At 73.3% G+C, this 114,312-nt stretch carries 89 protein-coding genes and 1 tRNA gene (1 of these 90 cut by a window edge); 43 read left to right on the top strand and 47 right to left on the bottom strand.

Annotated features, from left to right (window positions below):
• Positions 1 to 102: 102 nt before the first annotated feature.
• Together AB0M29_RS16630 and AB0M29_RS16625 are read right to left on the bottom strand one after the other, a co-directional pair.
• A complete protein-coding gene (locus AB0M29_RS16630; protein WP_365383104.1) occupies positions 103 to 1,317 on the bottom strand; it encodes an acyl-CoA dehydrogenase family protein in 1,215 nt (404 codons plus the stop codon).
• A gap of 6 nt (positions 1,318 to 1,323) precedes the next feature.
• Entirely contained in the window at positions 1,324 to 2,367 is a 1,044-nt protein-coding gene (locus AB0M29_RS16625; protein ID WP_365383102.1) for a phosphotransferase family protein, read from the bottom strand.
• Positions 2,368 to 2,522: 155 nt separating this feature from the next.
• Here AB0M29_RS16625 and AB0M29_RS16620 point away from each other — a divergent pair, with 155 nt between their 5' ends.
• A complete protein-coding gene (locus AB0M29_RS16620; protein ID WP_365383100.1) occupies positions 2,523 to 3,830 on the top strand; it encodes a glucarate dehydratase family protein in 1,308 nt (435 codons plus the stop codon).
• Between the two features lie 118 nt (positions 3,831 to 3,948).
• On the opposite strand, the gene AB0M29_RS16615 is transcribed toward AB0M29_RS16620, so the two are convergent.
• Positions 3,949 to 5,346 carry a gluconate:H+ symporter gene (locus tag AB0M29_RS16615; RefSeq protein ID WP_365383098.1) on the bottom strand — a complete coding sequence of 466 codons (1,398 nt, stop codon included), beginning with the start codon at positions 5,344 to 5,346 and terminating at the stop codon, positions 3,949 to 3,951.
• A gap of 111 nt (positions 5,347 to 5,457) precedes the next feature.
• Positions 5,458 to 5,970 carry a gluconokinase gene (locus AB0M29_RS16610; protein WP_365383097.1) on the bottom strand — a complete coding sequence of 171 codons (513 nt, stop codon included), beginning with the start codon at positions 5,968 to 5,970 and terminating at the stop codon, positions 5,458 to 5,460.
• 136 nt (positions 5,971 to 6,106) lie between these two features.
• Between AB0M29_RS16610 and AB0M29_RS16605 the strand changes: the two genes are divergently transcribed.
• Together AB0M29_RS16605 and AB0M29_RS16600 are read left to right on the top strand one after the other, a co-directional pair.
• Positions 6,107 to 6,835 (top strand): FCD domain-containing protein, encoded by a 729-nt coding sequence (locus tag AB0M29_RS16605; protein WP_365383095.1) that lies wholly within the window; start codon positions 6,107 to 6,109, stop codon positions 6,833 to 6,835.
• A gap of 105 nt (positions 6,836 to 6,940) precedes the next feature.
• The gene (locus AB0M29_RS16600) at positions 6,941 to 7,846 is read left to right on the top strand and encodes a hypothetical protein (protein WP_365383093.1); all 906 of its coding nucleotides are present in this window, start codon (positions 6,941 to 6,943) and stop codon (positions 7,844 to 7,846) included.
• Positions 7,847 to 7,868: 22 nt separating this feature from the next.
• Here the strand turns inward: AB0M29_RS16600 and AB0M29_RS16595 are convergent, their stop codons facing one another.
• On the bottom strand, positions 7,869 to 8,336 hold the full coding sequence (locus tag AB0M29_RS16595; RefSeq protein ID WP_365383091.1) for a MarR family transcriptional regulator: 468 nt from the start codon (positions 8,334 to 8,336) through the stop codon (positions 7,869 to 7,871).
• A gap of 152 nt (positions 8,337 to 8,488) precedes the next feature.
• Between AB0M29_RS16595 and AB0M29_RS16590 the strand changes: the two genes are divergently transcribed.
• Positions 8,489 to 10,030: an MFS transporter gene (locus AB0M29_RS16590; protein ID WP_365383090.1), complete on the top strand. Its 1,542-nt coding sequence runs from the start codon at positions 8,489 to 8,491 to the stop codon at positions 10,028 to 10,030.
• Between the two features lie 133 nt (positions 10,031 to 10,163).
• On the opposite strand, the gene AB0M29_RS16585 is transcribed toward AB0M29_RS16590, so the two are convergent.
• From AB0M29_RS16585 to AB0M29_RS16570, 4 genes are read right to left on the bottom strand one after another with little or no spacing between them, the layout of a single operon-like run.
• Positions 10,164 to 10,520: a DUF202 domain-containing protein gene (locus AB0M29_RS16585; protein ID WP_365383088.1), complete on the bottom strand. Its 357-nt coding sequence runs from the start codon at positions 10,518 to 10,520 to the stop codon at positions 10,164 to 10,166.
• The gene (locus AB0M29_RS16580) at positions 10,517 to 10,945 is read right to left on the bottom strand and encodes a DUF202 domain-containing protein (RefSeq protein ID WP_365383086.1); all 429 of its coding nucleotides are present in this window, start codon (positions 10,943 to 10,945) and stop codon (positions 10,517 to 10,519) included. Before AB0M29_RS16580 ends, AB0M29_RS16585 begins: the two co-directional genes overlap by 4 nt.
• Before the next feature lie 41 nt (positions 10,946 to 10,986).
• Positions 10,987 to 11,121, bottom strand: a complete 135-nt coding sequence (locus AB0M29_RS16575; RefSeq protein ID WP_365383085.1) for a hypothetical protein — start codon at positions 11,119 to 11,121, stop codon at positions 10,987 to 10,989.
• Positions 11,108 to 12,181 carry a hypothetical protein gene (locus AB0M29_RS16570; RefSeq protein ID WP_365383083.1) on the bottom strand — a complete coding sequence of 358 codons (1,074 nt, stop codon included), beginning with the start codon at positions 12,179 to 12,181 and terminating at the stop codon, positions 11,108 to 11,110. Before AB0M29_RS16570 ends, AB0M29_RS16575 begins: the two co-directional genes overlap by 14 nt.
• A 29-nt stretch (positions 12,182 to 12,210) precedes the next feature.
• Here AB0M29_RS16570 and AB0M29_RS16565 point away from each other — a divergent pair, with 29 nt between their 5' ends.
• Positions 12,211 to 12,546, top strand: coding sequence for a hypothetical protein (locus tag AB0M29_RS16565; protein WP_365383081.1), 336 nt, complete (start codon positions 12,211 to 12,213; stop codon positions 12,544 to 12,546).
• Here AB0M29_RS16565 and AB0M29_RS16560 read toward each other — a convergent pair.
• Together AB0M29_RS16560 and AB0M29_RS16555 are read right to left on the bottom strand one after the other, a co-directional pair.
• Positions 12,543 to 13,067 carry an NUDIX domain-containing protein gene (locus AB0M29_RS16560; protein ID WP_365383116.1) on the bottom strand — a complete coding sequence of 175 codons (525 nt, stop codon included), beginning with the start codon at positions 13,065 to 13,067 and terminating at the stop codon, positions 12,543 to 12,545. The two genes, AB0M29_RS16565 and AB0M29_RS16560, sit on opposite strands and share 4 nt — an antisense overlap.
• An 88-nt stretch (positions 13,068 to 13,155) precedes the next feature.
• Positions 13,156 to 14,076 carry a LysR family transcriptional regulator gene (locus tag AB0M29_RS16555; RefSeq protein ID WP_365383079.1) on the bottom strand — a complete coding sequence of 307 codons (921 nt, stop codon included), beginning with the start codon at positions 14,074 to 14,076 and terminating at the stop codon, positions 13,156 to 13,158.
• 101 nt (positions 14,077 to 14,177) lie between these two features.
• Between AB0M29_RS16555 and AB0M29_RS16550 the strand changes: the two genes are divergently transcribed.
• The 8 genes from AB0M29_RS16550 (at position 14,178) to AB0M29_RS16515 (ending at position 29,733) form a co-directional block, all read left to right on the top strand.
• Complete coding sequence (locus AB0M29_RS16550; protein ID WP_365383077.1) at positions 14,178 to 15,233, top strand: NADP-dependent oxidoreductase; 1,056 nt, start codon at positions 14,178 to 14,180, stop codon at positions 15,231 to 15,233.
• 12 nt (positions 15,234 to 15,245) lie between these two features.
• Positions 15,246 to 17,075, top strand: a complete 1,830-nt coding sequence (locus AB0M29_RS16545) for an acyclic terpene utilization AtuA family protein (protein ID WP_365383075.1) — start codon at positions 15,246 to 15,248, stop codon at positions 17,073 to 17,075.
• 59 nt (positions 17,076 to 17,134) lie between these two features.
• Positions 17,135 to 18,103 (top strand): pirin family protein, encoded by a 969-nt coding sequence (locus tag AB0M29_RS16540; RefSeq protein WP_365383073.1) that lies wholly within the window; start codon positions 17,135 to 17,137, stop codon positions 18,101 to 18,103.
• Between the two features lie 264 nt (positions 18,104 to 18,367).
• Positions 18,368 to 21,334: a vWA domain-containing protein gene (locus tag AB0M29_RS16535; protein WP_365383071.1), complete on the top strand. Its 2,967-nt coding sequence runs from the start codon at positions 18,368 to 18,370 to the stop codon at positions 21,332 to 21,334.
• 119 nt (positions 21,335 to 21,453) lie between these two features.
• Positions 21,454 to 24,933 (top strand): WD40 repeat domain-containing protein, encoded by a 3,480-nt coding sequence (locus tag AB0M29_RS16530; protein ID WP_365383069.1) that lies wholly within the window; start codon positions 21,454 to 21,456, stop codon positions 24,931 to 24,933.
• A 125-nt stretch (positions 24,934 to 25,058) separates the two neighbouring features.
• Complete coding sequence (locus AB0M29_RS16525; protein ID WP_365383068.1) at positions 25,059 to 26,891, top strand: glycoside hydrolase family 15 protein; 1,833 nt, start codon at positions 25,059 to 25,061, stop codon at positions 26,889 to 26,891.
• Positions 26,892 to 26,953: 62 nt separating this feature from the next.
• Positions 26,954 to 27,418 carry a phage tail protein gene (locus AB0M29_RS16520; RefSeq protein ID WP_365383066.1) on the top strand — a complete coding sequence of 155 codons (465 nt, stop codon included), beginning with the start codon at positions 26,954 to 26,956 and terminating at the stop codon, positions 27,416 to 27,418.
• 290 nt (positions 27,419 to 27,708) lie between these two features.
• Positions 27,709 to 29,733 (top strand): NPCBM/NEW2 domain-containing protein, encoded by a 2,025-nt coding sequence (locus AB0M29_RS16515; RefSeq protein ID WP_365383064.1) that lies wholly within the window; start codon positions 27,709 to 27,711, stop codon positions 29,731 to 29,733.
• A gap of 75 nt (positions 29,734 to 29,808) precedes the next feature.
• Here AB0M29_RS16515 and AB0M29_RS16510 read toward each other — a convergent pair whose 3' ends face one another.
• A complete protein-coding gene (locus tag AB0M29_RS16510; RefSeq protein ID WP_365383062.1) occupies positions 29,809 to 30,693 on the bottom strand; it encodes an ABC transporter permease in 885 nt (294 codons plus the stop codon).
• Positions 30,690 to 31,613, bottom strand: a complete 924-nt coding sequence (locus AB0M29_RS16505; RefSeq protein WP_365383060.1) for an ABC transporter ATP-binding protein — start codon at positions 31,611 to 31,613, stop codon at positions 30,690 to 30,692. The genes AB0M29_RS16510 and AB0M29_RS16505 overlap by 4 nt, the downstream gene beginning before the upstream one ends.
• Positions 31,614 to 31,959: 346 nt before the next feature.
• Here AB0M29_RS16505 and AB0M29_RS16500 point away from each other — a divergent pair, with 346 nt between their 5' ends.
• The 8 genes from AB0M29_RS16500 to AB0M29_RS16465 all read left to right on the top strand — a co-directional run bounded on the left by AB0M29_RS16500 (position 31,960) and on the right by AB0M29_RS16465 (position 47,077).
• On the top strand, positions 31,960 to 32,121 hold the full coding sequence (locus AB0M29_RS16500) for a hypothetical protein (RefSeq protein WP_365383058.1): 162 nt from the start codon (positions 31,960 to 31,962) through the stop codon (positions 32,119 to 32,121).
• 285 nt (positions 32,122 to 32,406) lie between these two features.
• A complete protein-coding gene (locus AB0M29_RS16495) occupies positions 32,407 to 33,672 on the top strand; it encodes a cytochrome P450 (RefSeq protein WP_365383057.1) in 1,266 nt (421 codons plus the stop codon).
• Entirely contained in the window at positions 33,669 to 34,490 is an 822-nt protein-coding gene (locus AB0M29_RS16490; RefSeq protein ID WP_365383055.1) for an HlyD family efflux transporter periplasmic adaptor subunit, read from the top strand. Before AB0M29_RS16495 ends, AB0M29_RS16490 begins: the two co-directional genes overlap by 4 nt.
• A complete protein-coding gene (locus tag AB0M29_RS16485; RefSeq protein WP_365383053.1) occupies positions 34,487 to 36,862 on the top strand; it encodes an ATP-binding cassette domain-containing protein in 2,376 nt (791 codons plus the stop codon). The genes AB0M29_RS16490 and AB0M29_RS16485 overlap by 4 nt, the downstream gene beginning before the upstream one ends.
• Positions 36,862 to 39,066, top strand: a complete 2,205-nt coding sequence (locus tag AB0M29_RS16480) for an ATP-binding cassette domain-containing protein (RefSeq protein ID WP_365383051.1) — start codon at positions 36,862 to 36,864, stop codon at positions 39,064 to 39,066. The genes AB0M29_RS16485 and AB0M29_RS16480 overlap by 1 nt, the downstream gene beginning before the upstream one ends.
• A 1-nt stretch (position 39,067) precedes the next feature.
• Positions 39,068 to 42,448 carry a type 2 lanthipeptide synthetase LanM gene (locus AB0M29_RS16475; protein WP_365383049.1) on the top strand — a complete coding sequence of 1,127 codons (3,381 nt, stop codon included), beginning with the start codon at positions 39,068 to 39,070 and terminating at the stop codon, positions 42,446 to 42,448.
• 233 nt (positions 42,449 to 42,681) lie between these two features.
• Positions 42,682 to 45,333 carry a TOMM precursor leader peptide-binding protein gene (locus AB0M29_RS16470; RefSeq protein ID WP_365383047.1) on the top strand — a complete coding sequence of 884 codons (2,652 nt, stop codon included), beginning with the start codon at positions 42,682 to 42,684 and terminating at the stop codon, positions 45,331 to 45,333.
• A gap of 37 nt (positions 45,334 to 45,370) precedes the next feature.
• The gene (locus AB0M29_RS16465) at positions 45,371 to 47,077 is read left to right on the top strand and encodes a SagB family peptide dehydrogenase (RefSeq protein WP_365383046.1); all 1,707 of its coding nucleotides are present in this window, start codon (positions 45,371 to 45,373) and stop codon (positions 47,075 to 47,077) included.
• A 107-nt stretch (positions 47,078 to 47,184) separates the two neighbouring features.
• On the opposite strand, the gene AB0M29_RS16460 is transcribed toward AB0M29_RS16465, so the two are convergent.
• Positions 47,185 to 47,934 carry a response regulator transcription factor gene (locus AB0M29_RS16460; RefSeq protein WP_365383044.1) on the bottom strand — a complete coding sequence of 250 codons (750 nt, stop codon included), beginning with the start codon at positions 47,932 to 47,934 and terminating at the stop codon, positions 47,185 to 47,187.
• 51 nt (positions 47,935 to 47,985) lie between these two features.
• Entirely contained in the window at positions 47,986 to 48,249 is a 264-nt protein-coding gene (locus tag AB0M29_RS16455; RefSeq protein ID WP_365383042.1) for a hypothetical protein, read from the bottom strand.
• Between the two features lie 503 nt (positions 48,250 to 48,752).
• On the opposite strand from AB0M29_RS16455, the gene AB0M29_RS16450 reads away from it, so the two are divergent.
• Entirely contained in the window at positions 48,753 to 49,847 is a 1,095-nt protein-coding gene (locus AB0M29_RS16450; protein WP_365383041.1) for a LuxR C-terminal-related transcriptional regulator, read from the top strand.
• A gap of 42 nt (positions 49,848 to 49,889) precedes the next feature.
• On the opposite strand, the gene AB0M29_RS16445 is transcribed toward AB0M29_RS16450, so the two are convergent.
• From AB0M29_RS16445 to AB0M29_RS16430, 4 genes are all read right to left on the bottom strand, one after another.
• Entirely contained in the window at positions 49,890 to 51,857 is a 1,968-nt protein-coding gene (locus AB0M29_RS16445; protein ID WP_365383040.1) for a DUF5107 domain-containing protein, read from the bottom strand.
• Between the two features lie 67 nt (positions 51,858 to 51,924).
• A complete protein-coding gene (locus AB0M29_RS16440) occupies positions 51,925 to 52,767 on the bottom strand; it encodes a carbohydrate ABC transporter permease (protein ID WP_365383038.1) in 843 nt (280 codons plus the stop codon).
• On the bottom strand, positions 52,764 to 53,729 hold the full coding sequence (locus AB0M29_RS16435) for a sugar ABC transporter permease (protein ID WP_365383036.1): 966 nt from the start codon (positions 53,727 to 53,729) through the stop codon (positions 52,764 to 52,766). The genes AB0M29_RS16440 and AB0M29_RS16435 overlap by 4 nt, the downstream gene beginning before the upstream one ends.
• Positions 53,730 to 53,731: 2 nt before the next feature.
• Positions 53,732 to 55,033: a sugar ABC transporter substrate-binding protein gene (locus AB0M29_RS16430; protein ID WP_365383034.1), complete on the bottom strand. Its 1,302-nt coding sequence runs from the start codon at positions 55,031 to 55,033 to the stop codon at positions 53,732 to 53,734.
• A gap of 317 nt (positions 55,034 to 55,350) precedes the next feature.
• Here AB0M29_RS16430 and AB0M29_RS16425 point away from each other — a divergent pair, with 317 nt between their 5' ends.
• Positions 55,351 to 56,658: an ROK family transcriptional regulator gene (locus AB0M29_RS16425; RefSeq protein WP_365383032.1), complete on the top strand. Its 1,308-nt coding sequence runs from the start codon at positions 55,351 to 55,353 to the stop codon at positions 56,656 to 56,658.
• 170 nt (positions 56,659 to 56,828) lie between these two features.
• A complete protein-coding gene (locus AB0M29_RS16420) occupies positions 56,829 to 57,443 on the top strand; it encodes a GPP34 family phosphoprotein (protein WP_365383030.1) in 615 nt (204 codons plus the stop codon).
• 49 nt (positions 57,444 to 57,492) lie between these two features.
• On the opposite strand, the gene AB0M29_RS16415 is transcribed toward AB0M29_RS16420, so the two are convergent.
• Both AB0M29_RS16415 and AB0M29_RS16410 read right to left on the bottom strand, forming a co-directional pair.
• A complete protein-coding gene (locus AB0M29_RS16415) occupies positions 57,493 to 58,515 on the bottom strand; it encodes an alcohol dehydrogenase (protein WP_365383029.1) in 1,023 nt (340 codons plus the stop codon).
• Positions 58,516 to 58,635: 120 nt separating this feature from the next.
• Entirely contained in the window at positions 58,636 to 60,135 is a 1,500-nt protein-coding gene (locus tag AB0M29_RS16410) for an NAD(P)/FAD-dependent oxidoreductase (RefSeq protein ID WP_365383027.1), read from the bottom strand.
• Between the two features lie 241 nt (positions 60,136 to 60,376).
• Here AB0M29_RS16410 and AB0M29_RS16405 point away from each other — a divergent pair, with 241 nt between their 5' ends.
• Entirely contained in the window at positions 60,377 to 60,991 is a 615-nt protein-coding gene (locus tag AB0M29_RS16405; RefSeq protein ID WP_365383025.1) for a GPP34 family phosphoprotein, read from the top strand.
• 171 nt (positions 60,992 to 61,162) lie between these two features.
• Here AB0M29_RS16405 and fahA read toward each other — a convergent pair whose 3' ends face one another.
• Complete coding sequence (gene fahA / locus AB0M29_RS16400) at positions 61,163 to 62,398, bottom strand: fumarylacetoacetase (protein ID WP_365383023.1); 1,236 nt, start codon at positions 62,396 to 62,398, stop codon at positions 61,163 to 61,165.
• 248 nt (positions 62,399 to 62,646) lie between these two features.
• Here fahA and AB0M29_RS16395 point away from each other — a divergent pair, with 248 nt between their 5' ends.
• The gene (locus AB0M29_RS16395) at positions 62,647 to 64,128 is read left to right on the top strand and encodes an SDR family NAD(P)-dependent oxidoreductase (protein WP_365383021.1); all 1,482 of its coding nucleotides are present in this window, start codon (positions 62,647 to 62,649) and stop codon (positions 64,126 to 64,128) included.
• Between the two features lie 44 nt (positions 64,129 to 64,172).
• A complete protein-coding gene (locus AB0M29_RS16390; protein ID WP_365383019.1) occupies positions 64,173 to 64,622 on the top strand; it encodes an SRPBCC family protein in 450 nt (149 codons plus the stop codon).
• A gap of 382 nt (positions 64,623 to 65,004) precedes the next feature.
• On the opposite strand, the gene AB0M29_RS16385 is transcribed toward AB0M29_RS16390, so the two are convergent.
• From AB0M29_RS16385 to AB0M29_RS16365, 5 genes are all read right to left on the bottom strand, one after another.
• Positions 65,005 to 66,042: a LacI family DNA-binding transcriptional regulator gene (locus tag AB0M29_RS16385; protein WP_365383017.1), complete on the bottom strand. Its 1,038-nt coding sequence runs from the start codon at positions 66,040 to 66,042 to the stop codon at positions 65,005 to 65,007.
• A 92-nt stretch (positions 66,043 to 66,134) separates the two neighbouring features.
• On the bottom strand, positions 66,135 to 67,766 hold the full coding sequence (locus tag AB0M29_RS16380; RefSeq protein ID WP_365383015.1) for a hypothetical protein: 1,632 nt from the start codon (positions 67,764 to 67,766) through the stop codon (positions 66,135 to 66,137).
• Between the two features lie 111 nt (positions 67,767 to 67,877).
• Positions 67,878 to 68,816, bottom strand: coding sequence for a carbohydrate kinase (locus AB0M29_RS16375; protein WP_365383014.1), 939 nt, complete (start codon positions 68,814 to 68,816; stop codon positions 67,878 to 67,880).
• 785 nt (positions 68,817 to 69,601) lie between these two features.
• Complete coding sequence (locus AB0M29_RS16370) at positions 69,602 to 70,474, bottom strand: XRE family transcriptional regulator (RefSeq protein ID WP_365383012.1); 873 nt, start codon at positions 70,472 to 70,474, stop codon at positions 69,602 to 69,604.
• A gap of 32 nt (positions 70,475 to 70,506) precedes the next feature.
• Positions 70,507 to 71,451: a helix-turn-helix transcriptional regulator gene (locus tag AB0M29_RS16365; protein WP_365383011.1), complete on the bottom strand. Its 945-nt coding sequence runs from the start codon at positions 71,449 to 71,451 to the stop codon at positions 70,507 to 70,509.
• A gap of 630 nt (positions 71,452 to 72,081) precedes the next feature.
• Here AB0M29_RS16365 and AB0M29_RS16360 point away from each other — a divergent pair.
• Entirely contained in the window at positions 72,082 to 73,281 is a 1,200-nt protein-coding gene (locus tag AB0M29_RS16360; protein WP_365383010.1) for an acyl-CoA dehydrogenase family protein, read from the top strand.
• A 102-nt stretch (positions 73,282 to 73,383) separates the two neighbouring features.
• On the opposite strand, the gene AB0M29_RS16355 is transcribed toward AB0M29_RS16360, so the two are convergent.
• From AB0M29_RS16355 to AB0M29_RS16335, 5 genes are all read right to left on the bottom strand, one after another.
• On the bottom strand, positions 73,384 to 73,941 hold the full coding sequence (locus tag AB0M29_RS16355) for a GAF domain-containing protein (RefSeq protein ID WP_365383008.1): 558 nt from the start codon (positions 73,939 to 73,941) through the stop codon (positions 73,384 to 73,386).
• Between the two features lie 12 nt (positions 73,942 to 73,953).
• Complete coding sequence (locus tag AB0M29_RS16350; protein WP_365383007.1) at positions 73,954 to 74,544, bottom strand: ATP/GTP-binding protein; 591 nt, start codon at positions 74,542 to 74,544, stop codon at positions 73,954 to 73,956.
• Positions 74,519 to 74,899, bottom strand: coding sequence for a DUF742 domain-containing protein (locus AB0M29_RS16345; RefSeq protein WP_365383005.1), 381 nt, complete (start codon positions 74,897 to 74,899; stop codon positions 74,519 to 74,521). Before AB0M29_RS16345 ends, AB0M29_RS16350 begins: the two co-directional genes overlap by 26 nt.
• Positions 74,896 to 75,312 (bottom strand): roadblock/LC7 domain-containing protein, encoded by a 417-nt coding sequence (locus AB0M29_RS16340; RefSeq protein ID WP_365383003.1) that lies wholly within the window; start codon positions 75,310 to 75,312, stop codon positions 74,896 to 74,898. Before AB0M29_RS16340 ends, AB0M29_RS16345 begins: the two co-directional genes overlap by 4 nt.
• A 61-nt stretch (positions 75,313 to 75,373) precedes the next feature.
• On the bottom strand, positions 75,374 to 77,362 hold the full coding sequence (locus tag AB0M29_RS16335) for an ATP-binding protein (protein WP_365383001.1): 1,989 nt from the start codon (positions 77,360 to 77,362) through the stop codon (positions 75,374 to 75,376).
• Between the two features lie 563 nt (positions 77,363 to 77,925).
• Here AB0M29_RS16335 and AB0M29_RS16330 point away from each other — a divergent pair.
• The 3 genes from AB0M29_RS16330 to AB0M29_RS16320 all read left to right on the top strand — a co-directional run bounded on the left by AB0M29_RS16330 (position 77,926) and on the right by AB0M29_RS16320 (position 83,200).
• Positions 77,926 to 81,312, top strand: a complete 3,387-nt coding sequence (locus AB0M29_RS16330) for a pyruvate carboxylase (protein ID WP_365382999.1) — start codon at positions 77,926 to 77,928, stop codon at positions 81,310 to 81,312.
• 147 nt (positions 81,313 to 81,459) lie between these two features.
• Positions 81,460 to 82,350 (top strand): D-alanyl-D-alanine carboxypeptidase, encoded by an 891-nt coding sequence (locus tag AB0M29_RS16325; protein ID WP_365383114.1) that lies wholly within the window; start codon positions 81,460 to 81,462, stop codon positions 82,348 to 82,350.
• Positions 82,351 to 82,483: 133 nt separating this feature from the next.
• Positions 82,484 to 83,200, top strand: coding sequence for a DedA family protein (locus AB0M29_RS16320; RefSeq protein WP_365382997.1), 717 nt, complete (start codon positions 82,484 to 82,486; stop codon positions 83,198 to 83,200).
• On the opposite strand, the gene AB0M29_RS16315 is transcribed toward AB0M29_RS16320, so the two are convergent.
• The 7 genes from AB0M29_RS16315 to AB0M29_RS16285 all read right to left on the bottom strand — a co-directional run bounded on the left by AB0M29_RS16315 (position 83,197) and on the right by AB0M29_RS16285 (position 91,063).
• Positions 83,197 to 84,459 carry a Gfo/Idh/MocA family oxidoreductase gene (locus tag AB0M29_RS16315; RefSeq protein WP_365382995.1) on the bottom strand — a complete coding sequence of 421 codons (1,263 nt, stop codon included), beginning with the start codon at positions 84,457 to 84,459 and terminating at the stop codon, positions 83,197 to 83,199. The genes AB0M29_RS16320 and AB0M29_RS16315 overlap by 4 nt on opposite strands.
• An 88-nt stretch (positions 84,460 to 84,547) precedes the next feature.
• Positions 84,548 to 85,861, bottom strand: coding sequence for an alpha-glucosidase/alpha-galactosidase (locus AB0M29_RS16310; RefSeq protein WP_365382993.1), 1,314 nt, complete (start codon positions 85,859 to 85,861; stop codon positions 84,548 to 84,550).
• Complete coding sequence (locus tag AB0M29_RS16305; RefSeq protein WP_365382992.1) at positions 85,858 to 86,805, bottom strand: carbohydrate kinase family protein; 948 nt, start codon at positions 86,803 to 86,805, stop codon at positions 85,858 to 85,860. The genes AB0M29_RS16310 and AB0M29_RS16305 overlap by 4 nt, the downstream gene beginning before the upstream one ends.
• Positions 86,806 to 86,859: 54 nt before the next feature.
• Complete coding sequence (locus tag AB0M29_RS16300) at positions 86,860 to 87,747, bottom strand: carbohydrate ABC transporter permease (RefSeq protein WP_365382990.1); 888 nt, start codon at positions 87,745 to 87,747, stop codon at positions 86,860 to 86,862.
• Positions 87,744 to 88,748: a sugar ABC transporter permease gene (locus AB0M29_RS16295; RefSeq protein WP_365382988.1), complete on the bottom strand. Its 1,005-nt coding sequence runs from the start codon at positions 88,746 to 88,748 to the stop codon at positions 87,744 to 87,746. The genes AB0M29_RS16300 and AB0M29_RS16295 overlap by 4 nt, the downstream gene beginning before the upstream one ends.
• 8 nt (positions 88,749 to 88,756) lie before the next feature.
• Positions 88,757 to 90,088, bottom strand: a complete 1,332-nt coding sequence (locus AB0M29_RS16290) for an ABC transporter substrate-binding protein (RefSeq protein ID WP_365382986.1) — start codon at positions 90,086 to 90,088, stop codon at positions 88,757 to 88,759.
• A gap of 96 nt (positions 90,089 to 90,184) precedes the next feature.
• Positions 90,185 to 91,063 carry an endo alpha-1,4 polygalactosaminidase gene (locus AB0M29_RS16285; RefSeq protein WP_365383112.1) on the bottom strand — a complete coding sequence of 293 codons (879 nt, stop codon included), beginning with the start codon at positions 91,061 to 91,063 and terminating at the stop codon, positions 90,185 to 90,187.
• 377 nt (positions 91,064 to 91,440) lie between these two features.
• Between AB0M29_RS16285 and AB0M29_RS16280 the strand changes: the two genes are divergently transcribed.
• Complete coding sequence (locus tag AB0M29_RS16280) at positions 91,441 to 93,558, top strand: glycoside hydrolase family 2 TIM barrel-domain containing protein (RefSeq protein ID WP_365382985.1); 2,118 nt, start codon at positions 91,441 to 91,443, stop codon at positions 93,556 to 93,558.
• A 35-nt stretch (positions 93,559 to 93,593) separates the two neighbouring features.
• On the opposite strand, the gene AB0M29_RS16275 is transcribed toward AB0M29_RS16280, so the two are convergent.
• Positions 93,594 to 94,019: a nuclear transport factor 2 family protein gene (locus AB0M29_RS16275; protein ID WP_365382983.1), complete on the bottom strand. Its 426-nt coding sequence runs from the start codon at positions 94,017 to 94,019 to the stop codon at positions 93,594 to 93,596.
• An 84-nt stretch (positions 94,020 to 94,103) separates the two neighbouring features.
• Between AB0M29_RS16275 and AB0M29_RS16270 the strand changes: the two genes are divergently transcribed.
• The 10 genes from AB0M29_RS16270 (at position 94,104) to AB0M29_RS16225 (ending at position 104,955) form a co-directional block, all read left to right on the top strand.
• On the top strand, positions 94,104 to 94,706 hold the full coding sequence (locus AB0M29_RS16270; protein ID WP_365382982.1) for a PadR family transcriptional regulator: 603 nt from the start codon (positions 94,104 to 94,106) through the stop codon (positions 94,704 to 94,706).
• Positions 94,707 to 94,745: 39 nt separating this feature from the next.
• Positions 94,746 to 95,318 (top strand): isochorismatase family protein, encoded by a 573-nt coding sequence (locus AB0M29_RS16265; protein ID WP_365382980.1) that lies wholly within the window; start codon positions 94,746 to 94,748, stop codon positions 95,316 to 95,318.
• Positions 95,319 to 95,443: 125 nt separating this feature from the next.
• Positions 95,444 to 95,851 carry a hypothetical protein gene (locus AB0M29_RS16260; protein ID WP_365382979.1) on the top strand — a complete coding sequence of 136 codons (408 nt, stop codon included), beginning with the start codon at positions 95,444 to 95,446 and terminating at the stop codon, positions 95,849 to 95,851.
• A gap of 116 nt (positions 95,852 to 95,967) precedes the next feature.
• A complete protein-coding gene (locus tag AB0M29_RS16255) occupies positions 95,968 to 96,528 on the top strand; it encodes an RNA polymerase sigma factor (RefSeq protein ID WP_365383110.1) in 561 nt (186 codons plus the stop codon).
• Positions 96,525 to 97,295: a hypothetical protein gene (locus tag AB0M29_RS16250; RefSeq protein ID WP_365382978.1), complete on the top strand. Its 771-nt coding sequence runs from the start codon at positions 96,525 to 96,527 to the stop codon at positions 97,293 to 97,295. The genes AB0M29_RS16255 and AB0M29_RS16250 overlap by 4 nt, the downstream gene beginning before the upstream one ends.
• A gap of 223 nt (positions 97,296 to 97,518) precedes the next feature.
• Positions 97,519 to 99,885, top strand: a complete 2,367-nt coding sequence (locus AB0M29_RS16245; protein WP_365382976.1) for a HAMP domain-containing protein — start codon at positions 97,519 to 97,521, stop codon at positions 99,883 to 99,885.
• 12 nt (positions 99,886 to 99,897) lie between these two features.
• Positions 99,898 to 101,346 carry a poly-gamma-glutamate synthase PgsB gene (gene pgsB / locus AB0M29_RS16240; protein ID WP_365382975.1) on the top strand — a complete coding sequence of 483 codons (1,449 nt, stop codon included), beginning with the start codon at positions 99,898 to 99,900 and terminating at the stop codon, positions 101,344 to 101,346.
• Complete coding sequence (locus tag AB0M29_RS16235) at positions 101,343 to 101,825, top strand: poly-gamma-glutamate biosynthesis protein PgsC/CapC (RefSeq protein ID WP_365382974.1); 483 nt, start codon at positions 101,343 to 101,345, stop codon at positions 101,823 to 101,825. Before pgsB ends, AB0M29_RS16235 begins: the two co-directional genes overlap by 4 nt.
• Positions 101,826 to 101,866: 41 nt before the next feature.
• Positions 101,867 to 102,961, top strand: a complete 1,095-nt coding sequence (locus AB0M29_RS16230) for an NlpC/P60 family protein (protein WP_365382972.1) — start codon at positions 101,867 to 101,869, stop codon at positions 102,959 to 102,961.
• A 65-nt stretch (positions 102,962 to 103,026) separates the two neighbouring features.
• Positions 103,027 to 104,955: a glycosyltransferase family 39 protein gene (locus AB0M29_RS16225; protein ID WP_365382970.1), complete on the top strand. Its 1,929-nt coding sequence runs from the start codon at positions 103,027 to 103,029 to the stop codon at positions 104,953 to 104,955.
• Here AB0M29_RS16225 and AB0M29_RS16220 read toward each other — a convergent pair.
• From AB0M29_RS16220 to AB0M29_RS16190, 7 genes are all read right to left on the bottom strand, one after another.
• A complete protein-coding gene (locus AB0M29_RS16220) occupies positions 104,931 to 105,335 on the bottom strand; it encodes a CU044_2847 family protein (RefSeq protein ID WP_365382968.1) in 405 nt (134 codons plus the stop codon). The two genes, AB0M29_RS16225 and AB0M29_RS16220, sit on opposite strands and share 25 nt — an antisense overlap.
• A gap of 31 nt (positions 105,336 to 105,366) precedes the next feature.
• Positions 105,367 to 106,665, bottom strand: coding sequence for an extracellular solute-binding protein (locus AB0M29_RS16215; RefSeq protein WP_365382966.1), 1,299 nt, complete (start codon positions 106,663 to 106,665; stop codon positions 105,367 to 105,369).
• Positions 106,662 to 107,642, bottom strand: a complete 981-nt coding sequence (locus AB0M29_RS16210; protein ID WP_365382964.1) for a hypothetical protein — start codon at positions 107,640 to 107,642, stop codon at positions 106,662 to 106,664. The genes AB0M29_RS16215 and AB0M29_RS16210 overlap by 4 nt, the downstream gene beginning before the upstream one ends.
• The gene (locus AB0M29_RS16205) at positions 107,639 to 109,099 is read right to left on the bottom strand and encodes a vWA domain-containing protein (protein WP_365382962.1); all 1,461 of its coding nucleotides are present in this window, start codon (positions 109,097 to 109,099) and stop codon (positions 107,639 to 107,641) included. Before AB0M29_RS16205 ends, AB0M29_RS16210 begins: the two co-directional genes overlap by 4 nt.
• 56 nt (positions 109,100 to 109,155) lie before the next feature.
• Positions 109,156 to 111,351, bottom strand: a complete 2,196-nt coding sequence (locus AB0M29_RS16200) for a tetratricopeptide repeat protein (RefSeq protein WP_365382960.1) — start codon at positions 111,349 to 111,351, stop codon at positions 109,156 to 109,158.
• On the bottom strand, positions 111,338 to 113,065 hold the full coding sequence (locus AB0M29_RS16195) for a trypsin-like peptidase domain-containing protein (RefSeq protein ID WP_365382958.1): 1,728 nt from the start codon (positions 113,063 to 113,065) through the stop codon (positions 111,338 to 111,340). Before AB0M29_RS16195 ends, AB0M29_RS16200 begins: the two co-directional genes overlap by 14 nt.
• A 72-nt stretch (positions 113,066 to 113,137) precedes the next feature.
• A tRNA-Leu gene (locus AB0M29_RS16190) sits at positions 113,138 to 113,222 on the bottom strand.
• Between the two features lie 204 nt (positions 113,223 to 113,426).
• Here AB0M29_RS16190 and AB0M29_RS16185 point away from each other — a divergent pair.
• A protein-coding gene (locus AB0M29_RS16185) for a M20/M25/M40 family metallo-hydrolase (protein WP_365382956.1) crosses the window boundary here: on the top strand, positions 113,427 to 114,312 show its 5' portion. It continues 452 nt past the right edge of the window; the window shows 886 of its 1,338 coding nt (coding positions 1-886); the start codon lies at positions 113,427 to 113,429; its stop codon lies beyond the right edge, outside the window.

The raw sequence follows: 114,312 nt of genomic DNA, 5'->3' as shown, positions 1-114,312 counted from the left end.
CGATCTGCCCCTCTGGGGCCGGTGGTGACCTGCAGCCAGGTCATGGGCTGGTCGCGCAGTTCCCCGCGCCCCTTCGGGGCGCGGGCACCTCGCCGCTGCGGGCTAGGCGTACTTGCGGAGTTCGCGGCGGGCCAGCGAACGTTTGTGGACCTCGTCCGGGCCGTCGGCCAAGCGCAGCGTCCGCGCGGCGGCGTAGAGGTGGGCGAGGGGGAAGTCCTGGCTGACTCCGGCGGCGCCGTGGACCTGGATGGCGCGGTCGATGATGCGCTGGACGGCGAGGGGGGTGGCGATCTTGATCGCCTGAATCTCGGTGTGGGCACCCTGGTTGCCGACGGTGTCCATGAGCCAGGCGGTCTTGAGGACGAGGAGGCGCAACTGCTCGATCTCGACGCGGGCTTCGGCGATCCACTCCTGGACGACGCCCTGGGCGGCGATCGGCTTGCCGAAGGCGACCCGGCCCGCCGCGCGGCGGCACATGAGTTCAAGGGCGCGCTCGGCCATGCCGATCAGCCGCATGCAGTGGTGGATGCGGCCGGGGCCGAGCCGGGCCTGGGCGATGGCGAAGCCGCCGCCCTCCTCGCCGACCAGGTTCTCCACGGGCACCCGGACGTCGTGGAAGACCACTTCGGCGTGGCCGCCGTGGTCGCCGTCGTCGAAGCCGAACACCCGCATGCCGCGGCGCACTTCGAGGCCGGGGGTGTCGCGCGGCACGAGGATCTGGCTCTGCTGCTGGTGCCGGTCGGCGTCGGGGTCGGTCTTGCCCATGACGATGAAGATCGCGCACTTGGGGTTCATCGCCCCGGAGATGTACCACTTGCGGCCGTTGATCACGTACGAGTCGCCGTCGCGGACGATCCGCGTCTCGATGTTGGTGGCGTCCGAGGAGGCGACGTCCGGCTCCGTCATGGCGAAGGCGGACCTGATCTCCCCGGCGAGCAGCGGCTCCAGCCACTCCTTGCGCTGGGCGGCGGTGCCGAACTCGCTGAGCACCTCCATGTTCCCGGTGTCGGGCGCGGCGCAGTTGAGCGCGGGCGGGGCGAGATGCGGGCTGCGGCCGGTGAGTTCGGCCAGCGGCGCGTACTGGAGGTTGGTCAGCCCCGCGCCGTGCTCGCCGGGCAGGAAGAGGTTCCACAGGCCGCGCCGCCTGGCCTCGGCCTTGAGGTCCTCCACGACCGGCGGCGCGGACCAGACCGCGTCACCGGTGGCCTGCTCGCGCTGTTCGGCGAAGACCGGCTCCGCCGGGTACACGTGCTCGTCGAGGAAGGCGAGCAGTTCGGCCCGCAGTTCCTCCGTACGGCTGTCGAAGGCGAAATCCATGGGTGCTCAGCCTTCCTGCTGGTGGGGCCGGTGCTGGAGGGTGTGCCGGCCGCGCTCGATGAAGACCGGGACGACGGCGCCGATCCGGTCGAAGCCCGCGCCGAGCGTCTGCCCGAGGGTGAAGCGGTAATGGATGCCCTCGAGGATCACGGCGAGCTTGAAGTAGGCGAAGGCGGTGTACCAGTCGATCGCGGACACGTCGCGGCCGGAGCGCTCCGCGTACCGCCTGACCACCTCGGCGGTCGACGGGTGTCCGGGGGCGCCGCCGGTGGTGGGCGCGGGGAGGTCGGGGATGAGCTGCTGCTCGCCGTACATCACCAGCAGGCCCAGGTCGGTGAGCGGGTCGCCGAGGGTGGACATCTCCCAGTCGAGTACGGCGGTGAGCCGGTCGTCGTCGCCGATGAGGACGTTGTCCAGCCGGTAGTCGCCGTGCACGATCGCCGGCGTGCCGGAGGCGGGCAGCGTGGCGCCGAGGGCGGCGTGCAATTCGTCGATACCGGGCAGCTCGCGGCTGCGCGAGGCGTCGAGTTGCTTGCCCCAGCGGCGCAACTGCCGCTCCAGGAAGCCCTCGGGGCGCCCGAAGTCGGCGAGGCCGACCGCGGCGGGGTCCACCGCGTGCAGGTCCACCAGGGTGTCGACGACGGCGAGCGCGACCGCACGGGTGCGCTCAGGACCCAGCTCCCTGAGCTGCCCCTCGGAGCGGTACGGGGTGCCCGCCACGAAGTCCATCACGTAGAAGGGGGCGCCGATCACCTCCGGGTCCTCGCACAGCAGCACGGTGGCGGGCACCGGTACGGGGGTGGGGGCGAGCGCGCTGATCACCCGGTGCTCGCGGGTCATGTCGTGGGCGGTGGCCAGCACATGGCCCAGCGGCGGTCTGCGCACCACCCACTCGGTGTCGCCGTCGGTGACCCAGTACGTGAGATTGGACCGGCCGCCCTCGATCAGCTTGGCCCGCAGGGCGCCGCCCACCAGCCCCGGGCGCTCCCGGTCGAGATGGGCGCGCAGCCGGGCCAGGTCGAGACCCGGGGGGTTGTCCGTGTCGCTCATGCCTTCTCCTCGTGACCGTCGTGGCTGGAGAAATCGTACCGACCAGTCGGTATGTAGTCCAGCGCCCCGCCGATCCCGCGTGCCGTGGCGGCCGCGTTGACTGGCCGGGGGCGGCGCGCCTACGCTCTGGACTTATGGGTGAACGTAATTCACATATGCAGACGGCTTCTCGCTTCGGAGCGCTCACGATCGCCGAGGTGCGGCTGACCCCCATCCTCATCGCCGATCCGCCGCTGCTCAACACCCAGGGTGTCCACCAGCCCTACACTCCGCGGCTCATCATCGAGGTCGTCACGGGCGACGGGACCACCGGGGTCGGTGAGACCTATGGTGACACCCGCTATCTCGAACTGGCCCGGCCGCTGGCCGCCGCCCTGCCCGGTCACGGCGTCAGCGACCTGAACGGGCTGTTCACCCTCGCCGAGCGGGTCTGCGGCGATCCCGCCGAGGTGTCCGACTCCGTGGACGTCGGCGGGCTGCGCGGCGTTCAGACCGCCGACAAGCTGCGGCTGTCGATCATCTCCGGCTTCGAGGTGGCCTGCCTCGACGCGCTCGGCAAGGTGCAGGGACTGCCCGTGCACGCACTGCTCGGCGGCAAGGTGCGCGACGCGGTCGACTACAGCGCCTACCTCTTCTACCGGCTCGCCGCCCACCCCGACGGCCAGGACGAGTCCGACGACTGGGGCGCCGCGCTCGACCCCGCGGGCGTGGTCGCGCAGGCCCGCCGCTTCGCCGACACCTACGGCTTCGGCTCCTTCAAGCTCAAGGGCGGTGTCTTCCCGCCCGACGAGGAGATCGCCGCCGTCCGCGCGCTCGCCGAGGCGTTCCCCGGGCAGCCGCTGCGCCTGGACCCCAACGGCGCCTGGTCGGTGGAGACCTCGCTGTACGTGGCCCGGGAGCTGGGCGACGTCCTGGAGTACCTGGAGGACCCGGCCAGTACGACGGAGCGGATGGCCGAGGTCGCGGCGGGCACCGAGGTGCCGCTGGCCACCAACATGTGCGTGACCACCTTCCCGGAGATCGAGGAGGCGTTCACCCGTAAGGCCGTCCAGGTGGTGCTCTCCGACCACCACTACTGGGGCGGACTGCGCAACACCCGCGAACTCGCCGCGATCTGCCGCACCTTCGGCGTCGGCCTGTCCATGCACTCCAACACCCACCTGGGCATCAGTCTGGCCGCCATGACCCATGTCGCGGCCACCGTGCCCAACCTGGACTACGCCTGCGACTCCCACTACCCGTGGCAGACCGAGGACGTCATCACCCGGCGGCATGAATTCACCGACGGCCGGCTCACCGTCTCCGACCTGCCGGGCCTCGGCGTCGCACTCGACCAGGACGCCCTGAAGGCGCTGCACCAGCGCTGGGTGGACGACGACGGCTCGATGCGCGACCGCGACGACGCCGCCGCGATGCGCAAGGCCGACCCGGACTGGAAGACGCCGTCGGTGCCGCGCTGGTGAGCCGCTGACGCGCCAACGCGAGCGGGGCGGACCGGTGGTGAGCACCCCCGGTCCGCCCCGCGTCGTCGTAGGCGCCCGCGTCACCACATCGGTGACAGGTCACCACACCAGGGACAGGTCACAGCACCAGCGACAGCAGCAGGACGAAACCGAGCGCGACCACCGAGATCACGGTCTCCATCGCGGACCAGGTCTTGAGGGTCTGCGGGATGTCCATCCCGAAGTACTCCTTGACCAGCCAGAATCCGGCGTCGTTGACGTGCGAGAAGAATAGCGAGCCCGCGCCCACGGCGAGCACCAGCAGTGCCGTGTGGGTGGTGGACATGTGCGCGGCCAGGGGGGCCACCAGGCCCGCGGCCGAGATGGTGGCGACCGTCGCCGAACCCGTGGCGACGCGGATCAGCACCGCGATCAGCCAGGCGAGCAGCAGGGGTGAGATGTGCCAGCTCTGCGACCGGTCCAGGATCATGGTGCCGACGCCGCAGTCGATCAGGGTCTGCTTGAAGCCGCCGCCCGCGCCCACGATCAGCAGAATGCCCGCGATCGGCGCCAGCGACCTGTCGACGGTCGCGGAGATCCGCTCCTTGGTGAAGCCCGCGGCCCTGCCGAGGGTGAACATCGCGAGCACCACGGCGGCGAGCAGCGCCACCAGCGGCGTTCCGACGACGTCGAAGATCCGGTACGTCAGGCTGCCCTGGTCGTCGACCGTGACGTCCACCAGCGCCTTGGCCAGCATCAGGACCACCGGCAGCAGCATCGTGCAGACCGTGGCGGCGAAGCTCGGCTGCCGCTCCAGCTCGTCCGACGGCCGGGCCGGGGTCATCCGCTCCGGCGGGGTCACGTCCACCCAGCGGGAGGCGACCCGCCCGAAGAGCGGCCCGGCTATCGCGAGGGTGGGCAGCGCCACCAGGACGCCGAGCGCCAGCGTGGTGCCCATGTCCGCGTGGACGGCGTCGATCGCGGCGAGCGGACCGGGGTGCGGCGGGACCAGACCGTGCATCACGGACAGACCCGCCAGCGCGGGTATGCCGAGCCGGATCAGCGACTGGCCGCTGCGCCGGGCCACCAGCAGGACCACCGGAATCAGCATCACGATGCCGATCTCGAAGAACAGCGGCAGGCCGACGAGCCCGGCGATGAGCGCCATGGCCCACGGCAGCCGCTTCTCGCTGGTACGGGCCAGGATCGTGTCGACGATCCGGTCCGCGCCGCCGGAGTCGGCGAGCAGCTTGCCGAGGATCGCGCCGAGCGCGATCAGCGTGCCGACGCCGGCCACCGTGGTGCCGAGGCCGGTGGTGAAGCTGGTGACGGTCTTGGCGAGCGGCGCTCCGGCGACCGCTCCGAGCACACCGGAGCCGATGGTCAGGGCGAGGAACGCGTGCATCTTCCAGCGGGTGATCAGCAGGACGATGACGGCGATCCCGGCGACCGCCGCAAGGGCGAGCCGGGCGTCGCCCGCGGTGGTGATGGGCGGCGGCGTGGCGGCGGCCAGCAGCTCGACGCTGAGTGCGGACACAGAGGACTCCTGGAGAGCGGGCGGAAACGCGCGCGCAGGGGGAAGCGCGCACGGAAGGAGAGGTGGGGACAGCGGGGTGACGAGGAAGAGGGGAGAAGCGGGGACGGACGGTCAGCGGGGGAGTACGGCGAAGGCGTGCTCGGCGGTCTGCTGCGGGCCGCCGTCGATCGCCACCACGGCCCCCGCCTCGTCGGCGCCGAGCGGTTCGAGCGCCTCGAACTGGGAGCGCAGCAGGCCGGGCGGCATGAAGTGCTGCATACGCGCGGCCAGCCGCGCCTCGATCAGCTCCGGGGAGCCGTCGAGGTGGAGGAAGAAGAGGTCGGGCGCGTCGGCACGCAGCCGGTCCCGGTAGCGGCGGCGCAGCGCCGAGCAGCTCACCACCCCGCCCCTGCCGCCGCGCTCCGCGATCCACGCCGCGATCGCGTCCAGCCAAGGGGCGCGGTCGGTGTCGTCGAGCGGGTGGCCGGCGGACATCTTGGCGATGTTCGCGGCCGGGTGGAAGTCGTCCGCCTCCGCGTAGGGCACGCCGAGGCGCGCCGCCAGCAGGCCGCCGACCGTCGACTTGCCCGAGCCCGAGACCCCCATGACCACGATCACCGGGCGAGAGGCGGGTGCGGTCGTCATGTGCGGGTACCTCCACGGGTGGGCGGCCGGGGCGCGGCCGACGGGGTGTGGCGACCACTAAACGCCTTAGGTACTACTTATTCAAGTGACTGTGATGCAAAAGTCATATGACTGTGCCGCGGCTTAAGCTGTCGTCATGCCTCAGCAGGGAATCCCGCGCGACGAGCGGGACGACGCGGGCGGCCTGCACGCCCGTGTGCTCGCCGAACTCGGCCCCGCCATCGCCTCCGGCGCGCACCCGCCCGGCACGGTGCTGCGCATCGACGAGCTGGAGTCCCGCTACGGCGTCTCGCGCACCGTCGTGCGCGAGGCCGTCCGGGTGCTGGAGGCGATGCATCTGGTCGAGTCCCGGCGCCGGGTCGGTATCACCGTGCGCAGGACCGAGGAGTGGAACGTCTTCGACCCGGCGGTCATCCGCTGGCGGCTCGCGGGCGCCGACCGGTCCCGCCAGCTGCGGTCGCTGACGATGCTGCGTACCGCCGTCGAACCCGTCGCGGCGGGGCTGGCCGCCGACGCCGCCACCCCCGAGCAGTGCCGCGAACTCACCGTGCTCGCCGCTGACATGGCCGCCGCGGGCCGCGCCGCGGACCTCGACGCGTACCTGGTGCACGACGTGGCCTTCCACCGTGTCGTGCTCTCCGCCTCGGGCAACGAGATGTTCGCCCGGCTCGGCGACGTCGTCGCCGAGGTACTCACGGGCCGCACCGAGCACCACGTCATGTTCACCGCGCCCGACCCCGCCGCCGTCACCCTCCATGTCCGAGTGGCCGAGGCCGTCCGCGCCCGCGACGCCCGGGCGGCCGAGGACCTGATGCGCGAGATCTGCGTCGGCGCGCTGCGCGAACTCGACATCCTGGCCCCGTAACCGCCGCCTCGCAGTCTGCGTGGAAGCGGGGCGGCGGAGCGGCGGGGCGGCTGGGCGGCGGAAATTGCGGTGACGCCGCCGCTCCCGGGTGCTGCACTGGTGGGCGTGAGCCAGCACCCCTCGGCGTCCCCGCCCCCGCAGCCGTACCGCTGGACGCTGTCCTCGCACGCGGGCGGCGCCCCTGCGCGGCTCGGCGGTCTCGCGGACGGCACGGGCCCCGCGCGGCTGTGGTACCTGGAGGAGCTGACGGAGTGCACGGCCAAGGTGCTGGCCCGGTCGCGCGCCGCCGACCTGTGCTTCGTGGGGCGTTCGCTGGACAGCGTGTACGACCTGCTCATCGGCGCCTTCGAGGGCGTCCCGCGGGCGAGCGGCCTGGTCCGGCTGCCGGTGAGCGTCCGCGGCCGGGACCGGTGGGTGGGAGCGCGCCGCCGCAGGCTCCGCGAGCATCTGGCCGCCGCGGGCCTCGAACCGTACGCGCTGGCCCGGCGCGGGCGCCCGCTGGCGCTGGTCGACGTGGTGTCCAGCGGCTCCACCTTCGACACCCTCCACGGCGAGCTGGCCGCGTGGATCGAGGAGAGCCGCGAGCCGTGGGCGGTGATCCGCCGCAAGCTGCGCTATGTGGGCGTCACCGTGCGGGGCAGCACCAGCCCGAACCACTGGCGCTGGCAGCAGTCGCCCGATTCGGCCCGCTGGGTGCGTACGCTGCCCGCCGGGCATGTGGTGAACGTGTCGCTGCACTGGCGGGTCTGGTCCTGGCTGGGCAACGACCAGCCGAAGGTGCACGGCTCTTTCCCGGCGGTGCGGTGGTTCGACGAGGACGCCGCCACGCCCTGGCACCACCACCAACTCCCCGAGGCGCTCGCGGAGTCGCTCGCCCTGGTCGAGGCGGGCCGCGGCCGGGCCGTACGGGACGCGCTGGTGAGGGGGATCGCCCTCGAGCCGGGCTTCGCCGACCGTGACGTACGCGCCCTGGCCTCGGCGCTACGCGGGCGGGCGGTCCGGGCGCGCTGACGCGTCGGGGAGACGGGCCCGCTCAGACGTCGAGCGCGGGCCGCATCCGCTCCACGAGGCGGTAGAGCGCGGCCCGCTCCTCGTCGTCGAGCGCGCTCAGCGCGCTGTGCATCACGTGCATGTCGGCCCGCACCCGGCGGATCGTCTCCTTGCCCTCCGGGGTGGCGATCACGCGCTTGACGCGGCGGTCGTGCGGGTCGGCCTCGCGCCGGGCGAGGCCCTGCGCCTCCAGCCGGTCCACGATCCCCGTGACGTTGGATGCGTCACATCCCAGGAGTGCCGCCAGCTCCCGCATCGGCAGCGGCCGGACGAGCTGGCCGAGCAGCTTCGCCTGCATCGAGGTGAGTCCCTGGTGCGCGGCGGCGGCCGCGAAATCCCGCCACTGGGCACCGGCGATGACCGCCAGCGACTCCAGCAGGTCGTTCCTGCTGGGTACGTGCGGGGGCGCGGCGGCGGGGGGCTGCGCTGACGAGGCGGCCGGTGCGGTCATGCCGCCATGGTAACCGCAGAAGGTTCAGGTCATCAATCATTCACTTGACTACCTTAACTATTGAGGTCTACCGTCTCTTTCGCTGGATTGCTTGCCAACCTCAAGCATCCAGGACATGAAACATCCGCAGCGCAGCGAAGGACCCCTCAGTCATGAGCAGCACCACAACAGCCACCGCGGAGCGGGGCCGGAGCCGGGCGGCCACCGTCTTCGCCCTGAGCCTGGCCGCGATGGTCGTGTCGATGATGCAGACGCTGGTCGTGCCGATCCTCGGCCTGATCCAGTCGAGCCTGCACACCACCGCGGCCAACGCGAGCTGGGTGACCACCGCGACCCTGCTCTCCGCCGCCGTCTTCACCCCGGTGCTCGGCCGCTTCGGCGACCAGCACGGCAAGAAGCAGACCCTCGTCGGCGTGCTCTTCGTACTGATCGCGGGCACGCTGCTGGCCGCCACCACGCACTCGCTGCTCTGGCTGATCGTCGGACGCGTGCTGCAGGGCGCCGCGACCGCGATCTTCCCGCTCGCGCTGTCGATCCTGCGCGAGGAGATCGAGCCCAAGAAGCTGCCCGGCGCCATGGCCATGGCCAGCGGTGCCTTCGCCTTCGGCAGCGGTATCGCGCTGGTCGCCACCGGTCTGCTCACCTCCGGCTCGCACCCCGACTACCGCAGCGCCTTCTGGCTGGCCACCGCGATGGCCGTGCTGGTGCTGGTCGCCGTCGTCACCCTGGTCCCCGCCACCCGGCACAAGACCGGCGGACGGACCGACGTCCTCGGCACCCTGACGCTCGCCGTCACCCTCGTCCTGCTCCTGCTGCCGATCACCCAGGGCCACGAGTGGGGCTGGACCTCGCCGCGGGAGATCGGCTGCTTCGTCGGCGCCGCCGTCATGGCCGCGGTCTGGGTGCTGGTCGAGCGCAGGGTGAGCGAACCGCTGGTCGACATGCGGATGTTCGCCCACCGCCCGGTGCTCTTCGCCAACCTCGCCGGGCTGCTGGTCGGCTTCGGGGTCTTCGTGCTCTTCATCGGCGTCTCCTACCTGGCCCAGATGCCGTCCAAGCTGGTCGGGTACGGCTTCGACGCCAGCGTGCTGCGTGCCTCCGTCGAGTACCTGCTGCCCAGCACCCTGGTCTCGCTGTTCGCCGCGCCGGTCGGCGGCCAGCTCGTGCGGCGGCACGGCCCGCGTGTCGTCCTGGTCCTCGCCTCGCTGGCCGGTGCGATCGGCTTCGCCTGGATCGTCGCCGACCACAGCCACAGCGTCTCCGTGATCGGCGCCGGCGCCTTCGTCGGCATCGCGATCGCCTTCGGCTACTCGGCCATGCCCGCGGTCATCGTCGGCAGCGTCCCGCACCACGAGACCGGTATCGCCAACGGCATCAACTCCATCTCCCGCTCCACCGGTAGCGCCATCGGCAGCGCGGTGGTCACCACCGTCCTGGCCTCCAAGACGGTGCCCCACCTCCCCCCGGGCGTCCCGGCCCTCCCCGCCGAGTCCCAGTTCACCCTGAGCTTCGCCATCGGCGGCGCCGCCCTCGCCCTCGTCTCCGTCGTCGCCCTCGCCGGACTCCGCCACATCCGCCTCGCCGCCCACCACACCCAGCCCGTCGCCTCCCACGTGACGGTGCCCGAGGCGACCAATGAGGACATGGTGGCGGCCGAGGACGAGGCCGCCGCGGCGGCGAAGTCCGGCGCCTGACGCGCCGGTGCCCGATCCCCGCGGGCCGCACGTGCCCGAGGAACCGACCGGGCCCAGCCGGTGAGAGCCACGTCAGGCCGTACGACCACCCGCCAGTGGCCGTACGGCCTGACGTTCCGCGTGGGGGAGCGGCTCACCACACCAGCGCGGTGCCGAACAGGGCCAGCGCCACTGTGCAGCCCGCCAGCGCCGCGGCGGCCCTCGCGGACATCAGGGGGGGCCGCGGGGTGCGGCCGAGCTGCACTATGCGCCGGTGGGCCAAGCGCAGGAAGGCCAGGAACGCGAGGGCGGCCAGGCACACCGCCAGTACTGACACCGCGCGGCCACCGCTGTGCAGCGCCTGCCGCCCGGCGAGTACCGCGGTCACCGCGCAGGACAGCGTCGTACGCCGCCACGCCAGCCGCGTCCGCTCGGGCTGCAACCCGGGATCGCGGTCGTCCTCGTCGTCGGGGCCGTTCTCCGGCGTCGCCCCCGCGGCAGCGGGTGTCATCCGGCCCAGCCGAAGAGGACCACGCAGACCATGGCCACCGCGATGACGGCGACCATGACGGCGAGGACGGCGGGGAAGCGGGAGACGGGGAGGTTGGCGCCGCGGCGCATCGCCTGCTCGCAGCGGACCCAGTGGTTGACGGCGCGGAGGGTGCAGGCGACGCCGCCGGCGAGGAGGGCGAGGGCGAGGGTGACGCGGACCCAGTGGGTCAGGTGGTCGGTGAGGAACTGGTCGACGGCGAAACCGCCGCCGATCAGGGCGAGCGCGGTGCGGATCCAGGCCAGGAAGGTCCGCTCGTTGGCGAGCGAGAAGCGGTAGTCGGGGGTCGCGCCCTCGTCCTGGACCCGCGCGGGGGCGAACCACAGCCGGACCGCGTCCCGTACGGCACGCAGCCTGGTCGGCAGTTCCTGGGCGAATACGCTCACCCCGCAACCCTAACCACGGCGCCCGGCGGGGGCGCGGGCAGTCACTTGCGGCGGGAGACCGCCGCGATGATCAGGGCCAGCACCGCCGCGAGCAGCAGCACACCCACCACGGTGATCACCACATGGTGGTTCGAGCCGCCGCTGTCCGGCGGCGGGGCGACGTCAGCGAGCAGCATCGGGTGACTTCTTCCTCTCGGTGGCCCCGGCCCCGGACCGGCTCGCGCCGCCGAGTCCCAGGACGAGCATCAGCAGGACGGGGAACTCCAGATAGGCGTGGTAGCTGGCGACCGCCGCGTACAGCGACCTGCCCTGCGTGTAGTCGCTGACGAAGAGCACGGACAGCGCCGCCGCCCCGCCCAGGCCCAGCGCCCACGCGCGCCAGCCGCGCAGGCCCGGCGCGCGCCGCTCGAACGCCTCGGTGGCGTCCGGCGCGTACCGCGGCATGAACCACACCCACACCACGTAGTGCATGGTCTGCAGGAACGCGAAGACCGCGACGAAGCGCAGCCCGGCCGAGGTGTGCTGCCAGGCGGGCGGCGTGTACGACAGCGCCAGCCGGTCGGTCCAGCCCGAGCCCGCGCCCATCCACCCGTCGAACGCCCCGGCGAGCAGCAGCGCCGGGATCACCAGCACCCAGCCGAACTGCACCGCGCGGAACGCCGCCCGCCCGTGCGGCATCCCGCGCGACCACTCCCACAGGAAGAGCAGCGGCACCACGTTGTGCAGATGCGCGAGCACCACGAAGTGGTAGGCGGGGAACGACAGCGACGCCGTCGCGGCACCGGCCAGTAGCACCAAGGCCGCGGCGAGCGGCAGCCACCGGCCGCGCAGCGCGTGCACACAGGCCGCGGCGAGCAGCCCGTACGCCAGCAGGATCTCCGCGTCGTGGCTGCCCGTGGAGGGCGGGAACAGACGGCACACGACGATCCCGGTGATCAGCACGGCCAGCAGCCGCAGGAAGGGGCCGTGCAGCACACCCTCGAACCGGCCGGTCACGTACCGCAGTTCGAGGACGTTGTGCAGGATGCCGAAGACGGCGAGGCCCACCACGGCGGTGCCCGCGGGCAGCCGCAGCGACACGGCGAGCGCCACCGCCGCCGCGAGGACGAACCCCGCGATCGGCACCGAGCGCCCGGCGCGCCCGCCCGCCCCCGGCAGCGTCAGCCCGCCGAACGCGGACCCGCTCCTCGTACCGACGGCCCCGCCCGCCCCGGCAGCACTCGTCGCACTGGTCATCGATCCCTCCCCCGTGGCACGATCCGCCCGTGCCGTACCCGCTCGCCCTCGCGCTGACCCTGCTGGTCGAGGTGCCCTGCTACGTCGCGGCGATCACCGTAGCGTCCCCGGCCGGGGCACGTCGTACGGCGATCGCCGCCGTCATGGTCAACTGTGTGACGCACCCGCCCCTGTGGTGGTTCCTGCGGCACGCCCACGGCGCCGCCTACTGGCCCGCCTTCGCCGTCGCGGAGAGCGTGGTCTGCCTCGTCGAGGCCCTGCTGCTGGCACGCCTGCTGCGGCTGCGCGGCGCCGTCCCCTACGCGGCCTCGGTCGCCGCGAACGCCGCCTCGGTGCTCGCCGGCTTCCTGCTGCTGGGCGGCTAGGGCGTGTTCGCGCCGCGTCCGGCCCGCCACTCCAGGAGCCGCCGGTAGCCCTCCAGGCCGTCCGGCACCCACTCCCACTCGGTGAGCCGGGCGGTCAGCTCCTCCTCGGTGAGGAACGCGTGCCAGGCGACCTCCGACTCCTGCGGGGAGACCGGCAGTTCGCAGCGGACCTGGTAGACCGCCGACCACCAGGTGCGGGGGCCGTCCTCGTAGAGGAAGGTGAACAGCCGCTCCGGGCGCGGCAGTCCGCTCACCCCCAGTTCCTCCTCGGCCTCGCGCAGCGCGGCCTCGTCGTATGTCTCGCCCGCGCCGACGACACCGCCGACGAACATGTCGTACAGGGAGGGAAAGACCAGCTTGGCCGCGGTCCGCCGGTGCACGAAGATCCGGTCCTCGGCGTCACGGGCCAGGATGAAGGCGCAGCGGTGCCGCAACCCCTTCGCGTACGCCTCGCCGCGCGGCGCCCGGCCGATGACCCGGTCCTGCTCGTCGACGATGTCGAGAATCTCGTCCGCGGACATACCGGACAGTCCGGCCTCCTGCGGCTCGTCGGACGCGGCGGGGTCGGGCGGGCGGTTCATCCGGTCCTCCTGCGGCTCATACGGCGATTCAACCACCGGCCACCGACAGCCGGTACGCGCCCGTGCCGGCGCCGAGCACCGCGGGAGCGGTCGAGCGCAGCGCGCGGATCAGGGCGCGGACGGCGAGGGTGCGGGCGAGCTCGGGGGTGGTGACGTAGCCGATCCGCCGGGTCGGGCGGGCGGGGCCCAGATCGGTGACGGCGACCGCCGCGGGCGCGTCGAGCAGCGCCATGTGCGGCATGATCGCCATACCGAGGCCGCGCGCCACCATCGAGAGCACCACGCTGTCGTCCCCCGCGTCGACGGTCGCCGCCGGGATCCAGTCCTGCTCCGCCCACCAACGGCGGGTGTACGACGAGCAGTTCTCCGTCCAGTCGACCAGCGGCAGCGACCGCGGGTCGGTACTGCCCACCGGGTGCACCAGTGAGTACGGCTCCTCGAAGAGCGCCGCCACCACCAGCCCCGCCGGGTCGGCGCCCGCCGCGTCCAGGGTGGCGATCCCGAGGTCGGCCCGGCCGTCGGCCACCTCGCCCGCCGTGCCGCGGCCGACGTCCGGCACGATCCGCACCTCGGGGGTCAGCAGCGGGTGGTCGGCGGCGAGCCGGGCCAGCGCGGCGGGCAGCAGGTGCGCGGCGGCGCTGCGGAAGGCGGCGATCCGCACCCGGCCCGACGCCTGACCGCTCGCGGCGCCCCGGGCCTCGTCGCCCAGCGTCTCCAGCAGTCGCAGCACGCGCCGCGCCTGGGTGGCGGCCCGCTCGCCCGCCGCGGTCGGCCGCGCCCCGTGCCGCCCGCGGTCGAACAGCACCACGCCGGTCTTCCGCTCGCAGGACCTGATCGCGTGGCTGACGGCGGACTGCGTCAGCCCCAGTACGGCCGCGGCCGCGGTGAAGCTCCGCTCGCTCTCCACGGCGACGAGAACGCGCAGCTCATGTGCGGCAAGGTCGGTCATCGCCGCAACCTACCGCCTTCCATGAGCAGCATTCATGGAAGCCGCCCATCCATCGACGGCGGCCACTGCACCCGGCGCGCGGCGCTGCCTACGGTGCCCGTATGACCACCTCACGGACCACCTCACAGACCACTTCACTGACCACGCCACGGACCCCTTCACGCGCCCTCACCGTCCACCAGATCGCCCGGCCCGACGGGATGCCCACCCCGGCCGACTTCGCGTTCGTCGAGAGCCCGGTCCCCGTGCCGGGCCCCGGCACCGCCCTGGTGGAGAACATCCATCTGTCCGTCGACCCGTACATGCGCGAGGCGATGGACGGCGACTGGGCGCTGCACACCCCGCTGGAGGGCCGCTCCATCGGCCGCGTCACGGCCTCCCGCACCCCCGGGCTCGCGGTCGGCGACCTGGTCTTCCACCGCCACGCCTGGCGCACCCACGCCCTGGTCACCCCCGCCGACGTACGCCTGCTGCGGCCGGTCGAGGGCGTGCCGCTGCGCACCTGGCTCAGCGTGCTGGGCGGCACCGGGCTGACCGCGTACGTCGGGCTGACCAGGACGGCCCGGCTCCAGCCCGGTGAGTCGGTCTTCGTCTCCGCCGCGGCGGGCGGCGTCGGCACCGCGGTGGGCCAGTTCGCCCGGCTGCTCGGCGCCGGGCAGGTCATCGGCAGCACCGGAACGGCCGCGAAGGCCGCCCACCTGGTCAGGGACATCGGCTTCGACGCGGCCTTCGACTACCACGACGCGCCGCTCGGCGAGCAGCTCGCCAAGGCCGCGCCCGACGGCGTCGACGTCGGCTTCGAGAACGTCGGCGGCGACCACCTCGAAGGGCTGATCGCCAACATGCGCCCGCACGGCAGGATCGCCTGGTGCGGCGCCGTGGCCCAGTACAACGGCGGCGCGGCGCCCGCCGCCCCGCGCAACCTCTACGACCTGGTCCACAGGTCCGTCCGGCTGGAGGGATTCCTGGTCCGCGACCACCGTGACGTGCAGCGCGAGCTGGAGGACTTCGCCGTCCCGCACCTGCGCTCGGGGCGGCTGGTGCCCGACGAGACGGTCGTCGAGGGCATCGGCAACGTGGTCGACGCCTTCCTCGCGGTCTTGCGCGGCGGGAACACCGGCAAGATGATCGTTCAGGTCGGTGACGCGGGGGAGTGACAGGAGAGTGGCATGACGGCACGCCAGGAGCCCCTGCGGATCGCGAACTGCTCCGGTTACTACGGCGACCGGCTCTCGGCCGCCCGCGAGATGGTCGAGGGCGGTCCGATCGATGTCCTCACCGGCGACTACCTGGCCGAGCTGACCATGCTGCTGCTGTGGAAGGCCAGACAGCGCGACCCCGACGGCGGCTACGCGGTCTCCTTCCTCGCCCAGATGCGCGACGTGCTCGGCATCTGCCTGGAGCGCGGCATCAAGATCGTGGTCAACGCGGGCGGCCTCAACCCGGCGGGCCTGGCCGCCAAGCTCGGCGAGCTCGCCGCGCTCGGCGGCCTCACCCCGGCCATCGCCCATGTCGAGGGCGACGACCTGCTCGCCCGGCTGCCCGAACTCCAGTCCCGCGGCCACGACTTCGCACACCTGGCCACCGGCCACCCGCTGGCCGGGTCCGGTGTGGAGCCGGTCACCGCCAACGCCTACCTCGGCGGCTGGGGCATCACCCAGGCGCTGCGCGGCGGCGCCGACGTGGTGATCTGCGGCCGGGTCACCGACGCCTCCCTGGTCGTCGGCCCCGCCGCCTGGGCCTTCGACTGGGCGCTCGACGACTGGGACCGGCTGGCCGGCGCCGTCACCGCCGGGCACATCATCGAGTGCGGCACCCAGGCCACCGGCGGCAACTACTCCTTCTTCACCGAGATCCCCGACCCGGTCCACCCGGGCTTCCCGATCGCCGAGATCCACCCCGACGGCTCCAGCGTCATCACCAAGCACCCCGGCACCGGCGGCGCGGTCACCGTCGGCACCGTCACCGCCCAACTGCTGTACGAGATCGGCGCGCCCGCCTACCCCAACACCGACGTGGTGGCCCGCTTCGACACCGTACGACTCGGCCAGCAGGGCCCCGACCGCGTCTCGGTCGGCCCGGTCACCGGCGAGCCCGCGCCCAGCACCCTCAAGGTCTGCCTCAACCACCGCGGCGGCTACCGCAACTCCGCCACCTTCGTGCTGACCGGCCTCGACCTCGACGCCAAGGCGGACTTCGCCGAGGCCACCCTGCGCGACGCCACCGGCGGACCCGCCCGCTTCACCGCCTACGACCTGCGCCGCGAACACGGCGGCGAGGCCGACCGGCTCACCCTCACCGTCAAGGACGCCGACCCGGACACCGTCGGCCGCGGCTTCTTCACCGCCGTCGCGGGCTCGGCCCTGGCCGGCTACCCCGGCCTGTACCTGGAACACGCCTCCCCCCGGCCGACCGAGTACGGCGTCTACTGGCCCGCGCTCGTGGCCGCCGACGAGGTCATGGCGATCACCGTCCTCCCCGACGGCACCCGGCTGCCCGTACCGCGCCCCGTCGTCACCGGGCCGCCCACCCGGTCCCCGCTGGACGACGCGGTGCAGCCCGCCGTCCTCTCCCCGGCCGCCGGGCCCGCGCCCAAACCGCGCCGTGAGTCGTACGAGCCCTTCGGCCGGACCGTACGGCTGCCGCTGGGCACGCTGATCGGGGCGCGCTCCGGCGACAAGGGCGGCGACGCCAACGTCGGGCTGTGGGCGCCCGACGACGAGTCCTTCGAGTGGCTGCGCTCCTACCTGGACGTGCCGCGGCTGCGGGCACTGCTGCCCGAGGCGGCCCAACTTCCGGTCAGCCGCTACGAACTGCCGAATCTGCTGGCCGTCAACTTCGTGGTCCACGGCCTGCTCGGCGACGGCGTGGCGGCCTCCACCCGCGCCGATCCGCAGGCCAAGGCGCTGGGGGAGCGGCTGCGGGGCTGTCTGGCCGACGTCCCCGAGAAGCTGGTGGACATCCCCGAGGCCCAGTACCCGCCGCTGCCCAGGCGATGAGCGGCGACCACGCCGAAACGTTCTCGCCCGGGGCGGCGGGACCGGGGCATGATCGGTCCATGAGCAACCTCGATGTGAAGCCCGCGGCCACCGTCTGCGGCGGGCGCGACGACGTCTCGGCCGCCCCGGTGCGCGAACTCCTCACCGGCCGGGAGGTGCCGCTCGGCGAGAGCACCGTCGTCCGGCGGCTGCTGCCCAACCTGGGCCGCCGGATGGTCGGCGCCTGGTGCTTCATCGACCACTACGGCCCCGACGACATCGCGAGCGAGCCCGGTATGCAGGTGCCGCCGCACCCGCACATGGGCCTGCAGACGGTCAGCTGGCTGCACGACGGCGAGGTGCTGCACCGCGACAGCCTCGGCAGCCTGCAGACGGTGCGGCCGCGCGAACTGGGCCTGATGACCTCGGGGCGGGCCATCGCGCACTCCGAGGAGTCGCCCCGCGACCACGCCCGCTACCTGCACGGCGCCCAGCTCTGGGTGGCCCTGCCCGACGCCCACCGGCACACCGCGCCCGCCTTCGAACACCACCCCGTGCTCCCCGAGATCACCGGCGGCGGCGGTCTGCACGCCACCGTCATCCTCGGCGAGATCGACGGCGCCGCCTCACCCGGCACCATCCACACCCCCCTGGTCGGCGCCGACCTCACCCTCGCCGCGGGCACCGACGCCCGCCTCCCCCTGGTCCCCGACTTCGAGTACGCCGTCCTCACCATGTCCGGCGAGGCCGAGGCCGACGGCGTCCGCCTCGCCCCCGGCTCCCTCCTCTACCTCGGCTGCGGCCGCCGCGAACTCCCGCTGCGCGCCGACGTCGACAGCTCCCTGATGCTCCTGGGCGGCGAGCCCTTCGAGGAACGCATCATCATGTGGTGGAACTTCGTCGCCCGCACCAGCGACGAGATCACCACCGCCCGCACCGACTGGACCACCGGCTCCCGCTTCGGCGACGTCCACGGCTACGCCGGCCCCCGCCTCTCCGCCCCCGCCCTCCCGCCGGGGCCACTGAAGCCCCGGGGCCGGGAGCGCTGAACTCGGCGTTCCCGGGGCGCCGTGTTCCCGGGTCGTCCCCCTGGCGTACGACGGCCTCGTAGACGATGTGACTACCTGGGGTGATTCGCCCATGCCCGGCGCGGTGCGTCCGTATTGTCGACGCTCGCGAGGTATCGCCGTCCGCGACCGGTAACTGCCGCGGACGACAGGGGAATTCGGCCACGGACGCCAGGGGGGCGGCCCATGCGGGGAGACGAACGGACCATCAAGGGAACAAGGGCGGAGAGACGGGGAGCCGGGCCCTTGGGAGCGGCCGGGCGCGGCAGGGTCGTCGGGGCGCTGGCCGCGCTGGCGTTACTGCTGACGGCCCTCACCGTGCCCGCCTGGGTGTACGCGCCGAAGGCCGACGCCTTCGGCACGATCAACACCCTGGGGCAGCACGCGGAACACGAGCAGATCACCCGGGCCGCGCTCGCCTGCGGTGCGGGCAAGAAGTCGGACGGCTCCTGCTTCGAGCCCAGCTCACTGGGGCAACTGGCGGGCCACTTCGGTACGTTCGGCGCCGTCGGTGCGCCTGACTTCGACGAGATGAAGGTCGCGGCGGCGCACTGCGACAGCGGTGACTTCCTCGACGCCCCCGGGTACCCGACGGGCCACGACCGGGCGTACCGCGACGCGGCGATCAACGGCTGCATCGGCCACGCCCGCGACCGTTACAACCAGGGCATCACCGCCGCCGACCAACTCCTCGACAGCGGCGACGTGCTGCGCGGGGACCAGGTCGACATCAACCTGGGCTGCTCCTTCAACACCGACGGCTCCGGCTCCCGGCACAACGCCAAGTGCGACGTCATCGAGGACTTCGGACGGGCCCTGCACACCGTGCAGGACTTCTACTCGCACAGCAACTACGTCGACCACTCGGACCCCGGCGAGCCGATCGGGCCCACCAATCCGCCCGGTCTGGGCCTGTCGGCGCCCAGCGAACTGATGAACCTGTCCGACGCCGGACCCAAGACGTTCCCGCCGAACCTCACCACCGGCTACTACGACAGCTACTTCACCGACTTCTGCACGCCGTTCAACACGCTGGTGCGGCACGCCTGCCTGAACAAGGACGAGGCGGTCATCGACGTGAACACCGGCGTCGACCCGCCGACCTGGTCGGTCTTCCTCGGGGAGGACAACGAGGAGACCACCCACCGCGGCGAGATCCTCGACAACGAGAAGCGGGCCGTGGACGCCGCCGTCGTCGAGACCCGCCAGCAGTGGGCCGACTTCCGGCAGAGCCTGAGCACGAAGTACGGCGCCGACCGCGCCCACAAGATGATCCTCGCCATCACCCAGGACGTGCCCAAGGTCGACCTGGTCTTCGCGATCGACACCACCGGCAGCATGTCCCCGTACATCAACACGGTGGTCGCCAACGCCGACGCCCTGCTCGACGACCTGTCGGCCGGCGGCAGCCTGCCCTTCGTCCGGCTCACCGACTACCGGGTGGGCGTCGTCGACTACAAGGACGTCGACTCGCCCGATCCGGATTCCTGTCCACCGGATCCCTATGACGCGACCACCGACCTGGCCTTCAGCGACTCGCACAGCGACATCGTCGACGCGCTGGACACGCTGCCCGGCAAGGTCGGCGGCGGCTGCGACATCCCCGAGGACATGCTGTCCGGCATCAAGCGGGCGGTGGACTTCCCGTGGCGCAACGGCGGCAGCAAGTCGATCATCGTGATGGCCGACGCGCCCGGCCACGACCCCGAGACGCACAGCGGCCTGACCATGCAGTCGGTGATCGACGCGGCCAACGCCGTGGACCCGGCGTCCGTCTACCCGATCCTCGTCGGCGGCGACCCGGCCGCCACGGCGTTCGAGACGGCGCTCGCCAAGGGCACCGGCGGCAAGGTCTTCGACAGCGCCACCGCCGGTGGCGTCGCCCAGGCGCTGGTCGACGCGATCACCGCCATCGCGGCCGCGCCGCCCACCGGCGATGTCGCCGCGCCGACGGTGAAGGTGAACCTGCCGACCGGGCCGGACGCCCAGGGCGGCGTGTTCAACGCCTCGCAGGCGCCGGTCACCGGAACGGTCACCGCCACCGACGACTCCGGTGTCGCCGCGCTGGACTGCACCGACAACGGCGGCGGTCTCACGCTCGGCCCGCTCACCCACGACGCGTCCGGCAACGCCGGCCGCACCCTGACCGTGACCGGTGACGGCGAGCACGAGATCCTCTGCCAGGCCACCGACGCCTCGCCCGCCGCCAACACCGGTGTCGGGGAGGGCTCACAACCGGTCGGGGCGGTCGTCGTCGACGCCACCGCGCCGACGGTGACCTGCCCGGCGAGCCCGGCGCTCATCCAGCCCGCCGACAACCGGATGGTGCCCGTCACCACGAACGTCACCGTCGCCGACGCCGCTTCCGGCCCGGCAGGCTTCACCCTGACCTCCGTCACGGGCGGATCCGCCGGTGACGTCCAGGACTTCGACACCGGTACGGCCGACACCTCCGGTGAGCTGCGGGCCGTGCCTTCGGCGCACTACACGCTCACCTACCAGGGCAAGGACGTCGTCGGCAACACCGCGACCTGCGCCACCACGGTCACGGTCGCGGCCGCCGGCGGCGGCACCGTCGGCGTCGACACGACGGTCAGCGCGGTCGAGAAGAAGTCCGCGAGCCCGCTGGTCTCGCCGAAACTGACCACCGGGCACAGCGGCGAACTGCTGCTCGCGTACGTCAGCGCCGACGGCCCCGCCGCCGGCACCCAGCAGGTCACCCGGGTCACCGGCGGCGGACTGACCTGGACCCGGGCCGCCCGGAGCAACCCCAAGGGCATCGGCACCGCCGAGGTCTGGCAGGCGTACGCCACCGGGCAGGTGACCTCCGCGGCCGTCGCCGCGTCGCTGGCCCAGCGCGGCTACGACGGGGCGATCACCGTGGTCGCCTACACCGGCGCGGCCACCACGGTCGGCGCCACCGCACAGGGCTCCGGCCGCGGCGGCACCCCCGCGGCGACCGTCACCACCACCGTCCCCGGCGCGCTCGTCCAGGCGGCCGGCCACGACTGGAGCCGCGCCCTGCGCCTGACACCGAGGTCCGGGCAGCTGATTCCCGTGCAGTACGCCGACACCCGGGTCGCCGACACCTACTGGGTCCAGCGGGCCGGTCCGGTGGCCACGGCGGGCACGCACGTCACGATCGGCCTCGCCGGTCCGCTTCCCGACCGCTGGGCACTGGCGGCCGTGGAGGTGAGGCCCGCCCTGTCCTGACCCTCCCGCACCCCTCCGATCCCGGTCCCGCGTGGCGCCCGTTCCCCCTCACGCCGCGCGGGGCCGGCTCCACCCGAGCCGGGGCGTGGCCGGCGGACGGCCGGATAGGTTGTCGGTCCATGGATCGACGTCCGCTCAAGCTGGTGGCCGATGTACTGCTCATGCTGGTCGGCACCCTGCTGGGCATCGCCACCAACTACGCGACCGGGCAGACCGGCCATGTCCCGTTGCCGCTGCGGCTGTTACGGGACTGGTCGGTGCCGCTGATCGGCATCGCGCTGGTGCTGCTCGTCGCAGGCCAGGTCGCGTTGCACTACCTCGACCGGCCGGCACCGCCGCGCCGGGAGTGGGACCGGGAGCAGCCGCCGTACCCGGGGCTGGAAGCCTTCACCGAGGAGGACGCGGCCGTCTTCTTCGGGCGGGACCGGGAGATCGCCGAACTGGTCGCGAGGCTACACCCGGCGGCGCCGGGACGGGCGCAGCGGTTCGTCGCCGTGGTCGGGCCGTCGGGCAGCGGCAAGTCGTCGCTCGTGCGCGCCGGGCTGCTGCCGGCGCTGGCCCGGCGCCGGGGACGCTGGACGGTCGCGGCACCGTTCTCGCCCGGCGCGGACCCGGTCGGCACCCTGCGGCAGCGGCTGTCCCAACTGCCCGGCGAACGACCGGCGTTGCTGGTGATCGACCAGTTGGAGGAGGTCCTCACCCAGTGCGGCCGCGAGGAACGCGACGCGTTCCTGACCGCCGTGGGCGACGCCCTGCGCGGTGACCCGCGGTTGTGGGTGGTGGCCACCGTACGCTCGGACTTTCTCACCGGGTTCCTGGAGTCCGGCTTCGCCGAACTGGTGCGCGAGCCCGCCCTCGTCGGCGCACTCGGCCGGGACGCGCTGCACGAGGTCATCGAAAAGCCCGCCGAGCAGGCCGGGTTGACCTTCGCGCCCGGCGTCGTGGCCCGCATGATCGACGACTGCGGCGGAGGCGACGCGCTGCCGCTGCTCGCCTACACCCTCCAGGAGCTGTACCGGCGCGCCGGAGGGGCCGGTGGGACCGTGAACGAGGCGGCCTACCGCGCACTCGGCGGCGTCGCCGGAGCCCTGTCCGAGCAGGCCGACCGGATCACCGCCGAACTCGGCGAGGCACCCGTTGTCGAGACACTGCTGCGGTTCGTCACCGTCGACCGCAACGACGCCACCCGCCGCCGGGTCCGCCGCGCCGAACTCACCGCGGGGGAGCGGGAGATCGCCGACGCCTTCGTCGCCGGACGCCTGCTCACCAGTGACGGGGACGAGCTGGACGTGGCCCACGAAGCGCTGTTCCGTCAGTGGGCGCCGCTGCGCCAGGCGGTCGAGGCACGTGCCGAGGAGTTGCGCCGCCGCACCGAGGTCGAGCGCTGGGCCCAGGACTGGGACCGGGCGGGTCGCCGGGACGGATACCTCCTCACCGGGGAGCGGCTGTCCGTCGCGCGGCGGTGGATGGCGCACTCCGCGCGGGCGCTCGGCACGACGCCCCTGGTCGACGAGTTCACCGCCCGGTCGCTGCGCGCGGACCGGGTCACCATGGAGCGCGTCGCGGACGCGGCGGCCGTCCGGGCGCTCGAACGCCTGGACCGGGAGCCGGAAGCCGCGGTGCTCGCCGCCCTCGCGGCGGTCGAGGAGTGCGCGGCCACCACCGGCGCGGTGCAGGCGCTGCACACGGCCCTGGGCGCGGCGCGGCTGCGAGCGGTGCTGCGGGACGTCGAAGGCGGTGCGTCCGGGGTGGCCTGGTCGCCGGACGGACGGCGGGTGGCCGTGTCGGGTGACGACGGCACCGTCCGGGTGTGGCAGCCGGACCGCGACGCCCGGCCGGTCGTGCTCGCGGCGGACGGCGCCGCGATGCAGGGGGTGGCCTGGTCCCCGGACGGACGCACGCTCGCGGCAGCCTGCCGGGACGGTACGGTCCGCGTCTGGTCCACCGGCGCCTGGGCCGAGTTGGCCGTACTCCACCACGCCGCGGCGACCGGCGACCGCGAGGACGGCGTCGGCGGCGTGGCCTGGTCGCCCGACGGCGGTCACCTGGCGTCGGGCGGCAGCGACAGCGCCGTGCGGATCTGGGACGCCGGCAGCTACGCCGCGGGCCCGGTGCTGCGCGGGCACCTGGGCATGGTCTGGAGCGTGTCCTGGTCCCCTGACGGCACCCAGGTGGCCGGCGCCGGAGAGGACGGCACGGTCCGCGTCTGGGCCGTGCCGACCGGAGCCGTCTTCATCGCGCTCACCGGCCACCCGGGCAACGTCGAGTCGGTCCAGTGGTCCCCGGACGGCCACCGGCTGGCCGCGTCCTGGGGCGACGGGACCGTACACGTCCATGACACCCGCACCTGGGAGGTGGTGTGGGAACGGAGTGCGGAGGTCATCAACTCCCTGGCGTGGTCCCCGGACGGCACACGCCTCGCCGGTGGCGACGCGGACCGTACGGCCCATGTGTGGAACCTCTCCGGCACCGGAGGCGGGATCCGGCTCACCGGCCATGCCGACACGATCTACGGCATCGCCTGGTCCCCGGACGGACAGCGGGTGGCGACGGCCTCGCGCGACCGTACGGTGGCGGTCTGGGACGTCACCGAGCCCAGTCACGTCCTCGCCGAGTACGACGACGCCGTCCTCCGCGTCGCCTGGTCGCCCGACGGGACCCGTACGGCGGCCGCTTCCCAGGACGGCTCCGTGCGCATCCGCGACGTCGCCACCGGCCGCACGACCGGCGGTTGGCCCGCCGACGGGGTGACCGACGTGGCGTGGTCGCCCGGCGGCGCCCGCCTGGTCATCGCCCTGCGCGACGGGTCCGCCGTGGTGCGGCGAGTCGACGGCGGAGACAGCGGCGACGGCGGAGACAGCGGCGGCGGCGACGGCGTCCTCCGGCTGGCCGGGCACACGGACGAGCTCTCCCACGTCTCGTGGTCCCCCGACGGCACCCGCATAGCCACCGGCTCCCGCGACGGGACGGCCCGCGTCTGGGACGCCGTCACCGGTGCGACCGTCCACCACCTCACGGGTGGCCACCAGGACTGGGTCGCCGGTACCGCCTGGTCACCGGACGGCCGCCACCTGGCCACGTCCGGCACCGACCGCACCGCCGTCGTCTGGGACACCGCCGACGGCACCGCCGTCACCACCCTGCGCGGGCATCTGGACTACGTGTGGAAGGTCCACTGGTCTCCCGACGGCCGGCGCCTCGCCACCTGCTCCCGCGACCGCACGATCCGCCTGTGGAACCCCTTCGAGGGCACTGAACTCGCCCTCCTGGCAGGCCACGAGGACCGGGTCCAGAACCTGGCCTGGTCGCCCGACGGGACCCGTATCGCATCGGTGTCCCGGGACCGCACGGTCCGGCTCTGGGATCCGGACACCGCCGCCCAGGTGGCCGTGCTCGGCGTCCACGCCGACGGGGTGAACGGCCTCGCCTGGCACCCGGACGGCAGCCGCCTGGCCACCGCCTCCCACGACCGGACCGTACGCCTGTGGACACCGGCCGATCACGACGTCGACGGGCTGCTCAGGCGCGCCCGCCAAGGAGTCCTCCGGGAGCTCACCGCCCAGGAGCGCCGCACCTTCCTGCTCCCGGACAGGCGCTGAACGCGCCGAGGCGAAGACCCGCCGCACGGCTGCCCTCGCTGTCCGCGGCGGAGGCGATCTACCATGAAGGGCAAGGCCCTCTTCAGCCCCGCACCTGTCCCCAGGGACACGGTAGGGAGGCTCGCATGGAGTTCGGGAACGGAGCCGGGCGGGTTGACGGCTCGCGCTATCTGCCGATCTCCGAGCACGGCCTGATCGGTGACCTGCGCACCGCCGCACTCGTCGGGGCGAACGGCACCATCGACTGGTACTGCTGCCCGCGCTTCGACTCACCGAGCGTGTTCGCCTCGCTGCTCGACGCCGACAAGGGCGGATCCTTCGAGCTGTCCGCCGACGTACCGGCGCGGACCCGCCAGTTCTACTTTCCCGACACCAATGTGCTGATCACCCGCTTCTACGCCGCCGACGGTGTGGCGGAGATCCAGGACTTCATGCCGGTCGCCGAGGGGACGTCCGAGGCGGCCAGGCACCGGCTGATCCGGCGGGTGGTGTGCGTGCGGGGGACGCTGCCGTTCGCGGCGCGGATAGCTCCGCGCTTCGGCTACGGTGCCGAGGCGCACACCGTGAGCATGCGGGACCACGAGGCCGTCTTCGAGTCCCCGTCGCTCTCCCTGGCGCTGACCTCCACCGCACCGCTCGAGTGCGACGGCACCGACGTGTGGTCGCGCTTCAAGCTCCTCGAAGGCGAGTCCATGGTCTTCGCCCTCGACCACCTCACCGAGGGCGCCCGCCCGCGGGGCTGCCCCCACGCCGAGGCACGGGAGCAGGCCGAGGCGACGGTCAGGTTCTGGCGCGACTGGCTGGGCCAGTCGCGCTACCGCGGCCGGTGGCGGGAGATGGTGCACCGCTCCGCGCTGCTGCTGAAGCTGCTCACCTACGGGCCGACCGGTGCGATCGTGGCCGCGCCGACGACCAGCCTGCCCGAACTGGTCGGTGGCGGGCGCAACTGGGACTACCGCTACGTCTGGGTCCGCGACGCCGCCTTCTGCGTCTACGCCATGCTCCGCCTGGGCTTCACCTCGGAGGCCGAGGCGTTCATGAACTTCATCTCCCAGCGGGGGATCATGCGCTGCGGCGGCCCGACCGGACCGCTGCAGATCATGTACGGCATCGACGGCCGCGTCGACCTGCCCGAGTACGAGCTGCCGCACTTCGAGGGCTATCTGGGGTCCGCCCCGGTCCGGGTCGGGAACGCCGCAACCAAGCAGCTCCAACTGGACATCTACGGGGCACTGGTCGACTCCGTCTACCTGTACGACAAGTGGGGGCAGCCCATCAGCAGCGACCACTGGGACGAGGTCAACGCCGTGGTGGACTGGGTCTGCGACCACTGGGACCAGCCGGACGAGGGCGTCTGGGAGACCCGGGGCGGCCGGCGGAACTTCGTCTACTCGCGGCTGATGTGCTGGGTGGCGATCGAACGGGCCATCAGGATGGCCAACCGGCGCGGCCTGCCCGCCGATCTTCCCCGCTGGCAGCGGAGCCGGGACGCGATCTACCGGCAGATCATGCGCGAGGGCTGGTCGCAGGAGCGCGGGGCGTTCGCCCAGGGGCTGGGCGACCATGTACTGGACGCCTCCGTGCTGATGATGCCGATGGCCAAGTTCATCTCGCCCACCGACCCCAAGTGGCTGGCGACCCTGGACGCGCTGAGCGCGGACCTGGTCTCCGACTCGCTGGTCTACCGCTACGACCCGGAGACCAGCCCGGACGGCCTGCGGGGTTCCGAGGGCACGTTCTCGATCTGCTCCTTCTGGTACGTCGAGGCGCTCACCCGTGCCGGACGCCTGGAGGAGGCCCGGCTGGCCTTCGAGAAGATGCTCACCTACGCCAACCACCTCGGCCTCTACTCCGAGGAGATCGGCCGCACCGGCGAACAACTCGGCAACTTCCCCCAGGCGTTCACCCACCTCTCGCTGATCAGCGCCGCCTTCAACCTCGACCGCGCCCTGGGCTGAGAAAGCCGCCGGACGCCGGGCGATCTGTGATGATATGGCGGAAATCGACTTCAGGAGGGCGCATGCCGTACACCGTCGACTTCGAGAACGTCTCCACCACCGGCCTCGAATCGAGCCCGGTCGCGCAGGCGCTCGCGGGACTGCGCGCCAACGAGGCGCGCTACTTCCGGAACAAGTTCGACCATGTCTTCACCGTCACCCCGGCCGCCGAGGCGCCTGAGGTGCTCGACTGGGTGAACCGCATCCTCGCGGCGGAGCGCGACCTCGTCATCTCCGCCCAGCCGCTCGAAGTGACGTCCTTCGAGGTGGACGGCATCCGGATGGCCTATGTCTTCTACGATTCCGGCCTGTCGATCAACGTGATGTACACCCTCGAGGACGAGGGCAAGCGCGCGGTCGGCTTCAAGCTCTCGGACGGCATGGACGTCCCCGAGGAACTGGCCTCCCGCTTCAAGTTCGCCCGACAGAAGTCGAAACTCGCCGGGGTGATCCGCGGCTCCTACTTCGTGATCAAGGGCGAGTACTGAGCCCTCGCGTCGGCCGGTGCGGGTGCCGGTGTCGGTGCCGGTGCGGGTGGTGAGGCGGCTGGGTGCGCGAGGGGTGTTATGGGCAGCTGTTGAATTCTGTTGGTGCACGCGTCTTGTTGGGTGCGTGGGGCGCCTCATAGTGTTTGGTTCTGCACGAGTCGGTGCGACTCTGTCTCATTCATGGGAGTCGCACCCGCAGTTCGTCGCTCCATCTGCCTGCCGCGGTGGAGCGGCCTTCCGAACACCCGAAACCTCCGGTTCTCCGGACTTCGTGAGTAAGAGGAACCTCCATGCCAAGACTCGCCCGCAGGCTGCTGGCCTGTGCGACCGCAGGGGCGTTGTGGACCGGCGCCCTGGGCGCCGTGGCCGTGACGACCGCGGTGGTCACCACCGCGACGCCCGCCGCCGCGCTGGACAACGGACTCGCCGTCACCCCGCCGATGGGCTTCAACGACTGGAACGCCTTCGGCTGCAACGTCAGTGAGCAGTTGATCGAGCAGACCGCCGACTACTTCGTCACCTCCGGCCTGAAGGCGGCGGGTTACACCTACGTCAACATCGACGACTGCTGGATGACGCACACCCGGGACGCCCAGGGCCGCCTGGTGCCCGACCCGGTGAAGTTCCCCGACGGCATCAAGGGCACCGCGGACTATGTCCACTCCAAGGGCCTGAAGCTGGGCATCTACGAGGACGCGGGCACCTCCACCTGCGCGGGCTACCCCGGCAGCCTCGGCCACGAGGGCACCGACGCGCAGACGTTCGCGGACTGGGGCGTGGACTACCTCAAGTACGACAACTGCTACAACAAGAGCGACGGCAGCCGGGCCGACTACGTCAACCGCTACACCGCGATGCGCGACGCGCTCGCGGCGACCGGCCGCCCCATCGTGTACTCGCTGTGCGAGTGGGGCCAGCAGAACCCGTGGGAGTGGGCGGGCGACGTCGGCAACTCATGGCGCACCACCGGCGACATCAGTGACAACTGGTCCAGCATGCTGTCGATCGCCAAGGCCAACATGCCGCTGTCGGCTGCGGCGGGGCCGGGCCGGTGGAACGACCCGGACATGCTGGAGGTCGGCAACGGCGGCATGACCGACACCGAGTACCGCTCGCACTTCGCGCTCTGGTCGATGATGGACTCGCCGCTGCTGATCGGCACCGACCTGCGCAAGGCCAGTGCGGAAACGCTGACGATCCTGAAGAACACCGACATCATCGCCCTCAACCAGGACACGCTCGGCAAGCAGGCCACCGTACTGTCCTCGGACGGCGGGAAGTACGTCCTGGTGAAGCAGCTCGCGAACGGCGACCGGGCCGTCGCGCTGTTCAACTCCACCGACACCGCACAGCACATGAGCACCACCGCGCAGGCCGCCGGGCTCGCGCACCGCGGCATCTACGGGGTACGCGACCTGTGGGCGCACACCGACTACGAGAGCGCCGGGACCCTGGCCGCGACCGTACCGGCGCACGGCACCGTACTGCTGCGGGTCAGCGCCTCCCACCCGGGGACGGCTGTGCAGAACCCGCCGCTGCTCGACGCCGGGGTCACCGTGCCCGACCACATCGAGCCGGGGCAGACCGCCACCGTGTCGACCACCGTCACCGACCTGGGTGTTCTCCCGGCGACCGCGGTGAAGGTCGCTCTCGCCGCCCCCGCGGGCTGGACGCTCACCCCTGGCGGCGCCACCCAGCGCGCGGTGCTGCCCGGCGGCAAGACCTTCACCACCACCTGGACGGCCGCGGTGCCGGCGGGCACCAAGACCGGCGGCTACCCGCTCACCGGCTCCGTCAGCTACCGCAGCCCCGTCGACGGCCAGGCCGTGACCGCCCCGCTCACGGGCACGCTGAGCGTGATGGTCCCGCCGCCGTCCGGCACGCACTACCTCAGTGACCTCGACTGGACGTCGGCCACCAACGGCTGGGGCCCGGTCGAGCGCGACCGCAGCAACGGCGAGACCGGTCCCGCCGACGGCAACCCGATCACGCTGGGCGGCACCGTCTACGCCAAGGGCCTGGGTGCCCACGCGCCCAGCACCATCACCTACTACCTCGGCGGCAGGTGCTCCTCCGTGACCGCCACCGTCGGCGTCGACGACGAGAAGAACGGCAAGGGCACCGTCGAGTTCCAGGTCACCGCCGACGGCAAGCAGGTCGCCGACAGCGGGGTCCTCACCAACGCGATGGGCGGCAAGCCCCTGCACGCCGACGTCACCGGCGCCGTGAGCGTCCAGCTCACCGTCACCGACGGCGGCGACGGGAACGACAGCGACCACGCGGACTGGGCCGACGCCCAACTCACCTGCTCCTGACCGCCCCTGAGAACGCGGCGCCGCGGCGGACCCGGTCGACCCCGGGTCCACCGCGGCGCCGCCGCGACGAGGCGATCAGGCACGGCGGGGCTCCCAGCGGAAGGAGCGGCGGGTCAGCATCAGGGCGGCGGCGGCCCAGGCGGCGGCGGTGAGCAGGCCCGGGGCGGCGGCGGCCCAGGTGTGGAGGAGGTCCAGGCGGGGGAGCGGGGCGCCGTTCCAGGTCTCGCCGCCGAAGGAGCGGCCGAACCAGGCCGTGCGCAGGCAGCGTACGACCTGCTCCAGCGGCAGGACGCGGGCCGGGGCGCGCAGCAGCGCGGGCAGGGAGGAGACCGGGGTGAAGACGCCCGCGCCGAACATGCAGAGCAGCAGCACCGGCAGGGCCACCATGGGAGCGGCCTCCGTACCCGGTGTCGGACCCGACAGGGCGAGCGCGAGGGCGCAGAAGACGAGGCAGCCGAGGGCGAGGGCCAGCAGGAACAGCACGGGGTGGGCGGGCGGCGGGGCGTGGAACCAGAGGACGGCGACGCCCCCGAGGACCAGCGCCTGCAGCATCAGGACCGCCGCGCCGACGCCCAACTGCCCGGCCAGGATCGCCGACGGCGGCACCTGCGTCCCGCGCAGCCGCTTGAGGATCAGCTCCTCGCGGCGGGCCACCACGGCGGTGAGCAGGTGGACGAAAGAGGTCGCCATCGCCAGGCCGACGAAGCCGACGCCGGTGTAGCCGGCGGCGTTCAGCCCGCCGATCTCCCGGCCCCGCAGCGGCGCGGCCACCACCAGGTCCAGGACGACCGGCAGCGCGAAACCGATGGTCATCGAGCGGCGGTTGCGCCAGAACACCCGCCAGGAGAGCAGGAACTGCCCCCGGGTGTACCAGGCCCAGTCGCGCGCCGCCCGTACGGAGAGCGGGGTCCGGCCCCCGGCCGGCCGACGGCTCGTCAGGTGGCTCGTCGAGTGCCTCATCGGGTCCCCGCCTTCCCGGTCGCCAGCTCCAGGAACACGTCGTCGAGGGTGGCCCCCCGTACCTCGATGCCGTCGAGTTCGACGCCCCGGCCGGCCGCCCAGCGGTGCAGTGCCGCGAGGGCCGGTCCGGTGCGGTCCACCGTGTAGGCGGCGGTCTCCCGGCCGGGGCCGCCCTCCACGGCGGGGGCGCCCCCGCCGCCTGCCTCGGGCAGTACGGGCAGCTCGTCGCCGCGCACGCCCGCCGGGAGCCGGAAGGTGATCCGCCCGGCCCGCCCCGACAGCACGTCGGCGACCCTGCCGAGGGCCGCGACGCGCCCCCGGGCCATGACGGCGACCCGGTCCGCGAGGTGCTGGGCCTCCTCCATGTAGTGCGTGGTCAGGACGACCGTGGTCCCCCTGGCCCGCAGGTCCTTGACCATCTGCCAGGTGTCCCGGCGGGCCTCGGGGTCCATGCCGGTGGTGGGCTCGTCGAGGAACAGCAGCTCGGGCCGGTTCAGCACGGCCAGCGCCAGGTCCAGCCGGCGCCGCTCACCGCCCGAGAGCTGGCCGACCCGTACGCCCGCGCGGCCCGCCAGGTCCACCTGCTCCAGCACCTCGCGGGTACGGCGGGCGCCGACGACGAAGCCGCGCCAGGCGTCGACGGTCTCACCGACCGTCAACTCGTGGAAGAAGCCGCCCTCCTGGAGCATGACCCCGGTCCTGCGCCGGGCGGCGGCCCCCGCGGCGTAAGGGTCCGCCCCCAGCACCCGCACCGATCCGGCGGCCGGCGCACGGTACCCCTCCATGGTCTCCAGCGTCGTGGTCTTCCCCGCGCCGTTCGTCCCCAGCAGTGCGAACAGCTCCCCGCGCGCGACGGAGAACGAGACGCCGCGTACGGCCTCGAATTCACCGTAGAACTGCCGGAGGTTCTGCACGCTCACCGCGGGACTGTCCTTCCCGTACGTTTCCTCTGCGAATCGATGGTGTCTCATGGTGAACAGAGTGCAGGAATTCGTCCGGGGCTGGCAAGGTGTGGGAAGGGTACGGGAAGGGTGCGGAACAATGCCCTCCGCACTCGTGTCGTCGCAGCTCAACTGCCCTGTGCTGGGCCTTTTCCCGGAAGGCTGACAAATGTCATGGGTGCGGTCGATGACTTTTTTCCCGTGGTGGAGATGACTTCCCCCACTGACGCGTGACCCTTCTCCGGGTGCATATTTTTCTCATCGCCGGATCGGCCGGGGAAAAGCCCCGGGAAAGCGATTCCGGAGACCTGGAAAGGAAACCGTCATGGCGGACAACGAGAAGGACATCGAGACCACCGTCTCCGAGAACACCGAGCAGTTCGACATCGAGGTCGAGGAGCTGGACTCGGTCTCCGGCGGTCTCAGCGTCAGCTCGCTGGCGTGCTACGCGTGCCCCGTCTCCTCCTTCAGCTCGCTGGCCAACTAGTTCGCCACCGCTGATCAGCGGCGAACGCGGCACGACCGGTTCGGGCTGAACGGCTGGTGCACGTCCGCGCGTCGGCGACCCGACGCGACGCGAGGGAACCGGAGCCGCTGCCGGGGGGACTTCCCCCCGGCGCGGCACCCCGGTACCCGCGCCGGGCACCGGCCCGCCCAGCGGAGCACGTACTCCGCCGCCCGTACCGCGACTCCCGTGTCCCGCAACCCCGTACACCGCTGGACCGCACCCCCTGACACACCCCTTCCCGTCCCAGGACAAGGAGCGCCGGGCATGGACAGCCTCCGGCACGAGCTCGCGCGGTTCATCCAGAGCCCGGCCGCGCGCCACGACCCGCCAGGGCTCTACCGACGACTGCTGGCGCAGGCGCCCGTCCTGGACATGGGCCGCGTGCACGTCGTCTCCGGATACGACGAGATCGTCACCGTGCTCATGCATCCGGGCACCGTGGTCGACCCCGCCACGATCGGCCTGGCACGGCCCGGTACGTCCGCGCTCGCCGAGATCGTGGCGCGGATGCTCCCCATGCGCGACGGCTCCGAGCACAGCCGCCTCAAGCGCCTTGCCACGTCCGCCTTCAGCGCCCGCCGGCTGGCGGCCATGCGGGAGCGGATCACCGGCACCACGCGGTCGCTGCTCACCCCGCTGCTGGCGGGCGGCTCCTTCGACCTGGTCGCCGACCTCGCCGTGCCGCTGCCCGTCGCCATCTCCTGCGCCATCCTCGACGTGCCCGACGAGGACCGGCACCGCGTGACGGCGTGGGCCGGTCTGGTCGCCCGCTCCCTGCTGGAACCCGGCGCCGAGGGCACGGGGGACGTCGAAGCCGCCGCGATGGACGCGGAGTTCGAGGAGTTCCGCGCGTACGTCGAGGAACTGTGCGCCCGGCGGGCCGCCGACCCCGGCGAGGACCTCATCAGCCGGCTCACCGCCGCCCGCGCGGCCGGCACCCTCGACTCCGACGACCTGCTGGCCTTCGTGGTGATGCTCTTCGCCAACGGTCTGGAGACGCTGACCTCCGGCCTCGCGGTCGCCGCCTGGCACGTCCTGCGCACCCCCGGACTCATGGACCTGCTGCGCGAGCGGCCCGAGACCGCCGAGGACGTCTTCGACGAGTGCCAGCGGCTCGGCAGCCCGGTACGGGCCAGCGCCCGCGCCGTCACCGTCGACGTGCCGGTGGGCGGCACCGTACTGCCTGCCGGAAGCGTGGTGGTGCTGCTGTACGCGGCCGCCAACCGCGACCCGCGCCGGTTCCCCCTTCCCGACCTCTTCGACCCGGCCCGGGCGGAGCGCCGCCATCTGGCGTTCGGCCACGGGCCGCACCACTGCCTCGGCGCGCCGCTGTCCCTGATGGCGGGCGGCACCGTCCTGCGCACCCTGGCCGCCGCGAGCGCCGAACGCGCGATCTCCACCCCCGTCACCGAGCGGACCGCGCGCTGGAACGAGCAGTTCGTCTTCGGCGGACTGCGGGAGCTGCCGGTGCTCAGCCCGGCGAGGGCGCGCGACGAGGCCGGTACACCGGCGGGGGTGGGTACGCGATGACGACGTCAGTGGAGACACCCCGCACCTCGGCGCCGGTCACCGGCCCCCCGGCCGGCGCCGTGGAGCCCGGACTCGACCGGCCCGTGCGGCTGATCGGCCGACGGCTCTGGCTGTCGGTGGGCGCCCTGCTCCTTGCCGTCGGCGGCGCCACCGCCTGGGGCGCGGCCGGTTCGCTGCCGCACACCGCGACCCTGCACGGCGTGCTGGCCCACGGCGGTGCGCCGGTCGTGGCCAGGGCCGCGGCACCCGGTTCCGTGCTGCGGGTCCTCACCGCACCCGGGGCGCGGGTGACCAAGGGCCAGACCCTGGCCGTCCTCGCCACCACCGGAAGCGGCCCCGCGGACCCGCTGGAACTGACCGCGCCTCAGGACGGCACCGTCACCGCCGTCCTGGCCGGTCCCGGCCGCCAAGTCGTCCCCGGCACCGGGGTCGTCGCCCTCGATGCCGCCGACGAGCCCGCCACCGTACGGCTGTTCGTCACCTCCGCCGACCGGATGCGGCAGTTGCGGATCGGCCAGCCGGTGACCGTCGACCTGCCGACCGGCCCGGTACGCCTGCGGATCACGTCCGCCGACCCCTATCCCGCGCCCGCCACCACGCTCGCGGGCACCCTGCCCGTCCCCGTACCGGGCGTCCCCACCGGCGACACCCCAGTATGGACGGTCTACGCGGCACCGGCCGCCGGACCCGGCGCCGACACCGCCGCCCGCCAACTCTCCGCCGCGGCGGCGCTGCCCGCCGCACTGAACGCCTCCGTCGACCTCGGCGCCCGCCACCCCTACCAGGTGCTGCTGAACGCGACAGGAGCCGGCCGATGAGCCTGGACACCCGCCCGAGCGCGGCCGCCTCCGGCGCGGACGAGGACCACCCGCGCGCTGTTCCGAACCAAGCCGGCGCGGAGCCCGCCCGCGGTGCCGGGGTGCCCGGCAGGCGGCGGAGCCGCCTCACGTGGCGGCGGCGGGCACGCCGCTATCTGCGCACACCGATCGTGCCGCAGATGGAGGAGCAGGACTGCGGGGCGGCCTGTCTGGCCGTGGTGCTGGGCGCGTTCGGCCGCCGCACCACCCTGCACGAGGCGTCCCGGGCCTGCGGCGTCTCCCGTGACGGCGTCAGCGCCGCGGCGGTCGTGCGCGCCGCGGGCCGCTACGGGCTGACGGCGAAGGGCCGTCGTGTTCAGCGCGGCGAGGGGCCGCTGCTCGGGCTCGACGCGGTGCCGGTCCCGTCCATGGTGCTGCTGGCAGGCCCGCACTTCGCCGTGTACGAGGGCATCCGCCGCGGGCACGTCCACGTCAACGACCCCTCCCTGGGCACCTACCGGGCCACCCCGGAGAGCTTCTGGGAGTCGTTCGCCGGTATCGCCGTCGGGTTCGCACCCGGCCCCGGCTTCACACCGGGCGGCGCGCGGCTGCCGTTCCTGCGGGGGCTCGCGGCGCGGATGCGGCCGTACCTGACCGGGCTGCTGCCGGCCGTACTGATCGCCGTGCTGCTGACGCTGCCGTCGGTGGCCGCGACCCTGCTGCTGCGGGCCTACCTCATCAACGTCACCGAGGGCGGCGCCACCGCCTGGGGTACGCCGCTCGCGCTGGCCACCGGCGGGGCGGCGGCCGTGGTGCTGCTGGGCACCTGGCTGCAGCAGGCCATGGTCGACAGGGTGCTCGCGTCGATGTCCGTGCGCTCCTCGGCGGCGTTCCTGTGGCGCATGCTGCGGCTGCCCGGCTCCTTCTTCCACCGCCGCCAACTCGGCGGCCTGGTCACCCGGGTGCAGATGAACGACGGCCTGGCGGCGCTGCTGTCGTCCCGGGCGGCGGGGGCCGCCGCGGCGGCCGCCGGAGCGGCGGCGCACCTGGCGGTCCTGGTGTGGCTGTCGCCCGAACTGGCCGCCGTACCGGCCGCGGTGGCCCTCGCGGACGTGCTGGCCCTGCGGCTCGCGGCCAAGCGCCGCGGCGGGATGCTGCACCGGCTGCACTCCGAGCAGCACAAGCGGGACGGTGTCGCCTTCGCGGGCGTCTCGGCGATCGAGACGATCAAGGCCGAAGGGGCCGAGGACGCCTTCTTCCGCTCCTGGTCCGGCTGGCAGGCCCGCGCGATGGACACCGCGCAGACGATGGCGGCCGCCGTGGTGACCCCGCTGACCCTGCCGACCGCGCTGAACACCGCCGCCAGCGCGGCGGTCGTCATCGGCGGCACCTCCCTGGTGATCGCCGGGTCGCTGCCCGTCGGCACCCTGCTGGCCTTCCTCCTGCTGCTCAACGGCTTCCTGCTGCCGGTCGCCCAACTTGTGGGCATCGGCTCCGAGTTGACCATGGCTCGGGCGCAGACCGCGCTGCTGGAGGACATCGAGCACTCCGACCCCGACCCCTATCTGACCCCCGTGCTGGACGTCCCCGACGACGCCACCGGGCTGCGCGGCGGACTCGAACTGCGTGACGTGGACTTCGGCTACGACCCCAACCGGCCGCCCACCCTGTCCGGTATCTCGCTGACGGTCCGGCCGGGCGAATGGGTCGCCGTGGTCGGCGGCAGCGGCAGCGGCAAGTCCACGCTGGCCCGGCTCGCGGCCGGTGTCCTGCGGCCCTGGTCGGGCGAGGTGCTGCTGGACGGGCGGCCCCGCGACGACGTGCCCCGCGCGGTGGTCACCTCCCAAGTCGCCTACGTCGAGCAGCAGTTGCGGCTCTTCGAAGGCACCTTCCGGGAGAACCTGACGCTGTGGAACCCGGCCGCCGACGAGGCGGCGGTACACCGGGCGCTGGCCGACGCCGAGGCCGCGGAGCTGGTACGGGCCCGCGGCGGCCTGGACGCGGGCGCGGTCGAGGAGGGCGCGCGCAACCTGTCCGGCGGCGAGCGCCAACGCCTGGAACTGGCCCGGGCGTTCGCCCTCGACCCGGCGCTGCTCGTCCTGGACGAGGCCACCTCGGCGCTGGACACCCGCACCGAGGAACTGGTCAACGGGCATCTGCGGCGCCGCGGCACGAGCTGCCTGGTCCTGGCCCACCGGCTGAGCACCGTACGCGCCGCCGACCGCGTGGTCGTCCTCGCCGGCGGCCGCATCGTCCAGGAGGGTCCGCCGCGCGAGCTGGCCGAGGTCCCTGGCCCCTACCGGGCGCTGCTGGAGGACGCGGACACCGCGGCGGGCACCGAGGGCGGCGACGCCGGAACCGTAGCCGGAATCCAGCAGACAGGACGGCAGTGATGACGCTCACCCACGAGACCGCGGCGGAGCCCGGCCTCGCCGTGGCCCGGCCGACCGCCGCGGCCAACCGGGCAGCCCTCACCGAGGCGTTGGCCGCGCTGCACCCCGAGAACGTGCTCGGCACCAGGCCCGCCGACGACCGTACGGAGAGCACCGCGGCGGACCCGGTCGGCGATGTCCTCGCCGTGTACCGCGTACTGGCGCCGCACCTGGGCCGTACCGCGCCCGACGAGGCGCCGCCCTCCGTGCGGACCGCGCGCGACCCGCTGGTCGCCCTGCTGCGCCACCAGGGCGTCCGCTGGCGGCAGATCACCCTCCCCGACGACGGCCACGGGCACGGCGACAGGGCCGGGCTGACCGGGCTCGTGGTCGGCTTCACGGCCGACGGGGAGCGGCCCGTGGCGCTTCTTCCGCGCAGGTCGGACCGGGCGCCCCGGAAGGCGCCCGCGCTCTCCCGGCGCGCCCTGCTGCTCTACCGTCCGCTGCCCGCGGGCACGCCGACCGCCGCCGCGCTGCTGCGCTTCGCCCTGTCGGCCCCGGGCGCCCGGCTGGACCTGGCGCTGCTGACCGCCGCGGGACTCGCCTCCGCCGTACTGGGGCTCGCCGTGCCGCTCAGCCTCGGACTGCTGATGCCCCGTCTGGTGGCCGCCGGACACCACCCGTTGCGCTGGCTGACCGTCCTGCTGACCGCCGCCGCGGCGAGCGCCGGACTGCTGCTGCTGGCACGCAACGTGGCGGCCGTGCGGCTGACCGGCCGGATCCAGGCCGTACTCGAACCGGCGGTGTGGGACCGCCTGCTGGAGCACGACGCCCGCTTCTTCCGCGACTTCACCACCGGCGACCTGGTCCACCGCGCCAACGCCGTCGCCGAGGCCCGCCAGGCCCTGTCGGAAGTGCTGGTGAGCGCGGTGCTCGGGGCGTTCTTCTCGCTGTCAGGGCTACTGGTGCTGCTCCTGGTCGACCCGCTGCTGGGCGGGCTCCTGATCGCCGCGGCGCTGGCCGCCACCGCCGCGCTGGCCGCCCTGGGCCGGCGCCGACAGCGCCACGAGTCGCAGGTCTACGCGCTGCACGGCCGGCTGTACGGCACCTTGTACGGGCTGATGCTCGGCATCGACAAGATCCAGACGGCGGGCCGGGAGATCCAGGCGTTCGCCCGCTGGGCGGTGCCCTTCGCCGCCCAGAAGCGCCACGACGCCGCCGCCATGCGCGCCGACGCCGGATCCGGCGCGGTGACCGCCGCGCTGCAACCGCTGCTGCTTGCCGTGCTGTTGGGCGGGATCCCCCTGAAGGGCGGCGGGGTCGGCCCCGGTCATCTGATGGCGGCGGGTGTCGCCGCGGGCCAGGTCGCCCTGGCGCTCGGCCAGGTCACCCACGCCGCCGCCACCGCCTACGGCATCGTCCCCGTCCTCGACCGGCTCCGCCCCATCCTGGCCGACCCCGCCGTCGCCGACGCCGGCGGCCACGTCGACCCCGGGCCGCTGCGCGGCGCGCTCTCCCTGGACGAGGTCTCCTTCCGCTACGAAGGGGCGTCCGCACCCGCCCTCGACGGGGTGCGGCTGCACGCGGAACCCGGCGAGATGATCGCCGTCGTCGGACCGTCGGGCGCGGGCAAGTCGACCCTGGTCCGCGTCCTGCTGGGGTTCGAGCGGCCCGACTCCGGCACCGTCCGGTACGACGGCATGGACCTGGCCGGACTCGATGTACGGCTGGTGCGCCGCCAGTTGGGCACCGTGCTGCAGAACGGCCGCCTGTTGCGCGGCAGTCTGCTGGAGAACCTGGCGGGCACCGACCCCGACGTCCGCGAGGAGGACGTCTGGGAGGCCGCCGAACTCGCGGGCATCGCCGCCGACCTGCGGCGCCTCCCGCTGGGCCTGTCCACCCGGGTCGGCGAGGACGCACAGGGCTTCTCCGGCGGCCAGATCCAGCGAATCCTGCTGGCCCGCGCCCTGGTCAGGCGCCCGGCGGTGCTGCTGCTCGACGAGGCCACCTCCGCCCTGGACAACGCGACCCAGCGCCATGTGGCCGACGCGGTGGCCGCACTGGACCGTACCCGCGTCGTCATCGCCCACCGCCTGAGCACGATCCGCCGCGCCGACCGGATCCACGTCCTGGACCGCGGCCGGATCACGGCCGTGGGCAGCTACGACGAACTCCTCGGCAGCGACCCCCTGTTCACCCGACTCGTCCGATCCCAGGAGCTTTGAGATGACGCTCGACATCACGGCATGGGCCCCCGCCGCGGGCGCCGGTCCGACCGGGGACCCCGCACCCGGCGCCGGACGCGGCACGCGTACGGGAAGGCTGCTCATGGACCTGCACCGGGGCGACGAGCGGCTGCGCGCGGTGGTCTCCGCCGCCGCCGCGTTCCCCGACCGCGCCGCCGCGGCGAACGGCGCCGGCGCCTCCGCCTTCACCGCCGCGCCCCCCGCGGACCGGGCCGCCGCGCGGGCCCTGCGCGCGACCTGGCTGCAGCGCGCCGCCGGGGACCCCGCCGCGGCGGGCGTGCTGCTCGACCATCTGGCCGCCGCGGGACGGCCGTTCGGCGACGGGCTGCGCGAGGTGCGGCTGCGGGACCCGCACCGGCTGCCGGACTGGGGCCGGGCGCTAGCCGCGTTCCTCAACGCCCAGCCCGCCGTGCCCGACGCGGCCACCACCGCCGCCGGTTCGCTCCTGGTGTCCTTCCGCCGCGCCGCCGACGCCCTGCTGCCCTCCCGCGCCGGGGAGCCGCTCGGCGTGCTCGGCGTGCCCGTCACCCCGGCCGCGCTGGACGACGTCGCGGGAACCCTGGCCGCCCGGCTCACCGAGGCCTGCCGACTGTCCTTCTGCCACGAACTGCAGGCCGCCACCGGGCGGTTGGGCGCCGACGACTGGGACGCCCACAGCGGTCTCGACGCCTCCCGCGAGGGATGGCTCGCCCGGCTCGAACGCCTCCCCGCCCTCGCCTACCTGGTCGGTGTGGTCTGCCGCAACTGGCAGCGGGTGACCCTGGAGATGTTCGCCCGGCTCGCCGCCGACCGCGCCCTGCTCAGCGAGCGCCTGTGGGACGGGGCGGACCCCGGCCCGCTGGCCGCGGTGCGCGGCGACGCGGGGGACCGGCACGCCGGCGGCCGTTCGGTGGCCCTGCTGCACTTCGCGACGGGCCGGTCGGTGGTCTACAAGCCGAAGGACCTCCGCCACGGCACCGCCTACATGGACCTGGTGGCCAGGATCAACCGGTACGCCGCCGAGGCGGCCGACGGCGGCGCCCCCGGCCACGCCCTGCTCGACCTCCCGGTCCGTACGGTGCTGCCCCGCAGCGACCACGGCGACCAGGCCGTGGGCGGCTCGCTGGACGCCGAGTGCGGCAGCGAGTACGGCTGGGAGGAGTTCGTGCGCGACGCGCCCTGCGCCGACCGCGCCGGGTTCGCCCGCTTCTACCGCCGCCTGGGCATGACGATGCGCCTGGTGCAGCTGCTGGAGGGCCGCGACCTGTGGGCGGACAACCTGCTGGCGAGCGGTGAGCACCCGGTCGTCACCGACCTGGAGTGCCTGCTCTACCCCCGGGTGCAGACCCCGCCCGCGCTGCCCGCCGCCCAGCACGGGCTGCTGGACCTGCTGGAGAGCACCGTGGTGCGCACCGCGATGGCCGCGCAGCCGTGGGTCGCCGTCCGGGACCGCCCCGCCCTCGACATCGGCTGCCTGACCCGCGCGGGCGGCCACCCCGACGACCCCGGAGCGCCCACGCTGCCGCTGCCGCCGTACCGCCCGGTCCACCAGGGGGAGACCGCCGACCCGTGGCAGTACACCGCGGAGGTCGTGGACGGCTACCGCGCCATGCAGCGGGCGCTGTACGCGCTGCGCGGCGAACTCGCCGACCCCGACGGGCCGCTGGCGGGATTCCGCGGGGTCTGGGTCCGCTACATCTGGCGGCACACCTGGGACGGTTACAAGATCATCAACGCCTCCACCAGCCCGCTGGCCCTCACCGGCGGCGCGACCCGCGAGACCGTGATCGCGGGCGCGCTGCGCGGGGCGGTCGGCGCCCGCGCGGGCGACCCGCGGCGCGGCGATCTGCTGGACGTCGTCCTGTCCGAGCTCGACTCCTTCCGTGACCTCGACATCCCCTACTTCCGCTCCCTGACCACCTCGTCGTCCGTCTTCACCGCCGACGGGCGGGAGATCGCCGGCCACTTCCAGGGCACCGCCTGGCGGCGGCTGGCCGGGCGGGTCGCCGAACTCGACGACTTCGACCTCGACCGGCACACCGCCGTTCTCACCGGCTGCCTCGACGCGGCCCTCGGCGGCCGCGAGCACATTCCGGCGCCGCCGCCCGGCCGCCCCGAGCCGGTCCTGCCCGGTGTCGCCGAGCTGCTGGAGGAGGCGGTACGGATCGGCGACCGGCTCCTCGCCGACCGCCTCCTGGCGGACGGCCCGCTCGCGAAGGGCGCCGCGGCAGGCGGCGGCTGGATCGGCCAGAGCTGGTACCCCATGACCGGCCTGCGGCAGGTCGAGGTGCTGGGCGGTGTGGACCTGCTGACCAGCGGTGTCGGAGCGGCGCTGTTCCTGGCCGAACTCTGGTCCGCCACCGGCGAACCGCGCTTCCGGCAGGCGGCGCGCGAGACCCTCGCCGCCGCCGCGGACCTCGTCGACCCGGCCGCACCGCACGCCTTCGCCTTCGCCAGCGACTCCCGACTCGCCCTCGGCGCGCCCGTGCCCGGCGGGTTCGCCGGTCCCGGCGCGCTCATCCACGCCCTGGTCCGCGGCGGCCAGTTGCTCGGCGAGCCGCGCTTCACCGAGCAGGCCCGCGCCCTGGTCCCCGGCGCCCTGGCACTGGCCGCCGGCAGCGGGGGCGGACGCGCCGCCCGGCCCGTGCCCGCCCCGTACCAGGACGTGCCGCTCGGCACCGCGGGGCTGCTGCTGAACCTGCTGCGGCTGCGTCAGGCGCTGCCGCAGGCTGACGCCACCGTCGACGAGGGCGTACGGCGCCTGGCCGCCGCGGCGTTCGGCCAGCTCACCGGGGCCGCCGCCCGCCACCTGTGCGGCCCGCGGCGCTTCCTGCAGCTGGTCCCCGCGGGCGCCGACAGCCTGGCCGCCGCACTGGCCCGCGTCGTCGGCCAGGCGCCCGGCCTGCTCGCCGACCCCGGCACCGTACGGGACACGGTCGTCGCGCACCGCTACGACGTCGCGCGCAGCGGCCGGCTGGCCTGCCTGGACACCGCCGTCTCCCTCGGCGTGGACGCGCTGGACTCGCGCCAACTCGGCCTGCTCGCCGCCCCCGTCGGCCTGGCCCAGGTCGCGAGCCTGGGCAGCAGGGAGCTGGTCGCCACAGCGGGTGAGGCGCTCACCGCGGCCGAGCTCGGCCTCGTCCACTCCCTGCGCGACGACCTCCCGGCGCTGCTGCCCGGCCCGTTCTACGACGGCCGCGAGGCCGCCGCGGCGCTGGTCGGCGAGTTGCTGCGGCGCAGACGCACCACCGGCCGCTGGTACGGCGACCGCAGCGCCGACGACCGCGTCAACCTCGGCCTCCTCGACGGCACCCCGGCCGTCGGCCTCCTCCTGCTCCGCCTCCTCGACCCCGCGACCGCGCCCGTGGCCACCCTGCGCTGACCCGAGCGTCCGGCGCACCCGCCCGACCCACAAGGCCCCGCCCCCGTACGACCGGCGCCACCGACACCACCTGAGACCCGGCCCCGCACGACCGACACCACCCGTCCCGCACTGCCCGCCCCGCCCCCGCCAGTCCCGTACGACCAGGACGACCGGCACCGCACGGCACGTCCCGCACCGCCCGCCCCGTACGACCCGACACCACCCCGTTCGCACGGGAGGAGAAGACCGCCATGACGCACACCGCCCAGCCCGCACCCGCCTCCGCATTCGCAACCGCCGCCGCTCCCGCCTCCGTTGAGCCGACGCCCGCGCAGCGCCCGGCTGCCACCATCGGTTTCAAGCGCCACCTGAAGTCCGTGGTCGTCGAGGGCGAGGCCGTCTACCTCGTCTCCGAGCGCGGGGTCAGTACGGTGGGCGGGCGGCTGGCCCAGGTGCTGGCGCCGCTGCTGGACGGCACGCGGACCGCCGAGGAGATCAGCGCAGAGCTTGCTGGCACGGTCTCCGCCGAGCGGGTCGGCAGCGCGCTGGACCACCTGGCCGAGGGCGGCTGGGTGACACCGGCCGACCCCGCGGCCGACCCCGCGGCGGCCGCCTTCTTCGAGATGGCGGGGCTGGACGGCGACAGCGCGCTGGCCGCGCTGGGCCGCGCGACGGTCCGGGTCGAGCCCTACGGCCGGGTCGACGCCGAGCCGTTCGCCGCCGCGCTGCGGGCGGCGGGCGTGGGCGAGGTGACCGTGGCACCGGGCAGCGCGTCCCCGGCTGCCCACCGCCCCGACCTGGTCGTCGCGCTGACGGACGACTACCTCCACCCCGGCCTGGCCGAGCGCAACCGCGCCGCCCTCGCCGACGGCACCCCGTGGCTGATCGCCCGCCCAGTCGGCTCCCTGGTGTGGACGGGCCCGGTCTTCGTCCCCGACGGGGCGGCGGCCGCCGCTGGGCGCGACGCCGGTCCGGGGACCGGCGCGGGCGTGGCAGTGGGGCAGACCCCCGGTCCGGGGACGGACAGTGGCGCGGCTCCCGGGCAGGCTGCCCGCGCCGGGGCGCACACGGCCGCTGCCGCTGGGCGCGACGCCGGTCCGGGGACCGGTACCGGCGTGGCAGCAGGGCAGACCACCGGCCCCGGGACCGACAGCGGCGTGGCTGCCGGACAGGCTGCCCGTCCCGGGTCGCACCCGGTGACCGCCGCCGCGCAGGCAACCGCCGCGCAGGCGACCGGCTGCTGGGAGTGCCTGGCTCACCGGTTGTCCGCCAACCGGCAGTCGCTCAGTTACCTGCAGCACCGCCTCGGGCGCGACACCCCGCTGACCACCGCTGTCGCGGGCCTCGCGGCGACCGTCGGCACCGGCACGCAGCTGGCCGCCGTCGAGGCGGCCAAGTGGCTGGCGGGGGCGCGGCCGCAGGAGGCGGCCGTCTTCACGCTGGACACGGTGACGCTGGAGGCGGAGCGGCATGTGCTGGTTCGGCGCCCCCAGTGCGCCGCATGCGGGGACGAGACGCTGATGGCGCGCAGGCAGGCGGAGCCGGTGCGGTTCGTCAGCCGCCGCAAGGCGTTCACCGCGGACGGCGGGCACCGCTCCACCTCGCCGGAGGAGATGCTGGAGACGTACCGCCCCCAACTGAGCCCCGTCACAGGGGTGGTCACCACCCTGGTCCCCGCCCGCAACACCCCCGACGGCCTGCGGGTCTACCTGGCCGGTCAGAACCTCGCCCGCCAGGTGGGCGATCTGCGCCAACTGCGTACCGGACTGCGCTCGGTGAGCTGCGGCAAGGGCCGTACCGACGTGCAGGCCAGGGCCAGCGCCATGGGCGAGGCGATGGAGCGCTTCTCGGGCGTCTTCCAGGGCGACGAGGCGCGGCGGACGGCCAGTTACGAGGAACTCGGCGAAGCCGCGGTGCACCCCGGCACCTCGCTCCTCTTCAGCGACCGGCAGTACGCCGAGCGCGACCGCTGGAACGCCCGTATGTCGATGTTCAACACCGTGCCGGAGCGCTTCCGCGAGGACGCCCGCATCGAGTGGTCGCCGCTGTGGTCGGTGACCCGGCAGCAGACCCGCTGGATGCCCACGATGAACCTGTACTACGGCTACCGGCACGACTCGCCGTTCTTCGCCATGGGCGACTCCAACGGCTCGGCGGCCGGCACCTCCTTCGAGGACGCGACGCTCCAGGGCTTCCTCGAACTGGTCGAGCGGGACGCCGCCGCGATGTGGTGGTACAACCGGGTCAGCCGCCCCGCGGTGGACCTGGACGCCTTCGGCGACCCGTACATCGACCGCATGCGCGAGGTCTACGCGGGTCTGCACCGCGAGATGTGGGCGCTCGACCTCACCTCGGACTTCGGCGTCCCCGTCGTGGGCGCGTTCTCCCGGCGCACCGACAAGCCCGCCGAGGACGTGCTGATCGCCTTCGGCGCGCACCTGGACCCGCACATCGCGCTGACCCGGGCGCTCACCGAGATGAACCAGTTCCTGGCGCCCGTCGCGGGACAGGGACCCGAGGGGACCGTCACCTACGCGGGCGCGGACGCCGAGCAGAAGGCGTGGTGGACGTCCGCGACGGTGGCCAACCAGCCGTATCTGCTGCCCGACCCCGCCGCCCCCGCCTCGGGGCCCGGCCGCTGGGCGCACCTCGCCGGGGACGACCTGGCGGCCGACCTCGCGGTCGCCGGACGCCTGGTGGAGGAGCGGGGCATGGAGATGCTCGTCATGGACCAGACCCGGCCCGACGTGGGCCTGCCCGTCGCGAAGGTCGTCGTCCCCGGAATGCGGCACTTCTGGGCCCGCTTCGCCCCCGGCCGCCTCTACGACCTGCCGGTCCGCCTCGGCTGGCTGTCGGAGCCGACGCCGGAGGCCGACCTCAACCCGATCCCGATCTTCATCTGACCGCGCTCCGCCCGCTCCACGACCCGAAAGGTGCGCCATGACCGTGACCGACGCCCGCCCGCCCGTGCCGGTGGCCGCGCCGCCCGCACCCCTGCCCGTATCCGTACTCCCGGCCCAGCCCGCCGGGTCCGCCGCCGGGTCCGCCGCCACCGGGGACGGCGCTCCGCCGATCCGCCGGCTGCTCCGGCTGCGCTCCGACATCGTGGTCGAACCCGACGGCGACGACGTGGAGTTGACGCACCCCTGGGGTCACCAGCGCGTGCACGGGCTGGGCGCGGGCGCGGTGGACCTGCTGCGGCAGCTCACCGCACACGAGATCGACGCGGCGGCGCTCGCCACGCTGTCCGACGGCGTCCGGCTGCTGCGGCTGCTGGAGCGCTTCCCGTTCCTGGTGTCCTCGGTGCTCGCGGCGCCCGGCGGGCCGCCACTGGTGACCGCCGACCCCATCGCCCGCTCGGCGACCCTGCCCGCGCGCGGCCCGGGGACGTTGGCCGCCGGTACCGAGGTGGTCCTCTCGCGCTTCGCCTATGTGCGGCGGCTGCCCGGCCGCCTGGCCGAGGGGACCGCCGTGGACGGCGAGGACGGGGCGGCGGACGACTGCGTGGTGGAGTCGCCGCTGGCGTCCTACCGCGTCACTCTGCACGACCCGCGCGCCGCCGCCTTCGTCACCGCCCTCACCCGGCGGCGCACCGTGGCCGACGCGGCCGCCGAGGTCGCACTGCCGCTGCCGGCCGGGCGCGCGCTGGCCGGGCTGCTGGCGGGCACCGGATTCCTCGACCACACCGGCGACCCGGCCGCCGACGACCCGGTGGGCGACCCCGGTGAGGAGGACACGGCCGGGCAGAGCGGTCCGCCGAGCGGCCGTGACCCCGAACTGTGGGACTTCCACGACCTGTTGTTCCACTCCCGGAGCAGGGCGGGCCGCCACGACTACCCCAGCGGCGCCCTCTTCGCGCACCCCGAACTCCCGCAGGTGCCCGCGGTCCCGGGCACCGGGCCGCGGGAGGAGGGCCCCGGCATCGACCTGCCCGTACCGGACTGGGCGGACGTGGTCGCGCGGGACGCGACCTTCACCGAGGTGCTGGAGGGACGCCGATCGGTCCGCGCGTACGGCGACACACCGGTGACCCTCGACCAGCTCGGCGAACTGCTCTACCGCGCGGCCCGCGTGCGGTCGGTCATCCCCGCCGACCCGCAGTACCCGAGCGCCTACGACGTGGTCGACCGGCCCTATCCGGCCGGTGGGTCCACCGGTGAACTGGAGATCTATCTGTCCGTCACCGCCTGCGTGGGCCTGGAGCCCGGTGTCTACCGCTACGACGCCGCCGCGCACCGGCTGCGGCCGCGCCACTGGAGCAGCGCCGCCGACGAGTCGGCCTTCCGCGAGCTGGTCACCTCGGCCTGGCGGGCCACCAACCGCGCGGTGGAGCCGCAGGTGCTGTTCACGATCACCTCGCGGTTCGGGCGGCTGTCCTGGAAGTACAGCCAGATCGCGTACGCGCTGACGCTCAAGCACGTCGGGGTGCTCTACCAGACGCTCTACCTGGTGGCGACGGCGATGGGCCTGGGGCCGTGCGGCCTCGGGTCCGGGGACACCGACGCGGCGGCGCGGGCGCTCGGCCTGGACTGGACCGCGGAGTCCTCGGTGGGTGAATTCCTCATCGGCAGCCGCCCGTCGGGACCCGCGGCGCTGGGCACGCGCTTCGCCGACATCGTGGAGGGGGCGCGCGAGGCGGCGCGCTGAGCGGCCCGCTGATCGGCCCGCGCAGGGGCCGGGCCGGGGCGACGGTGAAGGGCGGTGAGCGTGGTGCGCGCTCACCGCCCTTACGTGCGACCTGTGATGACCACCCGTCAGAGCCAGCCGCTCTCCCGGGCGATACGGATGGCGTCGCAGCGGTTGCGGGCGCCGGTCCTGCTGATCACCGACGAGACGTGGTTGCGTACCGTCCCCTGGGACAGCGACAGCGAGCGCGCCACCTCCGCGATGCTGAACCCGTCGGCGACCAGGCCCAGTACGGCCAGTTCGCGCGGGGTGGGGCCGCCGGGCCGGGCGCGGACCGCGTCCCGCAGCAGGGACGGTTCGTACACCTGGTCGCCCGCCGCGAGCGCCCGCACCGCGGCGAGCAGCCGGTCCGGCGCGAGGTCCTTGAGCAGGACGCCGTCGACGCCGTCGGCGAGCGCGCGCTTGACCTCGGCGGGCCGGGCGTACGCGCTGAGCAGCAGCACCCGGGTGCCGGTGCCGCCGTCCTGGAGCGCGGCGGCCAGGTCGAGGGCGGGCAGGCCGGGAAGGTCGAGGTCGAGGACGGCGACATCCGGCGCGGTCAGCTGGGCGTCGCGCAGGGCGTCGTCCCCGCAGCCGGGTTCGGCGACCACACTCAGGTCGGCCTCGCGGTCGAGCAGGGCGGCGAGCGCGGAGCGGAAGAGGCGGTGGCCGTCGGCGAGCAGGACGGTGATCGTGTGGAGGGCGGTGGCCGGTGCCAGGGAGACACCGGCGGGCGGTACGGTCGGCGCCGCGGTGGCTCCCCGAGCCGGCGGGGCCGTCATGAGCGCGGGATCAGGGCCGCGGGACGCGGGGGCGGCGACGGCCGTTGCGGTGGTCATCCTGGTTCCTCCGGGCGGTGGTCGGTTGCGGGCGGCGGGTCTGCGGCCCGCTCAGCAGCACCAGCCCCAGGTCTGCGGCTGCACGCCGGTGCCGGACGGGGAGGGGGAGGGCGCCGGGGTGCCCGCGGTGCCGCTGCCGTCCTGGCCGCTGCCGCCGCCCGTTTCCGCGGTGCCGCTGCCACCGTCGGCCAGGACGAGGGCCGGGCCGTGCGCCGCTCCCGGTGCGGCGGAGGCGTCGGCGGCGGTGAGCGCGACACCGCCGAGGGTCGCTGACGAAAGGGCGGCAACAAGGACAAAAGCGGCGATCTTGTGCATGGAGGTCCCCATCCTCTCGACGTACACGGATTGACGGGGTGGAGCGCCCGCGTCGTTCCCCCTGCGGGTCTTCCACCGAGTCGTCGGCCGGGGCCCGCCCCTGTGAGCGGCTCCCGGTGACACGTTGAGCATGCCGCCGTGGATCAGCGTGTGTCAGCAGTGCGGAGGTGGCACGACGGTGCAGTGGCACTGTCGTGCCAGAGGTGGTCCGGCGGGCTTCCGGAGGGCCGCCGTGGAGTACGGGGAATCCCCTGTGGCGTGGGAGGCCGGAAGGAGCAAAGTGAGAGGACGGGCACGAGTAAAGAAATGATTGCAGGGAGTCCGTTTGTGTCGGCCACCCACACAATTCCCGCTCTTTCTTTTCGAATTCATCGCACGAGCCGCTATCCTGTACGCCCGCGCACCCACTCCACCGGGCAGGCGGGTGGACTCGCGTCTGACCACCGTGGGCCAGTTGGTGAGTACGGCGGCCGCTTCGTCACTCGGAACACAGGGGAGTTCTGATGACCTCAGAGGGGCACGACCCGGGGGAATTTCCTCTGGAGCGCACAGGGCACGCGCGTTCCGCGGAAGTGCCGTTCGGACTTGACGCCCTTTCAGAATCGGTCTATCGGGTTCTGCTGCTCCATTCGGCCGACGGCCCGGCGGAGATCGCTGAGCGGCTGGCCCGCAGCCCCGAGGACGTGCTCGCCTCGCTGGAACGCCTGGCGGATCTCGCCCTCGTACGGCCCCCCGGTGCCAACCGCCGCTGGCGCGCGGTCAATCCGGAGGCCGGACTCGCGGCGCTGCTGTCCCGGCAGGAGGCCGAGGCATCCCGCCGCCAGGCCGAACTCGAGCACAGCCGCGGCACCATGACCGGTCTGATCGCCGAGTACGCCCGCGCCAACCAGCAGTCGCACGCCTCCGGTGTGGAGATGCTGACCACCCTGGAGGACGTCAGGGACCGGCTGGAGCAACTCGCCGCGGACGCCGTCGCGGAGGTGCTGTCCTTCGCCCCCGGCGGCCCCCAGCCCGCCAATGTGATGGAGGCCAGCCGCGCGCTCGACCAGCAGAGCCTGCAGCGCGGAGTGCGGATGCGCACCGTCTACCTCGACAGCGTGCGCAACGACCAGGCCACCGTGCAGTACGCACGGTGGCTCAACGAACTCGGCGGCACCGTACGCACGGTGCCCGCGCTGCCGCTGCGCATGATCATCGCCGACAGCGCGGTGGCGGTCGTCCCGCTGGACCCCGAGGCCCCGGGCAAGGGCGCGGTCCTGCTGCGCAGCCCCGGTGTGCTGGCCGCGCTGCGCGCCCTGTTCGAGCAGGTCTGGGAGACCGCCAAGCCGCTCGGCGAGGAGAGCCAGCGCGACTCCTCCGGACTGACCGACCAGGAGCGGCAGTTGCTGCGGCTGCTCGCCGACGGCCTCACCGACGAGCGGGCCGCCCAGCGGCTGGGCGTCTCCCTGCGGACGGTCCGCCGCATGATGTCCACCCTGATGACGCGGATGGACTCGCGCAGCCGCTTCCAGGCTGGCATCAAGGCCGCAGCCCTCGGCTGGCTCGCCGCCCCCGCCGATCCGCTCCCCGAACGCCTGATGACGGCCCCCGACTGCTGAACGGGCCGCCGCGCGCCCGCGACCGGGGCGCGCGGGCGGAGGTCATTCGAGCATGCCGAAGTCGTACTGCCGCGGTGCCCGGCCTCCGGGCCCCGCGGCAGGGCCGGGCTCGGCGGCGCTGGCCCGGTGGGCGAACCAGAGCTCGGACAGGGTGTTCTCGCCCTCGCGGATGTCGGGGAGTTCGATGCCGTCCTGCAGGAGGCGCCCGCAGCGGTCCGGGTCGCCGCTGTCGAGCGCGGCGCGGGCCTCGGTCCAGCGGACCCGGCCGTGGGCGCGCTGGGCGGGCGGCAGCGCGTCGATCAGGGCGATGACCTCCTCGGCGCGGTCCGCGCGCAGCAGCAGGCGGGTGCGTTCCAGGGTCAGCGGCAGCAGACCGGGGGCGAGCCGGGCCGCCTCCTCGTAGGCGTCGGCGGCCCCGGCCAGATCGCCCTCGTGCTCGGCGAGCCGGGCGAGGTTGCGCCAGGCCCAGGCGGTGGGGTGGAGGTCCAGGGAGCGCCGCCAGCTCGCCCGGGCGCCGGCCGGATCACCCGCGGCGGCCTGGAGGACCCCGAGGTGGAGCAGTGCGGGCCAGCTCTCCTCGGCGGCCTGGAGCTGCTTCTCCCACGCCGGGTCGGTCTGGTACGACACCGGCGGCCCGTCGTCGGCCGGCGCCGACATGCGGCCGTGCGCGAGCAGTTCGCGCCACGGCGCCTGCTCGGGGCCGAGCGTCGCGTCGGGGAACGGCGTGCCGGGCCCGGCCAGCGGCGGCTCACCGCACTCGGCGCGGCGCAGGCGTTCCAGCGCGCCCCAGCCGGAGCCGGTGTGCAGGATCTCCTCGGGGGGCTGCTCCGCCCAGATCCCGGCGGCGGTGAGTTCGGCCCCGAGCGACTGCGCCGGCACCAGGGCGTCGACGGCGGCCGCCGCCGCGCCCCGGGCGGCCCGCCAGTCCTCGCCCTGGACGGCCGCGGGGTCGGCTTCGAGCAGCCCGTACGCCTCCACCCAGGACCAGCGGGCGCCCGGCGGCATCGGCAGATGCTCCAACTGGGTGCGGGCCAGACCCGCCTGGATCTCCAGATACGCCCGGCCGGGGGCGGAGAGCCACTCCTGCCAGTGCCGTCCGCCCGCGCCCTGCCCCCACAGGAAGAGCTTGCGCCCGCGCAGCCGTCCGGTGGACACCTGCACCAGGCCCCGGCCCGAGTCGTCGAGCGCCGCGATCCAGCGCCGCTCACCGGCCGGGATGTCGAAGAAGTAGTCGGCGGCGTCCCGCGCGAGCGTCGTGCGGCTCACATCCGTACCGTGCGGCGCGGGCAGCCCGAGGTGGCGCAGCCTGCGGTCGTAGCTGAACTGCCAGGCCGCGTCCGCCGGGGCGAGCACCCGCACGTCGGGCGCCTCGGGGACGGCGATGTTCGACCACCAGTACATGGGTGTCGTACGGGAGTTGGGGTTGGTGATCGTGACATGGACGAGCAGCACCGGCGAACCGGCGGGCAGCCAGGCGTCGATCTGGAACACCACCCCGCGCAGGCGCTCGTACTCCCACATCCGCAGCACCGGCGTGCCGTCGGGGCGTACGGCGCGGGCCGCGTGCAGCGGCTCGCAGGTGGTCGGGGTGTGGCCGATGGTCCCGATGTTCCACTCGACGCCGCCCGCAAGCCACGCGTTGCGCAGCGCGAGGTTGGCGGGCTGGAACACCGGGTTGCGGAAGAGGAGTTCGCGGCCGGTCGGGCGGTGGACCAGCGACCAGAGCCGGCCGCCCGCGCCCAGCAGGAAGGTGGCCCGCAGGGTGTCGTTCTCCAGTACCGCCACCGGGTGATCGGTGTCGGTACGCTCCCGGGTGAAGCCGTCCTGGGTGAGATACGGCAGGACCGAACCGACGCGGCCGTAGTCGATGTTGCGCCGCATCTCGTCGTCGGCGGGACCGGCGTCCTCGACCGTGTGGAGGTCGGCGCCGGAGAACAGCGGTGGCAGGGGGTTCACCGGGCCGACGGCCGCGGTCGGCAGGGTGAGGGTGGTCAGCCGCAGCTCGCTCATCCGTGCGTGGCCTCCTTCTGATCGGTGGGGGAGTGGTGGTGGGGAAGGAACGGGGGCGCGGGCCCGGCTACTTGATGCTTCCGCTGGTGAGCCCCGCCTGCCAGTAGCGCTGGAGGATCAGGAACATCACCACGATCGGGACGACCGACAGCAGGGAGCCGGTGATGATCAGGTTGTACGGGACCGTCTGGCCGCGCTGTTCCTTCCAGGCGACCAGCCCGACGGTCACCGGCTGCAGCCGGTCGTTGGCGAGCATCAGCGACGGCAGCAGGTAGTTGGTCCAGATCGTCACGAACTGGAAGAGGAAGATGGTCACCAGCGAGGGCTGCATGACCCGCAGCGAGATCGACCGGAAGATCCTGAACTCCCCGGCGCCGTCGATCCGTCCGGACTCCAGCAGTTCGTCGGGTACGGCGGCGGCCGCGTAGATCCGCGAGAGGTAGACGCCGAACGGGCTGACGACGCTGGGGATGAACACCGCCCAGAAGGTGTTCACCACATGGGTGGCGGAGAACATCAGGTAGAGCGGCAGGGCGAACAGCGGCGCGGGGATCAGGATCGCGCCCAGCACCGTGTTGAAGACCGCCTCACGCCCGCGGAAGCGGTACTTGGCCAGCACGTACCCCGCCATCGAGGACAGCAGGGTGGCCACCAGCGCGCCGCCGACCGCGTAGAGCAGGCTGTTGAGCAGCCAGCGGCCGAAGATGCCCTGCTGGACGTCGAGCAGATCGCGGATGTTGCGCACGATCTCGACGCGCCCGGCGAACCAGAAGCCGTTGCTGGAGAAGAGACTTCCGCTGTCCTTGGTGGAGGAGACCACCAGCCACCACACGGGCAGCAGTGAGTAGACCGCGGCGAGCACCAGGACGGTGAGGACCCCGGTGCGCCCGGCCAGTCGGTTGGTTTTCACTGGGCACTCCCGCGCTTGTTGACCAGCCGCATGAAGCCGAAGGAGAGCACGAAGATCACCAGTGCCAGCACCACGGACTCCGTCGCGGCCAGGTTGTAGTTGTTCGCGGCGACCTCGCCCTGGGCGGCCATGATCGGCGTCCAGGTGCTGGAGAGGTTCGGGGCGATGGCCTTCATGATCACCGGCTCGTTGTAGAGCTGCGCGGTGCCGATGATGGAGAAGACCGTGGTCATCAGCAGCGCGGGCCGCACCAGCGGGATCTTGACGTGCCAGGCCAGCCGCCAGCCGGTGCACCCGTCGAGGGCGGCGGCCTCGGTGAGTTCACCGGGGATGGCCTTCAGCGCCGCGTGGATGATCAGCATGTTGTAGCCGGTCCATCCCCAGGTGAGCATGTTGCCGATCGACCAGGGCAGCCACCGGTCCGAGGTGAAGTCGACGTGCAGTCCGAGATGGCCGAGCGCCGAGGCGATCGGGCTGACCCCCGGCTCGTAAAGGAACGACCACATCAGGCCGCCGATGACGCCGGGGATGGCGTAGGGCAGGAACAGGCTGAGCCGGAAGAAGCCCTTGGCCGGGGTGGTGCGGGCGTCCAGCATCAGCGCCAGCACCAGCGCCAGGCCGAGCATGACCGGCACCTGGACCGCGCCGACCGCCAGCACCCGCCCGACGGCCCCGGTGAAGTCGCTGTTGCGCAGCACCGCGGTGTAGTTGGACAGCCCCGCGAAGACCTTCGTCGGCGGGGTGAAGCCGAGGCCGTCCCGGTGCATCTTGAACAGGCTCTGGTAGACGGCGTAGCAGATCGGCGCGACGAAGGTGACGAGGAAGAGCGCGACGAACGGGAGGAGGAAGCCCAGCGGCGCCCAGCGGCGCCCGTCCAGGCGGCGCCTGGACGGGCGCCGCCGCGGGGTGGCCCCCGCATGGACGCGGGGGCGCGCGGGGGCCACGGTCGGTGACTGCTGCATGGTCAGCCGAGCTCCAGACCCTGGCTCTTCATCTCCGCCACCGTCTGCGACTGGGTCTCGGCGATCGCCGCGTCCAGCGTGATGCTGCCCGCGCCCGCCTTGCCCAGCCCGTCGGCCAGCGCGCCCGAGGTCTTGGTCATCACCGGGCCCCACTGGAAGTCCGGGTCGACATGGGAGGCGCTGTCCTTGAAGACGTCGTAGATCTTCTGGCCGCCGAAGAACGGGTCGGGCGCCGACAGCGCGGGATTGGTCAGACCGGACAGCGCGGCCGGGTAGATGCCGGTGTTCTTGATCAGGTTGCTCACGCTGGACGGGTCGCTGGCGAACCAGTTGGCGAACTCCACGGCCTGCTTGACGTGTCCGCAGCCCTTCATCACCACGTTCGGCGAGCCGCCGGCGTTACCGGACGCCGGGTCGGCGGCGTCCCAGACCGGCATGGGCGCCACGGCCCACTTCCCCGCGGTCTGCTTGACGCTGCTGGCGACGATCGGGGTGTCCCAGACGGCGTTGACGTCGGAGAGGATCGAGCCGTCGCCCATGCCCTTGTAGAGCGCGGTGTCGAAGCTGGGCACCACCTTGACCAGCTTCTTGCTGATCAGGTCCTGCCAGAAGGCGGTGACCTTCTTGGTGGCGGGGTCGTTGATGTCGACCTTCCACTTGCCGCCGTCGGTGCCGAACCACTTGGCGCCCGCCTGCCACGCCAGACCGGCGAAGTTGTACGCGTCGTTGCCGAAGTAGCCGATGTACGCCTTGGGGTCGGCCTTGTGGATCTTCGCGGCGTCGGCGGCGTACTCGGCCCAGGTCTTCGGGGCGGAGGCGATGCCGTACTTGGCGAAGAGGTCCTTGCGGTAGATCAGGCCCATGGGCGCGATGTCGACCGGGATGCCGTAGGTGTGCCCGGCGATCCCCGTCTGGGCGAAGGCCCAGGGCGCGTAGTCCTTGGCGTACGGTGCCGCCTCGCTGGTGGCGTCCTGGAGCGCGCCCGCGGCGGCGAAGGTCGGCAGCGTCTCGAAGCCCACCATGCCGACGCAGGGGGCGTTGCCGGCCTTCACCGCGTTGAGGAGCTTGGTGTAGCCGCCCTTGGAGCCGGGCGAGATCTTGCTGTAGCTGACCTGGATGTCCTTGTGGCTGGCGTTGAACAGCGCCACGGACTTCTCGTAGCCGGGTGCCCAGCCCCAGAAGCTGATCTTGACCGGGCCGCTGGTGGCTGCGGACTTGTCGCTCTTGTCGCTTGAGCCGTTGCCGCCGCAGGCGGCGACGGCCATCAGCGACGCCAGGGCCATGGCGGCGCCGGCGGTCCTCATCGGACGCATGGCTCTGAACGGACGTGACGTCATCGGGTGACCCTCTCTGCTACCCGCCGCCGGGGACTGGTCCGACGCGGGGTGCGGGGGAGCCCGCCAGGCGGGCTTTAGTTCGGCTAGTGTCTGAACTAATTAATCCCGCTGTCAAGACTCGGGGCCGACGACTTGCGAAAGCCGGTCACCTGCGGCGGCCGCGGGGGAGACGATCAGGAGGAACCGTTGCGCGAGCGAGGTATTGTTCCTGTCGGTTACGCCTGGCGTGCCTGGTCAGAGCGGTGGTCGGCGGGTCGCGGGCACTGCGCTTCCGGGGAGGCCCCATGAACCAGGGAGGCACTGTGCAGCACGGCCGGCGCGACGCCATCACCAGCGCGTCCCAGGCCATGGCGGCGTATCCCGACGCCGCCGACAAGTCGTCGCTGCGCCGCAACAACCTCGGCGTGGTGCTGCGGCACCTGCGCGAGCACGGCGCCCAGTCCCGTACCCGGATCGCCTCCGAGGTCGGGCTGCCCAAGGCCACCGTCTCGGTGCTGGTCACCGAGCTGATCCAGCGCGGCCTGGCCCGCGAGGGAGAGCTCGACCGGGCGGGCGCGGTGGGCCGTCCGCGGCGGATGGTCGAACTCGACGGCCCGTCAATCTGCGGCATGGGCGCCGAGATCGGCGTCGACCACGTCCGGGTCGTCGCGCTGAACCTGCGCGGCGACGTGGTCCTGGACGACCGGCTGGCGCTCGACCTGCCCACGCTCAGCCCGGAGGGCGCCATAGCGCAGGTGGGCGGGCTGGTCAGGGCGGGACTGCGGGCACTGGCCGAGCGCGGTGTCCGAACCGTCGGGGTCACCCTCGCCACCCAGGGCACGGTCGACACCACCACCGGCACCGTCGGGGTGGCCACCAACCTCGGCTGGCACGACGTGCACGTGGCCCGCGAGCTGCGCACCCACCTCGACGGCGACGCCCCGCCGGTCCTGGTGGAGAACGACGCCGAGTGCGGCGCGCTCGCCGAGTACCTGGCCGCCCCCACCCCCGACATCCGCGAACTGGTCTACGTGACCGGCGGAATCGGCGTCGGCGGGGCCAGCATCTCCGACGGCAAGCTGCTGCGCGGCTCGGAGTTCGGGCACATGCGGCTTGACCGGCGCGACCGCCCCTGCGCCTGCGGACGCACCGGCTGCTGGGAGGTGGCGGTCGGACTGCAGGCGTTCCTGGACGCCGCCGCCGACAGCGGCGACCGGGTGCACGACCGCTCGGTCGACCTCACCGAGCGGCTGGACGAACTGCTGGCCCGCGCCGACCGCGGCGACGCGCGGACGCTGGCCGCGCTGGACGAGATCGCCGACAGCCTCGCGCTCGGCCTCGGTGTGCTGGCCGACGTCCTGAACCCGCCGCGGATCGTGCTCGGCGGCTACTTCGCCTACTTCGGCGGCTACCTGCTGGACGAGGTGCAGCGCAGCCTGGACGCCCGGAAGATCTCCCCCACCTCGGAGCGCATCCTGGTCACCGCCTCGACCCTCGGCCTGTCGAACGCCGCCCGCGGCGGCGCGCAGCTCACCCTCGAACGGATCTTCCACAACCCCACGGCCGTACCGCCGCGCACCGAGGGCGCCGGCCTGGCGGTCACCGGCAACTGACGGCGGACCGGCGACCGACACCGGCGGGGGCGGGCCGCCGGGCCGCGGAGCACCCGCCCGCGGCGGCCCGTACCGGTCGCGGCGCCCGGCGCCACGCGGCACCCTGGTCGTAGGGCACCCGTCACAGGCGTCGACGGCCACCGGTACGGGCGCCACGACCTGGAGCCCTCATGACCACACCGCGGGACCTGCTGATCGTCACCTTCGACATGGAGCCCGTGCGGCCCGTGGAGCGGGGCGACCTCTCCCTCGGGCTCGCCGGGGCCGAGATGATCGACCTGCTGGCAGCCGAGGTCGTCACCCTCGACGGCGACAGCGTCGTACCCGGCCAGAAGCGGGCCATGCACGACGCGCTGCTGGACGAGGCGGTGTCCTCGCTGCACCGCGAGCTGCCGTACGAGCCGGTGGGCGAGTGGCTGTGGCGCAGGGGACGGGACCTGTCCGCGCACTACCTGGACGTCTTCACGGAGGAGGGCGGGCTCACCCGGGAGGAGGGGCGGCGCTGGGTGGTGCTCAAGAGCAGCCACACCGAGCTGGTCGACTCGCCCGCCCGCCGCCGCGCGGCCGAACGCTGGCGGTCCGACGAGCCGGTCCTGGCCACCCTCGCGGCCGCCGTCGGCATCCGCGACAAGCGGACCGGGGACGCCCAGGTGCCCGCCGACGACCAGGTGGTGACCGTGCTCAACGCCGTCGACGACGCCCTCGCCGAACTGGCCGAGGAGCGCCGCCAGCGGGCCCGGCGCCAGGAGCAGGCCGCCGCCGACAACCGCTGGCGGGGCTACTGACAACGGCCGCCCCGGGCACGGCACCCGGCCGTCGGCCCGGTCCTCGCCGTCAGCCGTTGGCGAGCACCATACGGAAGCGGGCCGCGCCCGACATCATCTTCTGGTACGCCTCGTCGGCCTGGTCCAGCGGTACCACCTCGGTCATCGGGCGGATGCCGTGCAGCAGGCTGAACTCCATGGTGTCCTGGACGTCCTGGGCCGTACCGGAGGGGTGGCCGCGCAGCACCCGGCCGCTCATCAGCAGCTGGTTGGGGCTGATGCCCAGCGGCTCGGGGTCCGCGCCGATGACCACCAACTCGCCGCGCGGGACCATCCCCTCCACGGTCGCCGTGATCGCCGCGGAGTTGGCGGCGGTGGCCAGCACCACCCGGGCCCCGCCGAGCGCCCGCAGCGCGTCCGCGACCGAGGTGTCCGCGGTGCTGTCGACGTAGTGGTGCGCGCCGAGCTGCTTGGCGAAGTCCGCCTTGGCGCCGCCGCGGGCGATGGCCACCGTCTCGAAGCCCATCGCGGCCGCGTACTGCACCCCCAGATGGCCGAGCCCGCCGATGCCGAGGACGGCGACCAGATCGCCCGGCCGGGCCGCACTGCGCCGCAGCCCGTTGTACGTGGTCACGCCCGCGCAGCCCAGCGGCGCCGCCTCGGCCGCCGCCAGGGCGTCGGGGATCCTGGCCAGGGCGTCGGCGGGCACGACCACGGACTCCGCGAAGCCGCCGTCGTAGGCCCAGCCGGGCACCTTGAGGTTCTCGCACACCACGAAGTCGCCCTGGCGGCACGGCTTGCAGTGGTGGCACGAGCCGCCGAACCAGCCCACCGCGACCCGGTCGCCGACCCGCCAGCCGCTGTCCACGCCCTCGCCGACCGCGTCGATCCGCCCGGCGATCTCGTGTCCCGGCACCAGCGGGAAGCTCACCCCCGGCACGTTGGCGCCCACGAAGACCGCGTCGCTGTGGCAGATCCCGCAGGCGTCCACCGCCATCCGCACATGGCCGGGCCCCGGCGCGCTCTCCTGGCGCTCGACGATCTCGAACCGCCCGTCGGCGGCGGCGACTTGCGCGACGCGATACGTGCTCATGTGGATCTCTCCCGGGTGTCGGCTCGACGGCCCCCCGCACCAGCAGACCAGCTCCGGGCCGATCCCGCGCGCCGAGCAGCCCCCTGCCGGCGGCGCCCGGACGACCCACGCCGGCAGGCGCTAGCGGGCCCGGCGCTGGGTCCGCAGGGTCTCCAGCAGGCGCAGCCAGACCTCGCTGGCCGTCGGGTAGCTGGGGACGACGTGCCACAGCACGGAGAGCGGTACCCGGGCCACGATCGCCGTGGTGGCGGAGTGCACCAGTTCGGCGACCCCCGAGCCCACGAAGGTCGCGCCCACGACGGTGTCCGTGACGCGGTCGACGACCAGCTTGGCGCGGCCGGTGTAGTCCTCACGGGTCACATAGGTCCCGGCGAGCGCGGCCATGTCGTACTCGACCGTCTCGACGTCCAGGCCGGCCGCCCGCGCCCCCTTCTCGGTCAGGCCCGCGGAACCCACCTCGGGCGAGGTGAAGGTGACCTGCGGGTTGCCGCGGTGCCCCTCGGCGGCGCTCAGTGCGCCGTACTGCGCCCCGGCCGGCGGCCGTCCCGTCGCGCGGGCGGCGATCACCTCGCCGACCACCCGCGCCTGGTACTTGGCCATATGGGTCAGCAGGGCCCGCCCGCAGACGTCGCCGATCGCGTAGAGCCAGTGCCCGTCGACCGCCCGTACGGCCTGCTCGTCGTCCACGTCCAGATAGCCGCCGTCCGGGCAGCCGACCGTGGACAGGCCGATGTCCTGGGTGTTCGGGGTGCGTCCGGTGGCGAGCACCAGCTCGTCCGCGGTCAGTTCGGTGCCGTCGTCGAGCCCTACGGTGACCTCTCCGCCGTGCGGCATGCCCGGTCCGGTGTCCCGCGGGTCGGCGCGGCGCACCGCGGTCAGCGACCTGCCGGGCACCAGCCGCACCCCGGCGTCCCGCAGCGCGTCGCCGACCATGTGCCCGGCGAAGGGCTCGGCGCGGCCCAGCAGGCCCTGGTCGCGGTAGACGACGGTCAGCTCCTCGACGCCGAGCGCCCGCAGCCAGGTGGCGGACTCGCAGGCGACCACGCCGCCGCCCACGATGACCACCCGGCGCGGCACCTCGTGCAGGTTCGTCACGTCACGTGAGGTCCAGGCCCGGGCCTCGGCCAGCCCCGGCACGGGCGGCACCATGGTGCGCGACCCGGTGTCGATGACCACCGCGTGCCGGGCGGTGAGCCTGCGGGTACCGCCGTCGGCGCCCGTCACCAGCACCGCCCGCTCCCCGTCGAGCCTGCCGTAGCCGCGGACCACGTCGATGCCGGTGTCCAGCGCCCATTGGATCTGGGAGGCGTCGTCGAGGCCGTGGACGACCTCGTCCCGGCGGGCCAGCGCCGCGGCCACGTCCAGCGCCCGCCCGGCGACCAGCGAGGCCGTCCCGGGCACGTGCCGGGCGGCCTCCAGCACCTCGGCGGGCCGCAGCAGCGCCTTGCTGGGCATGCACGCCCAGTACGAGCACTCGCCGCCCACCAGCTCCGCCTCGACCAGCACCGCGTCCAGGCCGGAGAACTGCGTCGCGTACTGCGCGGCGTTCTCGCCCGCCGCGGCGCCGCCCAGGACGATGACGTCCCAGGCCGAGCGGTCGGTGTCGACGGCGGCGCTCATCGGCCGCGCCCCGTGGTGCGGGTGCGGCAGCGGCCGAGCCGTGCGCGATCCATGGTGTGACCGCCTTCCCCGCCGGGGTCCGGCGCCCGGCGTGCTCCCCCCACCATCACCCGCGCGGCAGGGTCCCGCCACCCGCGCGGCGACCGCCACGAGTGGGCGCCCGCACCGCGTGACGCGGCGGCCGGGGCCTCGGCCATTTGGGTAGGTTGGGCGGGATGCCTCTTCACCGCGGAGCCGCACGATGACCACCTCACGAGACCTCCTGCTCACCGTCATGGACCGGCCCGAGGGCGCCGGGGTGGACAGGGGCGACCTGTCGCTCGCGCTCGCCGGGGCGGAGACGGTCGATCTGCTGGCCGCCCGGGCGGTCACGCTGGACGGCGACCGGCTGGCCGCGGTGCCGGGCGGCGAGACGGGCGAGGAACTGCTCGACCAGGCGCTGGCGCTGCTCGCGCGGGAGAGCGCGGGGGAGTCCGTCGACGACTGGCTGTGGCGGCGCGGCAAGGGGCTGCCCGAGGTCTATCTGGCCGCGCTGGAGGCCGACGGCACGCTGGTACGGGAACAGGTCCGCCGCTGGGGGTTCCTGCGCGACGGGCGGCTGGTGCTCGCCGATTCGGCGGCCCGCCGCCGGGCGGGCCACCGCTGGTCGGCGGACGACCCGGTGTTCGTGGCGCTGGCCGCCGCGGTGGGGCTGCGCGAGGAGGACACACCCCCCGACCTGGAGCCGCCCGGCGGCCCCGTCGGAGAGGTGCTCGACGCCGTCCGGCACGCCGTCCTGGAGCTGACCGAGGAGCGGCGCCTGCGCACCACCCGCCTCGACCGCGCCAACGCGCTCTACCGCAGCCGCGGCTACTGACGCGCGCGGGCACCCCGGGCCGCTGACCGCACACCGCCCCGCTACCGCGCCTTGGTCCGCTGGCCCGTCTCGGCGCGCTGACCGCGCTTCGGTCCGCAGGCGGCGCGGCTGCGCCGCCTGCGCGGCGCCCGCGGGCTACTTCGACCGGCGTGCTCGCCCGCGCAGCGTCCCTCAGACCGCCGGCGCGATCCGGCCCGCGACCTCGCCCAGGGCGATCCGGGTGCCGTCGGCGCCGGGTGCGGTCGCGCTGATCACCACCTCGTCGCCGTCCTCCAGGTAGGTGCGGCGCGTGCCGTCGGCCAGCTCCAGCGGCTCCTCGCCGTTCCAGGTCAGCTCGATCAGCGCGCCCCGGGTGTCCCGCTCGGGGCCGCTGATCGTGCCCGAGGCGTAGAAGTCGCCGGTCCGCAGGCTCGCGCCGTTGACCGTGAGATGGGCCAGCATCTGGGCGTACGTCCAGTACATGGCGGCGAACGGCGGCCGGGAGATCACCGTGCCGTTGATCCGTACATCCAGGGCGACGTCCAGGCCGTACGGGGTCGGCGCCGCGCGGTCGTCGAGATACGGCAGCGGCTCGGTGTCACGGGCGGGAGGGGCGGTACGGGCGGCGGCCAGGGCGTCGAGCGGCACCACCCAGGGGGAGACCGAGGTGGCGAAGGACTTGCCGAGGAACGGGCCCAGCGGCACGTACTCCCACGCCTGGAGGTCGCGCGCCGACCAGTCGTTGACCAGGCACACCCCGAAGACGTGGTCGTCGGCGTCGGCCAGCGCCACCCGGCTGCCCAGCGGCGTCGGGGTACCCACCACGAACCCCAGCTCGGCCTCGATGTCCAGCCGCCGCGACGGGCCGTACGTCGGCGCCGGATCGGCCGGGGCCTTGCGCTGCCCGCACGGGCGGACGACCGGGGTGCCCGACACCACGATGGTGCCCGCCCGGCCGTGGTAGCCGATCGGCAGATGCTTCCAGTTCGGCGGCAGCGGCTCGGAGCCCGGCCGGAAGATCCGGCCGACGTTGCCCGCGTGGTGCTCGGAGGCGTAGAAGTCCACGTAGTCGGCGACCTCGAACGGCAGGTGCAGCCGCACATCGGCGCGCGGCAGCAGGCAGGGCTCCACCGCCGCACGGTGCCGGTCCTCGGTCAGCCAGGCGGTCAGCGCCGCCCGGGCCCGGGTCCACAGCGGGCGGCCCGCCGCCAGCAGCGGGTTGAGCGACGGCGCGCCCAGCGCCGCGGCCAGGTCCGCGGGCGCCCCGGTGGCCCTGGCGGCGGCCCCCGCGTCGAGCACATGGTCGCCGTACGCGACGCCGATCCGCCGCAACTCCGGCTCGTCGGCGGTGCTGAACACGCCGTACGGCAGATTGCGCACCCCGAACGGTGCGTCGTGCGGGACGGCGAGCGGGCTGCTGGCGCTCAACGGACCTCCAGGGCGTCCCCCCGGGATCTCCGGGGCTCTTCGCGATGGGCGGAAACGCCCCGAGAGTACCGTCCGCCCGGGACCCGCGGCCGCCGGGTTTGGAGCTGCCACCGGTGGAAACGTAAAGTTCGCCCCTGGGCAGGGGCGGACCGCGCGTGACGACGGGCCCGGAGCACACGAAGAGCGGATCACCGACACCGGACCGGACGGACACCGGGATCACGCGGATCACAGAGAGCAGCAGCGGGATGACGGCGACAGCGCAGGACCTTCACGACCAGGACGGGCAGGACGCCGTGCCGGGGATCGACCCGGCACGCATGGAGATCTGCCTGGCCGTGCTCGCCGCGCTCGACGAGCTGCCGGTCGACCACCCCGACGCGATCGCCGTACGGCGCGCCACCGCGGGCATCTACCGCACGGTGAAGCAGCGCCGCCGCCAGGAGCGCAGGGCCGAGAAGACCGCCAACGACAAGGCCGTCACCGAGGCCACCGCGACCGGCGCCGCCGACCGTATCGACGACGAGACCCTCGGCATCCAGCTCAGCACCTCGGTCACCACCGAGATCGCGGGCATCCTGGAGCGCCCCCGGTCCTGCTACGTCTGCAAGACCCGCTACACCGAGGTCGACGCCTTCTACCACCAGCTGTGCCAGCCGTGCGCCCAGGAGAACCGGGCCCGCCGCGACGCCCGCACCGACCTCACCGGGCGCCGGGCGCTGCTCACCGGCGGGCGCGCCAAGATCGGCATGTACATCGCGCTGCGGCTGCTGCGCGACGGCGCGCACACCACGATCACCACCCGCTTCCCCAACGACGCGATCCGCCGCTTCAAGGCGATGCCGGACAGCGACGAGTGGATCCACCGGCTGAAGATCGTCGGCATCGACCTGCGCGACCCGGCGCAGGTCGTGGCGCTCGCCGACTCCGTCGCGGCCGAGGGGCCGCTCGACATCCTGATCAACAACGCGGCGCAGACGGTACGGCGCTCACCCGAGGCGTACCGCGAGCTCGTCGCCGCCGAGTCCGCGCCGCTGCCCGCGGGCGCGCTGCCCGCCGCCGAGGTGCTCGGCGCCTTCGGCAGCGGGGCGCAGACGGCCGCGGCGCTGCCGGGGCCGCGGCACCCGGACGCGCTCACCGCCCAGGAGGTCACCGACCTCGCCCTGGTCAGCGGCTCGGCCTCGCTGGCCCGGATCGAGGCGGGCACCGCGATCGACGCGGGAGGGCTGGTGCCCGACCTCGACGCCACCAACACCTGGGTGCAGACGGTCGGCGAGGTCGACCCGGTCGAGCTGCTCGAAGTGCAGCTGTGCAACGTCACGGCGCCCTTCGTGCTGGTCAGCCGGTTGCGGCCGGCGATGGCCGCGGCGGCGGCGCGGCGCAAGTACGTCGTCAACGTCTCGGCGATGGAGGGGCAGTTCAGCCGCGGCTACAAGGGGCCGGGACACCCGCACACCAACATGGCCAAGGCCGCGCTCAACATGCTCACCCGCACCAGCGCGCAGGAGATGCTCGACACCGACGGCATCCTGATGACCGCCGTCGACACCGGCTGGATCACCGACGAGCGGCCGCACCCCGACAAGGTGCGGCTGGCCGCCGAGGGCTTCCATGCCCCGCTCGACCTGGTCGACGGCGCGGCCCGCGTCTACGACCCGATCGTGCGCGGCGAGGCGGGCGAGGACCTGTTCGGCTGCTTCCTCAAGGACTACTCGCCCTCCGCCTGGTGAGGCGGCGCCGCCGCGCGGCGCGTGTCGCGGCCTACGCTGGCGGCATGAGTACGCCCGGGCGCCGGCTGTTCGTCATCGAGCGGGAGTGCGCGCTGCCCGCCGAGGAGGCGTGGCGGCGGATGACCGCGTGGGAGCGGCACACCGCCACCGTGCCGCTCACCCGGATCACCGTGCTCACCCCGCCGCCCGACGGCGTGGGAACGGCCTTCGTCGCCCGGACCGGGATCGGCCGCCTCGGCTTCGACGACCCGATGCGGGTCACCCGCTGGGAGCCGCCCACCGGCACCTCGCCCGGCCGGTGCCGCCTGGAGAAGTCCGGCCGCGTCGTCACCGGCTGGGCCGAGATCGAGGTCCACGCCCACCCCACGGGCTCCCGCGTCCTCTGGCGCGAAGACCTCCACGTCTGGCGCCTCCCCCGTCCCCTCGACCGCCCGACGGCCCTCGCGGGCCGCCTCGTCTTCGGCCGCGTGATCGGCACCCTGCTCGCGAAGTGAGCTGCGCCCGGCGCAGTGGCGAGGCGGCAGGTGGCGCCCCGCGCGCGTTCGCGGCGGACTGCGTCCTGCCTGGCCTTGGGCGGCGGGACTCGCCCTGTCGGGCCGTGAGACGCGGGCTGCGCCCGGCGTGGGTGGAGGCGGGGACAGTGCGTCCTGCCTGGCCTTGGGCGGCTGGACTCGCCCTGTCGGGCCGTGAGACGCGGGCTGCGCCCGGCGTGGGTGTGGGCGGCGGACTGCGTCCTGGCCCTGGGGGCGGGACTCGCCCTGTCCGCCCGTGAGACGCGGGCTGCGCCCGGCCCGGTTGGGGGCGGGGGGGGACAGCGTCCCGCGGGCCCGTGAGGGGACATCGCACTCCGCTCCTGAGCCGCGCGCAGCGCTTGGCTCAGGCGGGGGGTGGGGCGGTGCTTTCGCGGGGGATGAGTTCGCTGGCGACTTCGAGGCGGGTGGTCGGGGGGTGGTCGCCGTCGAGGAGTTGGAGTACCAGGTGGGCGGCGAGGGCGGACATGTCGGCGAGGGGGGTGCGGATGGTGGTGAGGCGGGGGGTCACCCAGGCGGCGAAGGGGAGGTCGTCGAAGCCGACGACGCTGAGGTCGTCGGGGACCCGCAGGCCCAGCGAGGCCGCGGCGCGGTAGGTGCTGAGCGCCTGCTGGTCGTTGCCCGCGAAGACGGCGGTGGGCCGGTCGGGGAGCCGCAGCAGGTCCAGGGCGTGCTGGAGGGCGGGCTCCGGGGTGAAGTCGCCGTAGCGGACCAGCGCGGGGTCGAAGGGGAGCCCGGCCTCCTCCAGGGCGGAGCGGTAGCCGTCCACCCGGGCGCGGGAGACCAGCCGGTCGGGCGGCCCGCTGATCACCGCGATCCGGCGGTGCCCCAGCCTGACGAGGTGCCGCGTCGCGGCGAGCGCGCCCGGCCAGTTGGTGGCACCCACCCACGGCACACCGGGCGGCGGCTCGTCGATCGGAGCGATCAGCGCGAACGGCAGCCCGAGCCGCCGCAGTTCGCGCAGCTCGGCGCCGCTCAGCTCGGGCACGACCAGGATCGCGCCGCGGGTGCGCCGGGTCGCCAGCGAGTCCAGCCACTGCCGCGCCGACGGCCCGCTGCCGTGCGCCGCCGAGACGACCATGCCCATGCCCACCGCGTGCAGCGCCTCCTCGGCGCCCCGGATCAGCTCGCCCGCCCAGGGGCTGGCCAGCTCGTTGATGACGAAGTCGATCAGCCCGCCCGCGGCGAGCGCGTTCGCCGCCGGTCGGTGCCTGGCCAGATAGCCGTGCTGCTCCAGCAGCCGCTGCACCTTGGCCCGGGTCCTGGACGCCACGTCCGACCGGTCGTGCAGCACCTTGGAGACCGTGGAGACCGACACACCGGCCTGCCGCGCGATCTCGGCCAGCGTCGTACCACCCCCGGCCCCCGGGGTCCTTGCCGCCATCCGCTGACTCTCCCGCGCTCGCGCCCACCGCACCGACCGGCGGATCACACGACCCGCCGGTTGCGAAAACTACCGCTATTCCCCCGCCGCGGTCACGACGAGCGGGTGTTGGTCAGATGCGGGCCGATGTGGCCGATGTAGAGGCGGCCGGTGCCCGCGCAGTCGTCGTAGAAGTGCAGCCGCGGCGAGATCATGCTGCCGCCGCCGATCCGCAGATGGGCCTCCATGTAGACGGTGCCCGAAGGGTCCACCTCCGCGGGGACGGGCAGCATGCGCTCCTTGCGCCAGGACAGGTTGCGCCACACCGTGTCGGACTCCTTCATCAGCACCTTGCCCGCGGGGAACGGGTGGCTGCCCGACGGCAGGTCCTGGCACCAGGCGCGGAAGTCGCCCCTGGCCCGGCCCGCGACGGAGGCGGCGGCGAACTCCTCCAGGGCCAGCAGCGCCTCCCAGGTGATGTTCACCCAGTTCGGCTTGGAGCGGTCGTCGAGTCCGGTCAGCAGCTTCGCGTCGCCGGTGAAGACCAAGGTCGGGAACTGGCCCAGCCGGGCGTGCAGTTCGGTGAAACTGCCGGGCAGGGGATCGTCCTCGTCATCGTCGACCGGTGCGAACGCCGCCTCGTACGCACCGACTTGCTGCAACCGCCGCTGCAGGACGCGTACCTGCTGCTGGGCCGCCCGGCGCTCCGCGTAGAACTCCTCGGCCAGCCAGTTGGCGTCCGCCAGGTCGTGCTGCAGCTCCCGCACCTGCTTGTACCGGGCGGCCTCCGCCTCCGCGGCCTCGTCGAGCAGCCGCAGCAGGCTGTCGTGGTCGGCCTTGAGCCGGGCCAGTTCGTCGCCGTGCTCGGCGCCGGGCGGCAGCGGGGCCTGGGCGTGCAGCCGGGCCAGCGCCTGGGGGAGCGGCGCGTGGGAGGCCAGGTTGCGCGGCAGCGCGGTCAGCACGGTCGCCGCCCGCACCGGGTCCGCCTCCACGGTCGCCCGCGACATCACCGGGTGCCGCTGCCCGTCCGCCGCCCAGGCGGGGTCGACACCGGGCATGTAGGTGCGGATGCCGCCGCCGAACACCGGGTGGTGCTCCAGCGTCTTGTTGAACGCGGGCTGCGCCTCCCGGGTCAGCACGTACAGCACGGCGCGGCCCACGAGTTGGGTGAACGCCCGGTCGACGACGTCCTCCAGCCAGCGGTCCGCGTCGGTGCCGAACGGCACGCTCGCCACCACGATGGGCAGCCGCCGCTCCCGGTCGCACAGTTCCTCGACGACCTCCGGTACGTCACCGGGGTGGATGAGACTGGCCCTCGCCCGTATCTCGGCCAGCCCGTTGCGCGCCTCCAGGGCGTCGAGCAATGCGTCGGCCAGCCGCGGCTTGAACGCCCTGATCTGCGGTATGTCCGGGGTGTCGGGCCGGTGTTCGACATCGAGCTGCACCCAGGTCCTGCCCGGATCGGCCATGTCCGTCCTGATGATCAGGGTGGACTGCCAGGTGCCCTTCTGCCCCGGTGTGCGCTCCCGCAGCCGCCACCGGGTGTGCGCCCCGTTACGACCGGTCCCCGTGTCGCGGTCGAGGGTGACCTGCGCGGCGATCTCGTTGCGGCCGTCCCGCAGCGGCGTCGCCGGGTAGCCCTTGGGCCCGGTCAGCCACTCGGCGACCAGCCGGTCCGCGGTCGCCGCGGCGACCACGTAGTCCTGTTCCGTCCAAACGACCATGCGGTACGCGGACGCATCCACGGTTCCCCCTTGGTGGAATGATCGATCATCAAGGGGAGGCTAGAAGAGGGCGCTGTCACGGTGATAGGGGGCCAGCGGCCCTGCCCGTGGCGGAGGAACGCGGACGTCGGGTCAGGCGCGCCCCAGCGCGGCCCGCAACTCCTCCCGGTCCGGCGGGTTCGCGCCCGGCCGCGAGACGGTGAGGGCGGCCGCGGTGCCCGCCTGCCACAGGACGTGGGCGAGGGTGGCGTCGTCGAGCCCGGCCAGCGCGGACCGGGCGGAGGCGCCGGTCAGATCGAGGTCGGCGAGCGCGTCGAGGACCGCCGCCATGAAGGAGTCACCGGCGCCGACGGTGTCGGCGACCTCGGTGCGCACCGCCGCCCCCGTCACCTCGCGCTGCCCGGAGCCGCGGCCGGTGTACGCGGCGGCGCCCTGGCCGCCGAGCGTCACGAAGACGACGGCCGGGCCGAGTTCGCGCCAGCGGGCGGCGACGCGGTGCGGCGGCTCGTCCGGGTAGAGCCAGGCCAGGTCCTCGTCGCTGGCCTTGACCAGGTCGCTGAGCGCGACACAGCGCTCGACGTCGGCCACGGCCCGCGCGTGGTCGCCGAGCAGCGCCGGGCGCACATTGGGGTCGTAGCTGACGGTGGCCCGCGGCCGCAGCAGCGCGGCGCTCTCCCGTACCGCGTCCGCTCCCGGCGCCGTCACCGCGGCGATCGAGCCGAGGTGCACATGGCGGGGCGCTACCGCGGGCGGCACCGGCCGCAGGGTCCACCGGATGGCGAAGTCGTACGACGCCTTCCCCTGCGCGTCGAGGGTGACCACCGCGGTGGGCGTGGCCACCCCGCGCTGCCCGTCGTCGAGCAACTCGACCCCGGCGGACCGCAGATGGGCGGTGATCAGCGCGCCCGCCGGATCGTCGCCGAGCTGGGTGAGCAGCGCGGTCGGGCGGCCCAGCCGGGCCAGCCCGTAGGCGACGTTGGCGGGACTGCCGCCGGGGTGCGGGACATCGGGGCGGCCCGGGGTGCGGACGATGTCGGCGACGCACTCGCCGATCACCAGGAAGTCGGTCATACGCTCTGCTCCCGCGTCCCCTGCGCTCCCGCGCGCCCGCTCGCCCCGGCCAGTGGCCTCCGGCGCCCGTGGTGGGCCCTGACATGCCGCACCGCCGGTCCATTGTCCCCGTTCTCGGCGGGGGCACTGTCCGGCGGTGCGGTGTGCTGCGAGCCGTGCCGTGCGGTGACGCGCGTACGGCGGTGCGTGTCGTGCCGTGCGTATCGTGAGGTGCATGTGGTGCGGTGGTGCTCACATGGGCCGTGCGGGCGGGTCAGGCAGCGTGGAAGGGCAGCCAGACCAGCGGGCTCGGGGCGGGCCAGCCGTCCGTGGCGGGGACGGTCTCGCGGGCGATGACGGCGGTGGGCGCTGAAGTCATGGAGATCTCCGGATTCGGTGGAATGGTGAGAACTCGACGACGGGGGTCGTGCTCTGGGGAGGAGACCGGCGGGGGAACGCGGCGGACGCGTCCGCTCGCCGGTGGTGTGCGGGTGGTCCATATCCGGGAGTCATGGAGCGGCGGCGGCTCCTCGCGGTCCGTCCGCTGCCCCATGACTTCTCCCCCGGTGCGGCCGACACGGATGCTGCGCGGTCGGCACGTAGTTGGTGCGAGGTCGTGCGCCACGATCGTCGGCCGACATCGGCGGCACTGTCAACCAGGCCGTTGAACCGCCTCTGACCTGCATGGACGCACTGACTCCCAGGTCAGCGGCGGTGGGTGCGGGCTCCGTGCGCAAGGCCGCTGACCTGCACATTCGTCATGTGCACGTCGTTCGGCCGCCCACCGGGCGCACCGTCCTGTCCAGTTACGGAGATGTCACATATGGGCCACGCGGGTCGGCCGGGCCACCGGCGGGCGCGTACATCGGGGGTTCGAGCGCGGGCCGCTCCTCGCGGTCGAACAGCACGATCATCAGGCGGCCGCCGGGCACCCCGAAGGGCTGGCCCGCGCACATCGTGGCCCAGCCGGGGCCGAGTTCGTCGTGCAGCAGGGGCCGGGCGCCCTCGGCCCGCGGCTGCAGGTACTCGGTGGTCGCCGACGCGTAGGCGGGCCCGGCCTCCGGGTCGCGCCGCACGTCGGCCTGCAGCCGGGCCAGCGTGCGGTTGTGCGGGTTCGCCAGCACCGCGGTGCGCAACTGCGGTACCAGCAGCGGCAGCCAGCTCGCCCGCCAGTCCATGAGGGTCACCCGGGCCTCCGGGTGCAGCAGCATCCAGCGCATCGTGTTGGCGGGCACCTGGCGGCGCTTGAACAGCCGGGTGAAGGCCGAGTTGTACGCCACCACGTCCCACGCCACGTCGTTGATGTACGCCATGTCGCTGATGCCGCGCAGTGCGCGCTCCCACGGGCGGGGTACCGCGTTGCCCCGCCGCGGGTCCAGCGGGAACGCCGGGGGCGCGCCCGTCGCGTAGAGCACCAGCGCCTCCCACTCGTGCTCCGACAGGTGCAGGATGCGCGCGATCGGCTCCAGGAGCTCCACGTCGATCTGGACCAGCCGGCCGCGCTCCACGTAGCCGTACTTGTGCTCGGCCCAGCCCAGCAGGATCGTCATGTGCTGGTGGGTCAGGCCCGCCACCCTGCGGCCGCGCGGATCGCTGCGCGGGGCCAGGCCGAACTCGGCGGGCTCCACCCGCGTCCTGGCCCTGGCCAGCAGCGTCTGCATCGCCTGACGGTTGCGCACCGCGCTCTTCCCCGCTCTCACGTCGTGCCCGCTCACAGATCCGCCGGGTCGGTCTCCCGCGCCAGCTTGAAGCCGAGTTCGAAGCGGCTGGAGACGTCCATCCGCTCCATCAGCTTGGTCACCGCCCGCTGCACGGTGCGCCGCGCGATGCCCAGCCGCCGGGCGATCCGCTCGTCGCTGTAGCCGTTGCTCAGCAGCTTCACGATCGCCCGCTCCTGGTCGCCCTGTTCGGAGCCGCCGGTACGGGCGGGCGTCGCCGTCAGCGGCGACGTCCCGTGCAGCCAGAGGTCCTGGAAGATGGCCACGTACGACTTCACCAGCACCGAACCGCGCACGATGATCATCGTCTTGGAGCGGTTCTCGGGGTCGCCGGGCAGGAAGACCGTGTGGGTGTCGAAGATGAGCAGGTCGTGCGGCGCGTGGTCGACCAGCCGTACCGAGACGCCGACATCGCACAGGTCGTGCAGGTACTTGGTGTACTTGGGCGACTCCAGCAGCGAGCGCGGGTACACCGCGCGGGTGCGCACCCCGCGCCGCACCATCACCGCGTCCATCTCCAACGACCGCTCCAGGACGGCCATGTCGGACGGCATCGGCCCGGGGTGCAGCGAGTCGGCGGTGTGCCGGACCGCGGTGTGCAGGTCGAGCAGCGCGCTGTCGCGGCCCTCCCGGTCGGCGTAGGTCTCCACCACCACGCGCTCCTGCAGCCTGCCCACGGCGGGGCGGAAGACCGTCAGCAGCGCCTGCGCCCGCTCGTTGAGGGCGCGGGCGTTCTGCGACTGGGCGGCGGCGTTCCGCATGTACTCGTCCATCACCACCGTCAGTGCGGCGTCGGGATGGACGGCCTCGACCCGGCCCAGGACGATCCGCACCAGACCGAGGTCGTGCAGGATGCGCCAGCCGTCGGCCGCGTGGGTCTCGTCCAGGTCGGCGTAGCGGTTCGTCTCGGAGACCGTGGAACTGCCGCGGGTGGTCACCGCCGAATAGAGTGCGACGGCCGTCTCCAGCTCGCGGTGGTGTGCCGCGGGGGAAGCCAGGGACGCCAGGGATGCCAGAGGCGGGCGCACGTCATCCGTCGGTTCGGGGTGCATCCGTGTCGGTCCTCCATCGCGTGTCGACGGACGCGGCCGGGCGCCACCCTCCGACCCGGCGCGCACCGGGCCCCACGGTTCGCCACAACCCGTCAGGACACAGAGTGTTACAGGGGCACCACTGGTTTTCCAAGTGATTCCGTTGAGGAAATAAATGCCGCGGGAAGGGATAAGTCGGTCAATGTCCCGACGATCCGGCACCGCTATCCGGTGGTCGGGTACCAATGATCGGTTTGTGACCGAAGGTGCATGGCATATGACCGTCGGTTGGCCGCTTGGGAGTCCGTAAGCGTTTTCAGAACGATCACCGCGCCCGGCTTGTCGGCGTATGACCGTTCCGTCGCTGGCTCAATGTCCGTCCGCGGGTCCAGATCCAGCCAATTCGTTAGTGGATCTTGAAATGAGCGGGCCGAATATTCACGATGATCCTGTCGATCTGTTCAGGGCGGGGGAAGCCGAGAGGTGACTGTTGACAGGCAAGGCCCGTGCAGGTAGGCGATTTTGACGGAGGATCAGTTGAGCGGCTACTTCACGACCAAGGAGCACGAACGCCTACGTGAGGACGTACGTGTGTTCGCCGAGGACGAGATCCGGCCGCGTATCGCGGAAATGGAATCGTCACGTTCGGTTCAGCACGGCCTGTCTCGATATATCGCACGACAGCGGTGGATCGGCGTCACGATATCGAGGAAATTCGAGGGGATGGGTCTCGGCCATCTCGCCAAGACGATCATCATCGAGGAACTCTCGCGGGTGAGCGGCGCGATGGGCGCGATGGCCCAGGCGTCCCAGCTCGGCGTGGCGAAGATCATCCACTTCGGGACCGACGAGCAGAAGCAGCGCTGGCTGCCGCGGATCGCCGCGGGGGACTGCCTGCCGACGATCGCGGTGACCGAGGCCGGCTCCGGCGGGCATGTGCTCGGTATGGCCGCCACCGCCACCCGTGACGGCGACGACTACGTCATCAACGGCCGCAAGGTCTTCGTCGGCAACAGCCATGTCGGCGACCTGCACGGTGTGGTGGTCCGCACCGGCGCCGGCTCGCAGGGCCTGTCGGCCTTCCTCGTGGAGTCCAACCGCCCCGGCTTCTCGCTGGGCGTCCACCAGCCCGCGATGGGGCTGCACGGCTTCAGCTTCGGCGAGCTGATCTTCGACAACTGCCGTGTCCCGGCGAGCAATCTGCTCGGCGACGAGGGCGACGGACTGGCCGTGGCGTACTCGTCGAGCGTGCTCTACGGCCGCCCGAACCTCACCGCCGTCGCGCTCGGCATCCATCGCGCGCTGGTCGAGGAGACCGCCGCCTTCTGCGCCGAACGCCAGCGCTACGGCAAGCCGTTGTACGCCGTCGACTCGGTCAAGCTGAAACTCGGTCAGATGCAGTCGCGGCTGATGACCGCGCGGCTGGCCGCCTACCACGCCGCGCACCTGCTCGACGAGGGCATCCCGTGCGACGCGGAGCTGATGAACGCCAAGCTGGTCAACGTCGAGTACGCGCTGGACTCCGCACGCGCCGCGATGGAGATCCACGCCGCCAGCGGGCTGTTCACCGACCGCCCGGTGGAGCGGTACCTGCGCGACGCCCACCACATCTTCGCCCCCGCCGGGACGTCCGACGTGCAGCTCCTGCGGCTCGGCGAGGTCGCGCTGGGCATGAGCAAGGGGCAGTGGTCCCAACGGCTCGGCGACGTCGCCAAGATGGACGCGCTGCTCGGCTGAGCGCGGACCGCCGCGCGTACGGCCGCTGTCAGCGGTCCGCACCCGAGGACCCCGCGGCCCCCGGGCGGAGATCATCCGCCCGGGGGCCGAGCACGGCCGTCGTCATACGAGGCCGTCCTCGCGTCGCTTCAGCAGGGTGGTGACCTGCTCGGCGACCGCCTTGATGTTCTCCACGTCGGTCTTCTTCCACGGGATCGGCTCGGTGTCGATCACGCAGACGGTGCCCAGCGTCACGCCCGTGGAGGGGTCCTTCAGCGGGGCGCCGAGGTAGGTGCGGATGCCCAGTTCGTCGACCACCCGGTTCCCGGCGAACCGCGGGTAGGCGCAGACGTCGGCCAGCGGCAGCGCCGTACCGCGGTCGACCACGTGCGGGCAGAACCCCTGGTCGAGCTCCATCTCCCGGCCCGGCGCCGTGCCGGTGGAGAGCGTCTGCGGGCCGGAGGTGCTGGACAGCCCGGCGAAGTACTGCCTGCCGTCGATGACGAAGTTGACCATCGCGTACGAGGCGCCGGTCATCTCCCGCAACCGGGCGGCGATCTCGTCGAGTTCGGGCAGCGGGCGGTCGTCGATGCCCATCGCGCGCAGCCGCTGGGTACGCAGCAGCTCGGCGTCGGTGTCCACTTCGGGGGCGACCAGGCGGTCGCTGGGATCGAAGGTCATCTCTTCTCCCGGTCAGAGTGCGGGCTGCGCCACGGAGGTGGCGTGCAGCAGGTGGGTGACGAGGTCGATCAGCACGCGGGTGGACGAACTGCCCTGCCGGGCGTCGCACATGACGACCGGCACATGGGGGCCGAGGGCGAGCGCCGCGCGCACCTCCTCGGGGTAGTAGCTGTACGCGTCGTCGAACTCGTTGACCGCGATGAGGAACCGGATGCCGCGGCTCTCGAAGAAGTCCACGGCGTCGAAGCAGTCCACCAGCCGGCGGGTGTCGGCGAGCACGACCGCGCCCAGCGCCCCGTTCGACAACTCGTCCCACATGAACCAGAAGCGGTCCTGGCCGGGAGTGCCGAAGAGATAGAGGATGTACTGGTCGTCCAGGGTGATCCGGCCGAAGTCCATGGCCACGGTGGTGGTGGTCTTGTTGTGCACACCGTCGAGATGGTCGGTGGCCACACTCGCGACGGTGACCGTCTCCTCGGTGTTCAGCGGCTCGATCTCGCTGGCCGTGCCCACGAAGGTGGTCTTGCCGACGCCGAAGCCACCCGCCACCAGGATCTTCAGTGGTTTCGGGTAGAGGTCATCCAAGTCGTTTGTGTAAGCCATCGATCACTCTCTGGAGAACGTCCCGATCCGCCAGGTCGGCTATCGGGTCGGGTGGGCGGGCGACCACGGCCCCTTGATCGATCAGATCGGACAACACGATCTTCGCTACGGCCACCGGCAGGCGCAGATGCGCCCCGATCTCGGCCACCGTCCGCGGCGCACGGCTCAGGTCCAGGGCCTGAGCGTGCTCAGGCTCCAGATCCACCCGCGGCCGGCGGCCGGTGGCACGGACCATGGACAGCAGGTCCAGGGCCACGCTCGGTTTGGTACGGCCGTTGCTGATCGTGTACGGACGAATCAGCCGGTCCGCGTCCGCGTCCAGCCTGCCCTGCTCCTGTCCAGCCGCTCCGCTCATTGCGCCGCCGACGCCGCGTTGCGGGCGGGAGTCGCGAGATTGGACGTGACCTGCTGGATCATCCGGTTCATCTCGAACCCGAGCACCCCGGGATCGGTCTCCGGCCCGGCCAGGACGGCCAGCACACTGCCCATGCCCGCCGCGGACACGAACAGCAGCGCGCCGTCCAGTTCGGCGACCACCTGCCGGGCGCCGGGCCCCCGGCCGAAGTGCTTGCCCGCGCTGCGGACGATGGACCACAACCCGGAGGCCACCGCCGACAGATGGTCGGCACCGTCGGTGTCCAGGCCGTGCACGGCCCGCTTGATGCCGTCGGAGGACAGCAGGACGGCGGCTCGGGTGTGCGGCACTCCTTCTACGAGGTTGGTCAGCAGCCAGCTCAGATCGCTGCTCGACGTGTTGTCGCTCTCCATGGATGGAACTCCTACTAGGGGGTGACCGAGATCAGGGGCGGGCGAGACGGGTGCGGACGGCTCAGCCGTCGGACCGGTCGGTCTGTTCCTCGGCGGCACGGACCCCGCGGCGGTATGCGGCCATCAGGGCGGGGTTGGCAAGGGTGGGGGAGAACTCCTGGCCCCCGTAGTCCGCGTGGTCGGCGTGGCCCGCGGACTGCGGCTGCACCGGCAGTTGGAGCTGCGGGGCCAGCCGCGCCTGCTGGGTGCGCTGCGGCAGCGGCGGACGCGGGCCACTGGGCGTCATGCCCTGCACGGAGTTCGTCGAAGGACCGGGGCCCATCGGCGGTACGGGCACCGACCCCTGGGTGTGCTGCGTCTGCCCGTGCTGGGCGTGGGTGTGCGGGGTCTGGCCGTGCTGCGTCTGCCCGTGCTGTGCCTGGGCGGGCAGCGGCATCGGCCGGGCGGCCTGCGGCTGCCGCGGGGCCGGGTGCGCGGAGCCCTGGTGCGCCGGAGCCTGCGGGGCGGGCGGCTGGTGGGCGGCCTGCTGGGGGACCGGGGCCTGGTGCGCCGGGGCGTGCTGTACGGGCGCCTGCTGCACGGGCTGCCGAACCGGCGCCGGGCGCTCCGCCTGGCGGCTCATCGGGTCGGAGGCCGTGGGGTACGCGGGGGACTGGTCGTGCTGGGTCGGCGCCGGGCGGGCCGCGTCACGGCCGACGGGCTGCTGCTGCCCCTGGGCCACCGACGCGGGAGTACGCCGCGGCAGTCCCGACGGGTCGGCCGCCGGGGTGTGCACGGAGGCGCGGACCGGCTGCCGTACCTCCGCCGCGGGGGCGGACGCCGCCGGAGCCGCGGCGGCCGCCTTCGACGGGTCGCTGAGCACGGTGAGCGGCAGCAGCACCAGGCTGGTGACGCCGCCGAAGATGTTGCGCCGCAGCTCCACCCGGATCTTGTGCTGCCGGGCGAGCACCGCGACCACGTACAGACCGACGCGGCCGTCCTTGAGCAGCGCGGCCAGCTCCACGCTCTCCGGCCGGTCGAGCACCGCGTTGCGCAGCGCCTCCTCCTCCGGGCCCTGGCCGAGACCGCGGTCCTCGACCTCGATCACCAGACCCGCGGTGACCCGCTGGGTGCGCAGCACCACGTTGGTGCCGGGAGGGGAGAACGCGGTGGCGTTCTCGATGAGTTCGGCGAGCAGGTGGATGACGTCGGCCACGGCCGCGCCCTCGATCTCGCCGTCGATCGGCGGGACAGGCTTGACCCGCGAGTACTTTTCGACCTCGGCGATGGCCGACCGGATGACCGAGGCCAGCGGGACGGGCTTGCGCCACTGCCGCCGGGTGACCTCGCCGCCGAGCACGGCCACGTTCTCCACGTAGCGGCGGATCCGGGTGACCAGGTGGTCGAGTTCGAACAGGCCGCGCAGCAGATCCGGGTCCTCGACCTGCTGCTCCAGCTCGTCGAGGTTCTTGATGCCGAGGTGCACCAGTGACTGGAGCCTGCGGGCCAGGTTGGCGAGCACGGCGAGCTGCAGGGCGGCGGCCCCGGACGGCGCGGTCGGCAGCGAGGCGGCCTCGGTGATCGCCGTGTAGGCGGTGGCCTGGGAGTGCTCCAACTGGGCCATCAGCGGCCCGAGTCGGCCCACGTCGCCGCGCGGCACCGGCAGCGGCGCGGGCGCCATGGGCGTCCGCCCCGCCCGCAACTCCTCCACGATGCGGCGCAGTTGGTCGTCGCCCTGGGAGGCGGCGCCGGTGACGTCCCACACCGCCTGGCCGATCCTGCGGTCGGCCGAGCGGGCGGCGGCGGCACCGGCGAGGAGTATCAGCGCCGCGGCGACCAGCACCCCGGCGAGTACCCCGGTCCGCAGCGACTTCGACGGATCGGCGGCCAGCAGCCAGGCCACGGTCCCGGCGCCGAGGAGCGCGACGAGCGCCCCCGGCAGCACCACGAGGCGCTGCAGGTCCGAACCGGCGGGCGGGGAACTGCGCCGGCCGCCGCGCCCTGCGCGCCTGACATGACGTGCCCCGTCCGAGCGGTCGGAACGGGATGTCGGGGGGGAGAGTGTGGGCATCGATGTCCTCAACACAGGGGGGTGACCGGCTGACAGCAATCGTCACACTAGTAATCGTGCGCCACGCGCGTAAGCGGCTCGGACCATCTGCTCCGGGAAGTTCGGTGCTCCCGCAGAACCGTCGCGCACCCATGCCTGGGGGTCCAACGGCCTTGCACGTCAGGTGAGTTGCTGGCCGTGCGTGTCGCAGCATGGACAGTATCGCGGGATGCGCGGGGAGCGGGAATCGATGTCAGTGGGCGGACCACGCACGGGTGAAATCCCAGCCATAAAGCCTGCGGAACCTGGGCGGATGTGCTGTCGGCGAGTGGATCACACCCCCTCACCGTGATCATGATCACAGTGGTTGTCCTGCCCGACCTGGGTATGCGGAACGGATATGCGGTCCGACCGCCGCCGGGAAAACGGATGTACGGCGGGACGCCGCGACCCGCGGCGACGACGCGTGGGACAGCCGCCGATGGACGGGCCGCGGCGGACCGTCCCCGCTAGTCTGCCGACGGGGCGACGCGCCTCCACCGCCAGTGCGGCAGCGATGACGACATGACGGACGAGGGAGCTTGATGTTCGGCAAGGTGCTGGTCGCCAACCGTGGCGAGATCGCGATCCGGGCGTTCCGCGCCGCCTTCGAACTGGGTGTCTCGACCGTCGCGGTCTTCCCCCACGAAGACCGAAACTCGCTGCATCGCGCGAAGGCGGACGAGTCGTACCGGATCGGCGAACCCGGCCACCCGGTCCGGGCCTATCTGTCGGTCGACGAGGTGATCAAGGCCGCCAGGAAGGCGGGCGCCGACGCCGTCTACCCGGGCTACGGCTTCCTGTCGGAGAACCCGGACCTCGCCGGGGCCTGCGAGGAGGCCGGGATCACCTTCGTCGGGCCGCCGCTGCCCGTACTGGTGCTGACCGGGAACAAGGCGCGCGCGGTCGCGGCGGCCCGCGAGGCCGGCATCCCCGTACTGCGCTCCTCCGCGCCGTCCACCGACGTGGACGAACTGGTCGCGGCCGCCGACGAGATCGGCTTCCCGGTCTTCGTCAAGGCGGTCTCCGGCGGCGGCGGGCGCGGCATGCGCCGGGTGTCGGCGCCCGGGGAGCTGCGCGAGGCGATCGAGGCGGCGATGCGCGAGGCGCAGTCCGCGTTCGGCGACCCCACCATGTTCCTCGAACAGGCCGTCATCAACCCGCGCCACATCGAGGTGCAGATCCTCGCCGACGGCGCGGGCAACGTCGTCCACCTCTACGAGCGGGACTGCTCGGTGCAGCGCCGCCACCAGAAGGTGGTCGAGATCGCGCCCGCCCCGCACCTCGACCCCGAGCTGCGCGACCGGATGTGCGCGGACGCCGTCGCGTTCGCCCGGCACATCGGGTACGTGAACGCCGGGACCGTGGAGTTCCTGGTCGACGAGCGCGGCGAGCACGTGTTCATCGAGATGAACCCGCGTATCCAGGTGGAGCACACCGTCACCGAGCAGGTCACCGGACAGGACCTGGTGATCGCCCAGTTGCGGATCGCGGCCGGCGCCACCCTGCCCGAACTCCAGCTCACCCAGGACGACATCGCGCTCTCCGGTGTCGCCATGCAGTGCCGGATCACCACCGAGGACCCCGCCAACGGCTTCCGGCCCGACACCGGCACCATCTCCGCCTACCGCTCGCCCGGCGGCCCCGGCGTGCGCCTCGACGGCGGCACCGTGCACACCGGCGCCACGGTCTCCGCGCACTTCGACTCGATGCTGGTCAAACTGACCTGCCACGGACGGGACTTCTCCACCGCCGCGCGGCGCGCCCGCCGGGCGATCGCCGAGTTCCGGATCCGCGGAGTCTCCACCAACCTGCCCTTCCTCGGCGCGGTGCTCGACGACGCCGACTTCCAGGCGGGCCGGGTCACCACCAGCTTCATCGACGAGCGCCCGCAGCTGATGCGCAGCCGCCCGTCCGCCGACCGCGGCAGCCGTATCCTCGGCTACCTCGCCGAGACCACCGTCAACGGGCCGCACGGCCCCAGGCCGCAGGTCATCGAGCCGGTCGACAAGCTGCCCGGCACCGACCTCACGGTGCCGCCCGCGCCCGGCTCCCGGCAGCGGCTTGCCGAGCTGGGCCCCGAGGCGTTCGCCGCGGACCTGCGGCGGGCGCCCGGAGTGGCCGTCACCGACACCACCTTCCGCGACGCGCACCAGTCGCTGCTCGCCACCCGGGTGCGCACCCTGGACCTGCTGGCCGTCGCCCCGCACGTGGCACGCACCGCGCCGGAGCTGCTGAGCCTGGAGTGCTGGGGCGGCGCCACCTACGACGTGGCGCTGCGCTTCCTGGCCGAGGACCCCTGGGAGCGGCTCGCCGCGCTGCGCGAGGCGGTGCCCAACATCTGCACCCAGATGCTGCTGCGCGGCCGCAACACCGTGGGCTACACGCCGTATCCGACCGAGGTGACCGACGCGTTCGTGGCCGAGGCCGCGGCCACCGGCATGGACATCTTCCGGATCTTCGACGCCCTCAACGACGTCTCGCAGATGCGCCCGGCGATCGACGCGGTACGCGCCACCGGCACCGCGCTCGCCGAGGTCGCGCTCTGCTACACCGCGGACCTGTCGAACCCGGCGGAGAGCGTCTACACCCTCGACTACTACCTGCGGCTGGCCGAGCAGATCGTCGAGGCGGGCGCGCATGTGCTGGCCGTCAAGGACATGGCGGGGCTGCTGCGCCCGCCCGCCGCGCGCACCCTGGTGACCGCGCTGCGCGAGCGGTTCGACCTGCCGGTGCACGTCCACACCCACGACACCGCGGGCGGCCAGCTCGCCACCCTCATCGCCGCGATCGACGCGGGCGCCGACGCGGTGGACGCCGCCGTCGCCTCGATGGCGGGCACCACCAGCCAGCCGTCGCTGTCGGCGCTGGTGGCGGCGACCGACCACACCGAGCGGGCCACCGGCCTGTCGCTGGCGGCGGTCGACTCGCTGGAGCCGTACTGGGAGGCGGTACGGAAGGTCTACGCGCCGTTCGAGTCCGGGCTCGCCTCGCCGACCGGCCGCGTCTACCACCACGAGATCCCCGGCGGCCAGCTCTCCAACCTCCGCCAGCAGGCCATCGCACTGGGCCTGGGCGACCGGTTCGAGCTGATCGAGGACTGCTACGCGGCGGCCGACCGGATGCTGGGCAGGCCGGTGAAGGTGACGCCGTCGTCGAAGGTCGTCGGTGACCTCGCGCTGCACCTGGTCGGCGCGGGCGTCGCCGCGGCGGACTTCGAGGCGGAGCCGGGCAGGTACGACGTACCGGACTCGGTGATCGGCTTCCTGCGCGGTGAGCTGGGCGCACCGGCCGCCGGCTGGCCCGAGCCGTTCCGCACCCGGGCGCTGGAGGGCCGCCCGCCGCAGGCCGAGCCGCCCGCGCTGTCGGACGAGGACCGCAAGGGACTGCACGACACCCCCCGGGCCACCCTCAACCGGCTGCTCTTCCCCGGCCCGACGAAGATCTTCGAGTCCCACCGCGAGACGTACGGCGACACCTCGGTGCTCTCCACCAAGGACTTCCTGTACGGCCTGGAGCCGGAGACCGAGCACGCGGTCACCATCGAGCCCGGCGTCACGCTGCTGATCGAGCTGGAGGCCGTCTCCGACGCCGACGAGCGCGGCTTCCGCACGGTGGTCACCACCCTCAACGGGCAGCTCCGCCCGGTCTCGGTGCGCGACACCTCGATCGCCACCGAGGTGAAGGCGGCGGAGAAGGCCGACCGCGGCGACGACCGCCAGGTCGCGGCGCCCTTCGCGGGCGTGGTCACCCTCCAGGTGGACGAGGGCGCGACGGTGAGCGCGGGGCAGACCGTGGCGACCATCGAGGCCATGAAGATGGAGGCGTCGATCACCGCGCAGCGCTCCGGCACCGTACGGCGGCTGGCCATCGGCCGCGTGCAGCAGGTCGAGGCCGGGGACCTGTTGCTGGAGATCGCCCCGACGGAGTGAACGGGGCCGCGCGGGCGGATGCGCACGGGTGAATTCCTCGCCCGGGGCGCATCCGTCCGCCCCCGCCAGGCGTCTGACGAGCGAGCGGCTTGATCATCCGGCCGCAGACTCGGGGCACTTGGAGATGTCACTGTGAAGACCCTTAGCGTGAAGACCGTCAGCCATGGAATCCGCCGCACGACCGCGGTCGCCGTCACCGCGGGAGCGGTCCTGTCCGCCGGGGCGTTCGCCGTCCCGGCCCAGGCCGCCTCGCCCGCACCCCCCACGATCGTCGCCAAGGGCGGCTTCGTGATGAACAACGGCACGGGCACCGCCCTGTTCGCCAAGGCGGCGGACACCCGTCGTTCCACGGGCTCCACCACCAAGATCATGACGGCCAGGGTGGTGCTCGCGCAGCAGCGGCTCAACCTGAACACCAAGGTCACCATCCAGAAGGCGTACAGCGACTACATCGTGGCCAAGAACGCCTCGTCGGCCCATCTGATCGTGGGCGACAAGGTCACCGTCGGCCAGCTGCTCTACGGGCTGATGCTGCCGTCGGGCTGCGACGCGGCCTACGCGCTCGCCGACACCTACGGCAAAGGCAGCACCAGGGCCGCGCGGGTGGCGTCCTTCATCGGCCAGATGAACACCACCGCCAGGAGCCTGGGCCTGCGGAACACCCACTTCGACTCGTTCGACGGCATCGGCAACAACGCCAACTACTCCACACCGCGGGACCTGACAAGGCTCGCGAGCAACGCGATGAAGTACACGACCTTCCGCACGGTCGTGAAGACGCGGTCGACCCGGCAGAAGGTCGTCACGAAGAGCGGCGGCTACCGCTACATGTCGTGGACCAACACCGACAACCTGCTCGGCACCTACCCGGGCGCGATCGGCGTCAAGACCGGCTCCGGCCCGGAGGCCAAGTACTGCCTGGTCTTCGCCGCCACCCGCGGCAGCAGGACCGTCATCGGCACGGTCCTGGCGTCGACGTCGGAGGCCACCCGTACGGCGGACGCGAAGAAGCTGCTGGACTACGCCTTCGCGCGCTGACCCGCCCCGCCGGGGCCGGAACCTCCCGGGGTTCCGGCCCCTCGGCGAGGACGGTGCCGGGGTCGGTCACCGGCGGGACCGATCGCGGTGTCGCGCGGCACTGGGCGACACTGGCGGGTGAGGAGGCCCGCACTTGACGACACTGGCGGTCAACCCGACGGACAGTGCCTCGGTGCTGGCCGCGTTCGGCGCGCTCGGGGTGCTTCTGGTGACCTTCGCCGAGTCCGGGCTGCTGGTCTTCGGCTTCTTCCTGCCCGGCGACACCCTGCTCTTCCCCGCCGGGGTGCTCTGCGCCGGCGGCGACCGGCCGGGTCCGCATCTGACGCTGTGGCAGGTGATGGTGTGCGCCGCGGTCGGCGCGATCGCCGGGGCCCAGGTCGGCTTCCTGATCGGGCGGCACGGCGGGGCGGCCTTCCTGGCACGCACCGACAACCCGCGGCTGGAGAAGGGGCTCGCCCGCGCGGAGGAGATGCTGGCCCGGTACGGCTACGGCAAGGCGATCGTGATCGGCCGGTTCGTCCCCCTGGTGCGCAGCGTGCTCAGCCCGGCCGCCGGGGCCCTGGGCGTTCCCGTACGCGTCTTCACCTTCTGGCAGGTCATCGGCGCGCTCGCCTGGTCGCAGAGCCTGGTGCTCGCCGGATACGCGCTCGGCGCCGCCGTCCCGCACGTGGAGCGCTATCTGCTGCCGGTGGTCGCGCTGATCGTCGTCGGCTCGTTCGTGCCGCTGCTGATCGAGCACCGCCGGTCCCGCCGGGAGCGGCGGGACCGGGGCACGGACGAGGACCCGGACCGAGATCGGGACCAGGACTCGGACCCGGATCAGGACCTCGACCCGGACCGGGAGCCCTAGGAGCCGTCGGGCGCCAGGGTGACCACCTGGCCGGTGGTCCTGGCCCGCTCGGCCGCCCAGACCACCCGATGCGTGGCCAGGCTCTCGGTGCCGTCGGAGAGCAGGAGCGAGGCGTCGCCGGTGGCGACGGCGGTGAGGAAGGCCCTGGTCAGCGCGGTGTCGCCACCGCCGTGGCCGCCCGCCGCCGACGGGCCGCCCTCGGCCATCGGGTCGATCGTCCGCTGCTCGCCGGTGCGGAAGTCGACGTACCGCAGGGTGTTCCCGTCGCCGTCGATCGAGCCGTCGGTGCCCATCAGCCAGGTTCTGCGGTGCTCCATCGGGGTGAAGGCGCTCATGGTGAACGCGCAGGTCGCGCCGTCGGCGAACTCCATGGAGACCACCTGGTGGTCCACCACGTCGTTGTCGCAGTCGTAGACGCAGCGCCCGTAGGGCCCCGTCCGCAGCGCCTCCAGCACCCCGGCCTCGGTGTGGTCCCCGGTGACCGCCGACAGCGGCCAGAACTCGGCGCCCGGGTCGCCGAGGCAGCCCAGGTACAGCCGTTTGGCCGAGTAGGCGCAGCCGGGTTCCAGCGGGCAGTCGACACACCGGTCCGCCGCCCCCTCGGGGCGCTCCTCGGAGCGGAAGTGGGTGCGGCTGCCGAAGGAGCTGACCCGGGCGGGGATCGCGCCGAAGAGATGGACCAGCCAGTCGATGTCGTGGCAGGACTTGGTCAGCAGCATCGGCGCCGAGGTGTCCTCGCGCCGCCAGTGCCCGCGCACGAAGGCGTGGGCGTGGTGCCACCAGCCGACGGGTTCCAGGTGGTGGGCGCTGACCAGTCTGCCGATCCGCCCTTCGTCCAGCAGCTTCTTCACCGCCAGGGTGTACGGCGTGTACCGCAGCACATGGCAGACGGCCAGCATGATCCCGTTGCGCTGGGCCGCCTCGGCGATGGCCGACGCGTCGGCCTCGTCGGTCGCCATCGGCTTCTCCAGCAGCAGGTGGTAGCCCAGGTCGGCCAGGCGCACCGCCGGGTCCCTGTGCTGCCGGTCCTGGGTGGCGACGATCGCGGCGTCGGCGATCCGCCCCGCCGCGGCCAGCTCCGCCCAGCCGGCGTACACCCGGTCCGGCGCCACGCCGAACTCGGCCGCGGCGGCGGCCCTGCGCGCCGGGTCGGGCTCCGCCACCGCGGTCACCCGCCCCGTACCCGCCGCGTGCGCGTGCCGCGCGTACATCTGGCCGCGCAGTCCCGCCCCGACGAGCGCCAGCGTCACCTCAGGCATGCAGACCTCCCTGCATAAAAGCCGCCCCGCTTCGAGTCGCCCCGCATCGAGCCTCCCCGCATCGGACCACCCGCTCCACAGCAGTCCCTCACGCCCCGAGCACCTCGCGCAACCCCGGCTGCAGGGCCGTCGAGTGGGCCTTCACCATGTCGTCGCACAACTCCCAGATCCGCTCCACGGGCAGCGCGGCGGCGGTCGCCGGGTCGGTCATCAGGGCCTGCCGGATGTGCCGCGGCTCGTCGTCCAGGGCGGCCCTGACCACCAGGTCGTTCATGCTCAGGTAGGTGCGGTTGAGGGCGGCGCACTGCGGCGGGAGGGCGCCCGCGCGGGTCGGCTGGACGCCGGTGCCGTCGACCAGGCACGGCACCTCGACGGTGCCGGTCGCGGGCAGGTTGTCGATCAGCCCGTGGTTGGGCACGTTGCCGTACACCGTGCGCGGCGTGCCCGTCGTGACGCTGTGGATGATCTGCGGCGCGTACTCCATCGTGCCCTCGACGGGCAGCGGCGTCCCGCCCGCCAGCGCCGCCCGGGTCCGCTCGTACTCCGCCGTGTTCTCCTCGACGATGCCGAGGTACGCGCCCACCGGCAGCCGCAGCCGGTCGATCTCGCCGTCGTGGTGCAGATACCAGGGGACGTACTCCGCCGAGTGCTCGCTGGTCTCGGTCGGGTAGTAGCCCAGACGCCGGTACATGTCGACGCGCACCCGGCGGCGCAACTGCGCGTCGTCGGCGATCAGCGCGTCCAGGCGCGGGTACAGGTCCTCGCCGTGGTGCTCCAGGCGCAGCACCCACGCCTGGTGGTTCACGCCCGCCGCGCGGTACGTGACCTCCTCGTGCGGCACCCGCAGCAGCTCCGACAGGTCGCGGATCGTCCAGTACACCGAGTGGCACAGGCCCACCACGCGGGTCAGCCCGGTGGCCTGGGTGAGGTACTGGACGTTCATCGCCATCGGGTTGGTGTAGTTGAGCAGCCAGGCGTCCGGGCACACCTCGCGGATGTCGGCGCCGAGCGAGGCCAGCACCGGGAAGGTGCGCAGCGCGCGGAAGACACCGCCGACGCCCAGGGTGTCGCCGATGGTCTGGCGCAGCCCGTACCGTGCCGGGACCTCGAAGTCGGTACGGGTCGCCTCGCCCATGCCCACCTGGACGATGTTGATGACGAAGTCGGCGCCCTCCAGGGCCGCGCGGCGCTCCGCGTGCGCGGTGATCCGCGGCCGGGCGCCGCGCACCCCGGCGATGTGCCGGGCCGCGCCCTCCGCGGTGGCCAGCCGCTCCGGGTCGATGTCGTGCAGCGCGATGTGCGCGTCCTTCAGCTCGGGGAAGGCGAACAGGTCCGCCAGCAGCCCCTGGGTGAAGACGACGCTCCCGGCGCCGATGAACGCGATCTTCGTGGTGGTCGTCACTGGTTCTCCTGGTAGCTGGTGGTCGCGGCGGCCGCCTCGTCCCAGGTCGGCTGGGCGGGCGTGCCGCCGTGCGCCCGGGTGGACAGCGCGCCGCAGGCGGCGGCCAGTTCGAGGGCCGCGGCGGTGGGCAGGCCCGCCAGGGTGGCGGCGACGAACCCGGCGTCGAAGCTGTCGCCCGCGCCCACGGTGTCGACCGGCAGCACCGGGACCGCGGGCGTCCGCAGCAGTGCGGTGCCGTCATGGGCGAGCGCGCCGTCGGCGCCGTTCTTCACCACCACCAGTGGTCCGCGGGCGGCGAGCGCGGCGGCGGCCGCCTCCGGTGCCGCGGTACCGGCCAGCGCGCACGCCTCCCGCGCGTTGGGCAGCAGGATGTCGGTGACGGCCAGCACCTCGGCCATCCCGGCCGGGTCCCACCGCCCCGCGGGGTCGTCGTTGGTGTCGAGCGAGGTGCGGGCGCCGTGCTCGCGCGCGGTGCGGAACAGCTCGGGCAGCGCGGCGGCCAGCGCGGGCATCAGGAAGTACGAGGCGGCGTGCACATGGCGGCTGTCCCGTAGCAGCTCCTTCGGCACGTCGTCGGGTCCGGTGGCGGCGAGGGTGCCGGGGGCGGTGAGGATCGCGCGGTCGTCGCCGCGGGTGAGCACGGTGGTCAGCGGCGTCGCCAGCTCGGGGTCGAGGCGCAGGGCGGAGGTGTCGACACCGCGCTCCTCCAGCGCGGAGCGGACGTAGCGCCCGGTGCCGTCGTCACCGATCCGGCCGGCCAGCGCGACCCTCAGCCCCAGCCGGGCGGCGCCGCACGCCATGATCGCGGCCGAGCCGCCCAGCGTGAGCAGACCGGTGGCCACGAGCTGTTCGCGCTGCCCGAACTCCAGCGGGCCGTCCAGCGGCCCGAGGACGACGTCCGGGTTGGCGTCACCGATGACGAGCAGGTCGTACGTGTGGGGCATCAGAGTGCTTCCTGTGTGCGGTCAGGTGCGGGTGGCGGTACGGGGTGCATGTGCTCAACCCTTGAGGCCGCTGGAGGTGATGGACTGGATGAAGGACTTCTGCGCGGCCAGGAAGGCCAGCAGCACCGGCAGCACGGTGATCACGTTGCCCGCCATCACCGCGGACCACTGGGTGTGGTGCTGCCCCTGGAACGTGGTCAGTCCGAGCTGCAGCGTGTAGTGGGTGTCGTGGTTGATGGCGATCAGCGGCCAGGTCAGGTCGTTCCAGGTGCTGAGGAAGGTCAGCACCGCGACCGTGCTCAGCGCGGGCCGCGACAGCGGCAGCACGATGAGGACCAGCACCCGCAGCCGTGAGCAGCCGTCGATCCAGGCCGCCTCCTCCAGCTCGCGGGGCAGCGACAGGAAGAACTGCCGCAGCAGGAAGACCGCGAAGGGCGTCACCAGCGACGGCACGATCAGTGCCCCCAGCGAGTCGATCAGCCCGAGCCGCTTCATCACCAGGAAGGTGGGGATCATCGTGAGCTGGAACGGGATCGCCATGGTGGCCAGCATCAGCACCAGCAGCGTCCGCGAACCGGCGAACCGCATCCGGGCGAAGGCGTAGCCGCCCAGCGCGCCGAACACCAGGTTGGAGACCACCGCCGCCACCGACACGATCAGCGAGTTGGCGAACCAGCGCGGGAACATCGCGTTGCCCAGCACATAGCGGTAGCCGCCCAGGTCGATCCGTGAGGGCCACAGCGCGGGCGGGAAGCGGTTGATCTCCGCGTTGCTCATCACCGAGCTGAGCAGCAGCCAGATCAGCGGCACCGCGAAGAGCAGCGCCAGCGGGGCGAGCAGCAGGTGCCAGCCGCTGAACGGCAGCCGCCGTACGGGGCGCGGGGCGGCGGGCGTTGCCGCGGATCCGCGGGCGGCCTCGGGCAGCGTGGACGTCATGGTCATCGTGCGGCTCCTTCGAGGCGTACGGGCTCGCGGGGTGCGGACACGCGGGGGGCCGGTTCGGCCGGTTCGGCCGGCGCGGGTTCGCGGCGGCGCAGTGCCCGTACCCCGGCGGCGGCCACGAGCAGGACCAGCGCCAGCACGTACGCGGCGGCGGCCCCGTATCCGGCGGTGAAGTTCTGGAACGCCTGCTCCCAGATGAAGTAGACGATCACGGTGGTGGAGCCGAGCGGGCCGCCCTTGGTGGTCACGTACACGAGGTCGAAGACCTGGAGCGAGTTGATGATCTGCCACAGCAGCAGGAAGACGTTGACCGGGGTGAGCGTCGGCAGCACCACGTGCCGCAGCAGGTGCCACCGCCCGGCGCCGTCCAGCCGGGCGGCCTCGATCAGCGACGACGGCACGTCCTGCAGCGCGGCCAGATAGACCACGACGCAGAAGCCGGTGCCGCTCCACAGCGAGATCGCCACCAGCACCAGCAGCGCCTGGCCGGGATCGGTGAGGAAGCCCTGCGGGGAGACGCCGATCGCGTGCAGGACGGAGTTGGCCGCCCCGAACTGCGGGTCGAGGATGAAGGAGAACAGCACGCCCTGCGCGGTGGCCGAGATGACGAACGGCACGAAGATCAGCGTCCGGTACAGGCCGACCAGCCGGATCCGGCGGTTGAGCGCGAGCGCCAGCGCCAGCCCGAGCAGCATGCTCAGCGGGACGTACAGCGCGGTGTACTCCAGGGTGTTGCGCACCGCCTGGCTGAAGTGCGGGTCCTGCCGCAGCGCGCGGTAGTTGGCCAGGCCCACCCAGCGGCTGGGTGTGACCAGGTCGTCGGCCTGGAAGGACAGCAGCAGCGACCAGATGATGGGCAGGACGCCGAGACCGAGGATGACCGCGATCGACGGTGCCACGAAGACCCAGGCGGTGGCGGACTCGCCGCGGCGCCGACGGCGGCGGGCGCGGGCCTGGCGGTCGGTGTCGGCCAGGGTGAGCGGGGTGGGAAGGCGCGACATGGGTCTCCTCAACGCGGGATGAGCAGGGCGGCGTTGGCGTCGCGTGCGCAGTCGCGCAACGCGTGGGCGGGGGTGCTCCGGCCGAGCAGTACCGCCACGACGGCCTGCCCCAGCGCCTCGGAGATCTGCGGGTAGGCCGGGTGCGCCGGGCGCACCCGGGCGGTCTCCAGCGCGCGGGTGAACACCGACAGGCCCTCGGTGGCGGCGCTGCGGTCCTGCCAGGCGGGCAGCGCCTGGGTGGAGCGGCTGAGCGGCAGGCTGCCCGCCCGCAGGTCCCACCGCACGTCCTGCGCGGGCTGGACCAGCCACTCGACGAAGGTCTTGGCGGCCGCGACACGCGCGCCGCCGTTGTCGAACACCGTCCAGGTGTCGGGCCCCGAGATGGTCACGGGGCGTCCGCTGTAACTGGGCAGCGGCACCACGTGGTAGTCGGTCCTCGCCTGGAGGATGTCGGGCAGTTCCCACGGCCCGGTGACGACCATGCCCATCCGGCCGGACAGGAAGACCTGGTACATCTGCTCGCTGCCCGGCTTCGGGTCGACGTAGACGCTGCGGTCGCGGGCGAGCGCCGCGACGGTCTCCAGGGCGCGCACACCGGCGTCCTCGAAGCCGATGCTGCGGCCGTCGGCGGCGATCACCTCGCCACCCAGGTCCCACACCATCGGCCACAGCCGCCACACCGTGTCCTCGTCGCCGACTCCGGGCCAGCCGGTGCCGAAGGTGCCGTCGCCGTGCCCGGTCAGCTTCCTGGCGGTGTCGGTGAAGTCCTGCCAGGTCCAGCCCGGCTGCGGCAGCGGCAGACCCGCGCGGGCGAAGAGCTTCTTGTTGCAGACCACGGCGAGCGAGTCGAGCAGCGCGGGCGCCGCGCGGACCCGGCCGTTGACGGTGACCGCCTCCCTGGCGGGCGTCCAGAAGTCCCGCCAGGGAGTGGGCCCGTCGTTGACGGTGCCGGTGAGGTCGACCACCTTGGGACTGCGCGCGATGCTGGCGAGGTCCGACCCGAAGACATAGGCGATGTCGGGGTACGAACCGGACGCCAGCGCCGCGGTGACCTTCTGCAGCATGGCGTCGGCGAGCACCCCGCCGCCCGCGTCCACCCTGATCTTCGGATGGGTGCGGTTGAACTCCGCCACCAGTGCCTGGATCACGGCCCGTCCGGTGTCGGTCTGGCCGTGCCACAGCTCCACGGTCACCCGGCCGTCGGGGCCGACGCCGTCACCCGTGCCGGAGCCGCAGCCCGCGAGCACGGAACCGGCCGCCGCGCCGGAGAGCAGCCCGGCGCCCCTCCGCAGGACGTCCCGGCGGGCGGGTCCGCCGGGCGGGAGAATGCCTGCGGTCATCGTGTACCTCCAAGCGGGGACTGCTCGGGCAGCCCCGTCCATGAGCTGGTGGGAAGGGTGCGGCGGCGCGGCCCCGTGCGGGCCGTCACGCGGGGGTCAGCAGGTCTGGCGTACGTATCCGCTGCTGCCGGCGGGCCTGACGTCCAGGTCGCGCCGCACGATGCTGAGCTGGCTTCCCCAGCCGGAGCAGGCCTTCTTCAGGCCCTTGGCGGTGTACTCGATGACGATCACGTGGTTGCCGAACGCGGCGGTGTAGTCGCCGCACTCGCCGTAGGTCCCGCACTCCTCCGCGATGGCGAAGTCGAGCCCGGTGCTCTGGTGGTCCCCGGCGAGATCCGAGGTGTTCTTCTGGGCGATGGCCAGGCCCTTGCCGTGGCTGTGCGCGGACAGCAGCGTGATGTACGCCTCCGCGTTCGCCGAGGTCAGCAGGTTCTTGGAGCGGCTGTAGCTGTCGTAGTTGTCGGGCTCCACGGCCTGGTAGCCCTTGGCGGCGCAGCCGTCGATCCAGCCGTCGACCTTGGCGGCCACCCGCTGCCGCTTGTCGGCGGTGCGCAGGTCGAGCAGCGCCTCGCCCCAGTCCTCGTCGTAGACGACGGCGCCGCTCGCGTCGCGCAGCAGGAGGTCGGAGTCCCAGCTGCCCTCGTCGCCGGGCTGGACCTGGAAGGCGTTGACGTAGCAGATGTTGTACAGCCCGGCGGCGGGCGCCGCGGTGTGGTCCCTGCTGACGACCGAGACACCGGTGGGCGGGGTGTACGCGCCGCCGATCTGGTAGTCGAACCCGGCGTGCGCGGGCGGCAGCGAAACGGTGAGCGGGGCGGCGGCGCGGGGTGCGGCGGCGCGGGAATCGGTGTGGGGGGAGGTGGTCCGTGGCGAGGCCCCGGCGGACGAGGCCGCCAGCGTGGGGAGTGTCGCCGCCGTGGCGAGCGCCGCGAGGGCGGCCAGACAGCGTCGGGTCCTTGCACGATTGATGCGCATCATCGAGCTCCTGATGATGGGGGGTACGTCCCCGCCTCGGAGGCTGACAGCGCTCCTGGCGACTTTGTCCGGGCTCGCGGCGCTCGGGCGCCGCACACCGGCTAGGCGTACCTCTGACGCCGGTGCTCAACTCCGGCGCTCGCGAGGAGTTAACCGCTCGGGATTCGGCATGTCAACAGCGATGGGATGCTCAATCATGCGCGCATGAGGTCGTTTGCGCGCACGATGCTGCAAGCCGAGGGCGGATTGCGGGTGTTGGGGCGCGGCGTGCCGAACCTCTTGACGGCCACCCGCCGCCCCCATACGGTCTGCCGGACACATAGAGGAATCGTGTTCATATATGCAAACCCCCCACCACGTCCCGAGTGAGGCATGACATGACCGATCTCCCCTCCCGCCGGCTGGTACTCGGCGGCCTCGCCGGCGGGGCGTTCGCCTCGTTCGCCGCCGGCGGTGCCGCCCGCGCCTCCGCCGCGCCGGCCGCGGCCACCTACACGCCGCCGAACCCCCGTACCCGTATCGACCTGAACGCCGGCTGGAAGTTCGTCAGAAGCGACGTCAGCGGCGCCGAGCAGCCCGGCTTCGACGACTCCGGCTGGACCTCGGTCGACACTCCCCACACCTGGAACGCCGCCGACGGCGCGGACGGCGGCGACAACTACTACCGGGGCCCCGGCTGGTACCGCAGGCACTGCGCGGTCCCGGCCGCGCTGGCGGGCAAGATGCTCTTCCTGCAGTTCGCCGGGGCCAACCAGGTCGCCGACGTCTGGGTCAACGGCACCCACCTCGGCCAGCACAAGGGCGGCTACTCCCGCTTCCGGTTCGGCGCCACCGCCGCCCTGCGGCCGGGCGCGGACAACGTCATCGCGGTCAGGGTGACGAACGCCGCCGACCCCGACATCGCCCCGCTGGACGCGGACTACAGCTTCGACGGCGGCATCTACCGCAATGTCAGCCTCTGGGCCGTTGACCAGCTCCAGGTGCAGATGCTCGACTACGCGGGCCCCGGCATCTACCTGCGGCAGAGCGCGGTGAGCGCCGCCTCGGCCACGGTGGCGGTGACGACGAAGCTGTGGAACAACAGCGCGGCGAGCCGCTCGGTGGTCGTGCGCACCGTGATCACGGACGCGAGCGGGACCGTGGTCGCCGACACCCGTACGACCGCCCGTACCGTCGCGGCGGCCACCGGAGCCACCGTCGTCCAGAACGTCACCCTCACCCGGCCGCACCTGTGGAACGGCCTGGCCGACCCGTATCTGCACACCGCCACCGTCGAGATCCGCGACGCGGCGACCGACACGGTCACCGACGCCGTCACCGAACCGCTCGGCCTGCGCACGATCGCCCTCGACGCCGCCACCGGCTTCTCCCTCAACGGCACGCACCTGGGCCTGCACGGCGTCAATCTGCACCAGGACCGGGCGGTGAAGGGCTGGGCGGTCAACGACGCCGACCACACCCAGGACTTCGACCTCATCAAGGAGATCGGCGCCACCACGATCCGGATGGCGCACTACCAGCACGACCAGAAGGACTACGGCCTCGCCGACGAACGCGGTCTCGTGGTGTGGGCGGAGATCCCCCTGGTCAACCACGTCACCAACTCGGCCGCCTTCACCGCGAGCACCGAGAACCAGCTCCGCGAGCTGATCCGGCAGAACTACAACCACCCCTCGATCGCCTTCTGGTCCATCGGCAACGAGCAGCGCTCCGACGACACGGCCACCAACACCCTGCTCGGCGCCCTGGCGTCGATCGTCACGGCCGAGGACCCCGATCGGATCTCCACCTACGCCTCCAACCTCGGCGACAGCGCGGGCGTGGCCCTGCACACCCAGGCGTCGGCCTTCAACAAGTACTACGGCTGGTACGGCGGCTCCAAGGACGGCGACCTCGGCGCGTGGGCCGACAACCTGCACAAGAACGCACCGGCGCGGAAGTTCGGCGTCTCCGAGTACGGCGCGGGCGCCAACACCACCCAGCACGCGCTCAACCCGCCCGCGCCGTCCTCGGGCGGGAGCTGGCACCCCGAGGAGTACCAGTCGCTCTTCCACGAGGCGGCCTGGAAGCAGCTCGCCGCGCGCCCGTTCGTCTGGGGCACCTACGTCTGGAACATGTTCGACTTCGCGTCGGACGGGCGCAACGAGGGCAGCCAGCCGGGTATCAACGACAAGGGCCTGGTCACCCGCGACCGTGCCACCCGCAAGGACGCCTTCTACTTCTACAAGGCCAACTGGGCCGCCACCCCGACGCTGTACATCACCAGCCGCCGCTGGACGCAGCGGACCGACGCCGCCACCGAGCTGAAGGTCTACTCCAACGCGACCTTGGTGACGGCCACCCTCAACGGCGCCTCCCTGGGCGCCGTCACCAGCTCCGACCGGATCTTCCGGTGGACCGGTGTCACCCTGCGGCCGGGCCGGAACACCGTCACGGTCACCGCGGTCATCGGCGGCGCGACCCGCACCGACAGCGTCGACTGGACGCTCGGATAAAGGTCTCGGGACAAGGGTTTCGGGGCAGTCCGGCGTCAACCCTGGGCGGGCACCAGCCCGTCGGCGACCAGTCCGGCGAGCACGGCCTCGCTCAGGGTCCGGACGGCGGACATCGGGCGGACCATCACCGTGAACTCCTTGATCCGGCCGTCCTCGGCGAAGTGCAGCAGATCGATGCCGTGGATCTCCCTGCCGTTGACGGTCGTGCGGAAGAGCAGCACGGCGGAGGGCGCGGTGGTGCCGTCCGTGCTGGTCTCGGCGGCGCCGTCGTGGTGGCCGATGTAGCGGAAGTCCTCGAAGGTGCGCAGCAGGACACCGAACAGGCCGAGCACCATCGGCCTGCCCTCGAAGGGGCTGAACTTCACCGGGCTGTAGAACCGGATGTCCTCGGTGAACAGCTCCTCGAGGGCGGCCAGGTCGCGGTCGTGGACGGCGGCCCGGAAGCGGTCTGCGGCGGTCACGGCGACTCCTCAGTACTCATGAATGTGACTACTCATATTCATGAGTACCATGAGGGAAGTGCCCCTGAACAGAGGAGGCGGCCGATGGCGCTCCGGCATGCCGTGCTCGCGGCGATGCTCGACGAGGAGCTGAGCGGATACCAGCTCTCCAAGGCGTTCGGCCTCGGCGTGGCGAACTTCTGGCACGCCCAGCCGCAGCAGCTGTACGCCGAGCTGGCCCGGCTGGAGAAGGACGGGCTGATCACCGGCCGCGAGGTGGTCCAGGACAACCGGCCCACCAAGCGCCTGTTCACCGTGACCGAGGCCGGGCTGGCGGAGCTGGAGCGGTTCACGGCCGCCGCGGCCAAGCCGGTCTTCGTCCGCGACGACCTGCTGGTGAAGGTGCAGGCCGCCGACCATGTCGACACCGTCACCCTGATCGCGCAGCTCACCGAGCGCGCCGCCTTCGCCCGGTCCAGGATCGAGCTGTTCGGCAAGCTGCTGCGGGCCATGCGCGGCGACCGCACGGAGGAGGACTTCCTGCGGCACGGCGCCCGCGTCGGCCCCTATCTCACCTGCCTGCGCGGCCTCGCCTTCGAGCAGGGCAACCGCGACTGGTGCGCCCGCGCCGTCACGGTGCTGCGCGCACGGCAGGAGACCGTCGCCGGGAGCCCGCGCGAGACCGGCGATGTCAGTGGGCCCGCATAGCATCGGGGAAACGACGGTCCACCCGCGCCCGGAGGCACCATGAGCACCCTCGACAACCGCCCGAACACCGCACTGGTCGTCATCGACGTGCAGAACGGCGTCGTGGACCAGGCGTACGCAAGGGACGCCGTCGTGGCCAACCTCGGCATCCTGGTGGACAAGGCACGCGCCGCCGGAGTCGAGGTCGTCTGGATCCAGCACAACAGCGAGGAGCTGCCCCGCGGCAGCCACGCGTGGAGCTATGTGCCCGAGCTGATACGCCGGGACACCGAGCCGCTGGTGCAGAAGGAGTACGGCGACGCCTTCGAGGACACCGAACTGGAGTCGCTGCTCGCCGACCGCGGCATCGGCAGCCTCGTGGTCGCGGGCGCCCAGACCGACGCGTGCATCCGCTCCACGCTCCACGGCGCGATCACCCGCGGATACGACGCGGCGCTGGTCCACGACGCCCACACCACGGAGGACCTCACGGCCTACGGCGCGCCCGCCCCCGCGCTGGTCATCGCGCACACCAACCTCTACTGGCAGAACCACGAGGTCCCCGGCCGCACCGCGGGCACCGTGAGCACCGCCGACGTCGACTTCGAGATGGCCGCCACCTCCCGTTCCTGACCAGGCCGCCGGGCTCCAGGTGTCGCGGGGGTGATGTTTTGGCGGCCTGCCGCGCCTCACTGAAGTGAACCCCGTGTGATCCAGGGGGAGCGTTCGGTGACCGAAGGGACATCATGGAGCATGCGGTGAGCAATCCTCAGGCGAGCACGCTGGGTCCCCGTCTCGCGGCGGACATCGTGGCCGTGGTCCGCGAAGGAGCACGGATACGGCTCGACTACACGCCCCCGAGCCTGGCGGTGGTCGACCGCGTCATCGACGGCATCCGCCGGGAGAAGCCCCCGGCCAAGGCGATCGCGCCCACCCTGCTCGGCTTCGGCGCCTACACGGGAGAGGTGCTGGTCCGCGAAGCGGGTGCCGCCTGGGTTGCCTTCGACGCGGGTCAGCAGGATATGTTCGAGCAGCCCTTCGGGATCCGAACTCCCGACGGGCGGCTGTGGAACCCACTGGGAAGGGCGGTCAAGCGGTACCGCAACGGCCCGGAGGACAGTCTGGGCCTGTTCTACCTCTCGGTGGTGGGCCAGGGTCTGGTCTGACACCCCGGGGCAGCGGGGATTGACAGGCCGTTCGGTGGCAAGAAGACCGCCGTGCGGGGGCCGGTCAGCACGAAGAGGACAGAGTGGGCAAGGCTGGAGTGCGCCGGCACGAGCGGATGGACGACGGGATACTGGGCGACGCCGTCGCCCGGGCCCGTGACGGGGACGAGACGGCCTTCAGTGTCGTGTACCGCGAGGTCCATCCGATGCTGCTCGGCTATCTGCGCGGTCTGGTGTCCGACGACGCCGACGACGTGGCCGCCGAGACGTGGCACGACATCGTCCGCGACCTGGGCACCTTCCGCGGCGACGGCTCCGGCTTCCGCGGCTGGGCGGCGACCATCGCCCGGCACCGCGCCCTCGACCACCTGCGCAGGCTCAAGGTGAGGCCGCGTACCACCGCGCTGGACGAGCGGACCGCCGAGCCGCTGACGGCGCAGGACTCCGAGGACATCGCCCTGGACAACCTGTCCACCGAACGCGCCCTCTCCCTGATAGCGGAACTGCCCCAGGACCAGGCGGAGGCGGTACTGCTGCGCGTGGTGCTGGGACTGGGCGGTCCCATGGCGGCGAAGGTCCTGGGCAAGCGACCGGGCGCGGTGCGCACCGCCTCGCACCGCGGTCTCAAGCGCCTGTCGGAGCGGATCAGTGGCGGCCCCGGGAGAAGTGACGGATGAACGACAGCCGAGAACACCGCGAGCAGGACGGGTGGCTCGACCCGGCGGTCACCGAGCGGCTGCTCAGCGGCGAACCGGTCGCGGCGGACGCCGACGACCGGGTGACGGACCTGGCACGCGTCCTCACGGCCGCCTCCGGGCCGCTGTCCGGCGACCCCGAGCACGAGCGCGCCGCGCTGGCCGCCTTCCGGCAGGCCCACGGCGGTCGGCGGACCGCCGCCGCCCGGCACCCGCGCCGGGGCTTCTCGGTCAGGGCGGTGCTCGCGGCCGCCGCCGCGGTCTTCGCGGTCAGCGGGGTCGCCATCGCGGCCCAGACCGGCGCCCTCACGTCCCCGTTCCACCCAGGCGCACCCCACCCGCACTCCAGCCGGCCCTCCACGGCGCCCGCCCAACTCCCCACCAGCCACAGCGCCGTACCGGGCACGGACGACCCGCCGACCTCCGCACCCCCCTCACCCTCCGCGCACCCCACGCCGCACGGCACACCCGGAATCCCCCCGGCCGCGACCCTCAAGAAGCTGTGCCAGACGTGGGCCAAGTCGGCCCAGCACGGGGAGAATCTGGACACTCCCTCCCGAAACCACCTCGAACGGGCGGCCGGTGGCAGCGACCACATCGCCGCGTACTGCGCCCAGTTGCCCGGCAAGGGCGGTGACAAGGGCTCCGGCGGCGGCCGTACTGGCAACTCCGGCGGCGACAAAGGCTCCTCTCAGGGCAAGTCCCCGAGCGGCCGCTCCACCCCCACGCCCGACCCCAAATCCAGCTGAGCGCACGGCAGTTCGGCCTGGTCCGGGTGCCCGTACCCTGATGGATCCAAACGAACTACGTTCCCATTGGGACAGTACCGTAATCATTTTGTCACCCTCGAACACGTAGAGTGCGGGGGTTGTCGCGCTGCCACGCAAAGCCCCGCCGTACCTGAGAGGATCCGGAGCCCTGGATACGGTCGACCGTGCGCCGCGTCGCCACCGCACGTACCGGCGCGCGGACATGCCCCTGCTCGGTGGGGTGCGTCCGCCGATAGCCGCCCTGTTCTGCCTGTTGCTGGCCGTCGCGGCCGTCACGGTACTCGTCCTCGGGACCACCGGCGGCCAGGAAGTGCCGCAGGCCGCGCGCGAGGCCGAGCAGCAGATCGCCGCCGACGCCGCTGCGGCCACCCGCACCGCCGTGGAGACGGACGCCGACGCGCTGCGCCGCGCCGCGAACGCCTACTCGGCCACCGCCACCACCACGCCCGCCGCGGCGCTCAAGGCCCTGCTGCCGGTCAACCACGCCGCACGCGGCGCCGGGCTGATCGACCCGCACAGCGGCAGCCAACTGGCCGCGACCGGCGAACCCTTGCCGCTCGCCGGGGTGGATGTCGTCGCCCAGGACCGGGCCAGCGACGGCGGCCCCATCGCCGCACGGCTGACCAGCACGGACGGCGCCGCACCGCGGCTGCTGCTCTTCGCCCGGATCACCCTGCCCACCTCCGCCGCCGCGCAGGACGCCAACCAGGACCAGGGCCAGGACGTCAAGGGCAAGGTCGTCCCGCAGAGCCGCTGGCTGCTGGTGGTGTCCGAGACCCTCACCGTCCCGACCGTGTACGGCGACGGGCGCACCGCCCGGCTCGTCAACCGCGACGGACGCGTCCTCGGCAGCACGCACGCCCCCGCCACCACCCCCCAGGCCGCCGACCCGGGCGCGGCCCCCGGCTCCAAGGACGCCGCGCTGCCCGTCGACGCGGCGAACGCCGCGAACGCCGCCTCGCACGTCACCGAAGCCTCCGGGAGCATGCTGGGCGACCGGGCGGGCAACCGGCGCACCGTGGCCGGTTGGGGCTCCGTCGCCCCCGCGGGAGGCCAGGGCGACACCTCGGAACTGGGCCTGACCGTGGTCACCGCGCAGCGGGTCGACGTGACCGCGGCCGACGGCGACCACCTCCCGTTCGCCCTGGAGGCCGCGGCCGTCCTGGTGGTCATCGCGCTGCTGGTCACCGCCCTGCTCACGCTCGCCCTGCAACGGCCCGTCGTGCGGCTGCACTTGTCCGCGTCCCGGCTGGCCCGCGGCGCCCACGACACCCCCGCCACCCCGGCGGAGGAGGACGACCTGTGGCGCCCGGTGCCCGTACCCGCCTTCGGCGAACCCGCCCGGATCGGCCGGGCCCTGGAGTCGCTGCGCCGCCAGTTGACCGGTGAGGCCGCGCCCGTCCCCGCGCCCGCCCGGCGCGGCCTGGGCACCCGCAGCCTGGTCGTGGTGTGCGCGCTCCTGCTCGCCGTCTGGTCGCTGCCGCTGCTGTTCCTGCTCAACCGGGCCGACGCGGCGGCGGTGATACCCCGTTCCGTCCTCGCCGACCAGCAGGCCCGCACCCAGGCCGCCGCCGACCGCGTACGCCAGTCCCTGAACCAGCGCTACGGCGACCTGACCACGCTCGCCCAGAACATCTCCGGCGCCCCGGTGGACAAGGACCGCACCCCGCTGCGGCGCGCGCTCGACGCCCACCGCCAGTACAGCTCGCTGTACGTGCTGAACCGCCGCGGAGCGATCCTGCTGCGGGTCGGCGACAGGCCGCTGCGGACCATCACGCACACCCCGACCGGCAACGGGATCACCACCGTCAACACCTCGGGCCGTATCCCGGCCGTCGCCGCCTACGCCCAGATCCCGGTGAACCTGGCGAACCCGGCGGCCCCGGCCGTCACCGACGACACCCCGGTGGTGCTGTTCGGCGAGATCGACGTGCACGCGCTCGACCGGACGCTGTCCCGGCCGAGCCTGGGCAAGGTCTGGCTGACCGACCAGCAGCACAAGGTGCTCGCCGCCAACGTCGGCTTCCGCGCCTTCCAGGCGCTGCCCGACTCCCGCCTCACCCGGCTCGCGGCCGGCACCGAGGGCGCCGCCGGCACCGCGGGCGCCGCCAAGGCGCAGGTACTGGCCACCGGCGCCGCGCCGCTCGGCCGGTCCTCGGTGGCCTCGGCCGCACCCCTCGCACAGACCGGCCCCGCCGCCGGTCTCGGCTGGCGGGTGGTCTCCGCGAGGCCCGCGGAATCGCTCAAACTGGCCGCCTACCAGGTCCAGTGGCGCACCATGCTGGCCGGACTGCTCGCCTTCATCGTGGGCGTCGCGTGCCTGGGCTGGCTGCACATCCTGGCCATCCGCCCGCTGCGGGCGCTGGCCGATCTCGCCGAGCGGCTGGCGGCGGGGGACCGGCGCACCGTGCTCTACCCCGTCAACCACGACGAGGCGGGATCGGTGACCCGCAGTCTCGAACTGGTCCGGCAGGCCCTGGCAGCGCGCGACCGCCGCCCCGGGCCCGCCCCCGCGGCTCCGGCCGCCTCCGTCCCGTCCGCCCAGCGCGAACCCGCGCGACGAACGTAGAAGCGAAGCGACGTGCTGTTCCTCTATATCGTGCTGCTGCTGAGCTGCGCCACGCTGCTGGTCGCGGGCATCCTCGAACAGCGGCGCCATGACGCGTCGCTGGACCAGATCCCGATCCGGGTCCTGGTCAACGGCATCCGCGGCAAGTCCTCCATCACCCGGCTGTGCGCGGGAGCGCTGCGCGGCGGCGGACTGGTCACGGTCGCCAAGACCACCGGCACCGCGGCCCGGTTCATCCACCCGGACGCCACCGAGGAGCCGGTCTACCGCAAGTTCGGCCTGGCCAACGTGGTCGAGCAGATCGGCATCGTGCGCCGGGCGGCGACCTACCGGCCGGACGCGCTGGTGATCGAGTGCATGGCGGTGATGCCCGCGCTGCAGGAGATCAACCAGGAGAAGCTGATCCGCTCCACCATCGGCGTGCTGTGCAACGTCCGCGAGGACCACCTCGCCGAGATGGGCCCGACGCTCGACGACGTCGCCCGCTCGCTGTCCCGGTCCATGCCGGTCGGCGGCGTCTGCGTCACCGCCGAGCGGGACCGGCTGCACATCCTGCAGGAGGAGGCGGACAAGCGGCGGTGCCAGCTGATCGCGGTGGACCCCGAGACGGTCTCCGACGAGGAGCTGCGCGGCTTCAGCTGGTTCACCTTCAAGGAGAACGTCGCCATCGCGCTGGCCGTCGCCGAACTCCTCGGCGTGGACCGGGACACCGCGATGCGCGGCATGTGGGAAGCGCCGCCCGACCCGGGTGTGCTGTCGGTGGAGCGCTATGTCACCACCGACGGCAAGAAGCTGCGGTTCGCCAACGTCTTCGCCGCCAACGACCCCGAGTCGACGCTGATGAACGTCCAGCAGCTGGAGACGCTCGGCGCCATCAGACGCCCGCTGAACGTCATCATCAACTGCCGCCCCGACCGCGTGGAGCGCAACGCCCAGATGGGCGCGATCGTGCCCGAGCTCGGCCCCGACACGGTCTTCCTCATCGGCCACCCCACCAAGAGCGCCCGCGACGGCATCCCGGCCGGCTGGCCGGGGCGGGTGGTCGACCTGGGCGGCGACCGCAGGGACCCGCACGAGCTGACCCGCGACCTGCTCGCCGAACTCGGCCCGGAGTCCTCGCTGGTGGCCGTCGGCAACATCCACGGCCAGGGCGAACTGTTCCTGGAGTGCCTCTCCGAGCTGCCGCTGGACGACACCGACGAGCCGGTCGTGCCCGTCCCCGCCGACGACATGTCGGACACCCTCACGATCGCCCTGGCGCGCCCGCCGGAGACCGAGCCGTACAGCTGGGTGGCGCCGCTGGACGGCCCCGCGCAGCACGGCGGCCACCATCGCGGCGACCACCAGTACGGCGGTCACGAGTACGACGCCCAGCAGCACACCCCGCAGCAGACGTACGGCGTCCCCGCGCAGCGCGGCGCCTACGACGCGAACGACCAGAGCATGAGGAACCAGCCGTGATCCCCGCCAACGTCACCCCCCAGGTCGCCGCGCTGGGGATCGCCCTCGGCCTGGTCTTCTCGCTGATCTGCTACCTGACCACCAACCTGTCGCCCGGCGGGATGATCACCCCCGGCTGGCTGGCGCTCACCCTGGTCACCGACGCGGGCCGCGCCGCGCTCATGATCGGCGTCACCCTGCTCACCCTGGGCGCGACCAAGGTGCTGCAGCGCAACGTGATCCTGTACGGGAAGCGGCTGTTCGCGGCCGTCGTGCTGTGCGCCGTGCTGCTGCAGGCCACCGTGATGCTGGCGCTCCAGCACGAGTTCCCGCTGCTCTACACCACCCAGACCCTCGGCTTCATCGTGCCGGGACTGATCGCCTACCAGATGGTCCGCCAGCCGATGGCCGCTACTGTCATCTCCACCACGGCGGTGACGCTGGCCGCGTACGTGGTCCTGGCCGCCGGGCTGCTGCTCGGCGCGCTGCCCACCACCTGAACCGAGCAGCAGTCCCGCAAGAGAGCCGAGGAGGTCGCGCCATGAGCCCCGATCCGTCCCACCGCAGCCAGAACCAAGGGGCCAGTCGCCGCTGGATTCTGGGCACCCTCGCGGGGGTGGCCGCGGCAGGCGTGGCCGGCGGCTACGCCATCGAGCGCTCGGGGAAGAGCGGCGGTTCCGACGACGCGGCGCCGCCCGGTACGTCGTCGCCCAGCAGCACCGGCACCCCCACCGCGGTGCCCACCGACGGCTACCAGTTCGAGCGGCTCGCCGCGCCCGGCCGCACCGTGGTGCGCGACGCGGGCGGCAGCGTGCTGGGCACCTTCACCGACGGCGCCCGCACCGCCGTACTCACCGGCCCGGCCCGTACCTGGAGCGAACCGCGCACCACCACCGCGACCGTGCACAGCACCGCCTGGGTGCGGTTGATGCCCACCGAGTGGAAGGAGGGCCGCGAGAAGAGCGCGTGGTTCCGCTCCTGGTTCCCCAAGACGCTCGCCGACCGCAGCCCGGACGTCATCGGCATCGCGTTCGAGTACGGCGACGGCGCCCCCGACCGCCGCAAGGCCAGCGGCCTGCGCTACGCCGGCGACGCCGCCTTCGGCCCCCGGGTGCCCGGCGAGTCCCAGACCTCCTTCCACTACCGGGACGAGAAGTCCGACTTCTACGACTACCTCGGCATCCCGTGGACCTTCCCCGACGGAACCCACCAGACCCCGGAGCACGCCCGGTACGGCGACGTGGACTGCTCGGGCTTCATGCGGCTGGTCTGGGGCTACCGCAACGGCTACCCGATGCACACCACCAACACCCCGGGCATCGGCCTGCCCCGCCGCGCCTACGCGATCGCCAAGTACGCGCCCGGCGTGCTGGTGATCCCCGACTCCAACCGGCAGCCGACCGACCTCAGCCTGCTGCAGCCCGGTGACCTGGTCTTCTTCGCCATCAACATCGGCAAGCCGCTGGCCATCGACCACTGCGGCATGTACCTGGGCCTGGACAACGAAGGCCGACCCCGCTTCTACTCCAGCCGCTCGCAGGCCAACGGCCCCACCATGGGCGACCTGGCGGGTGTCGCCCGGCTGGACGGCACCGGCTTCTACGCCGAAGGGCTCCGGGTGGCCCGCAGACTGTGAACGAGCCGACGCGCGCACATCCGTCCCCCGAGCCCGTTCCGCACCCCGCCACGAGAGCCGCCGTCATGGTCACCACATCCGACACCCGGGATCCCGCCCCCGGACACCGCCGCCGCGCCCGCCGCCCCGGGCGCGGCGGCGGTGCGACCCCCGCCGCCCCCTCGCGGCCCGCCCCGCCCTGGGAGCGGCCCGTCCTGGCCGTGGTCCTCACCCTGGCCGTCGTGCTCTACGCCTGGGGCATCGGCCACGCCGCGGTCCACCCGTACTACAGCGCCGCCGTGCGGTCGATGGCGGCAGACTGGAACGCCTTCGTCTTCGGCGGGCTGGACCGCAGCGGCTCGATCACCGTGGACAAGGTCCCCGGCGCACTGTGGCCGCAGGCGCTGTCGGTACGGATATTCGGCCCGCACGCCTGGGCGGTCGCCCTGCCCCAGGTGGTGGAGGGGGTCGCCACCGTCTTCGTGCTGTACCGGATCGTGCGCGCCTGGGCGGGCCCGGCGGCGGGTGTGCTGGCGGCGTTCACGCTGACCGTCACCCCGGTCGCGGTGGTGCTCGACCGGCACTCCATACCCGACACCCTGCTCACCCTGCTGCTGGTCTGCGCGGCCGGCGCGCTGCAGAAGGCGGTCGTCACCGGGCGGTTGCTGCCGCTGCTGACCTGCGGGGTCTGGGTGGGGCTCGCCTTCCAGGCGAAGATGCTGCAGGCGTGGCTGGTGCTGCCGGTCTTCGCCGCGGTCCACATGGTGGCCGGCCCCGACAGCCCGGCGCGGCGCGCCGGACGTCTCGCGATGGCCGGAGGCGTGGCGCTGCTGGTGTCCTGCTCCTGGCTGCTGCTGGTCTGGGCGACGCCCGCCGGGCACCGCCCCTACCTCGACGGCACCCGCGACAACAGCCCCTGGGCGCTGGTCTTCGGCTACAACGGGCTGAGCCGCTTCGGCGGTTCACCGAACGCCCTCGGCGCCGTCGCCGGTACGACCGCCAGCCGTACCAGCGGCAACACCGGGTGGACGATGCTGGTCAACCACACCGTGGGGCCGCAGATCGCCTGGCTGCTGCCGCTCGCCGCGCTGGCCGCGGTGGTGGGCGTCCTGTGGCGCGCGGGACAGCCGCGCACCGACGCCGTGCGCGCCGGATTCCTGCTGTGGGGCGGCTGGCTGCTGCTGCACGCGCTGGTGTTCAGCGCCTCCAACGGCAACCACGGCTACTACACCGTCGTACTGGCGCCCGCGCTGGCGGCGCTGACCGGCGGCGGGGTGGCGGTCCTGTGGACGGCCTACCGCGACGGCGGACCGCGCCGCGTGGTCCTGCCCGCCGCGTTCGCCCTCACCGCGCTCTGGGCGGCGGTGATCGACGGGCCGCACAACCACTTCGCGTCCTGGCTGCTGCCCGTCGTCCTGATGCTGGGCCTGTGCGGCGCCCTCGGGCTGTGGGTGTCGGGACCGCGCACCAGCGACCGGGCGGTGCTGGGCGCCCTCGCCGCCGCCCTCGCCGCGTCACTGCTGGCCCCCGCGGTCTGGTCCGCGTCGTCCCTCGACCCGCTGTACGAGGGGTCCGCCATGTCCCCGCTCGCGGGCCCGGTCGGCACCGCGTACCAGACGCTCCACGACCACGAGGCATCGGTGGTCCAGGTGCGCCTGAACCACCCGAGCACACGGGACGCGGACATCCTGCGCTATCTGACCGCGCACCGCTCGGGAGCGAAGTACCTGGTCGCCACCCAGGCCGCGTACACCGCCGAGCCGCTGCTGCGGGACACCGCGCAACCCATGCTGGTGATGGGCGGTTTCACCGGACTGACCCCCTTCCCGAGCGTCACACAGCTGTCGGCGCTCGTCTCCGGCCACCAGCTCCGCTACGCGCTGCTCACCACCCAGCGCCCCGCCACCCCCGCGACCGGCTGGATCAAGGCGCACTGCCGGCGGGTGGCACCCAAGGCGTACGGCCGCCGGTCGGAGGGGCAGTTCCGGCTCTACGACTGCGGGCCGCGGGGCTGAGGGTCCGCGGGACCATCGTCCGGCGCGGGACCGTCCGTCCGGCCGCCCGGAGCCGGGTCCCCGGCCGCGGGGGAGGGATGCCAGCGGAGGGTGACGTCGAGGTGGGCGCCCGCGTTGGCGTTGGCGATGACGCCGCCGAGCTTGGCGTCCAGCACGATGCCGAAGGTGACCTCGACCTCGTCCGGCCGCTGGGCGAGAGCGCGGAAGCCGTCGATCACCTCGGCGGCGGCGGAGGCGGCGGGGGCCAGGGCGTCGCGCAGGCTCTGGCCCGCGGCTTCGAGGCGGCCGCCGAGACCGACCGTGCCGGTCCCCGAGCGCGCCGGAGGCGCCACGAGGACCACGGTCCCGTCGGCGAGGGTGAACTGGACGGCGTCGGGCATGGGACTCCCAGGGCAGACGGGGTGACGGGGATCAACTCGGCGCGGCGCACAGGTCGGCGGAGGAGACGAGGGGTGTGTCGTGGGTGCGCTGGATGCCCTCCAGCCCGCTGAGCTGGGTCGTCAGCAAGCCGCCCCCCGCGTACAGCAGGACCGCCCGGTAGAAGGCGGCGGACACCTCGGGCTGCATCGCGTCGGCGGCGCTGAAACAGAGCTGGTAGCCGGAGTCCGGCTGGAGCATGGCGGCGATCCGCCGCTGCACCGGGTTGTGGTAACTCGCGGGCGCCACCTGCCTGTCGGCGGAGAAGGCGTACCCGCCCGGTGTGTTGACCCACGCGCGCTGGACCCCGGCGGTGGACAGATAGCGGAGCAGCGCGGCGGCGTTCGGGTTCGCGCTGAACATCCCGACGAAGTCCGCCGAGACCTGCAGCAGCCGCGCGGACGGCGGCGTCGACGTCACGAAGTCGTACGCCTTCCCCGGCACGGCGGAAGCCGGGAAGCCCATCGCGGACAGCGCGCCATGAGCGAGGGAGCAGGTCGGGGGCTTGGCGGTCATACCGGCGGCGGCCTTCCCGAACTCCACGAAGGACGCGCCCTTCGCGCTGCCCGAGACCAGGTGGTGCCAGTCGGTCCAGGCGGCCTCGATCTCCGGGGACGTCCACGCCAGCCGGCCCGAGAGCCAGTTCTGGTAGTCGACACTGGTGCCGTGCGCGCCCTGGGCGCCCAGGGCCAGCAGGATGTCGGCGATCCAGTCGGCCCCCGGCCAGCCCGAGGTCGGGCCCGACTCCAGGCCCAGGCACCAGGACTTCGGAGCCTTGTCGGCCCGCGCCAACTGGTCGGACAGCGCGGTGGGCGGCGGGCCGGTCACCGAGGGGTCGTACCAGACCAGGGACTTGACGTCTGCCTTGACCGGCACCGCGTAGACCGTGCCGCGGACGGTGGCCAGCCCGCGGAAGGGCTGGGTGTAGTCCTTGGTGAGGTCGCTCAGCGGCCGCAGGCTGCCGTCCTTCGCGTACCGGTCCAGCGCTCCCACGCTGGGCAGCACGGCCAGGTCGGGCGGGGCGTCGGCGGCCACCGCCGCGTCGAGCTGCTGGCTCTGGTCGCGGGTCACCTCCACGTCGACATGGATGCCGGTGTCGTGCTCGAAGGTCTTCACCACCGAGTAGAACGCCTGGAACTCCGCCCCGGACCAGGGCACCATCACGGTCAGCCGGCCGTGCCGAGGCCCGCTGCCGCAGGCGGCCGCCGCCAGCAGCAGAGCCAGGGCCAGGACGCAGCGGGCCAGGCGCCGCGGGCGGGAAGGGCGCGGCGGGCGCGCGGGAGAAGGGGTCATGAGCGCGGGAACCTGTACTCGGCGAGACGGGGACGGTAGGCGAGGTAGGCCAGCACGCCCGCGCCGGCGAGCGCCACCAGCGACAGCGCCAGCGTCACCGGGTGCCCGGCCAGCGGATGCGCGGCCAGACGGTGTGCGTCGCCGCCGACGAGCACCGCGGTGACGACGCCGACCGCCGTGGTGGCCAGCAGCGCCAGCGGCAGCCGCGGGTCGAGATACCTGCGGAAGTGCCCGTTGACGACACGGCGGGTGGCCAGCACGAGCAGCAGCATCACGGCCGACGGGCCGACGAGCAGTGGCCAGACGCAGGCGGGGGCGAGCCACAGCGAGTCGCGCTGCCCGGCCAGCGCGTCCGCCTCGACCGTCCTGAGGTCGTCGAGGGAGGCGGTGAGACCGCCGGTGCCGGGGATCGGTAGTCCGGTCTCGCGGTCCCGCTGCCGCGCGTCGGTCAGCGCGTGGTGGGCCGCCTGGACGATGAGGGAGGCGGTCTGCTCGCTGGGATCGCCGGCGCGGGCGTAGTCGAGGACGGCGATGTCGGCGCGGCTGCGACAGTTGGCCAACTGGTTCTGGACGTAGCCGAGCCACTGCAGCCCCCGCACCCCGGCCGCGTTGCCCTCCGTCGCCGAGGTGACGTCCGTGGAGACCCGGGCCGTGCGGTTGTCGAAGTCCTTGCTCGTGCCGATCAGCGGCACCTGGCGGCTGGTGAAGGCCCGCACCAGCGCCACGTCCGCCGCCTGCGCGTCTGCGCGCGCGGTGGTGATGTCACCTATCGCCCGGTCGGTGCGCCGGGCGGCGGCTATCTGGTCGCCCGCCCGCACCGACACCACCAGGTACAGCAGCGCCGTGACCACGACCGAGGCCAGCACCCCCGCCCGCAGCCAGCGCAGCACCACGGTCGGATGGGCGGCACGCAGCCGGGTCCGCCACCCGGCCGGCGCGCCGCGCGGCGTGCGGCGGGGCCGGTCGGCGCCGGTCACACGGCGTCCATCGGGGCGTCGTCCACCCCGTCACCGAACGCGTGGCCGCACTCCTCGCAGTGCTGGAGCCGCACGGCCGTGGTGACCGTGCCGCAGACCGGGCAGCGGCGCCGCGACGGCCGCTGCCGCTCCGGTGCCGGTATCGGGTCGGCGTCCGGGGCGCCGGTCCTGGTCGACCGCAGGCCGAGCCGCTGCACCTGGCCGCGCGGCGCGTCGCGGCGCACCCGCGCCCTGCCGTCCGGGCCGGTGACGGCGATGGCCCGCAGCAGGTCCAGCCGTTCGGCGTCCCCGAGGACCGCGGCGAGTTCCAGGGCGGTCCGCAGCTCGCGGTCGGCCTCCTCGAACCGCTCGTTCTGCTGGGCGTCGGCGCAGGCCCGCATCGCCATGCCCAGCTCGCGCAGATTCTCCACCCGGGTCAGTCCGGCAGACGGCCCCCTCATCGGGAGGTCCGGTGTGGCCCGGCGGCGTACGAGGACGGCCTCGGGCCGCGCGCACGGCACCCGGGTGGCGTCCGGACGCTCGGCGCGCAGGGTGATACGGGCGGCCCGCTGCTCCTCGTCGACGGGCAGCGCGTCCGGGTCGAAGCGCAGCGACACGTGGTACTGCCGGTCCTCGGGCGGCCAGGAGCCCAGCGGGATGTGGATCTCGTCGTCGTGGGGCTGCTGCTGGGCGGTCAGATCGGCCTCGACCGGCCGGGTCTGGCGTACGAAGCCCAGCCGGAAGCGGCTGTTGACGCGCAGCCCCAGATAGACCCGGGGGACCACGATACGGCGGGCCCGCGCCATCAGGTCGGTGAAGTCCCGGGTCAGGTCGGAGACGGTGACGACGGCCTCGGCGCTGCCGTGCAACGCCTCGGTGATCCGCAGCAGTTCGGCGTAGTGCCAGTCGTCGCCGAGCCCGCGGGCGTCGCACACGAAGCCGTCGGCGCAGGCCGCGAGCGCCCGTCCCAGCTCCTCGGGTGTCTCGTGCTCGTCCTTGCCGTCGGTGTAGAGCACCGCGTGGCGTACGGTCTCGCGCGCGGTGACCGTGGCGAACAGGCGGTCGGCGCAGGCCAGCCAGGTGCCGATGGCGGTGCCGCCCTCGGGGAACTGGTCCAGGACCCGGTACTTGGCGGCGGCCCGCGCGGCGGCGTCCACCCGGGCGAGCCCGCCCGAGTCCGGGTAGATCACCTCGGCGGTGTGGTGCCCGGCGACGATGCCCAGGAGGCTGCCGTCGGCCACGGCGTCGACGGCCGCGCACATCGCGCGCTTCGCCTCGTTGAGCTTGCCGTGCCCTGCCATGGACAGCGACTTGTCCATGATGAGGACCTCGGCGGTCGGCGCGTCGTTGACCGCGCCCGGGGTGGCGCGGGCCCTGACCGTGAGGAGGGCGTCCACCCGGTCGTCGTCGAAGGCCAGGTCCGAGGCGGCGTCCACCTCGACGGTGAAGCGCAGTCCTAACGCCGGTTCGTCCCCCATCGGTACCACCCGTATCACCTGAACATCTCGTCTCACGGACCCAACGGCCCAGCAGCCTAGCGCTCCGCGCGTTCCCCGGAAACGCGATCGGCTCTTCGCCCCCCGTCGCCGCCCCGGCCGCGGCCCCGGCGACGGCGCCATCGCCGTCCCAGCGGCGGGCGCAGCGCGTTGGCCAGGTCGACCAGGGCGGTGTAGTCGCGGGCGCCGGGCACATGCGGGCCCAGACGGCGGACCGTCTCCGACAGCGCCAGCCGGTCGTGGAGCCGCAGATAGTCCGCGTAACTCAGCTCGGCGCGCAGCGCGGCCGCGGCGGCGGTGTCCACCTCCAGCCCGCTCAGCGCCTCCCTGGCCCGGACGAGATCGTCCTGCGTCGGCCCCGCCCCCGCCCCCGCCCCGGGTTCCGGTCCCGCCACCGTCGTCACCAGCAGCCGCACCGCCGCCACCCGCGCCTCCCGCTGGTAGCGGAACTCCCGCGCCAACTGCTCGGCGGTGTCCACCGCTTCCGCGCGCCGCCCCTGGAGCAGGCAGACGCGGGCCAGGCCGAAGCCCGCCGCGCCGAGCGCCGGGGTGGTGGTGAAGACCGCCGTGTAGTGCGACCTGGCGACCGCGAGGTCACCGCGCAGCTCCGCGCACAGTCCCAGGGCGAGCTGCGGGATGAGCTCGCCCGGAAGCGCGGCGCGCACCTCGGCGAGGTGCGCGGTGGCCTCCGCCGGGTGCGCGCGGGCCAGCGCGACGAGCCCCGCGTACCAGGAGCGCAGCCAGTGCCAGGAGGGCAGCCCGCTCCGGGCGAGGGCGCGCTCCGCCAGATCCGGGTCGCCCCGATGCAGCGCGAGCCGGCACTCGGCCAGCGCGTCCTCAGCCGCCGCGGCGAGGTCCGGCTCGTCGGGATCGCCCAGCGGCTTCGGGAGCGCCACCACGATCGCCGCGGGATCGGGCGCGGTGAACGCCGGCGGCAGCACCAGCTCCTCGTCCTCGGTCAGCGTGGCCGTCAGCCAGTGGTCGAGCGGCCGGGCCGCCCCGAGCCCGCCGTGCAGCGGTTCCGGCATCGAGCCGAACAGCGCCGACGCCCTCGTCACCTGCCGCAGCGTCGGGCGCGCCGCGACGACCTGCCGTATCACCCCGCTGAGCTGCTCGCCGAACTGACGGGCCGACACGAACCGGCTTCTGGGTACCGCCGTCCCGGTGGCCCGGTCCAGCAGCAGGTGCAGCGAGTCGATGCCGGGCGCGGTCCGCTCGCGCAGCGGGACCCGGCACACCTCTTTCAGCGTCACGCCCAGGCAGTACAGGTCGAAGCCGGGGGTGGGGCGGACATGCTCCGGGTCGCCCTCCGGCGGCGCGTAGAGACCGGTGTACGCCGTGACGGGCCCGGTGTCCTTCCGCGAGCGCACCGAACCGAAGTCGATGAGCCGCACCCGGTCGCTGGGGCCCGCCGAACTCTCCTCCCTGAAGCGGATGATGTTCACCGGCTTCACGTCGCAGTGCAGCAGCCCGCGGGCGTGCAGGTAGTCCAGGGCCTGGAGGATGCGGACACCGTGGCCGAGCAGGAACTCCAGCCGGTCGTCGGGCCGCGCGGACAGCGTCGCGCCGGGGATGTACTCCAGCACCAGGTGCGGGCCGTCGGCCTCGTAGCCGAGGATGCGGACGATGGCGTCGTGCCGCAGCCCCACCAGGCCCTTGCGCTCGCGGTCCGCGGTGGTGGCCACCGCCGCGTTGTTGAGCTTCTTCAGCACCACGTCCGTCTCGAGGTTGCGGTCGTGTGCCAGATACGCGGCGCCGTACGCGCCCGAGCCCAGGTAGCGCTTGACGTCGTAGCGCCCGGCGATCGTCAGGCCGTGCGGCTGCGCGAAGTCGAAGCGGGTGCCGCAGTTCGGGCAGAAGCCCGCGGTGCGCCCGGGCACGCCGTCGTGGCCGCGCCCCACCGGCTCCCGGCAGACCGGGTTGCCGCAGAAGCGGTGCTCCTCACCGACCGCTTCCGCCCCGGGTACTTCCTCGTCGTCGCCGTCGTCGGGCAGCGGCGCCGCCTCGACCAGGCCGAGGCCGTACCAGGGGTCGGAGCGTACGGGGGCCACGCCCACGCCCGCCCGCCGCGGCGGGGCCTCCGGGGCGGTCGGCGGTTCCGGGGCCCGCTCCAGGGGGCGCCGGTCGCACGCGCCGCAGAAGCCCTGCTCGTCGATCACCCCCCGGCCGCAGTCGGGGCGGTTGCACCGCTCCGCGGCGTCGCCGCCCGCCCGCGCGGCCTCAGCCTCCGGCATGACCCGACGCCTCCTCGATCCGGCGGTTGACCTCGTCGGTGTAGCGCCTGACCCGCCGGCGCGCGGCCGTCAGATCCACCGGCGGCGACCGCAGCGTGCGGACCGCGGCGGCGTACAGCTCGCCCAGCGGCCGGTCCTCGTCGCCGAAGTACCGCGCGGAGCGCACCCGGTGGACCTCCAGCGAACTGCTCCGGTCCTCGAACTCCGTGCGCATCTTCGCCAGGGCGCCGGTGAAGCGGCCCGCCTCGTCATGGGCCGTGCACGCCTGGGCGTGGATCACGGCCAGTTCGGGGTCGGGCGCGGACTCGGGCGCGGCGCCGCGGGCGACCGCCAGCCGGACCCGTAACCGCGGTGCGGCGGCGCTCGGCGGCCGCGGCGCGCCGAAGAACATCGGGCCCCACTCGGCCTGGAGCAGCGCGGCCTCCTCCTCCTTCACCGCCAGCCGCTCCACCGCCGCCTCGGCCTCCCGCGCGGTCACCCTGCCGGGCACGGACGCCGCGAGGGGCTCGGTGTAGAGGGAGACGTCGTACGCCAGATCGTCGGGCGGCGGCCCCTCGAAGCCCAGGGCGAGCCGCACTCCGCGTGAACGGGCGCGGGTGGCCAGCGGCTTGAGCAGCCCGCGCACCAGCGCCTCGGGGTCGTCGGCCAGGTCGACGCTGCCGACCACCACGCACGCGGGCGGCCGGCGGCGCAGTAACTGGTGGACGACCTCCGTGTCGGTGCCGCCGGGCAGCCCGAACCGGGCCACGAGATAGCGCCGCAGATCCTCGGCGCGCTTGCCGCGCACGTCGAACGCCGCGTCGATCGCGCCCACGCCGAGGACGGTGTCCCCGGGCGCCCCGGTGAGTTCGGCGTCGGACAGCCCGGCCCTGGCCGCGGGGTCGGCGGTACGCACCAGCCGCGCCAGCCACGAGGCACCCGCCCCGGTGGCGCCGCCGGTGCCCAGCACGACCGTGCCCGCCCACTTCCCGCCCAGCAGCCGGGTCAGCTCCTGGGTGAGCGCCAGCCGCAGCGAGTCGCCCAGCACGTCGTCGGGCCACGGGTCGTCCGGCAGGTCGGAGGTGCGCCCGCCGCCGATGTACGGCGCGATCTGCGGCAGATACGCCTGGATGGTCTCGGTGGGCAGCATCCAGGCGGCGCGGGCGCCGCCGTCCACGAAGTCGGCGACCACGATGCCGATCACCCGGTCCTTGAACTCGCCTTCCTTGACGGCCACTCCGGCCCCCGAGTAGCCCGGCTCGATCCACGGGCCGCCTTCGCGCACCCGGTGCAGCAGGCCCCACTCGCCCTCCCGGCCGCCGGAGCCCGCCAGTTCGGCGTCGGTCCCCATGCCGATCCTGCGGGACGCCTCGGGGAAGCCGTACGCACTCACCTCGCCGCCGGACAGCGGAACCCGCCACAACGTTGTCCGCGTACCGCAGTCGGCGGGTGCGTCGAGTCGCAGCAGCGCCACGTCGCCGCGCTGGGTGCCGTCCTTCTGCATCCACGAGCCGGGGGCCAGGCGCGCGGTGCCGCTCCACTCCGGGTGGCACGCCACGCTGGTGATCCGCAGCGGCTCGGGCCCGAACTGGGGGGCCGCCTCGGCGTTTCTGACCACATGGGCGCAGGTGAGGACATGGCGGTCGTCGAGCAGCACCCCGGCGCCGCAAGTGGTCCCGTCCGCGTGGTCCACCCTGACCCGCCAGGGCTTGTCGCGGTGCTGATGCGGCCCCATGCCCTCCACCGTATTACGCACCGGCGGATACGGGAGCGGCCTCCGGGAGATCGATACCACGGGGAGAAGATGTGTCCGAGGGGGGACTTGAACCCCCACGCCCGATAAAGGGCACTAGCACCTCAAGCTAGCGCGTCTGCCATTCCGCCACCCGGACCGGGTGTGTCCCCGCGGCTGCGAGGCCGTGGCGACGAGGTAAACCATAGCAAAGATCCGGTCACGTCGATCACGGGTGGGAGGGGCGCCCGGGACGGCGGTGGGCGGGGAGCCTTGGGGGTGGCGGGGGTGGGGAGAGAGGATGGGGAGGCATCCGCCGTGGTCGCCGAGGCGGGGGCGCGGCAGGCAACTACGAGGAGGCAGCGTGAGCGAGTCGGAGCCGGGCAGGGCGGACAGCGGGACCGTGGCGGGCGAGGACGAGGTCGTCGACCTGTGCAGCGAGCTGATCCGGATCGACACCAGCAACTACGGCGACCACTCGGGTCCCGGTGAGCGGGCCGCGGCAGAGTACGTGGCCGCCAAGCTCGCCGAGGTCGGGCTCGACCCGAAGATCTTCGAGTCCCACCACGGCCGGGCGTCCACGGTGGCGCGGATCGAGGGCGAGGACAGCTCCCGTCCCGCGCTGCTCATCCACGGCCACCTCGACGTGGTCCCGGCCAACGCGGACGACTGGACCCACCACCCCTTCTCGGGCGAGCTGGCCGACGACTGCGTGTGGGGCCGCGGCGCGGTCGACATGAAGGACATGGACGCGATGACGCTGGCGGTCGTCCGCGACCGGCTGCGCAGCGGGCGCAGGCCGCCGCGCGACATCGTGCTGGCCTTCCTCGCCGACGAGGAGGCGGGCGGCACCTACGGCGCCCGCTACCTGGTGGACAAGCACCCCGACCTCTTCGAGGGCGTGACCGAGGCGATCGGCGAGGTCGGCGGCTTCTCCTTCACCGTCAACGAGAACCTGCGGCTGTACCTGGTCGAGACCGCCCAGAAGGGCATGCACTGGATGCGGCTCACCGTGGACGGCACCGCCGGGCACGGCTCGATGACCAACAACGACAACGCGATCACCGAGCTGTGCGAGGCCGTCGGGCGGCTGGGACGGCACGAGTTCCCGGTACGCGTCACCAAGTCGGTCCGCGGCTTCCTGGACGAGCTGTCCGACGCCTTCGGCACCGAACTCGACCCCGAGGACATGCAGGCGACGCTCGCCAAGCTCGGCGGCATCGCCAGGATGATCGGCACCACCCTGCGCA

The sequence above is a fragment of the Streptomyces sp. NPDC051976 genome, from assembly GCF_040680795.1.
Classification (GTDB): Bacteria; Actinomycetota; Actinomycetes; order Streptomycetales; family Streptomycetaceae; genus Actinacidiphila.
This window is presented reverse-complemented; position numbering and strand designations above follow the sequence as displayed.

Coding starts and splice junctions, on each gene's coding strand:
- AB0M29_RS16500 (WP_365383058.1), top strand. CDS start 31,960: ATGGCGGACAACGAGAAGGACATCGAGACCACCGTCTCCGAGAACACC.
- AB0M29_RS16455 (WP_365383042.1), bottom strand. CDS start 48,249: ATGCACAAGATCGCCGCTTTTGTCCTTGTTGCCGCCCTTTCGTCAGCG.
- AB0M29_RS16335 (WP_365383001.1), bottom strand. CDS start 77,362: ATGCCCACACTCTCCCCCCCGACATCCCGTTCCGACCGCTCGGACGGG.
- AB0M29_RS16425 (WP_365383032.1), top strand. CDS start 55,351: ATGAACCAGGGAGGCACTGTGCAGCACGGCCGGCGCGACGCCATCACC.
- AB0M29_RS16550 (WP_365383077.1), top strand. CDS start 14,178: ATGACCACCTCACGGACCACCTCACAGACCACTTCACTGACCACGCCA.
- AB0M29_RS16575 (WP_365383085.1), bottom strand. CDS start 11,121: ATGCTGCTCGCTGACGTCGCCCCGCCGCCGGACAGCGGCGGCTCGAAC.
- AB0M29_RS16355 (WP_365383008.1), bottom strand. CDS start 73,941: ATGACCTTCGATCCCAGCGACCGCCTGGTCGCCCCCGAAGTGGACACC.
- AB0M29_RS16560 (WP_365383116.1), bottom strand. CDS start 13,067: ATGTCCGCGGACGAGATTCTCGACATCGTCGACGAGCAGGACCGGGTC.
- AB0M29_RS16540 (WP_365383073.1), top strand. CDS start 17,135: ATGAGCAACCTCGATGTGAAGCCCGCGGCCACCGTCTGCGGCGGGCGC.
- AB0M29_RS16480 (WP_365383051.1), top strand. CDS start 36,862: ATGACGCTCACCCACGAGACCGCGGCGGAGCCCGGCCTCGCCGTGGCC.
- AB0M29_RS16265 (WP_365382980.1), top strand. CDS start 94,746: ATGAGCACCCTCGACAACCGCCCGAACACCGCACTGGTCGTCATCGAC.
- AB0M29_RS16220 (WP_365382968.1), bottom strand. CDS start 105,335: ATGCCCGACGCCGTCCAGTTCACCCTCGCCGACGGGACCGTGGTCCTC.
- AB0M29_RS16215 (WP_365382966.1), bottom strand. CDS start 106,665: ATGACCCCTTCTCCCGCGCGCCCGCCGCGCCCTTCCCGCCCGCGGCGC.
- AB0M29_RS16430 (WP_365383034.1), bottom strand. CDS start 55,033: ATGAGGACCGCCGGCGCCGCCATGGCCCTGGCGTCGCTGATGGCCGTC.
- AB0M29_RS16435 (WP_365383036.1), bottom strand. CDS start 53,729: ATGCAGCAGTCACCGACCGTGGCCCCCGCGCGCCCCCGCGTCCATGCG.
- AB0M29_RS16445 (WP_365383040.1), bottom strand. CDS start 51,857: ATGAGCGAGCTGCGGCTGACCACCCTCACCCTGCCGACCGCGGCCGTC.
- AB0M29_RS16345 (WP_365383005.1), bottom strand. CDS start 74,899: ATGAGCGGAGCGGCTGGACAGGAGCAGGGCAGGCTGGACGCGGACGCG.
- AB0M29_RS16230 (WP_365382972.1), top strand. CDS start 101,867: ATGAGCCCCGATCCGTCCCACCGCAGCCAGAACCAAGGGGCCAGTCGC.
- AB0M29_RS16625 (WP_365383102.1), bottom strand. CDS start 2,367: ATGAGCGACACGGACAACCCCCCGGGTCTCGACCTGGCCCGGCTGCGC.
- AB0M29_RS16525 (WP_365383068.1), top strand. CDS start 25,059: ATGGAGTTCGGGAACGGAGCCGGGCGGGTTGACGGCTCGCGCTATCTG.
- AB0M29_RS16415 (WP_365383029.1), bottom strand. CDS start 58,515: ATGAGCACGTATCGCGTCGCGCAAGTCGCCGCCGCCGACGGGCGGTTC.
- AB0M29_RS16305 (WP_365382992.1), bottom strand. CDS start 86,805: ATGCCCCACACGTACGACCTGCTCGTCATCGGTGACGCCAACCCGGAC.
- AB0M29_RS16390 (WP_365383019.1), top strand. CDS start 64,173: ATGAGTACGCCCGGGCGCCGGCTGTTCGTCATCGAGCGGGAGTGCGCG.
- AB0M29_RS16315 (WP_365382995.1), bottom strand. CDS start 84,459: ATGCCTGAGGTGACGCTGGCGCTCGTCGGGGCGGGACTGCGCGGCCAG.
- AB0M29_RS16410 (WP_365383027.1), bottom strand. CDS start 60,135: ATGAGCGCCGCCGTCGACACCGACCGCTCGGCCTGGGACGTCATCGTC.
- AB0M29_RS16225 (WP_365382970.1), top strand. CDS start 103,027: ATGGTCACCACATCCGACACCCGGGATCCCGCCCCCGGACACCGCCGC.
- AB0M29_RS16475 (WP_365383049.1), top strand. CDS start 39,068: ATGACGCTCGACATCACGGCATGGGCCCCCGCCGCGGGCGCCGGTCCG.
- AB0M29_RS16450 (WP_365383041.1), top strand. CDS start 48,753: ATGACCTCAGAGGGGCACGACCCGGGGGAATTTCCTCTGGAGCGCACA.
- AB0M29_RS16585 (WP_365383088.1), bottom strand. CDS start 10,520: ATGACACCCGCTGCCGCGGGGGCGACGCCGGAGAACGGCCCCGACGAC.
- AB0M29_RS16555 (WP_365383079.1), bottom strand. CDS start 14,076: ATGACCGACCTTGCCGCACATGAGCTGCGCGTTCTCGTCGCCGTGGAG.
- AB0M29_RS16250 (WP_365382978.1), top strand. CDS start 96,525: ATGAACGACAGCCGAGAACACCGCGAGCAGGACGGGTGGCTCGACCCG.
- AB0M29_RS16200 (WP_365382960.1), bottom strand. CDS start 111,351: ATGCCGGAGGCTGAGGCCGCGCGGGCGGGCGGCGACGCCGCGGAGCGG.
- AB0M29_RS16405 (WP_365383025.1), top strand. CDS start 60,377: ATGACCACCTCACGAGACCTCCTGCTCACCGTCATGGACCGGCCCGAG.
- AB0M29_RS16270 (WP_365382982.1), top strand. CDS start 94,104: ATGGCGCTCCGGCATGCCGTGCTCGCGGCGATGCTCGACGAGGAGCTG.
- AB0M29_RS16520 (WP_365383066.1), top strand. CDS start 26,954: ATGCCGTACACCGTCGACTTCGAGAACGTCTCCACCACCGGCCTCGAA.
- AB0M29_RS16205 (WP_365382962.1), bottom strand. CDS start 109,099: ATGGGGGACGAACCGGCGTTAGGACTGCGCTTCACCGTCGAGGTGGAC.
- AB0M29_RS16385 (WP_365383017.1), bottom strand. CDS start 66,042: ATGGCGGCAAGGACCCCGGGGGCCGGGGGTGGTACGACGCTGGCCGAG.
- AB0M29_RS16300 (WP_365382990.1), bottom strand. CDS start 87,747: ATGACCATGACGTCCACGCTGCCCGAGGCCGCCCGCGGATCCGCGGCA.
- AB0M29_RS16510 (WP_365383062.1), bottom strand. CDS start 30,693: ATGAGGCACTCGACGAGCCACCTGACGAGCCGTCGGCCGGCCGGGGGC.
- AB0M29_RS16375 (WP_365383014.1), bottom strand. CDS start 68,816: ATGACCGACTTCCTGGTGATCGGCGAGTGCGTCGCCGACATCGTCCGC.
- AB0M29_RS16465 (WP_365383046.1), top strand. CDS start 45,371: ATGACCGTGACCGACGCCCGCCCGCCCGTGCCGGTGGCCGCGCCGCCC.
- AB0M29_RS16545 (WP_365383075.1), top strand. CDS start 15,246: ATGACGGCACGCCAGGAGCCCCTGCGGATCGCGAACTGCTCCGGTTAC.
- AB0M29_RS16285 (WP_365383112.1), bottom strand. CDS start 91,063: ATGCGCATCAATCGTGCAAGGACCCGACGCTGTCTGGCCGCCCTCGCG.
- AB0M29_RS16195 (WP_365382958.1), bottom strand. CDS start 113,065: ATGGGGCCGCATCAGCACCGCGACAAGCCCTGGCGGGTCAGGGTGGAC.
- AB0M29_RS16290 (WP_365382986.1), bottom strand. CDS start 90,088: ATGACCGCAGGCATTCTCCCGCCCGGCGGACCCGCCCGCCGGGACGTC.
- AB0M29_RS16245 (WP_365382976.1), top strand. CDS start 97,519: ATGCCCCTGCTCGGTGGGGTGCGTCCGCCGATAGCCGCCCTGTTCTGC.
- AB0M29_RS16255 (WP_365383110.1), top strand. CDS start 95,968: ATGGACGACGGGATACTGGGCGACGCCGTCGCCCGGGCCCGTGACGGG.
- AB0M29_RS16570 (WP_365383083.1), bottom strand. CDS start 12,181: ATGACCAGTGCGACGAGTGCTGCCGGGGCGGGCGGGGCCGTCGGTACG.
- AB0M29_RS16605 (WP_365383095.1), top strand. CDS start 6,107: ATGCCTCAGCAGGGAATCCCGCGCGACGAGCGGGACGACGCGGGCGGC.
- AB0M29_RS16495 (WP_365383057.1), top strand. CDS start 32,407: ATGGACAGCCTCCGGCACGAGCTCGCGCGGTTCATCCAGAGCCCGGCC.
- AB0M29_RS16330 (WP_365382999.1), top strand. CDS start 77,926: ATGTTCGGCAAGGTGCTGGTCGCCAACCGTGGCGAGATCGCGATCCGG.
- AB0M29_RS16460 (WP_365383044.1), bottom strand. CDS start 47,934: ATGACCACCGCAACGGCCGTCGCCGCCCCCGCGTCCCGCGGCCCTGAT.
- AB0M29_RS16590 (WP_365383090.1), top strand. CDS start 8,489: ATGAGCAGCACCACAACAGCCACCGCGGAGCGGGGCCGGAGCCGGGCG.
- AB0M29_RS16630 (WP_365383104.1), bottom strand. CDS start 1,317: ATGGATTTCGCCTTCGACAGCCGTACGGAGGAACTGCGGGCCGAACTG.
- AB0M29_RS16350 (WP_365383007.1), bottom strand. CDS start 74,544: ATGGCTTACACAAACGACTTGGATGACCTCTACCCGAAACCACTGAAG.
- AB0M29_RS16420 (WP_365383030.1), top strand. CDS start 56,829: ATGACCACACCGCGGGACCTGCTGATCGTCACCTTCGACATGGAGCCC.
- AB0M29_RS16515 (WP_365383064.1), top strand. CDS start 27,709: ATGCCAAGACTCGCCCGCAGGCTGCTGGCCTGTGCGACCGCAGGGGCG.
- AB0M29_RS16395 (WP_365383021.1), top strand. CDS start 62,647: ATGACGGCGACAGCGCAGGACCTTCACGACCAGGACGGGCAGGACGCC.
- AB0M29_RS16485 (WP_365383053.1), top strand. CDS start 34,487: ATGAGCCTGGACACCCGCCCGAGCGCGGCCGCCTCCGGCGCGGACGAG.
- AB0M29_RS16610 (WP_365383097.1), bottom strand. CDS start 5,970: ATGACGACCGCACCCGCCTCTCGCCCGGTGATCGTGGTCATGGGGGTC.
- AB0M29_RS16530 (WP_365383069.1), top strand. CDS start 21,454: ATGGATCGACGTCCGCTCAAGCTGGTGGCCGATGTACTGCTCATGCTG.
- AB0M29_RS16620 (WP_365383100.1), top strand. CDS start 2,523: ATGCAGACGGCTTCTCGCTTCGGAGCGCTCACGATCGCCGAGGTGCGG.
- AB0M29_RS16340 (WP_365383003.1), bottom strand. CDS start 75,312: ATGGAGAGCGACAACACGTCGAGCAGCGATCTGAGCTGGCTGCTGACC.
- AB0M29_RS16490 (WP_365383055.1), top strand. CDS start 33,669: ATGACGACGTCAGTGGAGACACCCCGCACCTCGGCGCCGGTCACCGGC.
- AB0M29_RS16280 (WP_365382985.1), top strand. CDS start 91,441: ATGACCGATCTCCCCTCCCGCCGGCTGGTACTCGGCGGCCTCGCCGGC.
- AB0M29_RS16595 (WP_365383091.1), bottom strand. CDS start 8,336: ATGACCGCACCGGCCGCCTCGTCAGCGCAGCCCCCCGCCGCCGCGCCC.
- AB0M29_RS16295 (WP_365382988.1), bottom strand. CDS start 88,748: ATGTCGCGCCTTCCCACCCCGCTCACCCTGGCCGACACCGACCGCCAG.
- AB0M29_RS16470 (WP_365383047.1), top strand. CDS start 42,682: ATGACGCACACCGCCCAGCCCGCACCCGCCTCCGCATTCGCAACCGCC.